The sequence below is a fragment of the Paraburkholderia sp. RL18-101-BIB-B genome, assembly GCF_046026985.1.
Taxonomy (GTDB): domain Bacteria; phylum Pseudomonadota; class Gammaproteobacteria; order Burkholderiales; family Burkholderiaceae; genus Paraburkholderia.
Genome location: NZ_JARESV010000002.1, coordinates 341,789 through 457,131, shown reverse-complemented (window position 1 = coordinate 457,131; position 115,343 = coordinate 341,789). Strand labels below are relative to the sequence as shown.

General features: G+C 62.2%; 94 protein-coding genes, 3 tRNA genes and 3 pseudogenes (2 of these 100 running past the window's edge). 55 read left to right on the top strand and 45 right to left on the bottom strand.

Annotated features, from left to right (window positions below):
• From P0D73_RS05080 to P0D73_RS05065, 4 genes and pseudogenes are all read right to left on the bottom strand, one after another.
• Positions 1-1,374: pseudogene (locus tag P0D73_RS05080) on the bottom strand (DHA2 family efflux MFS transporter permease subunit) (its annotated part extends 222 nt beyond the left edge of the window); the annotation flags it as partial.
• Positions 1,373-2,656 carry an EmrA/EmrK family multidrug efflux transporter periplasmic adaptor subunit gene (locus P0D73_RS05075; RefSeq protein WP_408430122.1) on the bottom strand — a complete coding sequence of 428 codons (1,284 nt, stop codon included), beginning with the start codon at positions 2,654-2,656 and terminating at the stop codon, positions 1,373-1,375. The pseudogene P0D73_RS05080 and the gene P0D73_RS05075, both read right to left, overlap by 2 nt.
• An 81-nt stretch (positions 2,657-2,737) precedes the next feature.
• The gene (locus P0D73_RS05070) at positions 2,738-4,246 is read right to left on the bottom strand and encodes an efflux transporter outer membrane subunit (RefSeq protein ID WP_132374948.1); all 1,509 of its coding nucleotides are present in this window, start codon (positions 4,244-4,246) and stop codon (positions 2,738-2,740) included.
• A gap of 49 nt (positions 4,247-4,295) precedes the next feature.
• Complete coding sequence (locus P0D73_RS05065) at positions 4,296-4,811, bottom strand: MarR family winged helix-turn-helix transcriptional regulator (protein WP_408175763.1); 516 nt, start codon at positions 4,809-4,811, stop codon at positions 4,296-4,298.
• Positions 4,812-5,129: 318 nt separating this feature from the next.
• Between P0D73_RS05065 and typA the strand changes: the two genes are divergently transcribed.
• The 6 genes from typA to P0D73_RS05035 all read left to right on the top strand — a co-directional run bounded on the left by typA (position 5,130) and on the right by P0D73_RS05035 (position 15,019).
• On the top strand, positions 5,130-6,956 hold the full coding sequence (typA, locus tag P0D73_RS05060; protein ID WP_408175761.1) for a translational GTPase TypA: 1,827 nt from the start codon (positions 5,130-5,132) through the stop codon (positions 6,954-6,956).
• A 375-nt stretch (positions 6,957-7,331) separates the two neighbouring features.
• On the top strand, positions 7,332-10,193 hold the full coding sequence (locus P0D73_RS05055) for a 2-oxoglutarate dehydrogenase E1 component (protein WP_132374945.1): 2,862 nt from the start codon (positions 7,332-7,334) through the stop codon (positions 10,191-10,193).
• A 140-nt stretch (positions 10,194-10,333) separates the two neighbouring features.
• On the top strand, positions 10,334-11,620 hold the full coding sequence (gene odhB / locus P0D73_RS05050) for a 2-oxoglutarate dehydrogenase complex dihydrolipoyllysine-residue succinyltransferase (RefSeq protein ID WP_408175760.1): 1,287 nt from the start codon (positions 10,334-10,336) through the stop codon (positions 11,618-11,620).
• 171 nt (positions 11,621-11,791) lie between these two features.
• Positions 11,792-13,222: a dihydrolipoyl dehydrogenase gene (gene lpdA, locus P0D73_RS05045; protein ID WP_408315047.1), complete on the top strand. Its 1,431-nt coding sequence runs from the start codon at positions 11,792-11,794 to the stop codon at positions 13,220-13,222.
• Between the two features lie 89 nt (positions 13,223-13,311).
• Positions 13,312-14,409: a cell division protein ZapE gene (gene zapE, locus P0D73_RS05040; RefSeq protein WP_132374942.1), complete on the top strand. Its 1,098-nt coding sequence runs from the start codon at positions 13,312-13,314 to the stop codon at positions 14,407-14,409.
• Positions 14,410-14,569: 160 nt separating this feature from the next.
• Complete coding sequence (locus P0D73_RS05035; RefSeq protein WP_408430120.1) at positions 14,570-15,019, top strand: transposase; 450 nt, start codon at positions 14,570-14,572, stop codon at positions 15,017-15,019.
• 112 nt (positions 15,020-15,131) lie between these two features.
• Here P0D73_RS05035 and P0D73_RS05030 read toward each other — a convergent pair whose 3' ends face one another.
• The 3 genes and pseudogenes from P0D73_RS05030 to P0D73_RS05020 form a co-directional block, all read right to left on the bottom strand.
• The gene (locus tag P0D73_RS05030) at positions 15,132-15,617 is read right to left on the bottom strand and encodes a DUF2147 domain-containing protein (protein WP_408280489.1); all 486 of its coding nucleotides are present in this window, start codon (positions 15,615-15,617) and stop codon (positions 15,132-15,134) included.
• 264 nt (positions 15,618-15,881) lie between these two features.
• A pseudogene (locus P0D73_RS05025) lies at positions 15,882-16,088 on the bottom strand (ShlB/FhaC/HecB family hemolysin secretion/activation protein); the annotation flags it as partial.
• Positions 16,089-16,276: 188 nt separating this feature from the next.
• Positions 16,277-16,891, bottom strand: coding sequence for a hypothetical protein (locus tag P0D73_RS05020; protein WP_408430117.1), 615 nt, complete (start codon positions 16,889-16,891; stop codon positions 16,277-16,279).
• A 93-nt stretch (positions 16,892-16,984) separates the two neighbouring features.
• Between P0D73_RS05020 and P0D73_RS05015 the strand changes: the two genes are divergently transcribed.
• Positions 16,985-17,707, top strand: a complete 723-nt coding sequence (locus tag P0D73_RS05015) for a DUF2968 domain-containing protein (RefSeq protein WP_408430114.1) — start codon at positions 16,985-16,987, stop codon at positions 17,705-17,707.
• A 377-nt stretch (positions 17,708-18,084) separates the two neighbouring features.
• Here the strand turns inward: P0D73_RS05015 and P0D73_RS05010 are convergent, their stop codons facing one another.
• The gene (locus tag P0D73_RS05010; protein WP_132374938.1) at positions 18,085-18,273 is read right to left on the bottom strand and encodes a hypothetical protein; all 189 of its coding nucleotides are present in this window, start codon (positions 18,271-18,273) and stop codon (positions 18,085-18,087) included.
• 331 nt (positions 18,274-18,604) lie between these two features.
• Here P0D73_RS05010 and P0D73_RS05005 point away from each other — a divergent pair, with 331 nt between their 5' ends.
• Positions 18,605-18,835, top strand: a complete 231-nt coding sequence (locus P0D73_RS05005) for a hypothetical protein (protein WP_132376922.1) — start codon at positions 18,605-18,607, stop codon at positions 18,833-18,835.
• Positions 18,836-18,855: 20 nt separating this feature from the next.
• On the opposite strand, the gene hfq is transcribed toward P0D73_RS05005, so the two are convergent.
• Positions 18,856-19,359, bottom strand: a complete 504-nt coding sequence (gene hfq, locus P0D73_RS05000; RefSeq protein ID WP_408175754.1) for an RNA chaperone Hfq — start codon at positions 19,357-19,359, stop codon at positions 18,856-18,858.
• 352 nt (positions 19,360-19,711) lie between these two features.
• Between hfq and P0D73_RS04995 the strand changes: the two genes are divergently transcribed.
• The 6 genes from P0D73_RS04995 (at position 19,712) to P0D73_RS04970 (ending at position 24,101) form a co-directional block, all read left to right on the top strand.
• Positions 19,712-19,849, top strand: coding sequence for a hypothetical protein (locus P0D73_RS04995; protein WP_165923847.1), 138 nt, complete (start codon positions 19,712-19,714; stop codon positions 19,847-19,849).
• Between the two features lie 14 nt (positions 19,850-19,863).
• Entirely contained in the window at positions 19,864-20,394 is a 531-nt protein-coding gene (locus P0D73_RS04990) for a sigma-70 family RNA polymerase sigma factor (RefSeq protein ID WP_132374936.1), read from the top strand.
• Positions 20,394-21,245, top strand: coding sequence for a zf-HC2 domain-containing protein (locus P0D73_RS04985; protein WP_408175752.1), 852 nt, complete (start codon positions 20,394-20,396; stop codon positions 21,243-21,245). The genes P0D73_RS04990 and P0D73_RS04985 overlap by 1 nt, the downstream gene beginning before the upstream one ends.
• Positions 21,246-21,515: 270 nt before the next feature.
• Positions 21,516-21,989, top strand: coding sequence for a hypothetical protein (locus P0D73_RS04980; RefSeq protein WP_408175750.1), 474 nt, complete (start codon positions 21,516-21,518; stop codon positions 21,987-21,989).
• 52 nt (positions 21,990-22,041) lie between these two features.
• Complete coding sequence (locus tag P0D73_RS04975) at positions 22,042-23,619, top strand: FAD-binding oxidoreductase (protein ID WP_408430111.1); 1,578 nt, start codon at positions 22,042-22,044, stop codon at positions 23,617-23,619.
• A 41-nt stretch (positions 23,620-23,660) separates the two neighbouring features.
• The gene (locus tag P0D73_RS04970) at positions 23,661-24,101 is read left to right on the top strand and encodes a hypothetical protein (RefSeq protein WP_408430108.1); all 441 of its coding nucleotides are present in this window, start codon (positions 23,661-23,663) and stop codon (positions 24,099-24,101) included.
• Here P0D73_RS04970 and P0D73_RS04965 read toward each other — a convergent pair.
• The 8 genes from P0D73_RS04965 to P0D73_RS04930 all read right to left on the bottom strand — a co-directional run bounded on the left by P0D73_RS04965 (position 24,098) and on the right by P0D73_RS04930 (position 36,441).
• Positions 24,098-25,135 carry a DUF1571 domain-containing protein gene (locus tag P0D73_RS04965; protein WP_408430105.1) on the bottom strand — a complete coding sequence of 346 codons (1,038 nt, stop codon included), beginning with the start codon at positions 25,133-25,135 and terminating at the stop codon, positions 24,098-24,100. The genes P0D73_RS04970 and P0D73_RS04965 overlap by 4 nt on opposite strands.
• 37 nt (positions 25,136-25,172) lie before the next feature.
• Positions 25,173-26,987 carry an AMP-binding protein gene (locus tag P0D73_RS04960; RefSeq protein ID WP_408430102.1) on the bottom strand — a complete coding sequence of 605 codons (1,815 nt, stop codon included), beginning with the start codon at positions 26,985-26,987 and terminating at the stop codon, positions 25,173-25,175.
• Between the two features lie 135 nt (positions 26,988-27,122).
• Entirely contained in the window at positions 27,123-28,424 is a 1,302-nt protein-coding gene (locus tag P0D73_RS04955; RefSeq protein WP_408430099.1) for an acetyl-CoA C-acetyltransferase, read from the bottom strand.
• Positions 28,425-28,564: 140 nt separating this feature from the next.
• Positions 28,565-29,500, bottom strand: coding sequence for a MaoC family dehydratase (locus tag P0D73_RS04950; RefSeq protein WP_408175742.1), 936 nt, complete (start codon positions 29,498-29,500; stop codon positions 28,565-28,567).
• 2 nt (positions 29,501-29,502) lie between these two features.
• Complete coding sequence (locus P0D73_RS04945; protein WP_408430096.1) at positions 29,503-30,924, bottom strand: 3-oxoacyl-ACP reductase; 1,422 nt, start codon at positions 30,922-30,924, stop codon at positions 29,503-29,505.
• Between the two features lie 157 nt (positions 30,925-31,081).
• Entirely contained in the window at positions 31,082-33,580 is a 2,499-nt protein-coding gene (locus tag P0D73_RS04940) for an acyl-CoA dehydrogenase (protein WP_408430093.1), read from the bottom strand.
• Between the two features lie 426 nt (positions 33,581-34,006).
• A complete protein-coding gene (locus tag P0D73_RS04935; protein WP_408430090.1) occupies positions 34,007-34,873 on the bottom strand; it encodes a TetR/AcrR family transcriptional regulator in 867 nt (288 codons plus the stop codon).
• Between the two features lie 347 nt (positions 34,874-35,220).
• Positions 35,221-36,441: an MFS transporter gene (locus P0D73_RS04930; protein ID WP_132374926.1), complete on the bottom strand. Its 1,221-nt coding sequence runs from the start codon at positions 36,439-36,441 to the stop codon at positions 35,221-35,223.
• A gap of 402 nt (positions 36,442-36,843) precedes the next feature.
• Between P0D73_RS04930 and P0D73_RS04925 the strand changes: the two genes are divergently transcribed.
• From P0D73_RS04925 to P0D73_RS04915, 3 genes are all read left to right on the top strand, one after another.
• Positions 36,844-37,218, top strand: a complete 375-nt coding sequence (locus P0D73_RS04925) for an MAPEG family protein (protein WP_408175736.1) — start codon at positions 36,844-36,846, stop codon at positions 37,216-37,218.
• A 165-nt stretch (positions 37,219-37,383) separates the two neighbouring features.
• Positions 37,384-38,715, top strand: coding sequence for a chloride channel protein (locus tag P0D73_RS04920; protein WP_408430087.1), 1,332 nt, complete (start codon positions 37,384-37,386; stop codon positions 38,713-38,715).
• A 179-nt stretch (positions 38,716-38,894) separates the two neighbouring features.
• Entirely contained in the window at positions 38,895-39,197 is a 303-nt protein-coding gene (locus P0D73_RS04915; RefSeq protein ID WP_408430085.1) for a hypothetical protein, read from the top strand.
• Between the two features lie 92 nt (positions 39,198-39,289).
• Here the strand turns inward: P0D73_RS04915 and P0D73_RS04910 are convergent, their stop codons facing one another.
• Positions 39,290-40,198 carry a helix-turn-helix domain-containing protein gene (locus P0D73_RS04910; RefSeq protein WP_408430083.1) on the bottom strand — a complete coding sequence of 303 codons (909 nt, stop codon included), beginning with the start codon at positions 40,196-40,198 and terminating at the stop codon, positions 39,290-39,292.
• Positions 40,199-40,464: 266 nt separating this feature from the next.
• On the opposite strand from P0D73_RS04910, the gene P0D73_RS04905 reads away from it, so the two are divergent.
• The 12 genes from P0D73_RS04905 to P0D73_RS04850 all read left to right on the top strand — a co-directional run bounded on the left by P0D73_RS04905 (position 40,465) and on the right by P0D73_RS04850 (position 60,315).
• Positions 40,465-41,523, top strand: coding sequence for a porin (locus P0D73_RS04905; RefSeq protein ID WP_408430081.1), 1,059 nt, complete (start codon positions 40,465-40,467; stop codon positions 41,521-41,523).
• Positions 41,524-41,861: 338 nt separating this feature from the next.
• Positions 41,862-43,118 carry an MFS transporter gene (locus P0D73_RS04900; RefSeq protein WP_408430078.1) on the top strand — a complete coding sequence of 419 codons (1,257 nt, stop codon included), beginning with the start codon at positions 41,862-41,864 and terminating at the stop codon, positions 43,116-43,118.
• Between the two features lie 70 nt (positions 43,119-43,188).
• Positions 43,189-44,037, top strand: a complete 849-nt coding sequence (locus tag P0D73_RS04895) for a dihydroorotate dehydrogenase electron transfer subunit (RefSeq protein ID WP_408430075.1) — start codon at positions 43,189-43,191, stop codon at positions 44,035-44,037.
• On the top strand, positions 44,030-44,980 hold the full coding sequence (locus P0D73_RS04890; RefSeq protein ID WP_408430072.1) for a dihydroorotate dehydrogenase: 951 nt from the start codon (positions 44,030-44,032) through the stop codon (positions 44,978-44,980). The genes P0D73_RS04895 and P0D73_RS04890 overlap by 8 nt, the downstream gene beginning before the upstream one ends.
• A gap of 89 nt (positions 44,981-45,069) precedes the next feature.
• Positions 45,070-46,323 (top strand): allantoate amidohydrolase, encoded by a 1,254-nt coding sequence (locus tag P0D73_RS04885; protein ID WP_132374918.1) that lies wholly within the window; start codon positions 45,070-45,072, stop codon positions 46,321-46,323.
• A 27-nt stretch (positions 46,324-46,350) separates the two neighbouring features.
• Positions 46,351-47,409, top strand: a complete 1,059-nt coding sequence (pyrC, locus tag P0D73_RS04880) for a dihydroorotase (protein ID WP_408430068.1) — start codon at positions 46,351-46,353, stop codon at positions 47,407-47,409.
• Between the two features lie 20 nt (positions 47,410-47,429).
• Positions 47,430-48,899 (top strand): aspartate ammonia-lyase, encoded by a 1,470-nt coding sequence (gene aspA / locus P0D73_RS04875; protein WP_408430065.1) that lies wholly within the window; start codon positions 47,430-47,432, stop codon positions 48,897-48,899.
• 37 nt (positions 48,900-48,936) lie between these two features.
• Positions 48,937-49,623, top strand: coding sequence for an orotate phosphoribosyltransferase (locus P0D73_RS04870; protein WP_408430062.1), 687 nt, complete (start codon positions 48,937-48,939; stop codon positions 49,621-49,623).
• A gap of 40 nt (positions 49,624-49,663) precedes the next feature.
• A complete protein-coding gene (locus P0D73_RS04865; RefSeq protein ID WP_408430059.1) occupies positions 49,664-50,284 on the top strand; it encodes a response regulator transcription factor in 621 nt (206 codons plus the stop codon).
• Between the two features lie 368 nt (positions 50,285-50,652).
• Entirely contained in the window at positions 50,653-51,756 is a 1,104-nt protein-coding gene (locus tag P0D73_RS04860; RefSeq protein WP_408430056.1) for a porin, read from the top strand.
• An 84-nt stretch (positions 51,757-51,840) separates the two neighbouring features.
• A complete protein-coding gene (locus tag P0D73_RS04855; protein WP_408430053.1) occupies positions 51,841-54,426 on the top strand; it encodes a glucose/quinate/shikimate family membrane-bound PQQ-dependent dehydrogenase in 2,586 nt (861 codons plus the stop codon).
• Between the two features lie 378 nt (positions 54,427-54,804).
• Complete coding sequence (locus tag P0D73_RS04850; protein ID WP_408430050.1) at positions 54,805-60,315, top strand: trifunctional serine/threonine-protein kinase/ATP-binding protein/sensor histidine kinase; 5,511 nt, start codon at positions 54,805-54,807, stop codon at positions 60,313-60,315.
• 44 nt (positions 60,316-60,359) lie between these two features.
• Here the strand turns inward: P0D73_RS04850 and P0D73_RS04845 are convergent, their stop codons facing one another.
• From P0D73_RS04845 to P0D73_RS04835, 3 genes are all read right to left on the bottom strand, one after another.
• Positions 60,360-60,701, bottom strand: coding sequence for a response regulator (locus tag P0D73_RS04845; RefSeq protein WP_408175717.1), 342 nt, complete (start codon positions 60,699-60,701; stop codon positions 60,360-60,362).
• A 220-nt stretch (positions 60,702-60,921) separates the two neighbouring features.
• Complete coding sequence (locus P0D73_RS04840; RefSeq protein ID WP_132374911.1) at positions 60,922-61,569, bottom strand: response regulator transcription factor; 648 nt, start codon at positions 61,567-61,569, stop codon at positions 60,922-60,924.
• 271 nt (positions 61,570-61,840) lie between these two features.
• Complete coding sequence (locus P0D73_RS04835; protein ID WP_408280564.1) at positions 61,841-62,299, bottom strand: hypothetical protein; 459 nt, start codon at positions 62,297-62,299, stop codon at positions 61,841-61,843.
• A gap of 374 nt (positions 62,300-62,673) precedes the next feature.
• Here P0D73_RS04835 and P0D73_RS04830 point away from each other — a divergent pair, with 374 nt between their 5' ends.
• The 3 genes from P0D73_RS04830 (at position 62,674) to P0D73_RS04820 (ending at position 65,462) form a co-directional block, all read left to right on the top strand.
• Positions 62,674-63,306 (top strand): DsbA family protein, encoded by a 633-nt coding sequence (locus P0D73_RS04830; protein WP_408430047.1) that lies wholly within the window; start codon positions 62,674-62,676, stop codon positions 63,304-63,306.
• A gap of 503 nt (positions 63,307-63,809) precedes the next feature.
• Positions 63,810-64,103: a DUF3331 domain-containing protein gene (locus P0D73_RS04825; protein WP_408175713.1), complete on the top strand. Its 294-nt coding sequence runs from the start codon at positions 63,810-63,812 to the stop codon at positions 64,101-64,103.
• 336 nt (positions 64,104-64,439) lie between these two features.
• The gene (locus P0D73_RS04820) at positions 64,440-65,462 is read left to right on the top strand and encodes a LysR family transcriptional regulator (RefSeq protein ID WP_408175712.1); all 1,023 of its coding nucleotides are present in this window, start codon (positions 64,440-64,442) and stop codon (positions 65,460-65,462) included.
• 208 nt (positions 65,463-65,670) lie between these two features.
• Here P0D73_RS04820 and P0D73_RS04815 read toward each other — a convergent pair whose 3' ends face one another.
• Positions 65,671-66,381, bottom strand: a complete 711-nt coding sequence (locus tag P0D73_RS04815; protein WP_408175711.1) for an SDR family NAD(P)-dependent oxidoreductase — start codon at positions 66,379-66,381, stop codon at positions 65,671-65,673.
• A gap of 479 nt (positions 66,382-66,860) precedes the next feature.
• On the opposite strand from P0D73_RS04815, the gene P0D73_RS04810 reads away from it, so the two are divergent.
• The gene (locus P0D73_RS04810) at positions 66,861-67,535 is read left to right on the top strand and encodes a VOC family protein (RefSeq protein ID WP_408430045.1); all 675 of its coding nucleotides are present in this window, start codon (positions 66,861-66,863) and stop codon (positions 67,533-67,535) included.
• Positions 67,536-67,576: 41 nt separating this feature from the next.
• On the opposite strand, the gene P0D73_RS04805 is transcribed toward P0D73_RS04810, so the two are convergent.
• A complete protein-coding gene (locus P0D73_RS04805; RefSeq protein ID WP_408430042.1) occupies positions 67,577-68,533 on the bottom strand; it encodes an enoyl-CoA hydratase/isomerase family protein in 957 nt (318 codons plus the stop codon).
• Positions 68,534-69,050: 517 nt separating this feature from the next.
• Between P0D73_RS04805 and P0D73_RS04800 the strand changes: the two genes are divergently transcribed.
• From P0D73_RS04800 to P0D73_RS04785, 4 genes are all read left to right on the top strand, one after another.
• On the top strand, positions 69,051-70,376 hold the full coding sequence (locus tag P0D73_RS04800; RefSeq protein WP_408430040.1) for an epoxide hydrolase family protein: 1,326 nt from the start codon (positions 69,051-69,053) through the stop codon (positions 70,374-70,376).
• 324 nt (positions 70,377-70,700) lie between these two features.
• Positions 70,701-70,901, top strand: coding sequence for a copper chaperone (locus P0D73_RS04795; protein WP_408430037.1), 201 nt, complete (start codon positions 70,701-70,703; stop codon positions 70,899-70,901).
• An 809-nt stretch (positions 70,902-71,710) separates the two neighbouring features.
• Positions 71,711-72,652, top strand: a complete 942-nt coding sequence (locus tag P0D73_RS04790; protein WP_408430035.1) for an aldo/keto reductase — start codon at positions 71,711-71,713, stop codon at positions 72,650-72,652.
• Between the two features lie 30 nt (positions 72,653-72,682).
• Positions 72,683-73,066, top strand: a complete 384-nt coding sequence (locus P0D73_RS04785; protein ID WP_408175702.1) for a nuclear transport factor 2 family protein — start codon at positions 72,683-72,685, stop codon at positions 73,064-73,066.
• Positions 73,067-73,141: 75 nt separating this feature from the next.
• Here the strand turns inward: P0D73_RS04785 and P0D73_RS04780 are convergent, their stop codons facing one another.
• The 3 genes from P0D73_RS04780 to P0D73_RS04770 all read right to left on the bottom strand — a co-directional run bounded on the left by P0D73_RS04780 (position 73,142) and on the right by P0D73_RS04770 (position 76,304).
• Positions 73,142-73,546 carry a RidA family protein gene (locus P0D73_RS04780; protein WP_408430032.1) on the bottom strand — a complete coding sequence of 135 codons (405 nt, stop codon included), beginning with the start codon at positions 73,544-73,546 and terminating at the stop codon, positions 73,142-73,144.
• Between the two features lie 92 nt (positions 73,547-73,638).
• A complete protein-coding gene (locus tag P0D73_RS04775; protein ID WP_408430029.1) occupies positions 73,639-74,952 on the bottom strand; it encodes an NAD(P)/FAD-dependent oxidoreductase in 1,314 nt (437 codons plus the stop codon).
• Positions 74,953-74,984: 32 nt separating this feature from the next.
• Positions 74,985-76,304: an MFS transporter gene (locus P0D73_RS04770; protein WP_408175697.1), complete on the bottom strand. Its 1,320-nt coding sequence runs from the start codon at positions 76,302-76,304 to the stop codon at positions 74,985-74,987.
• A 147-nt stretch (positions 76,305-76,451) separates the two neighbouring features.
• Here P0D73_RS04770 and P0D73_RS04765 point away from each other — a divergent pair.
• The 3 genes and pseudogenes from P0D73_RS04765 to P0D73_RS04755 form a co-directional block, all read left to right on the top strand.
• Positions 76,452-76,619 (top strand): annotated as a pseudogene (locus P0D73_RS04765) (LysR family transcriptional regulator); the annotation flags it as partial.
• A 153-nt stretch (positions 76,620-76,772) separates the two neighbouring features.
• Positions 76,773-77,471: a substrate-binding domain-containing protein gene (locus P0D73_RS04760; protein WP_408430260.1), complete on the top strand. Its 699-nt coding sequence runs from the start codon at positions 76,773-76,775 to the stop codon at positions 77,469-77,471.
• 657 nt (positions 77,472-78,128) lie between these two features.
• Positions 78,129-80,093 carry a beta-galactosidase gene (locus P0D73_RS04755; protein WP_408430027.1) on the top strand — a complete coding sequence of 655 codons (1,965 nt, stop codon included), beginning with the start codon at positions 78,129-78,131 and terminating at the stop codon, positions 80,091-80,093.
• 45 nt (positions 80,094-80,138) lie between these two features.
• Here P0D73_RS04755 and P0D73_RS04750 read toward each other — a convergent pair whose 3' ends face one another.
• A complete protein-coding gene (locus P0D73_RS04750) occupies positions 80,139-82,136 on the bottom strand; it encodes an alpha-galactosidase (RefSeq protein WP_408430024.1) in 1,998 nt (665 codons plus the stop codon).
• A 450-nt stretch (positions 82,137-82,586) separates the two neighbouring features.
• Between P0D73_RS04750 and P0D73_RS04745 the strand changes: the two genes are divergently transcribed.
• Positions 82,587-83,528, top strand: a complete 942-nt coding sequence (locus P0D73_RS04745) for a LysR family transcriptional regulator (protein WP_132376918.1) — start codon at positions 82,587-82,589, stop codon at positions 83,526-83,528.
• A 421-nt stretch (positions 83,529-83,949) separates the two neighbouring features.
• Here P0D73_RS04745 and P0D73_RS04740 read toward each other — a convergent pair.
• A tRNA-Leu gene (locus tag P0D73_RS04740) sits at positions 83,950-84,036 on the bottom strand.
• Positions 84,037-84,277: 241 nt separating this feature from the next.
• A tRNA-Leu gene (locus tag P0D73_RS04735) sits at positions 84,278-84,364 on the bottom strand.
• 338 nt (positions 84,365-84,702) lie between these two features.
• On the opposite strand from P0D73_RS04735, the gene rnr reads away from it, so the two are divergent.
• The 3 genes from rnr (at position 84,703) to rpiA (ending at position 88,904) form a co-directional block, all read left to right on the top strand.
• Positions 84,703-87,204, top strand: coding sequence for a ribonuclease R (rnr, locus tag P0D73_RS04730; protein WP_408430021.1), 2,502 nt, complete (start codon positions 84,703-84,705; stop codon positions 87,202-87,204).
• A gap of 195 nt (positions 87,205-87,399) precedes the next feature.
• A complete protein-coding gene (gene rlmB / locus P0D73_RS04725; RefSeq protein WP_007182197.1) occupies positions 87,400-88,143 on the top strand; it encodes a 23S rRNA (guanosine(2251)-2'-O)-methyltransferase RlmB in 744 nt (247 codons plus the stop codon).
• A 65-nt stretch (positions 88,144-88,208) separates the two neighbouring features.
• Complete coding sequence (rpiA, locus tag P0D73_RS04720) at positions 88,209-88,904, top strand: ribose-5-phosphate isomerase RpiA (protein ID WP_132374897.1); 696 nt, start codon at positions 88,209-88,211, stop codon at positions 88,902-88,904.
• Positions 88,905-88,938: 34 nt separating this feature from the next.
• Here rpiA and P0D73_RS04715 read toward each other — a convergent pair whose 3' ends face one another.
• Positions 88,939-89,145: a hypothetical protein gene (locus tag P0D73_RS04715; protein WP_408430018.1), complete on the bottom strand. Its 207-nt coding sequence runs from the start codon at positions 89,143-89,145 to the stop codon at positions 88,939-88,941.
• A 245-nt stretch (positions 89,146-89,390) separates the two neighbouring features.
• Between P0D73_RS04715 and P0D73_RS04710 the strand changes: the two genes are divergently transcribed.
• The 3 genes from P0D73_RS04710 to P0D73_RS04700 all read left to right on the top strand — a co-directional run bounded on the left by P0D73_RS04710 (position 89,391) and on the right by P0D73_RS04700 (position 91,578).
• Positions 89,391-90,599, top strand: coding sequence for a glycosyltransferase family 4 protein (locus P0D73_RS04710; protein ID WP_408430015.1), 1,209 nt, complete (start codon positions 89,391-89,393; stop codon positions 90,597-90,599).
• 422 nt (positions 90,600-91,021) lie between these two features.
• Complete coding sequence (locus P0D73_RS04705) at positions 91,022-91,159, top strand: type II toxin-antitoxin system HigB family toxin (RefSeq protein WP_408430257.1); 138 nt, start codon at positions 91,022-91,024, stop codon at positions 91,157-91,159.
• Positions 91,156-91,578: a helix-turn-helix domain-containing protein gene (locus P0D73_RS04700; protein ID WP_408280610.1), complete on the top strand. Its 423-nt coding sequence runs from the start codon at positions 91,156-91,158 to the stop codon at positions 91,576-91,578. The genes P0D73_RS04705 and P0D73_RS04700 overlap by 4 nt, the downstream gene beginning before the upstream one ends.
• Positions 91,579-91,824: 246 nt before the next feature.
• Here the strand turns inward: P0D73_RS04700 and P0D73_RS04695 are convergent, their stop codons facing one another.
• The 8 genes from P0D73_RS04695 to P0D73_RS04660 form a co-directional block, all read right to left on the bottom strand.
• Entirely contained in the window at positions 91,825-92,787 is a 963-nt protein-coding gene (locus tag P0D73_RS04695) for a glycosyltransferase family 2 protein (protein WP_408430012.1), read from the bottom strand.
• A gap of 2 nt (positions 92,788-92,789) precedes the next feature.
• Positions 92,790-94,175: an undecaprenyl-phosphate glucose phosphotransferase gene (locus P0D73_RS04690; protein WP_408430010.1), complete on the bottom strand. Its 1,386-nt coding sequence runs from the start codon at positions 94,173-94,175 to the stop codon at positions 92,790-92,792.
• Between the two features lie 36 nt (positions 94,176-94,211).
• Positions 94,212-94,946 carry a Crp/Fnr family transcriptional regulator gene (locus P0D73_RS04685; protein ID WP_006048767.1) on the bottom strand — a complete coding sequence of 245 codons (735 nt, stop codon included), beginning with the start codon at positions 94,944-94,946 and terminating at the stop codon, positions 94,212-94,214.
• Between the two features lie 628 nt (positions 94,947-95,574).
• Positions 95,575-98,199, bottom strand: coding sequence for a glycoside hydrolase family 2 protein (locus tag P0D73_RS04680; protein WP_408430007.1), 2,625 nt, complete (start codon positions 98,197-98,199; stop codon positions 95,575-95,577).
• A gap of 40 nt (positions 98,200-98,239) precedes the next feature.
• Positions 98,240-99,313, bottom strand: a complete 1,074-nt coding sequence (locus tag P0D73_RS04675) for a DUF1839 family protein (protein WP_408175661.1) — start codon at positions 99,311-99,313, stop codon at positions 98,240-98,242.
• Positions 99,310-100,374: an amino acid--[acyl-carrier-protein] ligase gene (locus P0D73_RS04670; protein ID WP_408315099.1), complete on the bottom strand. Its 1,065-nt coding sequence runs from the start codon at positions 100,372-100,374 to the stop codon at positions 99,310-99,312. Before P0D73_RS04670 ends, P0D73_RS04675 begins: the two co-directional genes overlap by 4 nt.
• A 1-nt stretch (position 100,375) precedes the next feature.
• Positions 100,376-101,662, bottom strand: a complete 1,287-nt coding sequence (locus P0D73_RS04665; RefSeq protein WP_132374888.1) for an acyl-CoA dehydrogenase family protein — start codon at positions 101,660-101,662, stop codon at positions 100,376-100,378.
• Positions 101,659-101,910, bottom strand: coding sequence for an acyl carrier protein (locus tag P0D73_RS04660; RefSeq protein WP_132374887.1), 252 nt, complete (start codon positions 101,908-101,910; stop codon positions 101,659-101,661). Before P0D73_RS04660 ends, P0D73_RS04665 begins: the two co-directional genes overlap by 4 nt.
• 347 nt (positions 101,911-102,257) lie before the next feature.
• Here P0D73_RS04660 and P0D73_RS04655 point away from each other — a divergent pair, with 347 nt between their 5' ends.
• The 7 genes from P0D73_RS04655 (at position 102,258) to lepB (ending at position 109,077) form a co-directional block, all read left to right on the top strand.
• On the top strand, positions 102,258-102,791 hold the full coding sequence (locus P0D73_RS04655; protein ID WP_408430002.1) for a GNAT family N-acetyltransferase: 534 nt from the start codon (positions 102,258-102,260) through the stop codon (positions 102,789-102,791).
• Positions 102,792-103,251: 460 nt separating this feature from the next.
• Complete coding sequence (locus tag P0D73_RS04650; protein ID WP_408175659.1) at positions 103,252-104,085, top strand: methyltransferase domain-containing protein; 834 nt, start codon at positions 103,252-103,254, stop codon at positions 104,083-104,085.
• Positions 104,086-104,180: 95 nt separating this feature from the next.
• Positions 104,181-105,395 (top strand): sugar phosphate nucleotidyltransferase, encoded by a 1,215-nt coding sequence (locus P0D73_RS04645; protein WP_408429999.1) that lies wholly within the window; start codon positions 104,181-104,183, stop codon positions 105,393-105,395.
• Positions 105,370-105,987, top strand: coding sequence for a flavin reductase family protein (locus P0D73_RS04640; protein ID WP_408429997.1), 618 nt, complete (start codon positions 105,370-105,372; stop codon positions 105,985-105,987). Before P0D73_RS04645 ends, P0D73_RS04640 begins: the two co-directional genes overlap by 26 nt.
• A 332-nt stretch (positions 105,988-106,319) precedes the next feature.
• Entirely contained in the window at positions 106,320-107,039 is a 720-nt protein-coding gene (locus tag P0D73_RS04635; RefSeq protein WP_132374882.1) for a FadR/GntR family transcriptional regulator, read from the top strand.
• 145 nt (positions 107,040-107,184) lie between these two features.
• Complete coding sequence (locus P0D73_RS04630; protein WP_408429994.1) at positions 107,185-108,183, top strand: Gfo/Idh/MocA family protein; 999 nt, start codon at positions 107,185-107,187, stop codon at positions 108,181-108,183.
• A gap of 195 nt (positions 108,184-108,378) precedes the next feature.
• Positions 108,379-109,077, top strand: a complete 699-nt coding sequence (lepB, locus tag P0D73_RS04625) for a signal peptidase I (protein WP_408429991.1) — start codon at positions 108,379-108,381, stop codon at positions 109,075-109,077.
• 18 nt (positions 109,078-109,095) lie between these two features.
• Here lepB and P0D73_RS04620 read toward each other — a convergent pair whose 3' ends face one another.
• The 7 genes from P0D73_RS04620 to P0D73_RS04590 form a co-directional block, all read right to left on the bottom strand.
• The gene (locus P0D73_RS04620; protein WP_132374879.1) at positions 109,096-109,755 is read right to left on the bottom strand and encodes an amino acid ABC transporter permease; all 660 of its coding nucleotides are present in this window, start codon (positions 109,753-109,755) and stop codon (positions 109,096-109,098) included.
• A 107-nt stretch (positions 109,756-109,862) separates the two neighbouring features.
• On the bottom strand, positions 109,863-110,657 hold the full coding sequence (locus P0D73_RS04615) for a cystine ABC transporter substrate-binding protein (RefSeq protein ID WP_408429988.1): 795 nt from the start codon (positions 110,655-110,657) through the stop codon (positions 109,863-109,865).
• Positions 110,658-110,789: 132 nt separating this feature from the next.
• Positions 110,790-111,851 carry a quinone-dependent dihydroorotate dehydrogenase gene (locus P0D73_RS04610; protein WP_408429985.1) on the bottom strand — a complete coding sequence of 354 codons (1,062 nt, stop codon included), beginning with the start codon at positions 111,849-111,851 and terminating at the stop codon, positions 110,790-110,792.
• Positions 111,852-111,947: 96 nt separating this feature from the next.
• Positions 111,948-112,769, bottom strand: coding sequence for an arginyltransferase (locus P0D73_RS04605; RefSeq protein WP_408315105.1), 822 nt, complete (start codon positions 112,767-112,769; stop codon positions 111,948-111,950).
• Between the two features lie 116 nt (positions 112,770-112,885).
• Positions 112,886-113,623, bottom strand: a complete 738-nt coding sequence (aat, locus tag P0D73_RS04600; protein ID WP_408429983.1) for a leucyl/phenylalanyl-tRNA--protein transferase — start codon at positions 113,621-113,623, stop codon at positions 112,886-112,888.
• A 9-nt stretch (positions 113,624-113,632) separates the two neighbouring features.
• Positions 113,633-114,178 (bottom strand): NUDIX hydrolase, encoded by a 546-nt coding sequence (locus P0D73_RS04595; protein ID WP_132374874.1) that lies wholly within the window; start codon positions 114,176-114,178, stop codon positions 113,633-113,635.
• A 375-nt stretch (positions 114,179-114,553) separates the two neighbouring features.
• Positions 114,554-114,630 (bottom strand) — tRNA-Met (locus P0D73_RS04590).
• Positions 114,631-114,868: 238 nt separating this feature from the next.
• Between P0D73_RS04590 and P0D73_RS04585 the strand changes: the two genes are divergently transcribed.
• A protein-coding gene (locus P0D73_RS04585; protein ID WP_408429981.1) for a heme-degrading domain-containing protein crosses the window boundary here: on the top strand, positions 114,869-115,343 show its 5' portion. 23 nt of this gene lie beyond the right edge of the window; 475 of the gene's 498 nt are visible here — the first part of the coding sequence; its start codon is at positions 114,869-114,871; its stop codon lies beyond the right edge, outside the window.

The following is a 115,343-nucleotide window of genomic DNA, read 5'->3' as shown; positions in this document are numbered from 1 at the left end:
CACTGGGTTGTACGCGTTAGCCTGTTCGGCCAGTTGCGCGTGGTGCATGATGGTGCGGTGATCCCACGCGGTCTGGAAGATCGACGTGCCGATGCCGCCGCACATGATCCGCACGAAATTCGACAGGCCCGACGCCGCCGGAATCCGATTGCCCGGCAGCCCCGACAAGGTGATCGACACCAGCGGGATAAAGAACCCCGCCATACCGATCCCTTGAATCAAGGTAGGCACCAGCAGCGAGTAGGTATCGACGCCGGTCGTATAACGCGAGCGCATCCAGAAGCACAGCGCGAACACGAGAAACGACAAGGTAGCGATATAGCGCGGATCGGTGCGCGGCAAAACCTTGCCCGTGATCGGCGACAGCAGCACGGCGAACAGGCCGACCGGCGCCATCACGAGGCCGGCTTCGGTCGCCGTGTAGCCGATATCGGTTTGCAGCCACAGCGGCAGCAACACCAGATTGCCGAAGTAGAGTCCGTATCCAATCGAGAGGGCGACCGTACCGCCCGTGAAATTACGCCGGCTGAACAGCGACAAATCGACCACCGGATGCTCGGCCGTCAATTCCCACACGATAAAGAACGCGAGCGCGATCACCGCGACGAGCGCCAGCACGACGACGGTCGTCGACGAAAACCAGTCGAGATCCTTACCCTTGTCGAGCATGACTTGCAGCGAGCCGACCCAGACGATCAGCAAACCGAGACCGACGCCGTCGATCGGTGCTTTTCTGATGACGGAATCGCGATTGCGGAAGATCATCCACGTCGCCACGGCGGCAATCGCGCCGACCGGAATGTTGACGTAGAAAATCCACGGCCACGAGATGTTGTCCGAGATCCAGCCGCCGAGAATCGGGCCGGCCACCGGCGCGATCAGCGTGGTCATCGCCCACATGGATAGCGCCATGGGCGCCTTGGCGCGGGGATAGCTCGCGAGCAGCAGCGTTTGTGACAGCGGAATCATCGGACCGGCCACCGCGCCTTGCAACACGCGCGAAGCGAGCAGGAACGGCAGCGTCGGCGCGAGGCCGCACATCCACGACGAGATCACGAACAGAATGATCGACGCCATGAAAAGGCGTACCTGGCCGATGCGCTCGGTCAGCCAGCCGGTGAGCGGCACGGAGATCGCGTTGGCGACCGCGAACGAGGTGATCACCCAGGTGCCCTGGTCGGACGACACGCCGAGGTCGCCCGAAATCGACGGAATCGACACGTTGGCGATCGACGTGTCGAGCACGTTCATGAAAACGGCGAGCGACACCGCGATGGTGCCGATCACCAGTTGCGCGCCCTCGAGCGGCGGATGAGGGACTTGCGCCTGAGCCTGAGCCATTAAAAAAGCCTTGTCTGAATCGTCGCGAGGCTTACATCAGCTTCGCTGCGACCGGCTTCGCACCGCCGGCCTGGGCCGACTTTTGCGAGCCGCCGTTCGGACCTGCGTTTTCCGAAATGATGCGAGCGATTTCCGCGTCAGCCTGGTCGCCGTACTTCTCGAACACATTGGTCTGATAGACCGTGTTCGGCGCCTGGCCGAGCTGGCCGCCGTTGTCGTCCTTGATGCTGACGTCGGCTTGCATCGACAGGCCGATACGCAGCGGATGCTGTTCGAGTTCCTTCGGATCGAGCGCGATCCGCACCGGCAGACGCTGCACCACCTTGATCCAGTTGCCGGTCGCGTTCTGCGCGGGCAGCAGCGAGAACGCCGAACCCGTGCCCGCCGAGAAACCCACCACCTTGCCGTGGTACACCACCGACGAGCCGTACACGTCGGCCGTCAGTTCGACCGGCTGGCCGATGCGCATGTGCTTGAGCTGCACTTCCTTGAAGTTCGCGTCGACCCACACGCCGCCGAGCGGCACGATCGCCATCAACGGGGTGCCCGGCGAGACGCGCTGGCCGACCTGCACCGAGCGCTTCGCGACGTAGCCGGTGACCGGCGCGGGCAGGTTGTTACGCGCGTTGTTCAGGTACGCGTCGCGGACCTTCGCGGCGGCGGCCTGCACGTTCGGGTGATTCGCGATCGTGGTGTTGGCGGTCAACGCGCGGTTCGACGCCAGTTGCTGCTGGGCGGCGTCGACGGCGGCTTGCGCGCTCTTCACGGCGTCGCGGGCGTGCGAGATTTCTTCCTGCGACACGGCGCCGGTTTGCGCGACCGTCATACGGCGTTTCAGGTCGTCCTGGGCGCGCGACAGATCGGACTGGCGCTGGGCCACTTGCGCCTGGTATTGGTTGTCGTCGGCGAACAGGCCGCGCACCTGGCGCACCGTCTGCGCGAGATTCGCTTCGGCCTGTTCGAGCGCGACGCGGGCGTCGGCCGGATCGAGCACGACGAGCGGGTCGCCGGCCTTCACCGTTTGCGTGTCGTCCGCGTTCACGGCGACGACCGTGCCGGTGACTTGCGGCGTGATCTGCACGACGTTGCCGTTCACATACGCGTCGTCGGTGTCTTCATGGAAGCGTGCGACGAGAAAGTAGTAAAGGCCGTAAGCGATCGCGGCGATCAGGATCACGATGACGAGCAGCGTCATCATGCGCTTGCGTTTGCTGTTGTTCGCCGGTGGTTGCGCCGGTGGTTGTGCCGGTTGCGTCGGCTGCGGGGCCGACTGAGTCGGCTGTGTAGTAGCCGCGGGCTGTTGGGTGGTGCTCATTGATGTGCTCCGGGTTCTTTCAGACGTCGTCGTTTATTCGGATGTTCGTGCGTGTGTTCGATCTGCCTGTGGCTTGAGCGCTCAGTTCGCAGCGGCGGTCGCGGCGGTGGCCGATGCCGGAGCATCGGTCGGCACCACGAGGCCGGTTTGCGTCGCGTCGAAACCGCCGCCGAGCGCCTTGATGAGGCCGATCTGCATGTCGCGGCGGCGCATCTTCAGGCTGGTCACCGTCTGTTCGGCGGCGAGGCGGTTCTGGTCGGCGGTCAGCACCTGCAACTGCGGCGACAAGCCGGCCTTGTAGCGGATCACAGCCAGCTGATACGCTTTGGTCGATGCGTCGAGCGCGCGTTGTGCGTCGCCTTGTTGCTGGTCGATCGAACGGATCGACGACACCTGCGTCGCGACGTCCGAGAGAGCGCTGATCAGCGTCTGGTTGTAGTTCGCCACGTCCAGATCGAAGTCGGCGTAGCGACCCTTCAGTTGCGAGCGCAGCGCGCCGGCGTCGAAGATCGGCAGGTGGATGGCCGGGCCGAACTGGATCTGGCGGCTGCCCGCGGTGAGGAAGCGGCCCCAGCCGAACGCGTCGAAACCGAAGCCGGCCGCGAGATTCACGTCCGGGAAGAATTCGGCCTTCGCCTCCTTCACGTCGTGCATCGCGGCTTCGACTTGCCAGCGCGCGGCGACGATATCCGCGCGGCGCGCGACGAGGTCCGCCGGCAGGTTGTTCGGCAGCGCCACGATGTCGCCCTTGTTCAGCGCGGGCTGGGCGATTTGCAGGCCGCGATCCGGACCCTTGCCGAGCAGCGCGCCCAGCTGGTAGCGCACGACGGTGATCTGGCCGTCGAGGTCGGTCAAATTGGACTGGCTGGTCGCGATGTTGCCGTTCGCGGTTTGCCGCTCGACATTGGTGTCGAGGCCGGCGGTCACGCGGCCGTTGGTAATGCGGCCGATATCCTGGCGATTGGCGATTTCGCGCGCGGCGATGTCGCGGAACGCGTACAGCTGCGCGAGCTGGTTATACGTGCTGGCCACGGAGGCCGCGAGCGTCACGCGTGCCTGTTGCATGTCGGCCTCAGCGGCCTTTTCCTGCGATACGGCCTGGCCCAGACGCTGACGATTCTTGCCCCATAGGTCCAGATCCCAGGACGCGCTCGCAAGCACGTTGTTCTCGTTGTACCAGGTGCCGCCGAAGGGCGGCGGGTAGATCGAGTTTTCCGAGAATATTTCGCGGGTCCACGAATAGCTGCCGTTGACCTTCGGGTACAGCGCCGAGCGCGAACTCTCGATATACGACGAGGCCTTGGCGAGACGCGCCTGCGCCTGCGCGATCGACGGGCTGCCTTCCAGCGCTTCGGCGATCAGCTTGGGCAGTTGCGGGTCGCCGAACTGATTGGCCCAGTCGAGCGAGGGCCACTGGCCGCCCTGGCCGGCGAGGCTCTGGGCGGACTCGTACTGAGCGGGCGACGACATCTGCTTGTCGCTTTTCATACCGAAGTAGTTCGCGCACCCCGTGAGGGCGAGCGCCGTCACCGCGGCGGCGACAGCGGCCCGACTCGAAAGTGCGGGCGCGGACAGGGAAAGGGATTTCATCGCTCGACTCTTTGAGTGGAATGTAATGATGGACACTGCAAGCAATTTCTTACGATTTGCTGTCAAAATTGCTTGCTGCATCACGGGTTAGTCCCGTTTGTTCGCCGGAATTGATGAGCACGCGACGCAGCATGCTCTTCAGAAAACCCACTTCTTCCGGGGTGAAGCCGCCCAGCAGACTGTCCAGCACGCCGGTGAAAATAGCCGGCATTTTGGCGGCGATGGCATGGCCTTCCGGCGTCAGCGCGAGGCGCACGACCCGGCGATCCTCGTTGCTGCGCACCCGTGTCAGCAGGCCGCGTTTTTCCAACCGGTCGATCAGACGCGTGACGGCGCTCGCGTCGATGCCGTATTCACGGGCCAGTTCGGCCGCCAGCAGGCACTTGCCGCTGGCCACCATGAACAGGATGCTGCCTTGCTGGCTGGTAATGCCCAGTTCGGCCATGCTGCGCTGGGTGACCAGGTTCGACAGGGTCGATTTCACTCGCGAGATCAGATAGCCGACGCTTTCGCCTAGCTGATATTCGCTGAGGTCCGGCGTAGGGGTAGAGGACGGCTCCGTCATGATTCTCGTGCGAATGCAATGGTTGACTAGGCAGGATTATAGAGGCCGGTTGATTGACGCGGCAAGTGTTATTACAGCTTAGGCAAGGAACTTTCCCCGCTCAAGTCATAATCCGCGTGATTTTGCGTAGGGTTTCGCCCACGTGCTTACGTTTCGTTTCTGACGGTCCGCTGCGTGGACGACAGCGGGTCTATCAGGGAATACCAGAAAGCTTCATTTGCGCGTGCTACAATATTGGGTTCCCAAAAGTGCGCTTTGGGCTTTGTTGGCTTCGTACACAATGCTGCTGGTGGCGCACTCAACTGTCTCCAGGTTCCTATGACTCGCGCCCTACGCAACATCGCCATCATTGCTCACGTCGACCACGGCAAGACCACGCTCGTCGACCAGCTCCTCCGCCAGACCGCCACGTTCCGTGACAATCAGCAGATCGCCGAGCGCGTGATGGACTCGAACGACATCGAAAAAGAACGTGGCATCACGATTCTTTCGAAGAACTGCGCGGTCGAGTACGAAGGTACGCACATCAACATCGTCGACACGCCGGGCCACGCCGACTTCGGCGGCGAAGTGGAGCGCGTGCTGTCGATGGTCGACTCGGTGCTGCTGCTGGTCGACGCGGTCGAAGGCCCGATGCCGCAAACGCGCTTCGTTACCAAGAAGGCACTGGCGCTCGGTCTGAAGCCGATCGTCGTGATCAACAAGGTGGACCGGCCGGGCGCGCGGATCGACTGGGTGATCAACCAGACGTTCGACCTGTTCGACAAGCTGGGCGCAACCGACGAACAGCTCGACTTCCCGATCGTGTACGCATCGGGTCTGAATGGCTACGCCGGCCTGACGCAGGATGTGCGCGAAGGCGACATGCGTCCGCTGTTCGAAGCCGTGCTGGAACACGTGCCGGTTCGCCCGGCGGATCCGTCGGCTCCGCTGCAATTGCAGATCACGTCGCTGGACTACTCGTCGTATGTTGGCCGTATCGGCGTGGGCCGCATCACGCGCGGCACGATCAAGCCGGGCATGTCGGTGGCCGTGCGTTCGGGTCCCGATGGCGCGATTCTGAACCGCAAGATCAATCAGGTGCTGTCGTTCAAGGGCCTGGAGCGCGTGCAGGTCGACTCGGCTGAAGCCGGCGACATCGTGCTGATCAACGGCATCGAAGAAATCGGCATCGGCGTGACCATCTGCGCACCGGAACAGCCGGAAGCGCTGCCCATGATCACCGTCGACGAGCCGACGCTGACCATGAACTTCCTCGTCAATTCGTCGCCGCTGGCCGGCCGCGAAGGCAAGTTCGTCACGAGCCGTCAGATCCGTGACCGCCTGATGAAGGAACTGAATCACAACGTCGCGCTGCGCGTGAAGGAAACCGGCGACGAAACCACGTTCGAAGTGGCGGGCCGCGGTGAACTGCACCTGACCATTCTCGTGGAAAACATGCGCCGCGAAGGCTATGAGCTGGCCGTGTCGCGTCCGCGCGTGGTGATGACGGAAGTCGACGGCGTGAAGCACGAGCCGTACGAAAACCTGACCGTCGACATGGAAGACAGCCACCAGGGCGGCGTGATGGAAGAGCTGGGCCGCCGCAAGGGCGAAATGCTCGACATGGCGTCGGACGGTCGCGGCCGTACGCGTCTCGAGTACCGTATCTCGGCGCGTGGCTTGATTGGCTTCCAGTCGGAATTCCTGACGCTCACGCGCGGCACGGGCCTGATGAGCCACACGTTCGACTCGTATCAACCGGTCCGCGAAGGCGCGGTCGGCGAGCGTCGCAACGGCGTGCTGATCTCGCAGGACGACGGCGCGGCAGTCGCATACGCACTGTGGAAGCTGCAGGATCGCGGCCGTATGTTCGTGTCGCCGGGCGAGCCGCTGTACGAAGGCATGATCATCGGCATTCACAGCCGTGACAACGACCTGGTCGTGAACCCGATCAAGGGCAAGCAGCTGACCAACGTGCGTTCGTCCGGTACGGACGAAGCGGTGCGTCTCGTGCCGCCGATCCAGATGTCGCTGGAATACGCAGTCGAATTCATCGACGACGACGAACTGGTCGAAGTCACGCCGCAATCGATCCGTCTGCGCAAGCGTTACCTGAAGGAACACGAGCGTCGCAGCGCGAGCCGCAAGGGCGCGGTGGACTAAGCGCGCGGGCATCGGCTCCGGCTGGTGCGGCGCCATCGCAGTCAAGCAAAAGCCACCTCCGGGTGGCTTTTGCCGTTTCTGGACTTCAGCGACTTTATGCGCCGTTGAACGTGCTTCGCCGCTCGTTTGTCCCTGTTTCCTGCAGAAGATTGTTGCGGGCCGTGAAAGTGGCCCGAAAGCCCGTCGCTACGGGCTTGAGCGGCAATCCGTCTGCTATCTGCACTATCCGTTCTGTGATATGCTCCCCGGGTGCAAAGTTTTAGGTCCTTCCAAGCAAGACTTGATTCGCGCAATCCGCTAAACGGTCAGGCCGTGTCGCGGAAGGTTCTGTAACCCGCTATTTCTCGAGAAACTCGAAGAAAGGTGAGCGTAAAAATGATGAAGCAATTCCAGTCGAACTCTTATCTGTTCGGCGGCAATGCTCCGTACGTAGAAGAAATGTACGAAGCGTATCTCGATAATCCGGCGTCAGTGCCCGAGAACTGGCGCAGCTATTTCGACGCGTTGCAGAACGTTCCTGCATCGGATGGCAGCAATGCCAACGACGTGGCCCATGGCCCGATCGTCGAATCGTTTGCTCAACGGGCCAAGGCTAATGCCTTCATCCCACGCACGGCAGCTGGTGGCGAAGATCTCGCTACCGCTCGCAAGCAAGTCTATGTGCAGTCCCTCATCGGCGCATATCGCTTCCTCGGCTCGCAATGGGCCAATCTCGATCCCCTGAAGCGCCGCGAACGTCCCGCGATCCCCGAACTCGAACCCGCGTTCTACGACTTCACCGAAGCCGACATGGACCAGGAGTTCAGCGCAACGAATCTGTATTTCGGATTCGAGCGCGCGTCGCTGCGTGAGATCGTCAAGGCGTTGCGCGACACGTACTGCGGCACGATCGGCGCCGAGTACATGTACATCAGCGATCCGGAACAGAAGCGCTGGTGGAAAGAGAAGCTCGAATCGATCCGTTCGACGCCGAACTTCTCGAACGAAAAGAAAAAGCACATCCTGAATCGCCTGACGGCCGCTGAAGGCCTCGAGCGCTTCCTGCACACCAAGTACGTCGGCCAGAAACGCTTCTCGCTCGAAGGCGGCGAAAGCTTCATCGCGTCGATGGACGAAGTCGTGCGTCACGGCGGCGCCAATGGCGTCCAGGAAATCGTCATCGGCATGGCTCACCGTGGCCGTCTGAACGTGCTGGTCAATACGCTCGGCAAGATGCCGGCTGACCTGTTCGCCGAATTCGAAGGCAAGCACCACGACGACCTGCCGGCCGGCGACGTGAAGTACCACAAGGGTTTCTCGTCGGACGTCTCGACCGAAGGCGGCCCGGTTCACCTGTCGCTCGCGTTCAACCCGTCGCACCTCGAAATCGTCAACCCGGTGGTCGAAGGTTCGGCGAAGGCCCGTATGGACCGTCGCGGCGACGACAGCGGCCTGCAAGTGCTGCCGGTGCAAATCCACGGCGACGCGGCCTTCGCGGGCCAGGGCGTCGTGATGGAAACGCTGAACCTCGCGCAAACGCGCGGTTACGGCACGCACGGCACGCTGCACATCGTCATCAACAACCAGATCGGCTTCACGACGTCGGACCCGCGCGACTCGCGCTCCACGTTGTACTGCTCGGACGTCGTCAAGATGATCGAAGCGCCGGTGCTGCACGTGAACGGTGACGATCCTGAAGCGGTCGTGCTGGCTACGCAGTTGGCAATCGACTTCCGGATGCAGTTCCACAAGGACGTCGTCGTCGACATCGTCTGCTTCCGCAAGCTGGGCCACAACGAGCAGGACACGCCGGCCGTCACGCAGCCGCTGATGTACAAGACGATCGCCAAGCACCCGGGCACGCGCGCACTGTACGCTGAAAAGCTGGTGCAGCAAGGTGTGATCACCGCGGAAGAAGGCGACGAATTCGTCAAGGCTTACCGCAAGGCGATGGACGAAGGCCATCACACGGTCGACCCGGTGCTCTCGAACTACAAGAGCAAGTACGCGGTGGATTGGGTGCCGTTCCTGAACCGCAAGTGGACCGACGCAGCCGACACGGCCGTGCCGCTCGCGGAACTGAAGCGCCTCGCGGAACGCATCACCACGGTCCCGGAAAACTTCAAGGTTCACCCGCTGGTCGAGCGCGTCATCAACGACCGTCGCGCAATGGGCCGTGGCGAAGCCAAGCTCGACTGGGGCATGGGCGAACACCTCGCATTCGCGTCGCTGGTCGCATCGGGCTACGCAGTGCGCCTGACGGGTCAGGACTCGGGCCGCGGCACGTTCACGCACCGTCACGCGGTGCTGCACGATCAGAACCGCGAACGCTGGAACGACGGCACGTACGTGCCGCTGCAGAACATCGCCGAAGGTCAGGCGAAGTTCACGGTGATCGACTCGGTGTTGTCGGAAGAAGCGGTGCTCGGCTTCGAATACGGTTACTCGACGGCTGAGCCGAATACGTTCGTCGCATGGGAAGCGCAGTTCGGCGACTTCGTGAACGGCGCGCAAGTCGTGATCGACCAGTTCATCTCGTCGGGCGAAGTGAAGTGGGGCCGCGTATCGGGCCTGACGATGCTGCTGCCGCACGGCTACGAAGGCCAGGGTCCGGAACACTCGTCCACGCGTATCGAACGTTTCCTGCAACTGTGCGCAGACCATAACATGCAGGTCGTTCAACCGACCACGCCGGCGCAGATTTTCCACTTGTTGCGCCGTCAGATGATCCGCCTGTTCCGCAAGCCGCTGATCGTCGCGACGCCCAAGTCGCTGCTGCGCCACAAGGAAGCCGTGTCGGATCTGTCGGAACTGGCCAAGGGTGCGTTCCAGCCGATCCTCGGCGAAATCGACGAAGCCATCGAGGCGAAGAAGGTCAAGCGCGTGATCGCCTGCTCGGGTCGCGTCTACTACGACCTGCTCGCGCATCGCCGTGAATCGAAGTCGAACGACGTCGCGATCATCCGTATCGAACAGCTCTATCCGTTCGCGCATAAGCAGTTCGAAGCGGAAATGAAGAAGTACGACAACGCGACCGAAGTGGTCTGGGTGCAGGACGAGCCGCAGAATCAAGGCCCGTGGTTCTACATCGAGCACCACCTGAAGGAAGGCATGAAGGACGGTCAGAAGTTGGCATACAGCGGGCGTCCGGCTTCGGCTTCGCCGGCAGTCGGCTACTACGCGAAGCACTACGAGCAGCAGAAGGCGCTGGTCGAAGGCGCTTTCGGCCGCCTCAAGAGCGCGTCGATCGCTAAATAATCACAAGAGCTGAACCGGGAAAGCGCAGGGCGCTTTCCCGTGCCGCATCTGAAAGATCAGTGCGGCAGTCAAGGTTCGCAGGCGGTCGAGGGATCCATAGATCGCGCGCCGTCACCCGATACGTATTCAGGATATTCATAATGGCTATTGTTGAAGTCAAGGTTCCCCAGCTCTCCGAGTCGGTCTCGGAAGCCACGATGCTCCAGTGGAAAAAGAAGCCGGGCGAAGCTGTTGCTCAAGACGAAATTCTCATCGAAATCGAGACCGACAAAGTCGTGCTCGAAGTGCCGGCACCCTCGGCCGGCGTGCTCGCGCAAGTCATCGCGAACGACGGCGACACCGTCACGGCTGATCAGGTGATCGCCAAGATCGACACCGAAGGCACGGCAGGCGCCGCTGCTGTCGAAGCCGAAGTGAAGCCCGCTCCGGAAGCCGCACCGGCACCCGCCGCTGCACCGGCTCCGGCGGCTCAGGCCGCATCCGCAACGGGTGCGAACACCGCTGCTTCGCCGGCTGCCGGCAAGCTGATGGCCGAGAAGGGTCTGGGCGCGGGCGACGTCGCCGGCACGGGCCGCGACGGCCGCATCACCAAGGGCGACGTGCTGACCGCAGGCGCTCCGGCTGCCAAGGTCGCACCGGCTCCGGCACCGGCCGCCGCACCGAAGGCTGCCAAGCCGTCGCTGCCGGACGTCAAGGCGCCGGCTTCGGCTGACCAATGGCTGAAGGATCGTCCGGAACAACGCGTGCCGATGTCGCGTCTGCGTGCGCGTATCGCCGAGCGTCTGCTCGAGTCGCAGCAAACCAACGCCATCCTGACCACGTTCAACGAAGTGAACATGGCGCCCGTGATGGACCTGCGCAACAAGTACAAAGACCGCTTCGAGAAGGAACATGGCGTGAAGCTCGGCTTCATGTCGTTCTTCGTGAAGGCGGCGGTTCACGCGCTGAAGAAGTTCCCGCTCGTGAACGCGTCGATCGACGGTAACGACATCGTCTATCACGGCTACTTCGACATCGGTATCGCTGTCGGTTCGCCGCGCGGTCTGGTGGTGCCGATTCTGCGCAATGCGGATCAGCTGAGCCTCGCCGAAATCGAGAAGAAGATCGCCGAATTCGGCCAGAAGGCCAAGGACGGCAAGCTGTCGATCGACGAAATGACCGGCGGCACGTTCTCGATCTCGAACGGTGGTGTGTTCGGTTCGATGCTGTCGACCCCGATCATCAACCCGCCGCAATCCGCGATTCTGGGCGTGCACGCCACGAAGGAACGCGCTGTGGTCGAAAACGGCCAGATCGTGATCCGCCCGATGAACTACCTGGCGCTGTCGTACGACCACCGCATCATCGACGGTCGCGAAGCGGTGCTGTCGCTGGTCGCCATGAAGGATGCGCTGGAAGACCCGGCGCGCCTGCTGCTCGACCTGTAAGCGCCGGTTCGGCCGGCGCCGGCTTGCCTGTGCTTGTCATTGAGCAAGCCGGCGCCATATAGGTGTTAAGCAGGCATCTGGCAGGCAGCACGTCTTTCGCATTCCGCAGTACAGGAACGCCGCGCGCCACGAAGCGTGGCCGCGCGCCGTTCCGTTATCAAAAGGATTGTCATGTCCAAAGAATTTGACGTCGTCGTGATCGGCGCAGGCCCTGGCGGTTACATCGCCGCCATCCGCGCAGCGCAGCTCGGCAAGACCGTCGCATGTATCGAAAAATGGAAGAACCCGGCCGGCACGCTGAAGCTCGGCGGCACGTGCCTGAACGTGGGTTGCATTCCGTCGAAGGCGCTGCTCGCGTCGTCGGAAGAATTTGAAAACGCGTCGCATCACCTCGCTGACCACGGCATCTCCGTGGAAAACGTGACGGTCGATATCGCGAAGATGATGGCCCGTAAAGAAGGCATCGTCGAAAAGATGACCAAGGGCATCGAATTCCTGTTCCGCAAGAACAAGATCACGTGGCTCAAGGGCCACGGCAAGTTCACCGGCAAGACGGACGCCGGCGTGCAGATCGAGGTGAGCGGCGAAGGCGAAACGGAAACGGTCACGGCCAAGAACGTGATCATCGCCACGGGTTCGAAGGCACGCCATCTGCCGAATATTCCGGTCGACAACAAGATCGTCGCCGACAACGAAGGCGCGCTGAGCTTCGACACGGCACCGAAGAAGCTGGCTGTGATCGGCGCCGGCGTGATCGGTCTGGAACTGGGTTCGGTGTGGCGCCGTCTGGGCGCGGAAGTGACCGTGCTCGAAGCGCTGCCGGAATTCCTCGGCGCGGCTGACCAGGCGCTCGCGAAAGAAGCGGCCAAGCAGTTCAAGAAACAGGGTCTGGACATCCAGGTGGGCGTGGAGGTCGGCGAAGTGACGACCACGGATAACAGCGTCACGATCAATTACACGGACAAGGACGGCAACGCGCAAAAGCTCGAAGCCGACCGCCTGATCGTGTCGATCGGCCGCGTGCCGAACACCGACAACCTCGGTCTCGAAGCGATCGGCCTGAAGGCCAACGAGCGCGGCTTCATCGACGTCGATGACCACTGCGCGACGACCGTGCCGAACGTGTACGCGATCGGCGACGTGGTGCGTGGCCCGATGCTCGCGCACAAGGCTGAAGACGAAGGCGTGCTGGTCGCCGAAATCATCGACGGTCAGAAGCCGCATATCGACTACAACTGCGTGCCGTGGGTGATCTACACCGAACCGGAAATCGCGTGGGTCGGCAAGACCGAACAGCAGCTGAAGGCGGAAGGCCGCGAGATCAAGACGGGCCAGTTCCCGTTCATGGCGAACGGCCGCGCACTGGGCATCAACAAGGCGGATGGTTTCGTCAAGATGATCGCCGACGCGAAGACCGACGAACTGCTCGGCGTGCACATCATCTCGGCCAACGCATCGGACCTGATCGCGGAAGCCGTGGTGGCGATGGAATTCAAGGCGGCGTCGGAAGACATCGGCCGCATTTGCCATCCGCACCCGTCGCTGTCGGAAGTCATGCGCGAGGCGGCACTGGCCGTCGATAAGCGCGCGCTGAACATGTAATCACGCGCACGCCTGACTGACAGTACTCCGGCATTACCACGAAGGCGGGCGGGTTCACTCCCTCCCGCCTTTCTATTTGCAGCAACACGATGAACGTCACCGAATACTACGAAAAAGAACTGCAGACGCGGGGTTACCAATCGGACCCGGCGCAACGCGCAGCGGTCGACCGTCTGCAGCGGTGCTATGAAGAGTGGACCGAGTACAAGTCGCGCCGCTCGAACGCGTTCAAGAAACTGCTGATTCACCCGGATCTGCCGCGCGGCGTGTACATGTGGGGTGGCGTAGGGCGGGGCAAGAGCTTCCTGATGGACAGCTTCTACATGATCGTGCCGTTGCACCGTAAAACGCGGCTGCATTTTCACGAGTTCATGCGCGAAGTGCACCGTGAACTGGAAGATCTGAAGGGCCAGGCCGATCCGCTCGACGAACTCGCGCGCCGCATTGCAAAGCGCTACCGGCTGATCTGTTTCGATGAATTCCACGTGTCGGATATCGCCGACGCGATGATCCTGTACCGCCTGCTCGACAAGCTCTTCGAAAACGGCGTGCAGTTCGTGATGACCTCCAACTACGATCCGGACACGCTGTATCCGGACGGGCTGCATCGCGACCGGATGCTGCCGGCGATCGAACTCATCAAGGAAAAGCTCGACGTCATCAACGTCGATGCGGGCATCGACTACCGGCAACGTACGCTGGCTCAGGTCGAGGTGTATCACACGCCGCTCGGCGCCGCCGCCGACAAGGCGTTGCGCGACGCGTTCGCGCGTCTTGCCGCGGTGCCCGACGAAAGCCCGATCCTGCGTATCGAAAAGCGCGAACTGAAGGCGCTGCGCCGCGCCGACGGCGTCGTGTGGTTCGACTTCGCCACCTTGTGCGGCGGTCCGCGTTCGCAGAACGATTATCTTGAACTGGCGAGCCGCTTTCACGCGGTGATCCTCTCCGGCGTGCCGCAGATGTCCGTGCGCATGGCTTCGGAGGCACGCCGCTTCACGTGGCTGATCGACGTGTTCTACGACCACAAGGTGAAGCTGCTGATGTCCGCCGCGGTGCCGCCCGAAGAACTGTATGTGGACGGTCCGATGGCCAACGAGTTCGCGCGCACGGTGTCGCGCATCGTCGAAATGCAGTCGAAGGAGTATCTCGATACACCGCGGCGGATTGTCGATACGTCTCTGACCTGAGGCGTCGCGCGCCACGGCCGGCGGTGCTTTTACGATAGCTCGCACGCCGTTTGCCGATGACACGCCGTCGCTCGGCGTATTTTCAAGATTCGGATTGGTCTTATATTCCGTCCGCGGACGACTGGATATCTTTTGTCAAGGTTTTGACAAAGGAGAAACCATGAATCCCTATCGCGATATCAACGACGAAGAATGGCAACGTGTCGCACCGTTGCTTCCCGAACTGCGGCCGCGCTCCGAACTGCGTGGCCGGCCGCTCGCCAATACGCGCTCAGTGCTCAACGGCGTGCTGTGGGTCATGTATAGCGGCGCCACCTGGTCCGCCATGCCGCGCAAATACCCGTCCTACCAGACCTGCCATCGCCGCTTCAAGGCATGGTACGAATCCGGCGTGCTCAACCGTGTAATGGAACAACTGTTCGGCGCAGCGAGCGAAGAGCTTTGCGGCCTGATGGAAGCGCGCATGCGTACGCACGTGAACGAGAAACCCAAGAGCGTCGAAGCCGAAAAGGCTCCGGTTGCCGCGCCCGCTGTCTACAGCCCGCCTTCGAGCCAACCGCTGCCGTCTTCGCCGTTCGCGTTCCATTCGCCCTTCAAACACGCTGCATGACCCATTCAACCCAGCGTCTTCAAACAAAAGAAACGGCCGAACGATTGCAATCGTCGGCCGTTTCTCATGGTGTTATACGGGCTCTGCAACGAGTACCTGAATTACCCGCGCATCATTGCTGACGAACCCACGTCTGCGAGCGGCCCAGCAGCGACACGCCGATATAGCCGCGCACCACCAGTTTGTTCCCACCGTCTTCCAGGTGCATCTTGCATTTGTAGAGCTTGCCGTTTTCCGGGTCGAGAATCTGCCCGTGGTCCCAGGCGTCGCCATCCTTCTTCATATCGCTGATGATCGTCATGCCGAGAATCGGCTGATCCTTGCGCGCGTCGGTACAAGCTGTGCAGCGACGATCCGGCTGGTCGTTCGCGCCGAGTCCCTTGATCACCTTGCCGCTGAGCGCGCCGCTGCCGTCCTGCGCGATCTGCACGAGCGCCTTGGGCTGGCCGGTATGATCGTCGATGGTTTGCCACGTGCCGACCGGGCTGTCAGCTTGCGCCATGGCCGTCACGGCACTGGCGAGCAATACGCCGGCGAGCGCGGCATGTTTGACTGTGCGAAGCGCGACTGCGCGCGCACGTTGGGTGAATTGCGTCATTGTCTTCCTCCTTGATTAAAGACGGCGCGATCATGGTCGCGCGGCGTTATTGGCATCTCGGGCGGGTTTCAAACGACGGCCACCGTGATGCCTGGCATGGTCCCTCAGGTTCGACTTCTGCTGCCTTCGTGTGCCGCCGGAAGCCTGCGAATTGCGAATTGCGGCTTGGGCGCCGCGAGCGACACATCGTCAGCGCAGAATACGTGAAAGTGCGCGCGCCGTTTGATAGTGGACCCTCTAATCAGGGCGCGGCACTTTTACCGATCAATTCAGCTGGTACGAGAACGTCGCGTCGATGCGTGGACTCCGCGACGTGCTCTTCGCCGGCGCGTCGCCGGTCGCTTTGGCCACTGAGAGAGTCAGGCTGTAGTACTTCGCATCCGAGATGCGGAAGCCGAACGCGATCGACGAAAGCTTCGAAGGCAAGGGCGCACCCGCATGCAGATAGACGCGCGCCATGTCGAGCGAGACGTGGGTTACTACGTCGCGTGCTCCGAGGGGCTTGAGCGCTCTCGGCAAAAGTGCGGAGTACGTGATGAGTCGGACTGTTTATGCGCACTGCGCAGCTCGCGGTTGCATGCGCCATTCGATGAACAAGCCGTATGGCAAGTCTCATCGAATGACTGATACATGCGGCAGCGATAAAACATTTAGGCTACCTACTTATGGCTGACCGGCAACAAGGCGCCGAGCACGATCGTCAAGCCACTCGTCGCCGTGCCCGTACCACTCGTCGAACCCGCCGCCGAACTGAACGTGCCGGTCAACTGGTCGGCCAGTGCGGTCATTGGCGCGAGCGCTTGGCCGCTGCCGCCCGAGTCCGAGCTGCCGCTCGTGACGCCGGAGAGCGCGCCCGTCAGCATCGACGTCGGATTCGACGCGCTACCCGAACCGCCTAACGCCGAAGTCAGCGAGTTCAACGGCGAACCGCGAAAACCCGAGAAAGTCAGCGAACCCAGCGGCGTGCCGCTCAACGCAGAGGTCAGGCCGGCCAGCGGTGTGCCGCCGAGCAGCGTCGACAGCGAGCCGACCGGATTGCGGCCGAGTCCGAGACTCGCGAGGGAGCTTTGCAGCGGGCCGAACGGGTTGCTGCTGGCGGGCGGCCCACTGGCGACGCTTGCGCTCGTGCCGCCGACGAGGCTCGTGATCAGCTCGGGAATCGGCATCGCGCCATTCAGGCCGTTCGGATTGACGAAACAGCCTGCGTTGGTCACCGTGTGATTCGATTCGTCCAGACGCCAGCCGATCGGCGTTTTGTGAGAGAAGATGCGCAAGTATCAAATTTTCGACGAAGAGCCCGAAACACGCGAAAGTGAGTAATAATGAGACGGTTGTACTAAAACAAAAACTGTTCAAGCAGGAATTACATGGACCACAAGTCGAAACTACGACAAATTGCCCTCGCCGGATTCATCGCGATGTGGGCAGTGCAGGGCGTCAATGCGCAGACTCTGTCTGACGGCAACGCCAGCGCCGGGGGCGGCGTTCTTTCACAGCCAGGCGCGACGGCGGCGTTGCCGGATAACTCAGAGGCAGGACAGGCACAGACCTCGGCGCTCACGCCCGACGAAGCGAAGCAATCCGCGGCAGGCAACGTAGCGGAATTGCAGCAGATGATCCACGGGTCGGAAATGGGCGAGTTGCGCACCACGTATAACGGCAGCTACGGGGCTAGCTTGCTGTTTTACGGCAAGGAAATGACGTACTACGTGGCGCTGTTCCAGCAGAAAAATTTCTGGCGTGTCATCAAGACGCAGGACGCGGGGCGTGCCAACACGATCTACAAGGATTTCGCGCGTCAGACGGTGCAACTGTCGGAAGTCGAGATTCGCCGCACGCAACTCGAGGCGCAGAAAGGCTTCACGGAGCGGATGATCGCGTTGTCGCAGGACCGCGCCAACCGCTTGCAGGCGGACCTCGATGTCGCGCGTCAGCAGCAGACTATTGTGGCCACCCAGCAGCAGCAGACGCGTGCCGAAGCCACGACGCTGGCGCAGCAGAAGGCTGCCGCGCAAGATCAGTTGCGTGTCGCGCAGCGTCAGGTGCGCGATCTGCAACGTCAGCTGGAAAGCGGTTTGCCTGCGCACTGAGTGTGGCGGTCTGACGAGCATCCGGTGGGCAGGGCGGCGTGGTGTTGAACGTGTTGCCCGGCTCACTGGAACGATGACTCGTTATTCGGCTATCTTCGTGCAACGCGTGTAGTTCGCGAGGTCCACGCGGGCGGCGTCGCCGTTTCGCGGACTCGCTCAATTCTCGATCCCCACAGCAGTAACAGCTCGCTACGTTTATTCCACGCGTGGTCGCGTGACGTTTCACGCGCGGCGCGCGCATGGCGCGGCGCAAATATCCCCATTTGTCTTGCACGCGCACGAGCGCCCGCGCTCAACGCACCGCCCGTGCGGTGGCGCCCAGGCCTTGGCAGCTGCTTCGTTTCCCTGTGCTCCGCGAGACAAAAATACGGCCAGCTCTAATGCCGCTTCTTTCCCTCCGAAGACGCTCCCTTCTCCGGCGCATGATGCGGGTCCGCCATGTCGACGGCGATCGGATCGCTGGCGGGAAAGCTCTCCTCGAGCGCCTCGTCGAGACGGCTATCGGCGGATTGGTCGGATGCCTGTGTTTCGGCGGTTTTAGATTCGTGTTGCTTTTTGCTGGTCATGACGTGCTCCGTGGAAAGAGAGTCTGTAAATCAGCATAGCGCAAAGCGGGCCGCCGCGAACATCGGCCGAACGGTATAGGACCGCGCGCCGTAAGCGGCTGCTCCAAAGCCGCGAGTCGCACGAGTTCCGAGCCGCCGCAATGTCATCAACCGAGACTTAAAACCATTGCGCATCAACTCGTTTTCCGTGTGTCGACAGAAAGCGGCGCGGGACAACAAAAGCAAGCGCCGGCCGCGTGGGCCGGCAGACCGCAACGCATGCCGTGAGCCGGCAGTGCCGCGCTCGGGAGGGGCGCCACCAGAACCCGTGAACAACAAGGCAGCGAACAACATGAACCGGAAAAAAACCGCGTGCGCGGCGCAGCGCCTGAACGCGTCACACGTCGTGGAAGCTGAACTGGAACACCTGGATTGGGCAACGAAGCAACCGGCGCAGCGCTTGCTGGACGCCGTGTATTGGCGCCGTCGCGTGCTAGCGGTCAAATGCGGATTCGAACTGACGGAACTGCAGGTGATGCGTCTGGAAAAGATCTTGCAGCGGCTCGGCCATTCGCCGGAGTAGCCGAGCGCTGCGGCGGCCGCTTACTCGGTGCCGCCATTGCCGCCGTGATTGCCGCCACCATGGCTGCCACCGCCGTGGTTGCCACCGTCGCCGCCCGTGCCGAACAGACGCCGGCGGCGCGTGACGACTACCGGGCCGTCCGAGGTGCCGCTGCTACGATCCGACGCAGGCCGGTCCGAAGACGGCGCACCATACGACTCGCGCGGTTCACGCGGTTCGCGCGGCTCACGATGATCGCGCGGTTCACGCGAACCGTGCGGGCCACGCGTGGTGTGCTCGCCGTGCGAGGGACGCCCCGCGCGGGGAGCCGGACGCGTGCCGGTGTCGAGCTGGATCGTCGAGATCGCGCGCTTGTAGATGCCTTGCAGCCCGACAGGCGTGCGCAGCATCACCAGATACTGATCGAACGACTCGATGCACCCCGTCAGGCGAATGCCGTTGACAAGATAGATCTCGACGCGCTTTCGTTCTTTGCGCGCAGCGTTCATGAAGTCGTTTTGCGGATGCGATTCTGCGGAAGCCATGGACAATTCAGGTTAGAAAGACGGTTGTTCGCCGCGATTCTACCCTGTGTGGGGGCGGAACGCGTCGGCGGGCGAACTGCGTCCACTATAACGGCTTGTGGGCGCATAAGCATCTGATAACTATTGGCTGTAACGTTGAGTTACGAATCTGCGGACGAATGCCGTGCTCATCCGCCACGTGCGGGCCTGCGCGGCGCGGATGGCGGAAAAAGATAGCGCATGGTCGTGCTATGGGCGGAATAAATCACCGCCTGTCCGCGTTATATCAGGCATGGCGACGCTGCATCGTGCGCGTCGCCGATCGGCTTGCCGGCCGCATCAGGCGTCCGGGCGCTCATCAAGGAGACTCACCATGAAAGTATCGCGCATTCTTTCCGCCGTTTTCGTTCTGCTGGCACTCGCGGGCGGTACGCTCGCGACGAGCGCGTGTACGTCCGCGACCGATAGCGGCGCCTCCAGCTCGAGCGGCGGCAGCAGCGGCGGCTACTGAGCGCCGCCCACCGGGTGACTTTCGAAGCCGAAGTGATTTCGTGGCTCCCGCAGCTGCGCCGCTACGCGCGCGCACTGACGGGCGACCGCGCGTGGGCCGACGACCTCGTGCAGGATACGGCGGAGCGCGCGCTCGCCCGTTGGGCGGCGTTCCGGCCGGACAGCAATCTGCGCGCATGGCTCTTGACGATCCTGCGGCATCTCTACATCGACCAGTTACGCGGCCGCCGCGAGATTGCCGTCGACGACGAGAGCGCGCCGTGGCGCAATCTCGAAGCGCCGCAAGGGGAAGTCGACGGCCTCGTGCTGCGCGATCTGCAGCGCGCGTTATATTGTCTGCCCGTCGAACAGCGCGAAGTACTGTTGCTGGTCTGCGTGGAGGAACTGTCTTATCAGGAGGCGTCACGCGCGCTCGGCGTGCCGATCGGCACGGTGATGTCGCGGCTCTCGCGCGCTCGCGAACACATGCGCGCGTTGCTGACGGAGGGACCGGCTCAGGGGCCGGTGCGTAAAAGTCCACCGTTGAAAGTAGTGAGAAACCCGTGATGAACAGCGACGACTACGATGCCAGCTTGCCCGAAGGGCTCGATCTGCGAGCGCTGTCGGCGTTTGTCGACGGTGAACTGCCGGACGCGGAGCGCGCCGCGATCGAGGCTCAACTGGCACAGCATCCGCAGGTCGCCGCGCGCGTAGCCGCGTGGCGCGCGCAGAAAGCTGCGTTGCGCGTGCTGTGCGGCGCGCCGCAGCGCAGCGAGCGTGATGAGCGCAACGAGCGCCATGAGCGCGAAGCGGCCGACGAGCCGGCCTTCATCGTGTTGCGCCGGAGAACGTCGTGGTGGCAGCGCGCCGGCGTCGCGGCCTGCTGGCTGGCGGCTGGCGCCGGGCTTGCGCTCGCCCTCGGGCCGCTCGCGCCGCGTCTGACGGGTGGCGCGTGGGACGGTCTGGGCAGCCGGCCGCCGAGCTTCGCCGAGCGCGCGGACATCGCCTACGCGGTGTACACGCCCGAGCAGCGTCATCCGGTGGAAGTCGCCGCGAACGAAGAAGAGCATCTGATCAACTGGCTCTCCAAACGGTTGAACCGGCCGCTCTCGGTGCCGTCATTGCAGGAATACGGCTACTCGCTGGTGGGCGGGCGGCTGTTGCCCGGCGAAGCGGGACCGGCTGCGCAGTTCATGTACGAGAACGCCGGCGGCGCGCGGCTCACGCTCTACGTCACCGGCATTTCTCGCGACGAAACCGCGTTCCGCCTGTTCCGCGACGGCAACCGGCGCACCTTCTACTGGGTCAACGACGGCATGGGCTACGCGCTGTCCGGGCCGATCGCGGAAGGCAAGCTGCGCACCATCGCCATCGACGTGTGCAGCGCGCTCGGCGGCAAACCGGAGTCGTGGCAGTAGCGGCATACGCGGTTCCGATCCTGCCGCCTGTCGATCGGCCGGCTTTGCAACACCCGGTAACAGAAACCGCGTGCGCGCCCGCCGCGCGCGCGGAATAGCGTCGCGCGACGCAACGTTTACCTGTTGCTGGATCGTGCCGTCGCCGCGTGTCTGCGCGCGGTCACGGCAAGGGCTTCGGCAAGGCAAACCGACGGTGCCTTCACGGTGTCGACACGTTTTTTTCGGGTCGCAACGCCGGTGCGCGTCGGACAGCATAAAGGCAGCAAGATCATGCTCACATTTCATCAGTTCGGCAGCGGGCTGTATTGCGGCGTAGCCTGTGTGTGCCTGTGCGCCGCGTGCGCGGCGCCGGCCGAGGCGCAATCGGATGCGTCGGTGTGCCGGTTCGTGGCGGGGCAGGCGGAAATCGACGGCGTCATGCAGCAGATTACCGGCCGCGCGTGCCTGCAACCGGACGGCACGTGGCAGATCGTCGAGGACGATGCCGCCGCGCAGGCCTTGGCGGATGGCCCCGTCTACTACTACGATCCATGGTATTGGGGGCCGCCGGTGGTGTTTGGTGTCGGCGTGTCGTTCGTGTTCGTCGACCGCTTTCATCATTTTCATCACATGGATCATGTGCGCTATGTGCATGGCGTGCGCGGATCGTTCGGCATGGGCGGCCGCGGCGGTTGGCATGGGGCGCGGCCCATGCACACATGGGGCGGCATGTCGCACGGCGGCGGAGGAGGAATGCGCCGCTGATCCCTGCCGCTGATTCACTGCTGCTGACTCGCGCGGCGGCCAAGGAGACGCTTTGATTCGAAGCTTGCCGCCGAAGGTGTCCGCCGCGCAGTTCGATCGCGCGCTCGCGGGTTGGCGCTCGATTGTCGGCGAGCCGCAGGTCGTGACCTCGGCGGACGGCCTCGTCGCCTATCTCGATCCGTTCGCGCCCGGCGAGCGCGAAGCGTTTTCGGCCAGTGCCGCCGTCTTGCCCGGCTCCGTCGACGAAATTCGCGCGGTGCTGCGCATTGCCAATCAATTTCGCATTCCGCTGTGGACCGTCTCGACCGGACGCAACTTCGCGTATGGCGGCGCGGCGCCGCGTCTCGCCGGTTCGGTCGTGCTCGATCTGCACAGGATGAACCGCATCATCGAAGTGAACGAGGCAATGGCGTACGCGCTGGTCGAGCCAGGTGTGAGTTACTTCGATCTGTATGCGCATCTGCGCGACAAGGGCTACAAGCTGTGGGTCGATCCGCCCGCGGCCGGTTGGGGCAGCGTGGTCGGCAATACGCTCGAGCGTGGCTTCGGCTACACCGCGTACGGCGATCACGCGGCGTCGCAGTGCGGCATGGAAGTGGTGCTGGCCAACGGCGATGTGTTGCGCACGGGGATGGGCGGGATCGACATCGGCACCGCGTGGCAGTTATATCAGCCGGGCTACGGACCCTCGTTCGACGCGATGTTCATGCAGTCGAACTACGGCATCGTCACCAAGCTGGGTGTCTGGCTGATGCCCGCGCCGCCCGCGTATCTGCTGGGTGAAATCCAGTTTAAGCATGAAGCGGATCTCGAACCGATCGTAGAGATATTGCGGCCGTTGCGGCTCGATGAAACGATCCGCAATCACGCGGTGATCGAAGGCGGTTTGCGCCGCGCGGCCGGCTTGTCGGCGCGCGCGCAGTGGTACGACGGACCGGGCGTGATGCCCGAGAGCGCCGTGACCGCGATGCTCGACAAGCTGAACGTGGGCCGCTGGAATCTGCATTTCGCGCTCTACGGCACGCCTGAATCGATCGACGCGCGCCACGCGGTCGTGCAGCGTGCGTTCGCGCGCGTGCCGCAGGCGCGCTTCCTGACGGCGCGCTACGCGGGCGATGCGCAGCCCACGGCGGGCGGCGATCGCAACCTCGCCGGCATTCCGGCGATGAGCGCGTTTCGCATGCTCGACTGGCGCGGCGGCGCGGGTGCGCATGTGGATTTCGCGCCGGTGTGTCCCGCGACAGGGCGCGACGCGTTGCGCCAATACACGATGGTCAAGGCGCGCGCCGCGGAATACGGCTTCGATTACTACGGCGGTTTTACAGCGGGCGTGCGACATCTGCATCACATTTTCGCGGCGATCTTCGACCGTGACGACGCGAACCAGGTCGAGCAGGCCGGCGCGCTATTGCGTTCGCTGATGAGCGACGCGCGCGCGGCGGGCTACGGCGAATATCGCGCGCATCTCGCGTATATGGATTTTGCCGCGGCCCAATACAGCTTCAACGACGGCGCATTGCTGCGGTTCTCGGAAACGATCAAGGACGCGCTCGACCCGAACGGCATTCTCGCGCCGGGCAAGCAGGGCATCTGGCCGGCGGCGTGGCGCGACCGGCGCGGCTACACCTGAGTGCGCGGGCCGCACGCGCAACCTGACGACTGGAGCGATGAATGGACCGGCGCACTTTCATGATGACCGGCGCTTACCTCTCGACTGCGGCAGGCAGCGTGTGGCCGTGGCTCGCGCGGGCGGCGGCGCGTAGCAATACGGTGGCGGTGGTCGACTCCACGCTCGCGTACGGCGCCGCATTCGCGGGCTATGCCGCACACAGTCAGTTATCCGTGTTCGAAACCGGCGACGATATCGGCGCGCTCTGGTACACGACACTCGCACCGCTGCTTTGCGCAACGCAGACATCCGCGCCCACGCTCTTATCGGCTTCGCTGATCGGCCTCACGCGCGCGTCCGATTACTTCGTGCTGAACCAACTCGCCAAAAGCGCGGGACATGTGATCGAACACAGTCACGAGCAAAGCATGGGCTCGGATACGCAGCATGCCCACGTCGCATTTGCATTCGCCTTCGCGCCGCACGTATTGCACAAGAGCTAGAACTTGTACGCCTTGTTCTTCGGGTCGAAGGTCGAGTCGTCGAATGTTTTTGGCGTGATGGTTTCGAACACGATCTTCTCGAAGATCTTGCCGTCGTTGTCGTAAGACTCGACGGTGCGGAAATACGGATGCCGCAGATCGAGGCCGAGCGTTTCTTTCTTCGCGTAGAACTGCGGCTGGCCGGTCGGCGTTTCGAAGGTGAAGGCCACCACGCGCCTGCCGTCGACCGTTTTGACTTCCACCTGGGTCGAACGCGGCAAGCCGGCCTCGATGTATTTCTTGCCTTCGCTGAGGTACTGGTTCGCAATGTATTCCATGCCGAGATCGCGCACCTGATGGTTCGATTGCGCACGGGCGAGGGCGCCGTTCAGCGACGTCCACACCGGCATCACATTCATGATGCCGCCCAGATGCCCATACATTTCATCGGTCCGTTTGGACTCGTCGTAGATGATTTCCTGGCCGGCGCGGGCGCCGTCGGGCAGCCACTTTGCATAGATGCGCAGCGGGTCGTGCGCGACGCGCACCAGCATATGATCGGGCTTGTCGGGCCATTGGCCGTGAATGCGTTCCGAACGCGCCATCGTGAACTCGTACGACGGATAGCCGTTCGGTCCTTCCTTGATATAGCGCGGCAACGCGAGCGGATCGAGCGACTGGAACAGCGCGACCAGTTGCGCGTCGCCGAGTTTTTCCAGCGCACCGCTCTGTTGCGCGGCGCGCAGCCATTTGACCTGCTGATCCAGCGTGAGCTTGCCGACCTGCGAGGACGGCGTGGCCGGCGCCTTGACGGCACTGGCGGTATCGAGCGCGGGCGGCGTGTCGTCGTTTTGTGCGAACGCCGTGGGCGAGGCCAGTGCGGTCGCTCCCGCCATGAGCGCGGCGATCAGCAGTTTGCGCGACCGCATGCTCTGTGATGACACACCGAAGGACGTGAATAAGCTCGCACGCAAACCATCGGTCTGCGGCGAATAAAGGGCGAGGCGCATGAAGGCCGGCGTGCGGCATGAGCGTGCGGACAGGCGGTGCTTCATGAATCTCTCCGAAAGGTGACGCGAAGCGCCTTCCCTGTCAGGCAGGCTTTTGCTTAGCGAGTTCCTCGTCGCGCAGGGCGCGGCGCAGAATCTTGCCGACGTTGGTTTGCGGCAGCTCGTCGCGGAACTCGACGAGTTTCGGCACCTTATAGCCGGTCAGATTCTTGCGGCAATGGGCGATCACCTGTTCCGCCGTCAGAGACGGATTGCGTTTGACGATGAACACCTTCACCCGTTCGCCCTGCGCGGCATCGGGCACGCCGATTGCGGCGACTTCGCGCACGTCCGGATGCGCCGCGATCACGTCTTCGATTTCGTTCGGATAGACGTTGAAGCCCGACACCAAAATCATGTCCTTCTTCCGGTCGATGAGGCGGATGAAGCCGCGCGAATCCATCACGCCGATGTCGCCGGTGGCGAGCCAACCGTCGTCGTCGATCACCTTGGCGGTTTCTTCCGGACGGTTCCAGTAGCCTTTCATCACCTGCGGTCCCTTCACGCACAATTCGCCCGCCTCCCCGATGTTCGCCCAACTGCCGTCGTCCTTCCTGAAACGGACCTGGGTGGATGGCGCGGGCAAACCGATCGAACCTTCGAAGTCGCGCATGTTGGAGAGGTCGACCGGATTCATCGACACGATCGGCGAGCATTCTGTGAGTCCATAGCCTTCGATGATCGGTTTGCCCGTCACCGCCTTGAAGCGCTCGGCCACCGACTTTTGCGTCGCCATGCCGCCCGCCATCGCGAGCTTGAGATCGGAGAAGTCGCGCTTGCAGAACTCTTCGTTTTCGAGGAATGCGTTATAGAGCGTGTTCACGGCGGTCATGCCGGTGAATTTCTCGTGACGAATGATCATCATCACGCGCTTCATGTCGCGCGGATTGGCGATCAGAATATTGCGCCCGCCGAGCCCCATGAAGATCAGCGCGTTCACCGTCAACGAATAGATGTGATAGAGCGGCAGCGGCGTGAGCACCGTTTCGGCGTCGCCAGTCAGTTGACCTTCAGACCACGCCTTCGCCTGCAGCAGATTGGCGATGATGTTCTTATGCGTGAGCATCGCGCCCTTGGCGACGCCGGTCGTGCCGCCCGTGTACTGCAGGAACGCGATGTCGTCGTGAGTGGGGCGCACGGGCGTCAGCGGGCGCGAGTAGCCGGTCGAGAGCGCTTCGAGCAGCGGCACCGCCTGGGGCAGGTTGTACGCGGGCACCATCTTCTTCACGTGCCGCAGCATGAAATTCAGCAGACGTCCCTTCAGATTCAGGCCGTTGGCAAGCAGATCGCCCAAACCCGTCACGATCACGTTCTGTATCCTGGTGCCGGGCAATGCGTCTTCGACCGTCTTCGCGAAGTTCTCGAACACGATGATGGTTTGCGCACCGCTGTCCTTCAACTGATGCGCGAGTTCGCGCACCGTATAGAGCGGATTCACGTTGACCACCACGCCGCCGGCCTTCAGTATGCCGAACAGCGACACCGGATACTGGAACGTATTCGGCAACATGATCGCGACGCGTTCCCCGGGCTTCACGCCGAGGCTTTGCAGATACGCGGCGAACGCGGTGGCCTTACGGCCGAGTTCGCCGTAGGTCAGGCTCGCGCCCACGCTCACATACGCGACACGCTCGCGGAACCGCGCGATGCATTCGTCGAAGAACTGCACGACCGATTCGTATTGCGTGACGTCGATCTCATGCGGCACGTCCGCCGGATACGACGCGTACCAGATGCCGTCGGTGTTCGGCGCGTGGTGCGGCGCCCGAGCCTGCATGGCGGCGGGCGCCGGGCCCGCTGTGTTCGGCGCCGCGGCTCCGCTGGCAAGCGGAAGCGGGGCTTGAGTGGGTTCGGTCATGGTCGTCTCCAGAAGCTGTGGCTTCATCTGTTTGTGTGCTGGTCTTGCGGCCAGTCATCGAAGCAATCCACGCGAGTGTGGCAGCGTGTGAAGCAAAAGCATGCGGCGAAGCAAACACTGGAACGCATGCAATGCTCAGCGTTCCAGAATCGCGACCACCCCCTGGCCGCCCGCCGCGCAGATCGAAATCAGCCCGCGCGCGGTGCCGGCTGGTTTGTCGAGTTGCGCGAGCATTTTCGCGAGGCCGGCGACGATGCGCCCACCCGTCGCCGCGAACGGATGGCCGGTGGCGAGTGAACTGCCGTTCACGTTCAATTTTGTCCGATCGATCGCGCCGAGCGGGCCCGGCAAGCCCAGTTGCGTGCGGCAATACTCGTCATCCTGCCACGCCGCGAGCGTGCACAACACCTGGGCGGCAAATGCTTCGTGGATTTCGTACAGGTCGAAGTCCTGCAACGTAAGCCCGGCGCGCGCCAGCATGCGCGGCACGGCGTAGGCGGGCGCCATCAGCAGGCCTTCCTTCTTGTCGAAGAAGTCGACGGCGGCGGTCTCGGACCAGCTCAGGTACGCGAGCACCGGCAGTTTATGACGCGCGGCCCATTCTTCGCTCGCGAGCAGCACGGCGGAAGCGCCGTCGGTGAGCGGCGTCGAATTGCCGGCGGTCAGCGTGCCGGCGTCGCGGTCGAACACCGGCTTCAGGCTCGCAAGTTTTTCGAGCGTGAGATCGGAGCGCAGATTGTTGTCGCGCGTGAGACCCGCGTACGGCGTCATCAGATCGTTGACGAAGCCGCGCGCGTAGGCCTCATTGAGCTTGCGGTGGCTGTCGTAAGCGAGCACGTCCTGCGCCTCGCGCGAGATGTTCCAGCGCTTGGCCATCAGCTCGCAATGCTCGCCCATCGAAAGGCCCGTACGCGGTTCGCCGTTGCGCGGCAGAAGCGGCTTGAAAAACATGCCGGGCCGCAGCTTGGTCAGTGCGCCGACGCGTTCTCCGGTGCTCTTGCCGCGATTGGCTTCGAGCAGAATTTTGCGCATCCGCTCGTTGACGCCGATCGGCGCATCGGATGTCGTATCGACGCCGCCCGCAATGCCCACTTCGATCTGCCCCAAGGCGATCTTGTTGGCGACGAGAATCGCGGCTTCGAGTCCGGTGCCGCAGGCCTGCTGCACGTCGTAAGCGGGTGTTTCCTTGGCGAGCGTGGTGGACAGCACGGATTCGCGCGTCAGATTGAAGTCGCGCGAATGCTTGATGACGGCGCCCGCGGCGACTTCGCCCAGACGTTCGCCGTGCAGGTTGTAGCGGTCGATCAGGCCTTGCAGCGTGAAGGTCAGCATGTCCTGATTCGACGCGGTCGCGTAGGCGGTGTTCGAGCGGGCAAACGGAATCCGGTTGCCCCCGACGATGGCGACTCGGCGTACGGCTGGCAGCGGGTTGGACATGCTCGGCTCCTTCGGGTCGTTCGCTGGTTATTGAATGATGCGAATGGTGCAAATCGTGTGACGGTTCATGGCGACGCTCCTGCTCCAACAACGATTTCATCCACCCTGAATTCCACTACTAGACGCACGCCGCGCGCGCCTCATTGCAGCCTCCATCGCATGCGGCCGCGCAAATGCGGCTTCTGCCCGGCGATGTCGCGCACTTCGATATCGCGTTCGATCAGCGAAGGCGACGCGCTCCACAGCGACGCTTCGCCGGGCAGCAGCATCGGCAGTTTGAATTCGGCGCTGAGCGTGGCTTCCGCGAGCGGCTTCGGCGGCTGCAACGCGGAGGCGGCACGCGCCAGCGTCCACATGCCATGTGCAATTGCGCGCGGAAAGCCGAAGGCCTTCGCGGAAAGCGCGGTCAGATGGATCGGGTTGTAGTCGCCGGACACGCTCGCGTAGTCGCGGCCCAGTTGCGACGCGAGCTGCCAGCGTGCAATGCGTTGCAGCGCTTCGGGGCCGAGTTCGAGCGGATCGAGCACGCTGCCGCTCGCCGGCACGCCGCGTTTCAGATAGACGCTGTCGCCGTCCCAGACCGCTTCGCCGCGCCGGTACATGCGGGTGTGCAGCACGAACGCCTGGCCTTTGTCGTGACGCAGCAGCGCGCCGAATTCCACCTCGACGCGCAGCATGTCCTTGTAGGCGAGCGGCCGGCGCAGGCGCACATGGTTGGCCAGATGCACCAGGCCGAGCGCCGGCCACGGAAACGCCGGGTCGGTTAGCATCAGCAGATGCAAGGGAAAGGCGAGCAGGTGCGGATACGTGAGCGGCACGCCATGCTCGGGGATGAAACCGCACACGCGCGCGTAACGCCAGATCGGCCCCGGGTCGAGCGGGACGGCGGGGCGCACCAAACGCAGCGGCGGCAGATGCGTCTCGCGCCCGCGTTTGACGATGCCGGACACCGCGCGCGCATAGAGCTTCGCGGGCGCGGGCAAGGTGTCGATCACGACGGTTTTGGGCCGCACCGCGTCCTGCCGCGCCGTGTTCGATAGTTGACTGCCGCCGAACGGATCACCGGGCTCACCCATGGTCACGCTCCAATCAGGCTTTGTCCGCACACGCGCACGATCTGGCCGCTCACGCCGGCCGATCCCGGATGCGCGAGCCACGCGATGGTCTGCGCGACGTCGACCGGCTGGCCGCCCTGGCTCATCGAATTCATGCGGCGGCCGGCTTCGCGAATCGCGAGCGGAATCTTCGCGGTCATCTGCGTTTCGATGAAGCCGGGCGCGACCGCGTTGATCGTGATGCCGCGTGCGCGCAGATGCGGCGCCATGCTTTGCACGCGGCCGATCACGCCGGCCTTCGAGGTGGCGTAATTGGTCTGGCCGAGATTGCCGGCAATGCCGCTGATCGACGACACGCCGATGATCCGGCCGCCGTCGCGCAGGATGCCGGCGGCGAGCAGGGCGTCGTCGATCCGCTCCTGCGCGGACAGGTTGATGTCGATCACGCTTTGCCACGCGACGTCGGTCATCTTCGCGATGGTTTTGTCCTTCGTGATGCCGGCGTTGTGCACGACGATATCCACGCCCTGTTCGTCGAGCGCGGCGGCGATCTGCGCGGGCGCTTCGGGCGCGGCGATATCGAAGGCGAGGGCGGTGCCGTTCAACTGACGCATGGTTGCGTCGAGCGCGTCGCGCGCTGTTGGGATGTCGATGCCGATCACGTGCGCGCCTTCGGCCGCCAGCACGCTCGCAATCGAGGCGCCGATGCCGCGCGCCGCACCGGTCACGACCGCGCGCCGGCCCGCGAGCGGCTGCCGCCAGTCGAACGCGGGCGTGGCATCGCCGCTTGTGGCTGAGCTGGCGGCGGCGATGCGCACGGCCTGGCCCGACACGTATGCCGAGCGCGGCGACAGAAAGAACCGCAACGTCGCTTCCACGCGGTTCTCGGCGCCTTGCTCCACATACACGAGATTTGCAGTGATGCCGCGCCGCGCTTCCTTGCCGAGCGAACGCGTGAAGCCTTCGAGCGCGCGTTGCGCGGTCCACTGACGCGGCGTCGCGCAGCTTTCCGGCGGCCGTCCCAGCACGATGATGCGCCCGCACTTGCCGAGCGAGCGCAGCGTGTCGTGGAAGAAGCCGTGCAACGGTTCGAGCTGGGTACTGTCTTCAATACCGCTCGCGTCGAACAGCAGGGCTGCGAGTTTGCCTTGCGAGCCGGGGTCGGCCGGTTCGAAACGCCCTGTCATGAGACCGTGACGGTTGGCGAGCGGTACCCACAAGCCGGCACTTGCATGCGCGACGCTCGTCACGCCGATGCTTGCCACGAGTGTCGCCAGCGCGTCGAGCAGATGCGGTTCGCGGCCCGCGCCGAGCGCCACCAGTCCGCCGAATTCGGGCTGGTCCGCGCGATAGCGGCGCAGCACCTCTGGCTTGGGCAGGCCGAGCGAACGCGCAAGGCGCGCGCCGAACGGCGAGTTGACGAAGTTCAGGTAAGAGTCGTTCATATTATTAGTCGCTCCGCTGGCCACGCCGCGAGGTTGCCCCCCCGGGAGACGCCTCGAAGGAAATCTCCCCGAGGGGCGTCGAACGTGTGTCAGTGTGCACCGAGTTCGGCGCCCGCGGCGCGCCTTGCCCGGATGTTTTTTTAAGCCGGCGCCGAACTCAGGCCGCGAGCCCCAGCGCCTTTTCCAGCGTCTCCTTGCGCTTTTGCAGATTGGCGAGCATGTCGAAGTCGGCGGGGAAGTCGTCCACCTTCACGACTTGCGCGCCGTAACGCGCGTAGTCGTCGAGCACGCGCCGGTCGTCGGCGTCGATCAGGCCTTTCTTCTGCGCCGCGTCGGTCCAGGCAGCCAGTTGCGGCAGGCTCTGCGGCATCGGTTCGAGCAGGCCTTGCTTGGCCGCGTCGCGCAGCTTCTGCTCGATCTGCGTGAAGCGCGGGTTCAGCTCGAACACCAGCTCGCCGTAGCCGAGCGCGTCGACATGCGGATGCGGCACGTATGAATCGGACAGCAGACGATTGCGCGCGTCGCCCGGCGTTTGCATCAGTTCGGCGATCTCGCTGCCGAGTTGGTCGGACGGCTCGCGGTAGGGCAATCCGAACGGGAACGCGAGCACGCGCACGAGACCGGCGGCGAGGCGGTTCGGATAGTTGGCGAGCACGCCGTCGAGCGCGTGCTGCGCCTTGTACAGCGAATCCTCGACACCCCAGCGGACCAGCGGCAGGTCTTCTTGCTGACGGCCTTCGTCTTCGAAACGCTTGAGCGTGGCGGAGATCAGATAAAGCTGGGACAGCACGTCGCCCAGACGCGCTGAGATGCGCTCGCGGCGTTTCAGATCGCCGCCGAGCACGAACATCGAGACATCGGCGAGCAGTGCGAACGCGGTGGACAGGCGGGTGGCCGCGCGGTAGTACGCATGCAGCGGCGCGTGGGCCGTGCGCGGTTTGGCGATGAAGGCGCCGCCCGTTACGCCATAAACGAAACTGCGCACCACGTTGGAGAGCGTGAAGCTGACGTGGCCGAAGAACGCCTCGTCGAAATCGCGCAGCGCCCTGGCGTGGTCCGTTTCGCGCGTGGCGGCCATTTCCTTCAGCACATACGGATGACAGCGAATCGCGCCCTGGCCGAAGATGATCAGGCAACGCGTGAGAATGTTGGCGCCTTCCACGGTGATCGAGATCGGCACCTGCTGATAGGCGCGCGCGAGAAAGTTCGACGGCCCCATGCAGATGCCCTTGCCGGCGGTGATATCCATGCCGTCGTTGATGACCATGCGGGCGCGCTCGGTGATGTGATACTTCGCGATCGCCGAGATCACTGAAGGCTTTTCGCCGAGGTCCACCGCGTGCGCCGACAGGCGGCGCGCGGCGTCCATCACGTACAGGTTGCCGCCCATGCGGCCGAGCGCTTCCTGCACGCCCTCGAACTTGCCGACGGCGGTGCGGAACTGGCGGCGAACCGCGGCGTAGGCGCCGGTGCCGCGCACAGCGATCTTCGCCATGCCCACATTCGACGACGGCAGCGAAATCGCCCGGCCCGCCGCGAGACATTCCATCAGCATGCGCCAGCCGTTGCCGACCTGCGCGCGCCCGCCGATCACCCAGTCGAGCGGAATGAACACGTCCTTGCCCGAGTTCGGGCCGTTCTGGAACACGGCATTGAGCGGCCAGTGACGGCGGCCGATGTTCACGCCCGGATGGTCGGTCGGAATCAGCGCGCAGGTGATGCCGGGTTCGTCCTCCGTGCCCAGCAGATGGTCGGGATCGAGCGCGCGAAAGGCGAGGCCGAGCACGGTCGCAATCGGGCCGAGCGTGATGTAGCGCTTGTCCCACGTGACGCGAAAGCCCAGTGTCTCGCGGCCTTCGAACGTCCCCTTGCACACGATGCCGACGTCCGGAATCGCCGCCGCGTCGGAACCCGCGTAGGGGCTCGTCAATGCGAAGCAGGGGATTTCCTCGCCGCGTGCGAGGCGCGGCAGGTAGTGGTTTTTCTGCTCGTCGGTGCCGTAGTGCAACAGCAGTTCGGCGGGGCCGAGCGAATTCGGCACCATCACCGAAACGGCGGCGGCCGAGCAGCGCGTGGCGAGCTTCATGATGACCTGCGAATGCGCGTAGGCGGAGAACTGCTTGCCGCCGTACTGCTTCGGAATGATCATGCCGAGAAAGCCGCGTTCCTTGATGTACTGCCAGGTTTGCGGCGACAGGTCCTGCCAGACCATGGTGGTTTCCCAGTCGTTCGCGAGATCGCAGAGTTGCTCGCATTCGACGTCGAGGAACGACTGTTCTTCCGCCGTCAGCGTGGCGGGACCGTAGCCGAGCAACGTGTCCCAATGCGGGCGGCCCGAGAACAGTTCGGCGTCCCACCAGACCGTGCCGGCTTCGATCGCGTCGCGCTCGGTCGGCGACATCTCCGGCAGGATCTTGCGGAAGATGCCGAGCACGGGCTTGGCAAGCCACGTGCGGCGCAGCGGTTTGAGCGCGAGTACGAGGGCGGGGAGGACGAATACGATGGCGAGCAGCGTCGTGGCCACCGTACCCGCGGCTCCGCTGACATGCGCGGCCGCCACCCACACGATCATGAAGGCAAGCCACCATGCCGCGCGCGCCTGAATGTAGACGAGCGCGAACGCGGCAATGACGAGTACCAGGATGAACCACGGCATGACGTTTCCTCCTCTTTCGATGGTGCGAGCGAACGCGTCCACGTAGGGCGGATGGTTCGCGTTCTATTGATTTTCTGCCTCATGCTCGCGCTGCCTCGCCGCGCGTGCTGCATTTCCTTTTGCGCGTCGTATATGCCGTTCGACAGCGCGGCGTCGCTTAGGTGCGGGACTTAGACGTGGTGCTCAGGTATGCGGCGTTCATGGTGGTCGGCTGCCTTCTTGCTGAGTGTTTGTTGAGTACTTGTCGCCTGTCTGGCGCTGACCGGTAGTGTAGGCATTGCCGGTCGATTACGGGTTCGAAGCTGCGGCATGCTTACTATTGCGCGGGTTGCCTGCATGGTGCGGTAGTGATCCGTCTGCCCGCTCTCACGGGCGCCGCGTGCGGGTGACGGCTCATGACGGCGCGCTGCCCGCCGCGCTCGATCGTTAAGCTGTGCGGTGAAATGCGTGCTGACGCGAACCTGCTTCCATGTCGCCGTCACGATGTTCGCCTTCCGATACGGCCGGTGAGGGCGACTCCGATCCGCCTCCAGTGTGTGCCGCGCTCGTGCCTTCCGCGCCGCCGTCGCCGGCGCACTCCGCGCCGCCTTCGCTGGCGTCGCCGAGTACCGCGGCGAACGCGGCCAGTTGTGTGCCGTCCGGCAACGGCGCCTTGAGCGCGGCCACCATCAGCGAGGCGAGGCGTGCGATGAGTTGCAGGTCGTTCATCGACTTGCCCTGCGAGAACTCGGAAATCAGGCTGTCCGTGTCGGTGCCGGCCAGCACGCCCGACAGCGCGCCGATCGCGAAGTGCAGACGCCAGCCGAGTTCCTCGCGCGGCAGATGCGGCAACGCGCGCTGGAACGCATCGAAAAAGCGCACCGCCACAGAGGCGTAGTGCCCGTTGAGAAAGTCGCGAATGAACGACGACGGATCGGTATAAGCGCGGCCGAGCAAACGCAGAAACGCCTTGCCGCCGACGCGCGGATCGCGCGACAGGCGCAGCGCCGGAATGAACATCGCGCCGAGCACGTGCTCGCAGGTCAGGCGCTCGCCGAGCATGGTGTCGAAGCGGTCGAGCAGCTTGAGCCGCTCCTGGTTGAGGTGGTCGAGGCGGCGCGACAGCATCGAGTGAATCAGCGATTCCTTGCTGCCGAAGTGATAGTTCACTGCCGCGAGATTTACTTCGGCGCGCGAAGTAATCTGGCGCAACGACATGGCCTCATAGCCGCATTCGATAAAGAGTGTTTCGGCGGCGTCGAGGATGCGGGACTTCGTGTCGCCGGCATGCCGGCCTGTTGTGCGAACTGCCATATCGCGTCTCCCAGTTACCGGGCGTCCGGACCGCAAACAAGCAATTCAAATGCTTATTTGAAACGGCTGTTTTTTTCAGGATAAGAAGAAATGAGGTGTGCGATCAAGGGGTCACAGTCGACTAACTCCTCTAGAAGACCTGATGAACGTCGACTTTCCATGCTCGCGGCGCGTCAAATCGCGCGGAAATAAAAAAGGCCGTTCCGATGGAAATCGGAACGGCCTCGTATTGCTCGCCACCTTGTTCGGCCTTGCTGCTGTTTGCTGACGCGTACTCTGCGTCGCGCGGCCTTTGCGCCTATTGTTCCAGATAACGCGTCGGCAAAATAGCTGTTTGGTTCGAACGCTTAAACCCGTGCCGCAACCTGCTTGGCCGACTGTGTCATGTCGATGCCGCGGCGCTCGCGGCTGAACGGAATCAGCGCGGCAATCACCACGGCCACGATACCGATCACGACCGCCATGATGAGCGCGTAGTTGTTGCCGTGCGCTTCGGCGGCGCTCGCCTGCAACGGTCCGTTCACCGACGCGATCAGATTGCCGAGCTGATACACGAGACCGGGGAACGTCGCGCGAATTTCATCGGGCGAGATTTCGTTCAGGTGCACCGGAATCACGCCCCATGCGCCCTGCACGGAGATCTGCATCAGGAAGGCGCCCACCGCGAGCAGCACCGGCGTGGTCGAGAAGGCCCACAGCGGCAGCACCGGCAACGCGATCAACGCAGCAATGAAGATCGCGCGCTTGCGGCCGATCTTTTCCGACAATGCGCCGAAGAACAGGCCGCCGCAAATCGCGCCGATGTTCAGCACGATCGTGATCCACGACACCGTGTGCGCGTCGAACTGATGCTGCACGCGCAGGAAGGTCGGATACAGATCTTGTGAGCCGTGCGAGAAGAAATTGAACGCGGTCATCAGAATGATCGCGTACAGCGACAGCTTGACGTTCTGCCTGAGCGTGGCGACGAGACCCGGACGCGCTTTCTTTTCGAGCGTCTTGAAGGCCGGCGATTCCGGCACGTGCGCCCGCACATACAGCACGAGCAACGCCGGCAGCACGCCGACGAAGAACATGCCGCGCCAGCCGATGTACTGATAGAACACGCCGAACACGACCGAGGCGAGCAGATAGCCGCTCGGATAGCCGGCCTGCAGCAGACCCGAGACGATGCCGCGCGACTTCGGCGGCACGGTTTCCATGGTCAGTGCGCCGCCGACGCCCCATTCGCCGCCCATCGCGATGCCGAACAGCGCGCGCAGCACGAGCAGAGTGGCCAGGTTCGGCGAAAAGCCGGACAGCAATTCCAGCAGGGAGAAACACGCGATATTGACCATCAGCGTGGGACGGCGGCCGTACTTGTCGGCGAGCCAGCCGAAAATCAATGCGCCGAGCGGACGCATCACCAAGGTCAGCATGATGCCGAAGGCGACCTCGGGGATTTTTGTATTGAACTCCGCCGCAATATCTTTCAATACGAACACCATTAGAAAGAAATCGAATGCGTCGAGTGTCCAGCCCAGATAGGCAGCGATCGTGACGTTTCTCTGTTCCCGTGTCCAACTCATTGATTGTTCTCCTGGTTCTCCAATCACCCGTGTTTGACGACAGGTGGCTCCGCAGCCCCGCACGCCCCGTGGCATGGGCTTCGAGCGAGTGTACGCCGACTGTTAAACGCTTGCATGAATGAACGCGCGTTTATCCGTATTAATCCCTGGAGCAGATTTCATGAAGCGCGCCATTTATGTTGGCTAAATGTAATTATTGTATTAATGGTGTGTGCGATTTAGTTTGTTATCTGTAATCTATTTCGGATGTGATTTTCTTGCTGATCCGGTCATTTTGAGTTTCGGTGATTCGCCTATCGGTAGAAGTGACGCTCGCGGAATTCCAGTTGGCGGCGGTGCGGGCCCGCGGGTATAACAGCGGCTCGCGGCATTTCGTGCCGTGCATACAAGGGACACCAACCTATGACGATTCCGCATTTATGCCTGCTCATCGTGGCGCTGTTGCCGTTTCCGTGGACCATGCTGGCGAAAGTCAGCAAGCGCTACGACAATCGCACGCCACGCGCTTATCTTGCCGGTCTCGAAGGCTGGCGCGCGCGGGCACATGCGGCGCATCAGAACGCGTGGGAAGCGCTGGCGATGTTCACCGCCGCCATCGTCGTAGCGGGACAGGCGGGCGGATCGGGTACGTGGATCAACTGGCTGGCGATCACGTTTGTCGTCGCACGTGTGTTGCACGGCGTGCTGTATGTCGCGAATCTCGCGTCGCTGCGTTCTTTGGTCTGGTTTGTCGGCGTCGCGTGCGTGGTGTCGATGTTCTTCGTTTCCACTCGCTAATTCTGTGCGATGGCATCGCGCCGGTCGCGCGGGGCGGACCAGAAAGTCGCCATTTTCAATATATGCAACTTGCGCATCAGTCGAGCTGAAAAATCAATTTGATTCATGTTGCGTCGCGGAATACCATGGTCGTCATCCCACTTATTTCGCTTTTGTCGACACGCCATGTCAGTCAAATCAATCACTTCGGAGCCTGTACGCCGCGAGCGCAGTCCGTTTGCCGTGATCGCCGCGGTCGCGTTGCTCACGGGTATCGGCGCCGGTCTCGGCGGCATGCTGCTCGCGTTGCTGTTGCACGGCATCCAGCATCTTGCATACGGCTACAGCGTGACGCACGTGATCAGCGCCGAGAGTTTTCTACAGGGCGTCAGCGGTGCCGCGCCCGAACGCCGCCTGCTCGTGCTGACGATTTGCGGCCTGGTGGCGGGATTCGGCTGGTGGGCGCTATATCGATTCGGCCGGCCGCTCGTGAGCATTCGCCAGGCCGTCAAATCCGACGATCCGCGGATGCCCGTAATGAGCACGACGATCCATGCAGTGCTGCAGATCGTCACCGTGGCGCTCGGCTCGCCGCTCGGCCGCGAAGTCGCGCCGCGTGAGATCGGCTCGGCGTTCGCCGGCTGGCTGTCGCGCCGCGCGGGGCTGTCGGTCGCGCAGAGCCGGATCATGGTGGCGTGCGGCGCGGGCGCCGGTTTGGCCGCGGTCTATAACGTGCCGCTCGGCGGCGCGGTGTTCGTGCTCGAGGTCTTGCTGGGCACCTTCGGCTGGCCCGCACTGGTGCCGGCCATCGTGACCTCGTCGGTGGCCGCGTTGGTCGCGCAACTGGGACTGGGCAACGAACATCAATATCTCGTGCCGTCGATGACGCTGAGCCCCACGCTCGTGGTCTGGTCCGTGGTGTGCGGTCCGATCTTCGGCGTGGCGGCGTGGAGCTTCACGGAACTGATGAATCGCTCGCGCGCGGCCGCGCCGAAGAACTGGCGCCTGCCCGTGTTGTCGCTGCTGAACTTCGCGATGATCGGCGTCCTCGCGATGCATTTCCCGCAGTTGCTCGGCAATGGCAAGGGACCTGCGGGACTGGCATTCGATGGCGGCTTGACCATCAGTCTCGCCGCGATGCTGCTGGTGCTGAAGGTGGTCATCACCGCGAGCAGTTTGCGCGCCGGCGCCGAAGGTGGCCTGCTCACACCGGGGCTCGCGAATGGCGCGCTGCTGGCGATCGTACTCGGCGGATTATGGAGCCTCGTGTGGCCGGGGGCGTCGTTGGGCGCATTCGCGGTGGTCGGCGCAACGGCGTTTCTCGCTGCCTCGATGCAGATGCCGATTACGGCCGTGGTGCTCATGTTCGAATTCACCCGCGTAAGCCAGGATTTTCTGATTCCTGTGTTGTTTGCCGTGGGCGGTGCGCTGTTGGGTTTTCGTGCGTGTGCGAAGTGGGCGCCTGCAATGCAGTCGAGCTTTGGGTTTAGCTGGAGTGGCGCGAGCAAAGCGCGATAAAGGCTTGTGCTATTCGCGACGACGCGGGTTGAGCGCCGCACGGGCAAACGCCGCTCGGTCGGTTGTCTTTTTTTTTAGACGGGAGCATGATGTGGTCTCCGGCACGTCTGCATGACTCATGCAGCGTTGTCGCATCATTGTCGAATGAGGGACGCAAAATGAATCTTCAGCTCGCAAGCGTGTGGCTCGAGCGCTCACACGTCGGCTTCTCTGACATCCGCCATTTCGCATCGCAGTGCCGCGACGCAGCCGCCGCTTCGGGGCGCGAATCGGCGGCTCTCGTGCTACTTGCGGAGCGGGCGAACGCTTTTAGCGAACGTCACGAGGGCGTTGCCGTATCCACCGGTTTGGTCGATGAATTTCTCGCTGAGTTGCGGAACGATACAAAGGCACTGAAAGAGGCCAGCGAAGCCTCGGATGCCGCTTTTTTCGAGGCCCTCAACGCGTTCGCCGCGAAGGTGGCGCCGGCCATGGTCGTCTGACCTGGCGGCGTGCATCTGAAAATTGTCGTGCGCGCCGGTCGTATCATCCGGTGCTAACAGCGGCCGCCGCGAGGTCGGGGCATCCTGCGGGATTAACCGCGATCGAGTAGCAGTTGCAGGAGCTTCGCGCCGTCGCGCCCTTTGGCGGAGCCGGCCCACACGCGCTCGATCAGGCCGCGGTACATCGCGACAGCATCGGCTGACGTTGTAATCGTCGCAATACCTGTTCGCACATTCGGAAGCTCGCCGAGGCGAAAGGGCGATACCGCTACATGCTGGCTGCCCGGTTCCTCGAAAATCTGAAAGGTCTCACTCGGCAGATTGTCGGTCACGATACCGACCTGGACGCCAATAGGGTCGCTGTTCAACACCTCGATCATGTGTGCGACTTCCTTGCGTGCCGCAAGTTTTCGCTCGAGTTGCACGCCTGAAGGCAGGCCTAAACGGCCCACCAGCCCATGATGCAGGAACTGCTCAATCTGCCGGAGACCAATCAGGCTGAGGATGCCAGGACGCTGCTGTTCGAACACCTTGCGCCGTGCGGCCAGAATTTTCAGAACGTCGCTGTTGATCCGCTTCGAGCTTTCTCCGACCAGTTCGTCGGGGACGCTCTCGTCAAGCATGGAGCGCAGATGCTGCGGGTACGCTTCAGAGGTAAGCAGGAATGAAATCGGATCGAAGTTGGCGAGGATGCGCGTCGAGCGCGATTCGAGCTGGCGCATGCGCTCGAAGTAACTGACCGCGGAGTCGTGGTACTCGGACTCAACCCCGAGCAGATTGGGAAGCGTCACTTCCAGCAGCGCTGCCAGACGCTCGAGCGTTTCAATCTTGACGATTTCACCACGTTCGAGGTTGTAGACGGCGGCGCGGGAAATTGCGAGCCGTTCAGCAATGTCGTCGGAGCGAAGTCCGCGAGCCATGCGATAGGCGCGAAGGCGCTCGCCGATAGCGAGGAAGTCGAAAGTGGGCGCTGTTTTGCGGAAACCTAGAACTTCGGCCACGATACGTCCTCGTATAAAAATCCAAACGAATTGTACCTCAAGGCGTCGTCAAAGCTGCATTACCAGGGAAGATACTGAGGCGTTTTTGGCAAAATTCTAGAGTTTTTGCTTTTTTATACACTTGTCGTTTTATTTAGACGGTCGCAAGATTCTCATGTGACGTTCGCCCGGCGGCGCGTCACAGATGCCCGGTGCGCGTTCGCGATGTCGACGATGCAATCCGGAAGACCACGCGGCTGTCAGCTGAAACGAACAAGAGGCTTTTCATGTCTGGTGCAAAATTCAAACTCCTGCCGAGTCTTTGTCTCTTCGGCACTGCCGCGCTGAGCGCTCCGGCGTTCGCGCAATCCTCGGTGCAGCTTTACGGTCTGGTCGACGCGTTTGTCGGCTCCGTCAAAAATCCTGGCGCCCATGCGGCCGTGGTGATGCAAGGGGGCGGGCTGTCCACGTCTTTTTGGGGGCTTCACGGGACAGAGGACCTGGGCGGCGGCTATTCCACTTTCTTCGTGCTCGAGAGCTATTTCCAGCCGCAGAACGGCACGTACGGCCGCTTCACGAACGACAGTTTCTTCTCTCGCAACGCGTACCTCGGCATTGCCACGCCGTATGGTTCCATTCGTGCGGGGAGGCTGACAACGCCTCTGTACATTTCAACGATCAATCTCAATCCGTTCTTCAACTCCTATACGTTCTCTCCGTGGATTTTCCACACGTATAAGGGGCTCGGTCCGCAGGGCGTCGTGGGCGATTCCGGCTGGAACAACGCCGTAGCCTATTCGTCGCCGACGATCGGCGGCCTGAACGGCACCGTGATCTACTCGTTCGGTAACACGGCGGGTGACGCCGGTGCGCACAAGTGGGGTGGAACGCTTAACTATGCGAACGGCCCGGTCGTGCTCGCGGCCAACTACCAGTACATCAACTACAGCAATGTGGCGGGTGACATCGCGACGGCATTGCCGGCTATATCCGGTCTCAAGAGCCAGGAGACGATTCAACTCGACGGGTCGTACAACTTCAACGTGGTTCGCGTATTCGCCGGCTTCATGAACATCCGCGACAAGGCGACGCTGGGTACGACAACGACCAACTCGGAACAGCTTGGCGTCTCGATTCCCGTGGGCGTGGGGTCGGTGCTCGGAGACTTTGTGTATTCGAAGTCGACGGGGCCGAACAGTGGCGACGTTCACCGCACCACCTGGGCGGTCGGATACGACTATCCGCTCTCCAAGCGTACCGATGTGTACGCGGCGTTCAAATACGACCACTACGCTAGCCAGTCCACGGGACTGACATACGGCGCAGGCCTTCGCCACAACTTCTGAGTCGTGGCGCGACCGGCGTTCGGCCAATTCGCGCTTACGGGTTTTCACTAACGGAAATCGCGTTGCAGGGTGCGCCAAAAGCGCGTAGTCTAAATATTTAGACGAGTCTCTGAAGCAACGGAGTTCAGCGTCCGAGACAGCCACCTTTCTAGGTAGTTCAAGACCCAGGACGTCACTACACAGCGCATTGCATGAAGTTTCCCGATTTGTGTCCTTCGGGATGATTTCAGGCGCGCTGATCGTCTATTTTTTTGTACGAATAGCATTGTAGTTGACGCGCGGGTCCACAAAGACCGTTTTCGAATCGCAGGAAAGGAAGTTCTCCACTGGAGGAAGTCATGGAAGCAAATGCAAGGGCGGCAGGGCGCGATGCCAGCGCGCCAGTCGGGGCGGACGACCGTCCCAGCAAGTACGCCTGGAAAGCACTGGCCGGTTCGGCGATCGGCTACGCGATGGACGGATTCGACCTGCTCATTCTTGGGTTCATGTTGCCTGCCATCGCGTTGGATCTGCATCTGAGCACGCAGCAGTCGGGTGCGCTGGTCACGTGGACGCTGATTGGCGCGGTGGGCGGTGGCATTCTGTTCGGCGCGCTGTCGGACCGGTTCGGCCGCATCCGGGTTCTGACGTGGACCATCGTGATTTTTGCGCTCTTCACCGGGATGTGTGCCTTCGCTCACGGCTTCTGGGATTTGCTGGCCTACCGGACAGTCGCGGGTATCGGTCTGGGTGGTGAGTTCGGAATCGGCATGGCGTTGGCCGCTGAAGCATGGCCTGCAAGACATCGCGCGCGCGTGTCGTCGTATGTTGCGCTCGGCTGGCAGAGCGGCGTGCTTGCAGCCTCTCTACTCACGCCGCTGCTGCTTCCGCATATCGGCTGGCGCGGCATGTTCCTGCTTGGCGTGGCGCCGGCACTCGTTGCATGGGTCGTGCGCAACAAGCTGCATGAGCCTGAAGTGTTCGTGCGGAGTGCGAAGACATCAGCCAGCAAGCCTAACGCCTTCAGGCTGCTCATCGCCGACGGACGCACCGCCCGCACGAGTCTCGGCATCGTCATTCTGTGTTCGGTCCAGAACTTCGGCTACTACGGCATCATGATCTGGCTACCGACTTACCTCGCCAGAACGCTTGGATTTGGTCTCACCAAGTCGGCGCTCTGGACGTCGGTGACCATCGTCGGAATGATGGTCGGAGTCTATATCTTCGGCCAGTTGGCGGACCGCATTGGACGCAAGCCGACCTTCCTGCTCTTCCAGGCTGGCGCGGTGGCGATGGTCATTACCTATTCGAAGCTCTCAGACCCAGGCGTGATGCTGTGGGCCGGCGCGCTCATGGGCATGTTCGTCAACGGAATGATTGGCGGCTACGGTGCCCTGATGTCGGAGGCCTATCCGACAGCGGCGCGCGCTACCGCACAGAACGTTCTTTTCAATGTCGGCCGCGCGGTCGGCGGATTGGGTCCTATCGTCGTGGGCGGTATCGCCGCTGCTTATTCGCTGCAACTCGCGATTGCCCTGCTCGCAAGCATCTATGTGCTCGACATGGTCGCAACGATCTTTCTCATTCCCGAGTTGAAGGGCGCGGAACTGGAATAACCAGACAGTTTGCTGCGAACCGCTCTGTTCACCTGACCGGTCCGCAGCGTTATCGAAGAGTGGAGTCATCATGTCAGCAAGCCCGTGCGGCGTCGAGAACGCCGCAATTGTCGCTTCCTATCGTTGCAGAGTCGCAGAGCACTACTGGGTCAACCAGCGATACAAGTACATCCGTCTGGAAGCAGACGCGCCCATCGCGCGAATCACGAAGGCTGGGCAGTTCTACCAGCTCAAATGCCCGACTACGCTGGAACACGAACCGTTCCTGCTGCGCCCGATGAGTGTCTATGGTGCGGGTCCCGAAGACAACCGCATCGAGTTTCTCTACAACGTCACGGGCGTTGGCACGAAGGCAATGGCGACCTTGCTCGAAGGCGGTCGCATGGACATCGTCGGGCCGTTGGGCAATACCTTTACCTTCAGCGCCAACTATCGCCGCATTCTCGTGGTCGCGCGTGGCGTCGGCCTGGCCACGATGGCTCCGCTCATCAAGGAAGCGTCGCAGGCGGGTGTCGACATCACGGCCGTCATGTCGGCACGCTCGCCGGCCGACCTCATGGAAAAAGAGTTTCTGCGGGGCGCGACGGCGGATGTCCGCAGTGTTTTCGATGCGGACGGAACGTCTTCGGTCGAAGCGATGGAGGTGCTGCTGCGTGAGCTCATCGAGCAGCAGCGTCCTGATGCCGTCTATACCTGTGGGTCGCATCGTCTGTTGATGCTGTTGCAGCGCGTCCTTTCCGACTATCCGCGAATCACCGCCGAAGTCGCGATGGAACAACGCATGGCGTGCGGCATGGGCGTCTGTCTTTCATGCGTGCGGCTGTTCGATTGCGACGGTGACCGCAAATTCCTTCGCGTCTGTCGCGAAGGCCCAGTGTTTCCCATCCGCGAGGTGGTTGGGGAGGTGGAATTTGGCTAATTTAACCGCCCGGGTTGGCAACATGATTTTGCGCAACCCCGTCATGCCGGCGTCAGGCTGTTTCGCGATTGAATACCAGGAAGCGCTGGACCTCAATTGTCTTGGCGCGCTCGTGGTGAAGAGCGTGTCGCCAACGTCGCGCGCGGGTAACCCCACGCCGCGCGTGGCGGATAGCTACAGCGGGATGCTCAATTCGATCGGCATCCCAAGCAAGGGGCTCGAGTATTACCGCGAGCATGTGCTGCCGCCGTATCTGAAGTTCGATACGCCGGTTGTCGTTTCCATTTCAGCCGATACCGCCGACGAGTTTGCCGAGGCCTGCGAGGAGATGTCGTTGCCGGAAGTGGCAGCGATCGAGGCGAACATATCGTGTCCGAATCTTGAAGCAGACGGCATGGCGTTCGCCATGCTGCCCGATACGACATACAAGGCCGTGTCGGCGATTCGCCGGCGCACCGATCACCCGTTCTGGGTCAAGCTCACGCCCAATGCGAGCAATATCGCGGCCGTCGCGCGGGCAGCCGAAGACGCCGGCGCGGACGCCATCGTGATGGGCAACACGGTGCTCGGCATGGCGATCGATGTCCGGACCCGTAAGCCGAAGCTCGGCAATGTGATGGGCGGCCTGTCCGGTCCCGCCATCAAACCGATCGCGGTGCGGCTTGTTCACCAGTGCTATAGGGCTGTGCGGATTCCGATTATCGGCTGTGGCGGTATCCAGACCGCCGAAGACGCCGTCGAATTCATGCTCGCGGGTGCGAGTGCTGTACAGGTTGGAACGGCATCGTTCCGCGACCCGGGCGTCATGCAGAAAATCATCGACGGTCTTGAGGCGTACTGCACGGAAATGGGCGTCGAGAGCATTCGGGACCTGACCGGCCAGGTGAAGCTGGACCGTCAGTTGAGCGACCGCTGGCTGCGGTTTGCACAACAGTCGGGCTGAATCCTCGTTGCGTGAAGGCGGCTCGTTCACCGAGTGCCTTCGGGAAAGTGCCGGATAGCACCGGCACATTGTGCAAATGGACGGGCATCATGGAAATACTTGACCTCACCGGGCTCGCGCAGCAACTCTTCGATGATATTCGCGAACTCTCATCCGACGGTGTAGGTGTCACGCGAGACAGCTATGGCAAAGGCGAGTCCGCAGCGGCCGATTACCTGCGGCACTTTGCCGGGAAGGAAGGGCTGCATGTCGATGTCGACCGCGCCGCCAACCTTATTTTCAGTCTGCCCGAGAGCGACACGCAGCAGCCGGCCGTCTGGGTCGGCTCGCATATGGATTCGGTGCCGCAAGGCGGCAACTTCGACGGCCTCGCCGGCATCATCGCGGGCTTGCTCTGCCTGGTTGCGCAGAAGCAGAGTGGTCGAGCGTCGGGTACGCCGCTGCGCGTCATTGCCTTTCGCGGGGAGGAAAGCGCATGGTTCGGCAAGGCTTATATGGGCTCGGGCTCCCTCTTCGGCAAGCTCTCCGCACAGGATCTCGAACTCAAGCATCGAACCTCGGGCAAGTCGCTCGCCAGCTACATGGAGCAGGTTGGCGCGGACACCGCCGCCATTGCGTCTCAGGAAATGCTCTTCGATCAATCCCGCGCCAAAGCGTATCTCGAACTGCATATCGAGCAGGGCCCCATCATGGTCGCCCGCAAGATTGCACTCGGGGTGGTGCCGGGCATTCGTGGCAACGTCCGGCACAACCGGATTACCTGTGTCGGCGAGGCGGGTCACTCGGGCGCAGTCCCTCGCTGGCTGCGTCACGATGCGATGTTCGCCGTGGCGGACCTGATCACCAGGCTGGACGAACACTGGCGCGTGCTGCTCGAGCGCGGCATAGACCTCGTCGTGACGACGGGCATCGTGGGTACGGACCCGTCCGAGCATTCCATCTCGCGTATTCCGGGCACGGTGCACTTCAGCTTCGAAGCGCGCAGCAAGAGCCATGACACGCTCGAAGGGTTCTACCAGTTGATGCGTACCGAGTGCGCGTCGATTTCGCGCGAACGTGGCGTGAAATTCGAATTCGACCGGCGCCTGGAGTCTTCGCCCGCCACGATGGACGAGAAGATTTGCGCCGCGCTCGCCGCGTCTTGCGAGCGCATGGCGACACCTTATGAGACCGTGCCTAGCGGCGCGGGGCACGACGCGTCGCTGTTTGCAAACGCGGGTATCCCCAGCGGCATGCTGTTCATCCGCAACGAGAACGGCTCCCACAATCCGCATGAAGCGATGGACATCGACGATTTCATGCTTGGCGTGCGTGTGCTTGCCGACACCATCGACCATCTCTAACGAGTCCGCTCAGGTCAAGGAACAGTCATGGTTCAGTCAATTACCATCCGGCGCCCGGATGACATGCATCTGCATTTGCGCGATGACACGATGCTTCGCACCGTTCTGCCATTGTCGGCGCGCCAGTTCGGCCGCGCCATCGTGATGCCCAACCTCAAACCGCCGGTTACGACGGTAGCAGCCGCGCGAGCCTATCGCGAGCGCATCCTCGAAGCATTGCCCGCAGGCTCTGCATTCGAGCCGTTGATGACATGCTACCTATGTGACGACACCGACCCTGCGGAAATCCGGAAGGGATTCGAGGCGCGCGTGTTCACGGCGGTGAAGCTGTATCCCGCCGGCGCCACGACGCATTCCGAGTACGGCGTGACCGGCATCGACAAGGTCGCAAGCGTGCTCGATGTCATGCAGGAACTGGGCATGCCGCTTCTCATTCACGGTGAAAGCACCGACCCGGCTATCGATGTTTTCGACAAGGAGACTGTCTTCATTGAGCGCACGCTCAAGCGCTTGCTCGACAGGTTTCCGGCGCTCAGGGTCGTGCTCGAGCACATTACGACCGAAGAGGCCGCTGACTTTGTTGACGCGGACACCAGTGGCCGGCTCGCGGCGACCATCACACCGCAGCATCTGCTTTTGAACCGGAACGCGATGTTCACCGGGGGATTGCGGCCGCATTACTACTGTTTGCCGGTCCTCAAGCGCGAGCAGCATCGACTTGCGCTGCGGCGTGTCGCGACCTCCGGCTCACGGTCGTTTTTCCTCGGCACTGATTCGGCACCACACGAGCGCGGCGCCAAAGAAGCCGCGTGCGGTTGCGCCGGTATCTTTAGCGCGCCGACAGCCCTTGAGGCCTACCTGACGGTGTTCGACGAAGAACATGCGCTCGAGCGCTTTGAGGCCTTCGCAAGCGATAACGGCCGCCGTTTTTATGGCCTTCCACAGAACGAAGGCACCGTGACGCTGACACGAGAACGCAATGAGGCGCCACGAAGCGTCGCGCTCGGTGACGGCAAATCGATTGAAACATTCATGGGATGCGGCGAATTGCCCTGGCGCCTCGTCGACCACTCGAACGCCTATTAAAAGACCCGTCGGAGAGAGCTATGAGCAATCAGGAGTTCCGCGTTGAATATGACCTTCTTGGCGAGCGACAAGTGCCGCAAGAAGCGTACTACGGCGTGCATACGTTACGAGCGAAAGAAAACTTCGAGATTTCGGGGACGACCGTCTCGTGCTATCCCAATCTGATCATCGCACTTGCCGCAGTGAAGCAGGCTGCAGCCGTTGCCAACGCTGAACTTGGCCTGCTGTCGCCAACATTGCGCGATGCGATCGTCGCCGCGTGTATCGAGATACGTGAAGGTCACCTGCATGAGCAGTTCGTCGTGGACGTGATCCAGGGCGGCGCGGGCACTTCGACCAACATGAACGCCAACGAGGTGATCTGCAACCGTGCGCTCGAACTGATGGGCCACAAGCGGGGCGAGTACGCGCATCTTCACCCGAACGAACACGTCAATCTCGCACAAAGCACGAACGACGTTTATCCGACAGCTTTGCGCATCGCCACATTCTTTGCCATCGAGCATCTGCTCGAAGCCATGGCGCAACTGCATGCGGCATTCGATGAAAAGGCATTGGAGTTTGCGGGTTTGCTGAAGCTCGGCCGCACGCAACTGCAGGACGCAGTTCCAATGACGCTCGGGCAGGAGTTTTCAACCTACGCGGTCATGCTCGAAGAAGATATGGCGCGCCTGCGTGAGGCGTCGGCGTTGATTCGGGAGATCAACCTCGGTGCCACCGCCATCGGCACAGGCATCACCGCACACCCCGATTACGCGCAGAAGGCGCTCGAAGCGCTGCAACGGATCACGGGTATCGAACTGAGCACAGCGCCGAATCTGATCGAAGCCACGCAGGACTGCGGTGCGTTCGTTCAGATTTCCGGAGTGCTCAAGCGTATCGCCGTGAAACTCTCGAAGACCTGCAACGACTTGCGCCTGCTTTCGAGCGGACCACGAGCAGGCTTCGGTGAAATCAACCTGCCGCCGATGCAGGCGGGTTCTTCGATCATGCCCGGCAAGGTCAATCCGGTTATCCCGGAGGTCGTCAATCAGGTGGCGTTCGAGGTGTTTGGAAACGACATCACCGTGACCTTTGCCGCGGAAGGCGGCCAGCTTCAGCTCAATGCCTTCGAACCGATCATCGCCTATGCGCTGTTTCGCAGTTTCAAACATCTCACTGCGGCGTGCATCACGCTCGCTGACAAGTGTGTGAAGGGTATTACGGCGAATGCCGGGCATCTGCGCGAGACCATGGAGCGCTCGCTCGCGCTGGCCACGGCGCTGAACCCGTACATCGGGTACAAGAATGCGACGTCCGTTGCGGCGGAAGCGCATGCGCACGGCACGACCATCAGGGAAGTCGTGCTTCGTCGACAGTTGATGACCGGCGCGCAACTCGACGAGGCGCTTCGCCCGGAGGCACTCATTCAGCCCCGCATTTACGGCAGCCTTGTCGATCTGATTGCTGCCGCGGGTGCAGGCGCAGAACAGGATGCCGTTGCAAAGTGATTTCAACGCGCAGGCCAACACAAGTATCGGAGTATGTATGTCGATTTCACGCACGGAACTCGGACTGACCACGACCGTCGCCAGGGCTCTCATCGAAGCCGGTTGTGTTCAGTTCCGCGTCGATGAACCATTCCGCCTGCCATCAGGATGGACTAGCCCGGTCTACATGGATTGCCGGCGGCTCATCTCGTTTCCAAAGCTGCGGCACGCGCTGGTCGGCGAAAGCTTGCGACTGGTGCGTGAGCGTGGTTGTCTCGAGGGCATCGACGCAATTGTCGGCGCGGAGTCGAGTGGCATCGCGATGGCGGCCTGGATTGCGGACGCCCTGCAATTGCCGATGCAGTACGTGCGCAAGAAGGCCAAAGGCCTCGGCCTTTCGACGCAAATCGAAGGCGTGATCGAAACCGGCGACCGCGTACTGTTGATTGACGACCTGATGGCTGCGGGAGAGTCGAAGCGGGAGTTCTGCCGCGCGTTGCACGAAGTCGGCGCGAAGATGAAGGACATCTTCGTGGTATTCGACTACGGCGTGTTCCCGACGGCAGGAATGCTGGACCGCTGGGGAGTGAGCGTGCATTCGCTGGCCAATTGGCACGACGTGCTCGTTGCTGCCAGAAGTGACGGCCTCGTCGACGAACGCTCGCTGAACGAACTGGAAGCGTTTCTCAAGGACCCGGTCGCGTGGTCGCACGCGCGTGGCGGAATCGTATGGACGCCGCGTTAAGCCTGTCGGGCGAGGCACGCGCTAACGATAGAGGGGTTTCATGGACTGCGCGAGCGAACTGGTCTATGTGGTCGACGACGACACACGCGTGCGAGAAGCACTCGCTGCGCTGTTGCGCGCAAACGGAAGAGACGTCCAGACATTCGACTCTGGCGAAGCGTTTCTGGACACGCCGCATCGCAACGTCGTTGCATGTCTGATCGTGGATATGAGAATGCCAGGCATGAATGGCCTGGAAGTTCAGAAGCTAGTCGGCACAAACTCTTCGATTCCCGTTATTTTCATTACTGGAAGAGGCGATGTGCCGTCCGCGGTCCTTGCCATGAAGAGCGGGGCTGTCGATTTCCTCACCAAGCCGCTCGACGAGGATGCGTTGAAACGCGCGGTCGAGGCGGCGCTTGCCACGGCGCACGTCCTTCGCAAGGAGGCGCAAGAGGCAGCGATGCTGCAGGCGCTCTATCAATCGCTGACGCCTCGTGAGCAGGAACTGTTGCCGTTACTCGCGAGCGGTTTGCTCAACAAGCAGGCGGCAGCCATCCTTGGCATCGCCGAATACACCGTGCAGGTGCATCGCGGCAACATCATGAGAAAAATGCAGGCGGGTTCATTTGCCACTCTGGTCAGGCAGGCAAGCAAACTGCAACTCGAAACATCGCTTTGACGACGTTCTATGCCGCCTGGCTTTTGAAGGTGGACTGCTTTGCACCCGCGCACCCGCGGCGTGACGATTCTTGTGACCATTGCCATTGCGGGTCTTCCACAGATCCGCAAGCGGTACAGGGTAACCGGCTACAACAAATATGTCATATCTAGTGGCCGCTGCGCCTCGTAGTATGCAGACTCAGAGTGCATTCCCATGTTTGGTACGTCATGGCAGTGCTCAACGATCCGGGCGAATCACAACGAGGGTTGGAGGGAGCGATTGTGTTGGCGGTCCGGCTTTGACTCGTTCCTGACGACGCTATCCGTCAGCACAGCGGAGGCTGGGGCAGAAAGGAGAACGAAAGGAGAATCAATCTGGAACCTCTCGTGAAATATCAACTGTGCGGTATCGTCCTGCTCGCGGCCAGCACGGCTGCTTCGGCACAATCGAGCGTGACGCTGTATGGCCGTGTCGATGGCGGGATCGAATACCTGAATCACATTGCCAACGGCACGGGCGGCAGTTCGAGCCGCTGGAGCGCGGAAGGCGGCGACTGGGGTACCAGCATGCTGGGCTTCAAGGGCACCGAAGATCTCGGTGGCGGCATGTCCGCACTGTTTGACCTCGAAACCGCGCTGCAGATCATGAACGGCACGACTGGCGGCGGCAGGCTCTTCTCGCGCCGCGCGTATGTCGGCCTCAAGAACGAGACGTGGGGCCAGTTGCAGGCCGGGCGCAATCTTTTTATCGACAGCGACGGTGTCTGGGAATTCGATCCGTTCGTGCAGCAGGCCGTGTCGTCGGCTTCGCTCGTGCGCGGGCGCAATTGGCAGCAGACCAGCAACAACGTCGAGTACCACAGCCCGGTCTTTCATGGCTTCGACGTTCAGGGCCAGTATGCCTTTGGCAATCAGGCGAGCGGCTTCAACAACGGCGCCGAAGGCGAGTTCGGCCGCTCGGACGGCATCATGCTCACGTACCATTCACCGCTCTTCGACGTGCGCGGCATCTACGACGAGCTACGCGATTCGAGCGGGCGCTTATCCAACATCTTCACGGCCTCGCGCGAGTATTTCGTCGGTGCGAACGTGCGCGTGCAGAAGTTCAAGATCCAGGCGGCCTACACGCACTACGCGGCGCCCGATTCGCCCGCAGGCGTGGCCGACAGCGCCGACCACTACTGGCTGGGCGCCACCTATCAGGCTACGCCACGCTGGGCCATGACGGCGGCGGGCTTTTATATCCGGGTAGGCGAAGGTACCGGAGATGCTTCGCACGATCCTGGCAGCCATGCCTTGCTCTATGCACTCGGGACCACCTATAACCTAGACTCGCGTACCTTTCTTTACGGGACCGTCGCCTACGTGAACAACAGCAGGAACGGTACGTTCTCGGTGTTCGCGACGCCGCGCGATTCGTCCTCGCCGACGAGCCCGATAGCCGGCGAATCGCAAACCGGCGTGTACGTCGGAATGATGCACACGTTCTGATATGCTTTTTACCGTGCTCCGGCGCGTGAATTCGGCGTCGGTACTGGCGGCAGGCTGCATCCACTCAAGAGGGTTGAGATCATCATGACCAGTCAGTCGAATTCGCGGGGCGTGATCGGCGTCATCACATTGCTCTTTACGGTGCTGACCGCGCTCTATCTGCTGATCGGTGGCGCATGGCTGCTCGCGGTCGGCGGCTCCGCCTACTATCTCATCACAGGCATCGTGCTGTTGGGCGTGGCCTGGCTGCTTTGGCGGCGCAGTCCCGCCGCGCTCGTGCTTTATGCGCTCGTGCTGATCGGCACGGCGATCTGGGCTCTGCTGGAGTCGGGGCCCGACTTCTGGGCGCTCGCGCCGCGCTCCGGTGTGCTCGTCATCTTCGGCGTATGGTTGCTGCTGCTCATGAGCTGGCGGCTGGAGGGCGAGCGCAAGCTGGGTGTCGCGTCGCTCGTGGTCGCGCTCGTGGCATGGGCGGGCGTGCTCGTGTACGCGAACTTCAATGATCCGCAGCAGGTCAACGGCACACTGAGCGCTGCTGCGCCCGCGAGTGGCGCCAGCACCGGGATCGACGCCGCCGACTGGCCCGCCTATGGGCGCACCCAGGAAGGCACGCGCTATTCGCCGTTGCAGCAGATCACGCCTGAGAATGCGAAGGATCTCCAGGTGGCCTGGACCTTCCGCACGGGTGATATGAAAGGGCCCAACGATCCTGTCGAGATTACCAACGAAGTCACGCCGATCAAGATCGGCGATCTGCTTTACCTATGCTCGCCGCATCAGATTCTGTTCGCGCTCGACGCGAAGACGGGCACGCTCAAGTGGAAGTTCGATCCGAAGCTGCAGGCCGATCCGTCGTTCCAGCACGTGACGTGCCGCGGCGTGTCGTATGTCGATTTGTCGGCTAGCGCCACGGCGGCCGCACCCGCGGTTGCGCCGTCGAGCGATACAGCAGCAGCCGCTACCGCGCCGACGAGCGACACCGCGGCTGCCACGCCGACGAGCGATACAGCCGCAACTGCCGCCACGCCAACGAGCGACGCAGCCGCAACTGCCGCCACGCCAACGAGCGACGCAGCCGCAACTGCCGCCGCGCCAGCGAGCGACGCCGCCGCAGCCGCTACCACCCCAGCGAGCGATGCCACGGCCGCCTGCACGCGCCGCATCTACCTGCCGGTCAACGACGGCCACCTCTATGCGCTCGACGCGCTGACAGGCCAACGTTGCGAGGGCTTCGGCAACCACGGCGACCTCGACCTTCAACACGCCCAGCCGGTCACGACGCCGGGCATGTACGAGCCCACTTCGCCGTCGATCATCACCAGCAAGGTGATCGTCGTGGCGGGCGCGGTCGAGGACAACTTCTCGAACCGCGAGCCGTCGGGCGTCATCCGCGGCTTCGATGTGCGCACGGGCGAATTGCTCTGGGCGTTCGATCCGGGCGCGAAGGATCCGAATCACATTCCGGGCGCGGGCGAGCATTACACGTGGAATTCGCCCAACTCGTGGGCACCGTCCGCCTACGACGCGAAACTCGACATCGTCTATCTGCCGATGGGCGTCACGACGCCGGACATCTGGGGCGGCAACCGCACGCCGGATCAGGAGCGCTACGCCAGCGGCCTGCTCGCACTCAACGCATCGACCGGCAAGCTCGCCTGGTTCTACCAGACCGCGCACCACGATCTGTGGGACATGGACCAGCCGTCGCAGCCCACGCTCGCCGACATCACCGGCAAGGACGGCCAGACCGTGCCGGTCGTATACGCGCCGGCCAAGACCGGCAACCTGTTCGTGCTCGACCGCCGCACGGGTGTCCCCGTCGTGCCGGCACCCGAAACGCCCGTGCCGCAAGGCGCCGCCCCCGGCGACCACGTTGCGCCGACGCAGCCGTTCTCGCAGCTCACGTATCGCCCGTCGAAGGACCTGACCGACGCCGACATGTGGGGCGCCACGATGTACGACCAGCTCGTGTGCCGTGTGATGTTCCACAAGCTGCGGTATGAAGGCACGTTCACGCCGCCATCGCTGCAGGGCACGCTGGTGTTCCCGGGCAACCTGGGCATGTTCGAGTGGGGCGGCATTGCCGTCGACACCGATCGCCAGTTCGCCGTCGCGAACCCGATCGCGCTGCCGTTCGTCTCGCGTCTGATTCCGCGCGGCCCCGGCAACCCGCTGGAGCCGGTGCCAGGCGCCAAGGGCAGCGGCACGGAGTCAGGCATCCAGCCGCAATACGGCCTGCCGTACGGCGTGGTGATCAACCCGTTCCTCTCGCCGTTCGGCTTGCCGTGCAAGCAGCCGGCATGGGGCTACATCTCCGCGATCGATCTCAAGACCAATGAGATCGTGTGGAAGAAGCGCATTGGCACCGTGCGCGATAGTTCGCCGATTCCGCTGCCGTTCAGGATGGGCATGCCGATGCTGGGCGGTCCGATCGTCACCGGGGGCGGTGTCGCGTTTATCGGCGCGACGGCGGACAACTACATTCGCGGGTTCGACGTGAACAACGGCAAACAGGTCTGGGAGGCCCGCTTGCCCGCGGGCGGCCAGGCCACGCCGATGAGCTATTCGATCAACGGCCGTCAGTACGTGGTGATCGCGGCGGGCGGCCATGGCTCGTTCGGCACGAAGCTTGGCGACTATGTGATTGCCTACGCGTTGCCGCAGCAGTAAGCGGCACGCGTCGCCGGGTTGTTTCAGTGCGGCGTATCGGAAGGCTCCAGCCTGATGTAGCGGCATGCTGCACGCGCGAGAAGCGCATCGCGCATGCCGTTTTTTTGGGTCCGGTTTCTGGCGTCACGCCGGCGGTGATCCAATAAATGGGACGACGGTGCAAGCAATAGCCGGGAAGACGGGAAGCGTGGACAATAATTTCTAAATGGAATTCGCAGCCTTACAGCAACCATCTTGCATGGGATCGGAGTCAGTGCTTTGCATGGGACCAGAGTAGCGCGCTATGGACCAGAGTAAGCGCTAAAGCGCCAACGCTGGTCGACGGCCCACTCCGGTCGATAGCTAAACCACTAGCTTCGGTCGACAGTGGAGTCCACCGTGGATCTCACCGGATATGAGTTGGAGCCGCTGCACGATGACGGCGACTTCTCCCTGTATCGCGCCCGGAGACCCCGCCATCCCGTCTCGGTGCTCGCGCTGGTCGCCACCCGCACGGCCGCGCAGAGCATTACACGGCTCGAGCACGAATACGGATTGGCCTCGTTGCTCGATTCCAGCTGGGCCGCTCAGCCGCTCGCGCTCTATCACCGCAGAGAGCCGCCCATGCTCGTTCTCGACGACGACGGCGGCGAGCCCCTCCATCGCTCACTCGGCCGTCCGCTGGAGCTCACACGTTTTTTGCGCATCGCCGTCAATCTGGCGAGAGTAGTCGGTCACGTTCACCGATGCGGGCTCGTTCACAAAGACATCAAGCCGGCGAATGTGCTCGTCGACGGGAACGGTAACGTGCGGCTCACCGGCTTCGGCATCGCGTCGCAACTGCCGCACGAACATCAGCCGCCCGCGCCGCCGGAGATCGTCGCCGGGACTTTCGCGTATATGGCGCCTGAGCAGACGGGCCGCATGAACCGTTCGATCGACACGCGCAGCGATCTCTATTCGCTTGGCGTCACACTGTACGAGATGCTTACCGGCTCGCTGCCGTTCACCGCATCGGACGCGATGGAATGGATTCATTGCCATATTGCGCGCAGGCCGGCACCGCCATGCGAGCGCGTCGACGGTATTCCGAAGGCGGTCGAGGGCATCGTGCTGAAACTCCTCGCCAAGGCCGCCGAGGATCGTTACCAGACCGCGGCGGGTGTCGAAGCCGACCTGCGGTCGTGCCTCGCGGCATGGGAGGCGCACCAGCGCGTCGACCCGTTCCCGCTGGGGGCGCACGACGCGTCCGACCGGTTGCTCGTTCCCGAAAAACTGTACGGACGCGAGGCACAGATCGAAGCGCTCGTGACAGCATTCGATCGTGTCGTGGGTAGCGGGGCGGTCGAACTGGTGCTTATCTCGGGCTATCCGGGAATTGGCAAGTCGTCGGTCGTCAACGAGTTGCACAGGGTGCTGGTGCCGCCACGCGGCCTGTTCGCGTCCGGCAAGTTCGACCAGTACAAACGTGACATTCCGTATGTGCCTTTTGCACAGGCCTTCCAGACGCTCGTACGCAACCTGCTGAGCCAGAGCGACGCAGAGGTCGAGCCGTGGCGGCATGCGCTGATTGAAGCGCTCGGGCCCAACGGTCAATTGATTGTGAATCTGATCCCCGAACTTGCGCTCATCATCGGCGAGCATCCTGCGGCGCCAGTTCTGCCGCCGCAGGATGCGCAAAACCGCTTCCAGATGGTATTTCGACGTTTTCTCGGCGTGTTTGCGCGACCTGAGCATCCGCTCGCGCTGTTTATCGACGATCTGCAATGGGTCGATACGGCGACGCTCGACCTGCTTGCCCACCTCGTCACGCATCCGGACGTGAAGCACGTTCTGCTGGTCGGCGCCTACCGGGACAACGAGGTGGACGCGTCGCACCCGTTTGCGCGCACGCTCGAGTCGATCAGCCACGCCGAAAGAAAGGTGCAGCAGATAGAGCTCGCGCCGCTCACACCGGACAGCGTCACGCAACTCGTGGCCGATTCGCTTCACTGCGACAGCGCGACAGCCGGGCCGCTCGCGCAACTGGTGCATGAGAAGACCGGCGGCAATCCGTTCTTCGCGATCCAGTTTCTGACGGCGCTCGCCGATGAAGACCTGCTCACATTCGATCAGCGCGCCGCGGCGTGGTGCTGGGATTTGCCACGCATTCGCGCGAAGGGTTTTACCGAGAACGTCGCCGATCTGATGGCGGCGAAGCTGAGCCGCTTGCCTGCGCTGACGCGCGACGCGTTGGGGCAACTGGCGTGTCTCGGCAACGTCGCTGAAGTCACCGCACTGACGTGGGTTCAGGGCGGCTCTGAAGAGAAGATGCACACGAACCTGTGGGAAGCCGTGCGGACGGGTCTCGTTTTTCGCGTGGGCAACGCCTATGAATTCGCACACGACCGCGTGCAGGAGGCCGCTTATGCGCTGATTCCCGCCGACGAGCGGGCCGCCGCGCATCTGCGGATCGGCCGGGCGCTGGTGTCGCGGACCCCGCCGGAAGCGCTCGAGGATCCCATCTTCGATATCGTCAACCATCTCAATCGCGGCGCGGCGCTGATCCAGGCGGAGCCGGAGCGTGAGCAGGTCGTCGAGTTGAACCTCAGCGCGGGCCGGCGCGCGATGAATTCGACCGCCTACGCGGCCGCTCGCAGCTATCTGGCGCAAGCCGTGGCGCTGCTGTCGCCGGATGCGTGGACGCAGCGCTACGACAGCACGTTCGAACTCTATCTCGCGTTTTCGGAGTGCGAATATCTGGCCGGCGATTTTGCGGAAGCCGACGCGCTGGCCGACATGATGCTCACGAGAGCACGCTCCAATCTCGATCGTGCGAAGGTCTTCAGCCTGCGGATCGAGTTGTATCAGCTCGCCGGGAGATATGACGAGAGCTTCGCGGTCGCGCTGGTTGCGCTGCGCGATTTCGGCATCCTCTTTCCTGAGACGGATCAGGACATCCAGGCGGCCGTCGATGACGGATTGCGGGACATTCGCGTCAATCAGGCCGGGCGTCCCATCGGCGAACTGGTCGAGGTGCCGGTGGCGACGGATCCCGCGATCCGTGCAATCGTCAACCTTCTCCTTCAGGCGATGAACTGCGCTTTTGCCGCGCGGCCGGCGTTTTACCCGCTCATCACCCTCAAGGCGGTCAATCTCTCCCTGCAGCACGGCAATACCGAGAACTCCAGTTTTGCTTACGGCAATTACGCGCTGATGCTGGTGTCTCTGATCGGAGATATCCCCACCGCGGTGCAATTTTCAGAGATGTCGCTCAAGCTGAACGAGAAGTTCGGCAATCGGCGCCTGAATGGAAAGCTGCTTCACCTGTACGGCGCCCACGTCAATTTCTGGCGCTGCCACATTGCCGCGAATCTGCCGGTTCTCGAACGGGCGACCGCTGCGTGCCTGGAAGTGGGCGACCTCGTTTTTGCAGGCAACGTCGCATTCAACGCGGTTTGGCAGACCATCGAGAAAGGCGCCGCCCTCGAGGACGTGCAAACGCTCTCGGAAAAGTACGCGGCGCTCGCGCGGGAGAGCCACAACGACGCGGTGTACGAGTTGATCCGGGTCGAGCGGCAATTCGTCATCAGTCTGCGCGGCAAGACGACCGAACCGTTGAATCTGAACGACGAGACGTTCGACGAAGCAGCCTGCTTCGAGGCCATCATCAGATCGAATTTCGGCTGCGCTATCGGCGTCTATCGCATCATCAAGGTGATGCTTGCCTTCCTCGACGGCCGGTATGCCGACGCGCTGGAGGCCGCGGACCGGGCGGAGGCGGTCCTCAGTTCTGTCATGGCACTGGCGATCGAACCGACCTATCACTTCTTTCATGCGCTCACGTTGACGGCGCTTTATCCGCAGGCATCCGAGGAACAGCAGCAAGTCTATGGGCGCATGCTTGCGGCGAAACTCAAGAAGCTCGCAACGTGGGCTGAGCACTGCCCGGAGAACTATCAGAACCGCTACGCGCTGGTTTGCGCGGAGCTTGCGCGTCTGGAGGGCCGGGATCTCGACGCTATGCGCCTTTACGAACAGGCGGTCCACTCCGCTCATGAAAATGGCTTTCTACACCACGAAGGCATCGCCAACGAACTTGCCGGCCGCTTCTATCTAAGCAGCGGTCTGAGGACGAGCGCCGATGCGTATTTGCGCAACGCGCGTCATTGCTTCGCCTTTTGGGGCGCGGACGGCAAAGTCGCGCAACTCGACGGGCAATTCCCGCGCCTCGCCAATCAGGACGGGAGCAATGCTACGTCGACACTCAGCTTCGATTGGCGGCAGTTCGACGCCGCGACCCTGCTCAAGGCCTCTCAAGCCCTTTCCAGCGAGATCGAATTGACAGGTCTGATCGAGCGGCTGATGACGATAGCGCTGCAGACCGCGGGCGCCGATCGGGGCCTGTTAGTTGTCCTGCAGCAGCCGAACGGCTACCGGATCGAGGCAGAGGCGCGCATCAATGGAAACGGGATCGAGTTGAACCGGGAGCCGCCTGGCAATTCTGCCGTCCCTGCCGCCATTCTGCGTTACGTGATCCACACGCAAAAGAGCGTCATCATCGACGATGCGTTGATACCCAATATGTTCTCCCAGGACAGCTACCTGGCAAGCGGCGCCACTCGGTCCGTGTTCTGCCTGCCTCTGGTCAGACAGGGCAAACTCGGCGGCCTGCTGTATCTCGAGAACACGGCCACTTCGCATGTTTTTACGGCGCGCCGCTCGTCGCTGCTAGATTTGCTGGCATCACAGGCCGCCATTTCACTCGAGAACACCCGTCTGTATGCCGACCTTCAGGAACGCGAGGCAAAGGTTCGGCGCCTGGTGGACTCGAACATCATTGGGATCCACATTTGGGACTTTGAGGGCAACGTCGTCGAAGCCAACGACGCTTTTCTGCGCATTGTGGGTTACAGCCGGGAAGATCTGCTCTCAGGGCGTATACGGTGGCCCGATTTGACTCCGCCCGAGTGGCGTGACCTCGACGAATTGGTGAGAGCGGAATTGACGGCCGCCGGAAGCGCTAAACCGTTCGAGAAAGAATACTTCCGCAAGGATGGCAGCCGGGTGCCCGTGCTGGTCGGCGCGGCGGCGTTCGGCGATCGCGAAGGGCAGGGCGTCGCTTTCATACTCGACCTGACCGATCAGAAGCGGGCGCAACAGGACGTGCGCGACAGCGAACGGCGATATCTCGGACTCCAGATGGAACTGGCGCATTCAAACCGCGTGGCGACGATGGGGCAGTTATCGGCATCGATTGCCCACGAAGTGAAGCAACCCATCACCGCAACGGTTGCCTACGCCAGTGCGGCCTTACGCTGGCTGGCGGCGCGCCCGCCCAATCTCGACGAAGTGCGTCAGGCGCTCAACCGGATTGTCGCGGATGGCGGCCGCGCCAATAACATCGTCGACCGCACCCGCGCTTTCTTTAAAAAGGAGCCGCAGCGAAAAGACGGCTTGGACATCAACGAAGCGATTCTCGAGTTGATCGCGTTCATGCGAAGTGAAGCCAGCAAGCACGGCGTCGAGCTCGTCGTTCAGCTGGTTGATGGATTGCCGCAGATCCAGGGCGATCGGGTACAACTGCAACAGGTGATGCTCAATCTCATGATCAACGCCCTTGAAGCGATGAGTGCAATGGACGTCGGCGAGCGAACGCTTTTGATCCGAACCGGCCAGTCCGGTGCAAACGAACTCTGCATTAGCGTGGAGGATTCTGGACCAGGTCTGGACACCGAACATCTGGAAGGCGTCTTCGAGGCATTTTTTACGACCAAACCCAACGGCCTGGGAATGGGACTGCCGATCTGCCGTTCGATTGTGGAAAGTCACGGCGGACGATTATGGGTGACGTCGAACTCCGCCGGGGGCGCCACTTTTCAGTTCACGTTGCCTGCGCCAGGCAACGTCTCGCATCCGGGCAACGTTTAGGCGATCGCGCTACACGCTGACAAACGGACGGACCTTCGGCCAGGTTACTTCTGCAATATCGCGCCAATCAGCGCGAGCAGTCGTGCGTCGTCCACTGGCTTTGAGAAGAAACCGGCGGCTCCGCCGGCTTCGGCTCGCTCGAGAAGCTCCTGCGTCGCATAGGCAGTAATGAAAATGACAGGAACAGGCTGCTTCCATAGCTTGATCGATTCAAGCAGCGCGAAACCGTCCACGCCCGGCATGTGAATGTCCGCGACAACAAGCTTCAGTTCCGATCGGCGCGTATCACCCAGAAGATGGTTGGCGGACTCATAGACAATGACTCTCCAGTTTGCCGAACGAAGCAAACTGGATGTCGCCATCCGGACGAATTCGTCGTCGTCCACTACCCCGATAACTGCAGGAGAGCGCTTTGTTCTCATCTCGAGTCCGTACGGCATCGAAAGGATTCAGAAAGGCTGAATCCTTTAGGCAAATTACAGGCCTACGGACGAGGCGACAATAAGACCTTAGAATGATTTTAGTGACAGTTCGTATTAGCCGGGATCGATCCCGGCCGAAGATGGCGGCGAGAGTGCAGCGAATACAGAAATGGCTGACTCGCACTTAGTGCAGAGGCAGCACCTGCTGTAACTTCCTGACGACATCAGGCACTGAGCGCGCCTGCAGCTTATGCATCGCTTGGGCCCGATGGATCTTGACCGTTACCTCGCTCAGGCACAGGAGGTCGGCGATCTGCTTGTTCAACAGCCCGTCGGCGACCAGCCTGATGACTTCCCGCTCGCGCGCTGTCAGCGAATCGTATGTTTGACGGATGCCCGCAACGATCCTTTCCTGACGCTTTAATTCAATATCCCTTTTCAAGGCAGCGGCGATCGTATCGATCAGATCCTGATCCTTGAACGGCTTTGTCATGAAATCGAAGGCGCCCGCCTTCATGGCCTTGACGGACATCTCGATGTCGCCGTGCCCGGTCAGAAATATGACCGGGAATCGAACACTCTCTTTAAAGGGCTCCTGCTGCAGGGTCAAGCCGCTCGTGCCGCGCAGACGAACGTCGAGAATGAGACAGCTCGGCACGTCCGGCATGTCCGTGGCCAGAAAATCGTCGGCCGATTCGAACGCCCGCACGTGAATGCCGACTGACATGAGTAGAGAGGTTAGGGCGCCTCGAATGGACTCGTCGTCGTCGACCACATACACAAGCGAGTCCGGCAATGATTCACTTCCCGCCCCAACGTTGTCATGTTTCATCGCTCGATCTTCGAAAAGTTCGTTACGCTAAGTGACGCCGATACTTTTCGTATAGTAAGCAATGCTCGCGCTTATCGCTACCCGTTGCGCATGGTCTTTCCTGATGTCATTGAGCGGCAACTCATACCGTTGCCCGGTAGCTCGAAGGCAATAAAGCAAGGATTCCGTTTCTTCTGACGAATCGAGCGGTCGGCATGACGGAAGTCGTATCCTGCGTATCCGAAGATCGATTCATACTTTGGGATAGGTGAGTCCTGAAGACTCGATGTGGCTATTGCTGGCGCGACTGCTTTTCTCGCGACGATGCGACGCCGAGTGCGATCACGCACGCGGCCTTGCTGAAGCATTCGATCGACGAGAAGATTGCTATCGCGAAGGAATGGTTGAATTCCATCGGTAGTGCGGGTGCGATCGCCAACACGCTCGCGCCGCAGAGAAACGCAAAAGTTTCGCGAGCAAAGCGTGCTTTGGCAACGGCAGCGAGACCTGTGCCGAGCACCACGAGCTTCGACAGGAGCAGGGCGACCAACCCCGCGTGTACGTCGGATACACCCAACTCTAGCGGCGCCTCAATCAACGACCACCCGCAGACGACAAGTACGAGCGTTTTGAATATCCGCTCGGAGCGTGCATTTACTGTGTCGGCGTCGCTCTGAATCCAGCGCGGTTTTGACGGGAGCGCGTCGCCGTGCAGACTGATCACCGGATCTGCTGTTTCCCTTGCATTCACGACTCGCCCTCCTGATCGGTGGCGCGCGAGACGCTCGCACTCGCCATGAGATCAAGGTACACGGCCCAGCCGCTGAAAGACATTGTACGAACGGGTGGCATGGCCTCTGAAAAAGCGTGTGGAACTCATACGGCCGTATATCCAATAGGAGCGAAATCCGGTCTCGAGGATGTCGATGCGAGTAGACCAGCTATCGGCGAGTAATGAGCTCCTGGTTACACGGTGTAAAAAGTGAATTGAGGCTAGCCTGGTTCGTGGCACCACGGTTCGGTTCTATGATCCTTTTCGACAGACTTCACCCGGCGGCGTATCACCGTGTTCCTCAAGATCGGCGCAACGGGCCTGCGCAACAGAGAAATTTTACGGAATCAGCTATGAAACTCATATTTGTAGGCGACCCAATGTGCTCATGGTGTTATGGCTTCCACAAAGAGATGGCAACCATCGTAGAGGCGATGCCCGACCTTGAAGTACAGGTTGTGCTGGGTGGCCTGGCCGCAGGTTCCACGCAAGTTCTGGATGACGCGGGCAAGCAGTTTCGCCTGACGCACTGGGCCCGCGTCGAGCAACTGAGCGGCGCGCAATTCAATCGCGACGCGTTGCTTGCGAGGAAGAACTTTGTCTATGACACTGAACCGGTCTGCCGCGCCGTGGTAACGGCCCGTCTGATCAAGCCTACGGTCAATCTATTGACGGTCTTCGGCGCGTTTCAGCGGGCATTCTATGTTGATGGACTTGATACCACGGACGGTCGGATTCTCGCGGAGATCGGCGCGTCGGCGTTGAAGGCGGCGGGGTTCGACGTCGACGCCGATGCGTTCCTCACCGTCTGGTCCTCGGACGAAGCGATACAGGCAACTCGTGCAGATTTCGCACTGACCCGGCGTCTGGGCGTGTCGGGCTTCCCATCGTTGTTTGTTGATCTGAACGGAAAGATTGGGCAGCTCAGTTCGGGCTACGCTACGGCGGCCAGCGTTCAACAGACGCTCATGCGCCTCGCCGCATGAGCGAACCAACTGGGCGCAGACCGTAGGCACGTCGCGCAAGAATGCGGTTGTGCCGGTCGTTGGGCGCAGACACGGAAGCAATCGGGCTCATGCCAGAAATGTTGCCGCGGAAAAAGCCCTTTTCCTAAAACGTGCATTCTGTCCACACCTCAATCGCCATATCATGGCTTCGGAGCAAATACGCGGACGCACGGGCCGATAGATTGACGAGCCGCCACATCGAGCATGGCCGGGGAGAGAGACGCAGCGGCAACCGTACCCAAGGCGCTTGAGTCATTGGGCGTCTGTTCGGTGCGCTTAATGCGTTGTTACCGGCGCGGCGTCCCGTTCAGTGAGAATTAAACGTTACGTTTCGATTCGTAAGGAGCGCGGCCATGCTGGTTAGCCAAGTCGACCCGTGGGTTCAGACGATACGACTGTTGTCATCGGGATTACGATGCCCGAATGCGGGCGTTGATACGACGCCCGTGCCAAAACGCGGATCATCCTATGGTTTCGAGGCGATGCCAGGTACTAGCGGCTTGCCTCACCTGAAGGTGAGTCTGATTGAGCGGACCACCTCGCTCACCGTGACCATTGCGTGGCGGGACCCGACGAGCTGCTTCTACGGCGCCCAGGTCTGGCGGGTCGCGAACGCCAAGGTATCAGGGACATGCGTGTTGAGCGGGCAACGGATCAGGCGCGGGGACCGCATATTTCATCCGCAGCGCTCGAAACCCGCACCGGTCAATGCCCGCGCGATGATCCTCGAATCGGCCCTCAATGCGATCGAACCGTTGCAGGCGAGCCAGGTCTAGGTGTCCTCCTTTTCGCCAGCTGATTTTCTTCCTGTATTCCCGCCCTCGCGAAGTGCCACGAAGCTTCGCTAGCACATCAAGCGGTGCGATAGCCGCGTCCTGAGATCAAGCGGAAGTTGCCGAAGGAGCATTCGGACTGGATTGGTGCGCGCATCCGAACGTATTAGTCGAGCACGCGAGCGCACGATGCGCTACACCATATCGGACGATGGCGCCACGCGGCGATCGCGCTTACCCTGCATTCGTTTCCCGGTTGTTTGGATTGCGTCGCCAGTGACGATCCACGGCACCTGAATACTCTGCTCTACATCTTTACATCGACCAGTGAGGTGCGAGATGGACCAGCTTTACATGTTGCGTGCATTCGTTGCTGCCGCGCGGTATCAAAGCTTCAGCAAGGCTGCGGAATCGCTGAATGTGACCACAGGGTCGGTATCGAAGGCGATCGCCAAGCTCGAAGGGTGCATCCAGACGAGGGTCTTGCTTAGAACAACAAGGTCCGTTTCTTTGACTGAAGCGGCACAGCCCTACTATCTGAGTTGCTGCCGTTTGCTCGAAGAACTCGACGAAGCGAACCGTCGCATTACGCGCTCGCGTGAAGTCGACAGTGGCAAGTTGCGGCTGATCGTGCATCCGATGCTGATGAGCGAAACCTTTGCACGCCTGGTGCGGGGCTATCACGCCATTGCCCCTAATGTGAATCTGATCGTTTCCGTTCAGGAGGGGGCCGCAAACCTGTATGACGGCCGATTCGACATGGCGATTCTTCCGCCGCATCTTGTCGAGCAGTCTGCCGTGATTCGCCGCACATTGTCGAGGTCGCAGCGCATCTTTGTTGCAGCGCCCGCTTATCTTGAGCAGTACGGTATTCCTAAAACCGCCGCCGAGTTGACCCATCACTTTCTTCTGCTGGACACGGATTCACGGAAAAAGGGCGTGGATGTTGTCGATCTGTTGGAGAGCGAAGCGCGGGTGAGCGTGTCTCCCATGTCGTCGATGGACGGGAACGAGATATTGCTTAGGGCAGCGGCACTGATGGGGACCGGTATTGCCGCATTGCCTGAAACCATGGTGCGTGAGGATATCGAAGCCAGGCGCCTTACGCATATCTTGCCGCTGTGCACGACATCCGACAACAAGGTTGAGATCTGTCTCTTCTACTCGCACCGGGAACTGCTTCCGGCGAGGCTCAGGACATTCGTCGATTATTGCACCCAGTTTTTCAGATCGTCGGCTCGACATGACGTCAAGGAGGTAGAGACGGTTTTGCCGTTGAAGGACTATCGGGAAGATTACGGTTGGCGGCCGGTTGAGGCGCGGTATGCGCGGCCTTCGCCGTTCGAACAGGTGGGTCGGTGACGCTGGCATCGTCGCAATGAAGTCCCTCGCCAGGCAAAGCTGGATCGTCATCTGTGCGGGTCGAAATCGAATTCGAGTCTGATGCCGCCGGGTTCATAGACCGTCGTGGCGATTGGCGTGATGTTCTCCTTGATCCTGTTCGACAAACCGGTTGCAGGCTAGCGGCGTCCGGTCGTGCGGACCGGAGCCTGCTATTGCACGGTCGCGCTTAGTGGCCAGCGCTCTGGCCGCCGTCGACGTGCAGGATCTCGCCGGTGACGAAAGGGGCGGAATCCAGATAAAGGATCGCGTTCACGACATCGCTCATTTCGCCCATATGACCCATCGGATGGAGCGCGCCGAGCGCCGCATGCGTTTCCGCCGGATGCATCGGCGACCTGATGATGCCCGGCGAAACCGCGTTGGCACGAATGCCGCGTTTGGCGTATTCGATCGCGAGGGAGCGGGTTGCCGCGTTCAGGCCGCCCTTGGTGAGCGCGGCGAGTACGGCAGGCACGCCGTCGATCGCGTGGTCGGCCAGGGTGGTGCTGATGCTAACGACGTGGCCGCTGGCATGCTTCTCCATATCAGCGATGGCGAGCTGCGTGATGTAGAAGAAGCCATTCAGGTTCACACCTGTGACCGCTGCATAGTCTTCGGCGGTATAGCTGGTAAAAGGCTTGGCGACGAAGATGCCGGCGTTGTTCACGAGCGTATCGATGCGGCCGAAGCGCGTCACGGCTTCGCCGATCACGCGGCGGGCGGTTTCGGGGTCGGCGATGTCGCCGGCCACGGTCAGGATATTCGGATCCTCCGACGGCTTGATGCTGCGCGCGGTGGCGACCACGCGATAGTCGAGCTTGCGGAACGCCTTGACGACTTCTGCGCCGATGCCTTGCGACGCGCCGGTAACGACGACGACCTTTTGTGACGTGCTCATAGAGAACCTCCAAATCCATTGAGTGGGCTCTGTTGCCGATCGGGTCCACGGCTCCGATAAGGGGCTAATCTAGGCGCTTTGGCGCTGGGTTCGAATACCCTCCAGCGACAAACAGACTTGCGTGTGAGGAACAAGTCAGGCGCGACGGGCACGGGTTGAAGGTGTGCGGCCACGATGGCGGTTTCCGCACAGACGGTAAGTTGTCTGCAGCGTCACACCGGCTAGTACTTCGCAAGGCATTTGCTCTCCCGGCACTCGTGAGAGTTGTTCATTTTTGATTTTCCTCCTTTAATCTTTATTGGCACGGAGGTTTCCCGGAGACTTCTCACATTAGCGACCGGCCCTTTGGTAAGTCATCGGATACAACAATCCGATCAGGCCGAAAACTGGAATTGGATATTCCAGATCAGGAAGGCTAGTCGCCGAGATCGCAAACGTATGAGTCACCCCTTGAATCACCGAAACACGAGGAGCCTGACATGAGCGATGCGCAAACAACCAACCAAGCCGACACGGCTGCCGGTACAGCGCGGATGGTCGACATGAAGCTCGAGATTGTTGTCATCCCAGTCTCCGACGTCGATCGCGCGAAGGAGTTCTATGCCAGGTTAGGTTGGAGGCTCGACGTCGATATCGCGAAGGACGAGCAGTTTCGAGTTGTCCATTTCACGCCCCCAGGCTCGCAATGCTCGGTCCTCTTCGGCAAGGGCGTCACGACTGAAGAACCGGGTTCGGTGCAGGGACTTCATCTCATTGTGTCCGATATAGACAGGGCGCAGGCAGAGCTTGTCGAGCGAGGCATCGACGTGAGCGAAGTCTTCCATGACGCCGGCGGCCTTTTCCACCGTGCGGGCGAGGAAGGACGCGTGAGCGGCCCGCAACCGGAACGGCGCAGCTACGGCTCCTTTGCCTCGTTCAGCGATCCTGACGGAAATGGCTGGGTCTTCCAGGAAGTGACCACTCGACTCCCTGGAAGGGTGGACGCGCAGGTCACGACATTCGCTTCGGCAATAGAACTCGCAGGGGCGCTACGGCGCGCCGCGGCCGCGCATGGCGAGCATGAGAAACTCTCCGGACAGCATGACGAAAACTGGCCGGACTGGTACGCCAGCTATATCGTCGCCGAGCAGGCCGGCACGCAGTTGCCGACGTAAGTCTGGCGGTTGATAGCTCGGCCAACTGCGAAGCGCGTGGATTACTTGTCCGGTTGATTGACTTTGCCGGTGTACCGGTCGAGATGAATTTCCACGTCAGGCTTTTTCTGCAATCCAAGTTCCATCAGCTTCTTGATATCCTGCTGCGCCGCTGGACGTTGTACGGAGGTAATGAAAGCGTCCCACTGTGGCCCAACCTCGCTATCAGGAGGGAGAGTGGAGATGTTGACGAAGTGCTTGATCTCCCCGATGGTCTGCTTGTCGAAGGATGCAATGCGGCGAGCCAGGGTGTCGACGAACTTATCCAGTTCGGCATCCGGAAGTGAGCGGTTGACATAGCCATATCGTTCGGCAAGTTCGCCGTTGATATCGTTGCCGCTCAGCAGAATTTCCAGTGCGCGGCCTCGCCCCATCAGACGGGGAAGACGGGACATCGGTCCGCCGCCGGGAACGAAACCGGCGCCTACTTCGAATTGGGAAAGCACGGCTTTTTCGCGGCTGGCGAAGCGCATGTCGGACGCAAGGGACAACTCACTGCCAACGCCCGTAGCCCGGCCCCGGATCGACACGATCGACACCACGGAAGAGCGGCTCAGGCGAGTCAGCATATCGGGTAGCGGCGGCATGCCTGTCGGGCCGGGGGGCATGCGCGTCGTGACTTCGAGGGGCGGCACAAAGTCATAGTGAGTCAGGAAAAAACCGGGTACTGAGCTGTCGAACACCACGACCTTCAGTTCGGGATCGTTCTCTATCTGGGTGATCACGCTGTTCAACTGCGGTATGGATTCCGGACCGAAGATATTGAACGGCGGATGGTCGATGGTGACGCGCCAGTATGCCGGCGTCACGCGTTTGATCTTGAACTCCTGCTTCGCGCCAGATTCCGGTTGCGTGCTTTGATTTGCGGCGGTGCTTGCCTGGTCGTTCTGTGCTATCGCGCTGCCGTTGTGAAACAGTGCGCCTGCGGCCATTGCCACCACCAAGTGGGTCAGTTTCATGTTCGCTTCCTTTTTGATGCTGATGAAATTCGCGGAAGAAAGAACGCGCGGGGCATTCGGTCCACAGGAATTAGTGTAGGCACCCACTCGGCAGATACCAATGAGCATGACTGCATCGGTCAATCAAGAATCAGGACACCATATTGAGCGGTGTGAAGCAATGCCGGATTGTGTAACCGATACTGTCGCCGACGCATAAAACTCGCCAGCGTCTTTTCGCGCATCGTGTCCACACGGCAATGGCCAAAAAAGCCTGGCGCAACGGATTTGTTCGCGATCGACACAACTGTTGTTCTAACTTGGCCATTTACCCGGAGGGCTTGCTTCCACACAATCGCTACAACTACTGCGAACGGCGGTTTGCGGTCGGTTGAAGCGATAACGATGCGAGGCTTGCCAACTGGCTGCCTCTATAGACGACTCAATTGGACAATCGTGAACGTGTTTGCCCAGGATATTGCGTTGCCGCCACGCCCATCGCTCCACCTCATCTGATTCATTGCCAACAGGAGCTTGTATGGCTGACGATATCCTTCCCCAAACCCCATCGCGCCGTCGCTTTATCGGCGTGGCGGCGGCGGCCGCAATTGCGGGCTCATTGAGCCGACTTGCTTTCGCGGATACGAATCAAACCATCACTGAAGTCACGAAGTCGAGCGGCGGTGACAAGACCGCTATTCGTCGACTCCGCGTGCACGCGCCGGAATCGCAACTCATCGATTTGAAGAGGCGTATCAAGGCGACCAGGTGGCCTGAGCGGGAGACCGTGACTGATGCGTCACAGGGCGTGCAACTCGCGACAATGCAGAAGCTCGCACGGTATTGGGCGACCGACTATGACTGGCGCAAAGTCGAAGCGAGGCTGAACGCGTTGCCGCAGTTCGTCACCGAAATCGATGGGCTCGACATTCATTTCATCCACGTTCGTTCGAAAGACGCCAACGCGTTGCCGGTTATCGTCACGCACGGGTGGCCCGGTTCGATCATCGAGCAGTTGAAGATCATCGGTCCGCTGACCAATCCGACCGCTCATGGCGGGATGGCGTCGGACGCATTCGATATCGTGATTCCGTCGCTCCCGGGTTACGGGTTCTCAGGCAAACCGAGCGCGACCGGCTGGGACCCTGCTCGCATTGCACGCGCGTGGGTCGTACTGATGAAGCGGCTCGGATACACGCGATATGTGGCGCAAGGCGGCGATTGGGGAAATGCTGTCACGGAGCAGATGGCCCTGCTTGCGCCACCGGAACTGCTCGGCATTCACACCAACATGCCGGCCACCGTACCGGACAATATTGCAGAGGCGCTCAAGTACGGCAACCCGCCGCCGGCCGACCTCTCAGCCGACGAGCGGCACGCTTACGACCAGCTCGACTTTTTCTACAAGCACGGTCTTGGCTACGCCCAGGAGATGACGAACCGTCCGCAGACGTTGTACGGAATTGAAGACTCGCCTGTCGGCCTCGCCGCGTGGATGCTCGACCACGACGCCGCCAGCCAGGCACTTATCGCGCGCGTATTTGACGGTCAGTCCGAGGGGCTGACGCGAGACGACGTTCTCGAGAACGTGACGCTCTATTGGCTCACGAACACGGGAATTTCTTCGGCGCGGTTGTATTGGGAAAACAAGCTCAACTTCTTTGCTCCCAAGCACGTCGCCATTCCGGTTGCCGTCAGCGTATTTCCCGACGAGATCTACGCTGCCCCGCAAAGCTGGACAACGAAGGCATATCCCAAGCTGATTCACTATAACCGCCTTCCAAAAGGCGGACATTTTGCAGCCTGGGAGCAGCCGCAAGTTTTCTCGGAAGAGATTCGCGTGAGCTTCCGGTCGCTGCGTTGAGCGCAAAGGTGCGGGTGACGTCGTCCCGGCCGTTGCTGAAACGGCTGACGGGTCCTGGAAGCGCTCGTTCGCCGACCTCTTACTTACTGGAAGCCGACGACGGGAAGACGCGCGCCACACACATCTTGTCGCACGCAACAAGACGCCGGTTCAATGCGCACTGTCTTGTCCGGCATACGTTGCAACATGCCTGTATCAACAACTGGCGCAGCGCTTCGTCGACCGTCGAATGTGTAGTGGGTACAATCAATATGCGGACCCACTGACGCTGATGAATCGATAGGTCCTGCTTTATTCAAGCGTTGTTGACTGGAGAAGTGACAAATGAAATTCTCGATGAAAAACGAAATCCGTTCAGACGATGTGTCAACGATTGAGCATGCGATGAAGAGTGTCGACGCCGACGCGAAAGTCAACGTCGACATTGACACCAAGATGGTAAGCGTCGATTCATGGCTGATGCCCGAAGAGTTTCTCGTCGCTTTCGAAGACGAGAACTATGAAGTCACCATTGTCGAAGCGTAGACACGTGTGAGACTGAATTCAATCACAGCGGCTGTAGGGGGGGCGTGGGGCGTTTCATGGTGGTGGTCACGCGGTCACGCGTGGTTCGAATCCAATTGGCTGTTCCGGGCCAGCGGCGCTTTTCTTTTGGACGCTCGGCCACCGCTAAATTTGCAGAATCCTGGTATTTGCAAAGTCGAGGCGGCTGACCGGAAAAAGCTGTCAATCTTACTCGACGCGGAGATGGGGACGTGAACAGGATCGCAGTGCAAGCGCGCCACGCTGACCTTGATCACGCAACAGTTGGCCAGCGGTGAACAGTACGGATGCTTTGTTGCATGGACTGCATTCACACCAACTACATGGCGTACTTTTCCGGAACCGTCCGCTGCCGCGCAGTGATTCATTTGCTACACTTGATCAGGAAGCAGACCTGTTTGGCGCTCCGTTAACTCTGACGGCGGCGGCTGAGTTGCGAATCGGCGCGCCCCGATTTACCGGCTTCAACTTCTGCACGTTCAACATCAATCCGACCTGAGAAAGAGAAGGGCTTCAGCGCCACCGTTCTGCTCGCTCGGGTTGTCGAGCGACGCCGACTTCTCTGCCAAAGCTACGACGTCGAGCCTGACACTAGAGCGGCACTTCATATACCCTTAAGTAAAGAGACACGGTGTAAGCGGTTCACGAATTCGTCGGCCAGGAATCGCTACGAAGCGGTTGTCCGACTCGAGTACGTTGAGGTTTTTTCCGTTCATGGACCTGGCGCCGCAATTGCGGACCCATGCGTCGGTCCTTCGTTGCAAGGCATGAAATAGTGTGGAGATGTCGACATGATTGAGTCTTCCGATTTCCGGAGCAAAAAGTTAGTGCTGAATCACGGAGGCGGGCGGATGCCCGCGCTCGGATTCGGCACGCTGATTCCCGATTCAGCTACGACTATCAGCGCTACCAGAGACGCGCTGGAGGCCGGCTATCGGCACTTCGATTGTGCCGAGCGATACCGTAACGAGCGCGAAGTGGGCGAAGCGCTGCGGATAGGGCTTGCCGCCGGAGGGATTGCGCGCGAAGACATCTTCGTGACTACAAAATTGTGGAACTCCAATCATCGGCGCGAGCGTGTCGAACCGGCTTTCGAGGCAAGTCTTGAAAGACTCGGGCTCGACTATCTCGATCTCTATCTGATACACACGCCGTTCGCATTTCAAGCGGGGGATGAGCAGGATCCACGCGATGCAAACGGCGATGTCATCTACGATAAAGGCGTGACTTTGCTGGACACGTGGAGGGCGATGGAAGATCTCGTCGACTGCGGAAGATGCCGGGCCATCGGACTGTCCGATATTGGCCTGAACGACCTGCGGCCTCTCTATGAATCTGCACGAATCAAGCCGGCTGCGGTGCAGGTCGAAGCCCATCCGTATCTTCCGGAAACGGAACTTCTGGAATTCTGCAAGGAGAGAGAGATCGTGTTTTTGGCCTTTGCGCCATTGGGTCACGGAATCAGGCCGGGGCCGCTTGAGGACCCGGTCATCTCGCGGATTGCAGCACGAACTGGAAAGACGCCAGCCCAGGTACTGCTTGCCTGGGCGATCCAGCGCGGCGGAGCTTTGCTCACCACCCCTAAAACGGCGACCCGTGCGCGAGAGAATTTCGAAATCTCCGCGCTGCCAGCAGATGCATTCGACGAGATCAACCAGATTGAGACGAGGCAGAGGTACAACGAAGTCGTTAAGACGGGCAGCCCCGGGTTCATTCCGCGGCGTACGCAATAGATAGATGTGAACGTTATCCGGAGGCACGCCATGCAGGAAGACAAGATACGTGAAGCTCTGGACGCGCACTGGAGCGCGTCGGCGGCGGGCGATCTCGACGCGGAGCATGATATTTACGATGATGATGCCGTCTGTGACTATCCCCAATCAGGTGAGCGAATTATCGGGCGAAGCAATTTGCAGGCACTGCGGAGCCATCATCCAGATAAGCCATCAGGCTTCAATGTCAGGCGGATTCAAGGAGAGGGTAATCTCTGGGTCACGGAATACACCATCGCCTATGAGGGGCGAGCGGCGTACACGGTAAGCATCATGGAGTTCTGCGACGGCAAGGTCATTCACGAGACCCAGTATTTTTCCGATCCCTTCGAGGCACCGGGTTGGCGGAGTCAATGGGTTCAGCAGATCGCGTGACATCGCGTGACGTCGCGTTGCGGCGCGATATAGCGCGCGGTAACGCTCGATCGAGTCCTCCGTGATCGTCTCGCGTCAGGCCTTGATTGCATGCACGACAATTTCGATCAGACAATTCTCGCCAAGCAGTTCCTTGACGACCACCGTCGCCCGATTCGGGTAAGGCGGCGCCGTGAAATAGCGCGCGTAGACGCGGTTCATTTCCGGCGCGTCGGCCTTGTCGACCAGATAGATGGTCATCTGCGCGACATGCGCGAGGCTCGATCCTGCGCATTCGAGCACATGCTTCAACTGGTCGAATACGCGTGCGGCCTGCATCTCGATGTTGCCTTCTCCGCGTGGCGCGAAGGTCTGCGGATGACGTGGCACCTGCACGGTATAGATCACATCGTCCGCGACGAGTGCGTTGCTGATAGGGGCGGAAGGTGGATTGACGATGTTCGATTTGACCAGCTGCAGCCTGTTTGCAGAAATGATCAATTTCGTGCTCCGGTAGTGAGTTCGCGCTGAAAGTGCTGGACTTGCCCCCGGACCGGGGGCGCCGCGACACGCTCGGCGTGCGATAGATCAAGCTACGCAGCCGCGACATCCGACGCGCCGTCGTGCATTTGCCGTTGATACTTGCGCATGGACATCGACACGGCGATTCGACGCAGCGGCTCGGGTGGAATCCACGTGGGCGTGGCCCACGCCATGCAGCGTTCCAGCAACGGACTGCTCTGGCCGGCAATCTGTTCGGCCAGCAACCGGCCCAACAGCGACATCTTGATGATGCCCGAGCCATTGCAACCCGAGACACCATACATTCCCGGTGCCACCTGGCCGAAGAAGGGCGCGCCATTGCGCGTCAGGCTCACCGCACCGCCCCAGACGTACTCGAGATCATGCCGCCGCATCTGCGGGTAGCGCATCCGATACGCCTGCTGCAACATCGCCTCGATCTCTGCATTGTCCTGTTCGCGGTCGTACGAAAAACCGGTGCGGATCATATACCGGTTGCCGTCGACCTTGCGCGTCGTCGCGCCCATGCGCTCGGCCGGCACCAGGCCCCAGTCGCTCGCGCTGCCCAGGTGGGCCGCTTCATCATCCGGCAACGCGGGGGTCAGCGCGGCATAGGTGTACACCGTAATCTGGCGACTGCGCGCCAGACCGAAGCGACCGAGAAACGCGTTATTGGCAAACACCACCACGTCGGCATCGATACGCGCGCTTGGTGTCTTCAGCCTGTGTGGGCGGCCGTGCCGCACGTCGAGCACCGGCGTATGCTCAGCCAGCATCACTTGCTCGGGCAGCGCATCGGCCAGCCCTCGTACCAGTGCGGCCGGCTGCACCAGGGTACAGCTCGGCATCCAGAGGGCATGGCGATAAAACGACGTGCCTAGCGTTTGCGTTAGCTCCTCTCGCGTCAGCGCCTTGAACGGTACGCCTAGCGAAGTCAGTTGCGTTGCCAGTTGCCGCAGTTCGGCTTCTCCCCGGGCCGTCGTTGCCCCCTTGTAGTTGCCACAGGTACGCCAGCTGCAATCGATATGGTGCTGGGCTACTAATGCTTCGAGCCATGCATGCCCGGTCTGCAGCAGTGTCTTCTGCCACTCGGCTTCGGCCGCATTGCGGCTGCCCTGGATCTTCGCGTACGGCAGGTTGATCATGAAACCGGAGTTCCGGCCGGCAGCGCCATCGCCGACCGTACCGCTCTCGAGCAGCACGATCGGTTCGCCGGGAAACGATTCGGCCAATTGCCGCGCGGCGGCGATGCCGGCATAGCCCGCGCCGATTACGGCAAAGCGCACGCGGTGTTCGCCTTCGAGCCCGGCTGCGGGTGTCCGCCGCGGCGGCAGCAACTGGTTCCAGCCGCTGGGCCGGGCATAACGGGGATAAGTGCTTCGCATGACTTGGAGATTCGGCGTCGAAAGAAAGGGGTTCACGTCAACTGGACGTTGCGCGTCTCGCGCAGAAAGAACAGCGGGATCATCGATATCACGCAGCAGGCGATCACGAGATAGGCCGGCGCGAGCGAGTCGCCTGTCACGCGAATCAACCAGGTCGCCGTGAATTGCGCGAAGCCGCCGAAGATCGCCGCGCCGATGGCCTGCGCAATACCCATGCCGCTGGCCCGTACCTTGGCGGGGAAATTCTCCGTCACCAGCGTGTAGTTACCCACCGCGCACATGGCAGCCAGGATGGCCAGGCCACCGAGCATCAGCACCAACGCCCACATCGGCGGCTGCAGGTTCATCGCATGGAAACACGGTATCGCCACCGCGATCGACAGAATGCGCGAGCCCCACGCCAAAGGCTTTCGGCCGATCCGGTCGCTCAATATGCCGAGCAGCGGACTGGCCACGAAGGTCACGATGCCACTGACGATCACCGCCGCCAAGGCGAGATGCGCCGGCATGTGCAATTGCACGATGGCGTAGGTCGGCAAATAGATAATGAAGATGTACGAAGTAATCTGCGAGCCGGCCTGAATCAACGTGGACATCACCAACATATTCCGGTGGCTGGCCGCCAGCTCAGTGAGTGCGCTTTCCGGATGCCGCTGCGCGTCCGGCACCATCTCGCGAGCATAGGTTTCCTTGAGCCGGCGCCGGATATACATGCCCATCGGCGCAATCAGCATGCCGACGACAAACGGCAAGCGCCATCCCCACGATGCTAGCGCCGCCTTGTCCAGCGTTTGCGTCAACGTGAACGAAATCAGCGCAGCAGCCAGCACCGCCAGGCCCTGGCTCGCCATTTGCCAACTGATGTAGTAGCCGCGCTGATGGTTCGGGGCGGCTTCAGCCAGCATCGAGGTCGCCGCGCCTACTTCACCGCCAGTGGAAAATCCTTGAAGGATTCGGCCCAGAACAATCAGCGCTGGCGCGAACACGCCGATCTGCGCATAGGTTGGCGTGAAAGCGATGATCGCGGTGCCCAGTGCCATCAGTGACAAGGTCAGCAACATCGCTGCTTTGCGTCCACGGCGATCGGCATACGCCCCCAGCACGATACTGCCCAATGGCCGAAACAGGAAACCCACGCCAAACGTCGCCAGCGACGCCAGCATCGAGCCGACGTCGTTACCGACCGGAAAGAATGCGCGGCCGATTTGGGCCGCAAAAAAACTGTAGATCAGGAAATCATAGAATTCGAGTGCATTGCCGATCGTGGTGGCCGCGATGATTCGCCGCCTCGATAGCGGCGACGAATCCGGTACATGAGTGACGCCGCTGACGCCGAATGCGTTATCCAACATGAAGTCTCCTCCTGGTCGATGATGGCGAGATACGCGCCGGCGAAAGCACGCCGTCACGCGCGGGCACGCATGCCCAGTAGCCGCCGGAATGCAGTGGCGCTCCCGGTTTTGTTCTGGTTGTTTTGAGTATGGGATTGCGCTGGTGGTATGTCTAATGCATTATTAATCCATATTCAATGCATTGATTGCATCATGAACCTCAAGCACCTCCAGCACGTGGTGGCCCTTGCCGAGACGCTGAATTTCCACCGGGCAGCCGAACGGGTTCACTTGAGCCAGCCGGCGTTCAGCCGCAGCATCGCCGCGTTCGAGCAGACGTGCGGCTTGCGCATTTTCGATCGTCATGGAGGCTCGGTCGAACTGACCTCGGTCGGCAAACAGGTAGTGCAGCGCGCACGGCGCCTATTGCTGGATGCGCGCAGTCTGTCCCATGACCTCAAGCTCTTGCGGGATGCCGAATTGGGCGAAGTGATCTTCGGTGCCGGGCCGTTTTCCGCTGCCGCGATCGTCGCGCCCGTGCTGCGCGCGTTCCATAACCGCTACCCGAAGATCGCCATCCGCGTGGAGGTCAACAACTGGCTGCAATTGCTGCGGATGTTGAACGAAGAGCAGATCGATTTCTTCATCGCCGATACCCGTGCGCTGCCGCCCGATGAGCATATCGATGTCACGTCGCTCGGCGCTCTGCCAATCGGTTTCTTTTGCTGCCGCCATCACCCGCTGCTGCAGCCGCCCCGTAGCCGGCGCCGCGCGATGGTGTCGACGGACGCGCTGCTGACTTATCCACTGGCATCGGTGCGCATTCCGCCAGTCGCGAGGCATGAGCTTGCCGCGTCGCTTGGATTGCCGGAAGGGGCCGTTCTGCCGGTACATGTCGAATGCGACGACATCACGCTGCTCAAGCAATTGATCCCCGATACGGATATCGTGTTGACCTGCGCTGATCGGCTGGTGCGCGACGAGGTTGCCAAGGGCACGCTCGTACGCTTGCCGATTCTCAATCTGGCCCAAGTCTACGGCGATTGGGGCATCGTCAAACTGGCAGGACGCACCCTGTCGCCCGCCAGTCAGATCGTGGCCGACGCACTGCAGGCGACGATGGCCGACGAGAAGACCGCCGGCCGCCCCCGCGCTTCGGCCACTCCGTCAGCTCGACGCGGATCCTGACGAGGGCTGGATCGCTCATTGCGCTGAAGCGCTTGAATTTGCTGCTGTCAATGGCCGCGATGAAGGGAGGGCGGTGTCTATCCATCTGGGGAAGGAGCGGCCGGTCGACGACCTGGGGCCTGGACAGCTAGAGCGTCTGTCGCTTGCACTGACTCAAGTACGAAGTGCACCAGATTCGCATCGTCTTGAGCGCTCGACAGGAAAAAAGGCGATCGCGGGAAAAGACGAAACTCGCGAACCGCTCGCTGATGCGTGGGCCCGTCCGCGTGCAGTTGATCGGGAAGCGGCAGTTCGGCGAAAATCCCGCTCGCCGAAGGGGGCCATGCCGTCAAGTTAGTGCGGGTTCGGATCATCGGCTGCGCGCTGTTCCGCTGTGTGAGCAGGTAAAACGAGCGTCGCCCATCTGCGGAAATTGGCGGCACGATCGTTTTATCGCCAGACTTGCGATCAACGATGTGCCGAGCCTGCAGCGTCCGGGCGTGCCGGGCCGCTGGCGTTGGTGTCGGCATAGCATGACAAACTGGTCGTCGACATGACGGCGAACGGAGGCTACAGTTGTTTCCGTCACGGACGGACCACCGTGGGCGACCCGTGCTTCGCCGTCGTTCGCGCATTCCGCTGTGCCACGTCTCGATAGCATCCTGGGAAATGCAATCAATGGACACGAGAGAATCCTCAGCATTCACCGCGCCCCTACCAATCAGGCTGGCGGACGATATTGGCCATGACCCGGACGGCATTCGAACCGGACCTTCCGCAGTCGACATCCCAGCACCAACGATCCACAGCGGACATACTTTTTCTTTCAGCCAGGACGGCGAAAGCTTCCTGCTCGACGGCGAGCCGTTCCAGATCCGCAGCGGGGAGATGCATCCCGCCCGCATCCCCGCCGAATACTGGCAGCATCGGATCCTGATGGCCAAGGCGATGGGGATGAACTGCATCGCCCTCTACGTCATGTGGAATTACCACGAAACGAGTCCAGGCATTTTCGATTTCCGCACAGGCAACCACAACGTCGAAGCATTTATTCAACTGTGCCAGCAGGAGGGCATGTGGGTGTTGCTGCGGCCGGGTCCCTATATCTGCGGCGAGTGGGATCTGGGCGGTATTCCGTCGTATCTGCTGAGTCATCCGGACATCCAGCTCAGGACCGACTCCGCTAACGATCCTCGCTACATGTCGGTGGTGGCCCGCTACATCAGGGAGTTGAGCCCGCGCATCGAACCACTACTGGTGAGTAACGGTGGACCGATCCTGATGATTCAGATCGAGAATGAATTTGGCTCGTACGCCAGCAACCCGGCTTACCTCGAAGAGATACGGCAGCTCTGGCTTCACGAAGGGATACAGGGACCGTTCTATACCGAAGATGGCATCAGGCAGCTTGAACAGAATCGCACGAACGTCGCCGGCGGCGCGATTGCGTTGAGCAATGGCGATGCGGAGCAAATCGCGGCCGTCCGGCGGGAATTTCCGGCCGTTCCGGCAATGGCCGGCGAAGTGTATCCAGGGTGGCTCACCCATTGGGGCGATGAGACGCTCAAAGGGACGGCCGTCGATATCTCCGGCACGTTAGACGCGTTCATGCAACGGAAGCTGTCGTTCAACCTCTATGTCATTCACGGCGGCACCAGCTTCGGCTTCTATGCCGGCGCAAACGTGGATGCCGATTCAGGCGAATATCAACCCGACATTACCAGCTACGATTACGCCGCACCCATCAGCGAGCAAGGCGTGGCGACGTCGAAGTACATGAAGTACCGCGGCGTGATCGCCCGCTATCTCTCGACGCCGCTGCCCGATATACCCGAACCCGTTCCGACTATCAGCCGCAAAGGAGGTCAGGCCTTGGTGCCGGAACTTTACGCTTCCATTTGGGACAATCTACCTGCCGCGCTCCCGGCGGCACAAACTGTTCATCCAGGGCCCTTCGAGGTGTACGGCCAGGCGTGCGGTTTCGCGCTGTATCGCAAGAAGCTGCAGGGTTACCGCGGCGGTGTGCTGGATCTCAAGGATGTTCACGATTACGCGACCGTTTTCGTCGGCGAGCAATACGTAGGCGGCGTGTCGCGAACTGTCATGCCGGAGCACCGCGCGCGGCAGTGGAATGTCACGCAGCACGCGCCGCTTACGGTTCCGTTTGTGTCGTCGTCGCCGGGCAGCGACGTATCATTGGATATCCTCGTCGAAGGCATGGGGCGCGTCAACTATGGCCACGCGATGATCGACCGCAAAGGCATTCTCGAACCGGTCACGCTGCAGGATGCGGGAGGCTCGAGCGCCACGCTCACCGGCTGGGAAGTCTTCCTGTTGCCGATGGATACCGCGTTTATCGCGAACTTGCGCGCCGTCTGTGCGAACCCTCGTAAGGCCGGACTGTTTTTCAAGGCGATTCTGCCGCTGGATACAGTCGGCGATACGTATCTCGACATGCGTAACTGGACCAAAGGTATGGTCTGGGTCAACGGGCACAATCTGGGGCGCTACTGGAATATCGGTCCGCAAGAGCGGCTGTATTGTCCTGCTCCCTCGCTGAGACAGGGTGACAACGAGATCATCATCTTCGATCTGCATCAGATTGAAGCGAGACCGGTTGAATTGGCGCGCACGCTATCGTAAGGGGGTCTCTGGAAGCGCACACCGGGAAATTCGCGACCACCTCCATTACCCTTCGCCGCCGGCCGATACCAGTTCCAAAGTGAGTACTTCGAAAGGCGCGAGCGAGATATCGTGCGGCCGGTCCGCATCCAGCACCGGCGGAATATCCGAGGCATGGCCGCGCCACACACTGCGCGTCAGGAATCGTCCCGCCGCGCCGGCCGGCAACTCCAATTGCCGCCGCAGTTCGAGCAGGAAGCTGTTCGCCCCGCTGTCGGGATTGCGCAGGGTGATGATCGCCTTGACCGGCGACCATGCAGCCCAGCCGTACACCTCGCGCTCATCAGGCGCGCCGCCAATCCAGTGGCTGTCGCGCAGCACCTCGGCATTTGCTCGGGCCCATCGGGCGGACTCGGCGAGAACGTCCCAGTCGCCGTCGCTCAGCAGCGACGGCGTGATGTACAACTCCTGCAGTTGTGCACCGCTGCCGAAGTACGAATGCACTTCGTTTGCGAAGTCCTGCCCTTGAGCGGTATTCAACCGATCGTTGAACTGCGCGTAGATGATGCCGTGGAGCATCAGTGAGTTAAGCGGAAACAGCGGACTTCTGACTACGACGTTGCGGTAGGTCTGTGCGTCGCGGTAGGTAATCCAGCGTTCGCGATTGCTACCTACGCCGGCCAGGTCGTCATCCTTGCCGCCGCGCCAGATCGAATCAGCGTAGCGTAGCCAGAACGGCGATGGATAGGTGCCGACGGTGAGGTTGATGAAGGCTTCGGGGCTGGCCTCGCGGATGTCCTCGATTAGCTGGATCGCCGCGTCCCAGTCGCTGCTGAAGCGGCTGCCGGGGACCACCGTGTCAGCATTGCCGGTGCCGTCAAACTTGAATTGATTGATGCCGTGCCGCGTGAGCAGCTCCATCACGGCCTCATGGAAGCGTCGATAGTATTTCGGTCCGGACAGCGCGAAGCGGTCATCGATGATCTCGTATCCGGCGGCTTGGCCCCGCTTCACGCGTTCCTGCCGCGTCGAGCCATAGCCACCCCACGGCGACAGCCACACGCCGGGCGCCGCGCCGTACCGGGCGGCGGCGTCGCGCAGCGGCACGAATCCATGCGGAAAATCCTTGCCGAAATGCCAGCTGCCGCTGTAGTCGTCCCAGCCGTCATCGAACAGGAAGGAGTCGAGTCGTACGCCGCGCTTGTCGTGCAACTCGCGGCCGATGTCGCCGATGCGTTCGAGCGCTTGCTGCTGCGTGTACGGCGTGAGGTACCCGATGTCGTACCAGCAGTTGTAGTGTAGGAACGGGCGGTATGGATGGGCTCGTTCGCGTTCGAGATAGGCTGCGAAATCGCGGCGTAGCTGGCCGTCTCGAGCCACACCCGCCACCGCCGAGAAGACCCAGGTCTTGCCCTTTTCCAGCGGCAAGGCCCGCGGCAGGATGAACCTGACGGTGTCGTCGCGAACCTGGCTTTCCGACAACGGAAGCTCGAATCCGAGGTAGACGTCGCCCGCGATCACAGGGGTTCCCTTGAACTCACCGCTGGTTTGCGCACCGGACGTCCGCGTCTCCAGCAGCGAAACGGTGGCAACGTGCTCGTCCTTGCCGATCGCGGTAATTGCCACTTGCAAGCGCAAGTACTGCGAGTCTTCGCGTTGCTCCACGCTCCACTCCACCCGCAGGCGATCCTGTTCGTCACCGAGGATGGCACGCACGCGTCTACCCGCGATTCGTTCGGCCAGTCGAGACGCCTTGGGATTTGCCGTCAGCATTTCTTCGCGCAGTGGGGCAAGCAGCTTCAGGTCGGCCATGCCCAGCGTGCGACCGTCGGCCAGCGATAGCGCGAACGGCGCGGTGACCGGCAGCGTGCGCTCGTGCAGGCGGTCGGTCAGGGCGAATTCGGCCAGATGCGGGTGCCTGACGGTCCAGTTCAAGGCGATCGCCGCGTTACCGAAGGAATGACAGTCGCCGTTCGTCTGGGACGCGGGCATGCCCGGATGCGTGGACACGGTTTCTTTGGCGTGCATGGAAGAAGCCCAGGATGAGGTGGGTGCCTGATCCATAGAATACTTCGGGCGGACTCAGCGGGTGCTCTCGTCCCACCGCACGGCGGCAACCACGCCGAGTCGAAGGGCGGTCACCATGGTGAGGCTGAAGCCGGCACGGGCAATGAGCGACTTGTGGGGATCGATAGCGAGAACGAGCGGGGCGAGGTCCGCAGGCTTGGTGATCGTTGGTGCCGGCGGCGTGCTACAAACAGTTCTGCGTTTTTCCGACGCGAAACCGGTCGACCTGGAAAATTGGGGCGTCGTTAGACTTTCTGCCGAACCCTGGTTGAAAATAGGCGCAGGCACGGGGCTGCTCGCCCGGGTAGCGACGAGAAAATCCTCGTGCCATCGGTTGCCAGCACTCGCAAAGCTTTCGCAGTTTGTTTTCCTGTCGTCTCGCCAGGGGATGAGGTAAATCGGGCACGTAACGAGTTGAGGGGTAACCTCACCAGTGGGAAAAAGATAATGGACACGCTACATATGATGCGGATATTCGTTCGCATCGCAGAGGAGGGCAGCTTCACGGAGGCAGCCCAGCGCCTGAATATCACCAATGCCAATGCTTCACGTTCTATTGCGCAACTCGAGGCACATCTGCGGACGCGCCTGCTCAATCGCAGCACGCGCCGCGTCGCGCTGACTGAGGCCGGTCAACGCTATCTGGAGCGGTGCGAGCGGATTCTCGCCTACGTCGACGAAGCCGAGGCCGAAGCTGCGGACGCTCAGGTCAAGCCGTCTGGAAAATTGCAGGTACACGCGACATCAGCCTTCGGTCAGACGTACGTCTTGCCGGCCGTGTTGCGCTATCGGGAACAGAATCCTTCGGTCGCTGTGGATCTGACGTTGTCGCAGCACGTCCCCGATCTGCTCGATGAGGGGTACGACGTTTCGCTTCAGTTGAGTATGACGCACCTGCCCGATTCAGGCCTCGTCTCGCATCGGCTTGGCGATGTCCACAGCGTGCTATGCGCCGCACCCGCTTATCTGAAGGAACACGGTATGCCGCTTACCGTAGAAGAGCTCAACGGGCATGCTTGCCTGCAAATCGTCTCGTCGGTTTTTCCGCGTGACCGCTGGCATCTGGATGGCCCCAACGGGCTGGAAACGTTCGAACTACCACCGGCGGATTTCAGGGTGAATGTCATCGAAGCACTGAGCGTTGCATTGCGAGACGGCATCGGAATCGGGGCGCTTCCCATCGCGAGCGCGTTGCCGGCGCTGCGCAGCGGCGCGCTGATTCGCGTGCTGCCCGAATATCAGTTGCAGAAGCTAACCGCCTACGTGCTGTACGCGTCGAGGCAGTACCTCGACGCGAAGATTAGAACCTTCGTCGAGTTCCTCCGGGAATTCGTTTCGCGGGCTCTAGAGGCCGACCTGTCGGCACTATCAGCGCGCGTCCAACCGTGAGTCGTGCCTCTTTTGGCTTTTCATATCCGCACGCGTTCACCAACGGCGACAACGCCTTCAAGGCCTACAAAAATGTGCCAGCAGTCCTTCGACGCGACATCGTGCCGGCCTGCTGATGTGGGGCACACGCATTTCTCTTGATGGCGTAGCAGACGGGGAGCGTCGTCGGCTGCAATGAGTCCATGCGAATCCGTTTCCGTCCACGAAAAGGTGGGAACGGGGCCGCACGCTTTGGCGGCGCGGAACACTGGTTCCGCCTTCGGTTCGCCGTGTCTGGACATAGGGTTGCCCGCGAATCCGGTAAACGCAAAAACCATCGACGTCCGCGGAGCGCAAGGGATCCGCAGACAACAAAAAACCCCGTAAGACTTTGATCTTACGGGGTTTCTCGAACTTCTTCGGCTTACGCCGGAACAACCGTTGGTGCCCAGGAGAGGACTCGAACCTCCACGGTGTTGCCACCGCTAGGACCTGAACCTAGTGCGTCTACCAATTCCGCCACCTGGGCACGTCTTCAAGCTAGACCGCTATTTTAGCGTGATGATGTAGCGTGTCAATCCCCACATGCAAACTAACTTCGCTCCAACCAACCGCCCGGATATCGCGTGCAATGAAGGTATGCTTCACCGCTCGACAGCCGTCCTGCCAACTACTCATTGCGCCACGTAATCCACGCTGATAAACAGAATCGGATCACCCGGCTTCACACAAAAAGTAAAGCCGCTCGTAAGCGGCTTTACTTTTGAATCTGGTGCCCAAGAGAGGACTCGAACCTCCACAGTGTTGCCACCGCTAGGACCTGAACCTAGTGCGTCTACCAATTTCGCCACCTGGGCAGGTGATGAACAGCAAAGAACGCCATTATAGCGACAGATTAGAACCTGTCAAGCGTTTCTCAAAACTCGCTTAAACATCGCGTCGACGAGCGTGCGCGTGCGTCACGGCCAACCGCGCAGCGACTCTTGACGGGCCGCTTGGCGCGCAAGACGGGTGTTAGAATGCCTCGCAGTAGTTCGTTGGCACGGTGCACACGCCCGTCGGACTCAGCCTTGAACGAGCCGGACCCGAGCAGTCTTTTCTGTGCATTTGCAGGTGCAATTCAAGCGCAACTGAAGCGTAACTGAAGCGCTAAGCAAACGCTTCCTAAGCCGAGCCACATCGCCGACCGACGTCCATGCAACGAGAAAAAATCATCGACAAGCCCTTGAGCAAATTTCCGTATCCGATTCCAAGCCGCGAAGAAATCCTGGGCGTCCTGCGCACGAGTGAAGCGCCGCTTGCAGCGAACGACATCGCCGAAGCCCTGTCGATCAAACGCCAGGAGCGCGAAGGTTTTTTCAAGCGCCTCGGCGCGATGGAGCGCGACGGCCAGATCCGGCTCGATCAGCGCAATCTCTACCAACTGACTCATCCGTCGAACTTCGTCGCGGGCCGTGTGCAAGGCCATCGTGACGGCTTCGGCTTCCTGATTCGCGACGACGGCCAGGACGATCTGTTCCTGCCCACCGCGGAAATGCAGAAAGTCATGCACAACGACCGCGTGCTCGCGCGCATCGTCGGCTATGACCGGCGCGGCCGTCCGGAAGGGCATATCGTCGAGGTCACGGATCGCGCCAACAAGCGCGTGATCGGTCGCCTGCTCAATGAGAACGGTGCGCTGATCGTTGCACCTGAAGACAAGCGCATGGGCCACGATATTCTGATCCAGCAGAACACCAAGAAGGCCAAGGTCGGCCAGGTGGTGGTGGTCGAGCTGACCGATTTCCCCAGCCGTCATTCGCAGCCGCTCGGCCGCGTGGTGGAAGTGCTCGGCGATATCGACGACCCCGGCATGGAAATCGAAATCGCGGTGCGCAAGTACGGCGTGCCGCACGAATTCAGCCAGGCCGCGCTCGACGAAGCCTCGCGGCTGCCCGACGAAGTGCGCCCGGTCGACGCGCGTCATCGCATCGATCTGCGCGACGTGCCGCTCGTCACGATCGACGGCGAAGACGCCCGCGACTTCGACGACGCCGTGTACTGCGAGCCGGTTCAGGTCGGCCGTGGCGAGGGCTTCCGCCTGATCGTCGCGATCGCGGACGTATCGCACTATGTGCATCCGAAGAGCGGGCTCGACGCCGACGCGATCGAGCGCAGCACCTCGGTGTATTTCCCGCGCCGCGTGATCCCCATGCTGCCGGAGAAGCTGTCGAACGGTTTGTGCTCGCTGAACCCGCACGTCGACCGATGCGTGCTGGTGTGCGACATGATCGTCACCGCGCGCGGCGAAGTGAAGGCGTATCAGTTCTATCCCGGCGTGATGCACTCGGCCGCGCGTCTGACCTATACGGAAGTCGCCGCGGTCCTGAAGAACACCAAGGGTCCGGAGGCCACGCGCCGCGCCGCCTTGCTGCCGCAACTGCAGAATCTGTACGGCGTGTACAAGTCGCTGTTCGCCGCGCGCCAGAAACGCGGCGCGATCGACTTCGATACGACCGAGACGTATATCGTTTGCAATGCGCAGGGCAAGATCGAACAGATCATTCCGCGCACCCGCAACGACGCGCACAAGCTGATCGAGGAATGCATGCTGGCCGCGAACGTCTGCGCGGCCGACTTCCTCAAGCGCAACAAACATCCCGGGCTGTTCCGCGTGCACGCCGGACCGACCGCCGAAAAGCTCGAGAATCTGCGCACGTTCCTGCGCGGCATGGGCCTCACGCTGGCCGGCGGCGACAAACCGCACGCGAGCGACTACGCCGCCTTGATGGCGCAGATCCGCGACCGGCCCGACGCGCAGATGCTGCAAACCATGCTGTTGCGCTCGATGCAGCAGGCGGTCTACAGCCCGGACAACATCGGCCACTTCGGTCTCGCGTATGAAGCGTATGCGCACTTCACGAGCCCGATTCGCCGTTATCCCGACCTGCTCACGCACCGCGCGATCTACGCGATCCTGCAAGGCCGCAAGTATCAGCCCGAGCCGCCGCAAGGCGTCGAACTGAATACGGCGCTCTCGCCGCGCGCTCGCGCCATGCAGCAGGCCGATGACGAAAAGCGCGGCCGTCAGCGCTCGAACAACGTGGCGATCTGGGAAGAGCTCGGCCTGCATTGCTCGGCCAACGAACGCCGCGCCGACGAAGCCTCGCGCGACGTCGAAGCCTGGCTGAAGTGCTACTTCATGCGCGACAAGCTCGGCGAAGAGTATGGCGGCATGGTCAATGGCGTGACGTCGTTCGGGATTTTCGTGCAGCTCGATTCGCTCTTTATCGAAGGCCTCGTGCACGTCACCGAACTCGGCTCGGACTACTTCCAGTACGACGAGATCAAGAACGAACTGCGCGGCGAGCGCACCGGCATTCGTTATCGTCTGTCGGATCGCGTGCGGGTGCAGGTGAGCCGCGTCGATCTCGATGCGCGCAAGATCGACTTCCGGCTCGTGCGCGACACGCCGATCAAGCCGCCTCTGGTGCGCGGACCGTCGGCCGACAAGTCGTCCGGTGAAAACGGTGGGGCACGCGTGCGCGTGTTGCCGCCGGTGGAAGGCGGCGCGGCAGCGCCGGGCGCGCGTCGCAAGAAGGCTGCGCCCGCGCAAACCGCGGCGGTCAAGGAAGCACGCGCCGCGCGCGGCGCGGCGAAGAAGCACGGCGCCGCGACCAAATCGGTGTCGAAACCGCAGGCACGCAAGAAGCGCTGAAGCCGCCTGCCTGCTTAAACCGCGCGCATCGGGCACGTACCAACGTGCCGGTTGCGCGCGGTCTGCGTTTCATCGTCATCAAGCATTCGAACACAGCAGCCGCAGTGCTGACATATAAGCACGCAAAGCACGCAGGTTCGTATTCATCACAGCAGCGCGCGTCGAACGCGCGCTCAATCAAAGGTTGTATCAGTCATGGCACGTCTCAAGGTTTTATACGGTTTCCACGCAGTGACCGCGCGTATCCGGCACGATGCGTCGACAGTCGAAGATGTCTACTACGACGCTACGCGCAAAGACCGTCGCATGACCGAATTCCTGCACGCGGCGAAAGAAGCCGGCGTGCGTCTGATCGCCGCCGACGAAACGCGTCTGTGGGGCCTCGCGCACACCGAGCGTCACCAGGGCGTGGTGGCGCGCGCGGGCGACATGCCGCTCGCCCAGAACCTGGCCGAGCTGCTCGACGGCATCAACGGTTCGCCGCTGATTCTCGTGCTCGACGGTGTGACCGATCCGCACAATCTCGGCGCCTGCTTGCGCGTGGCCGATGCCGCCGGCGCGCACGCGGTGATCGCGCCGCGCGACCGCGCGGTGGGTTTGAACGCGACGGCCGCGAAGGTGGCGAGCGGCGCGGCCGACACCGTGCCGTACATCACCGTGACGAATTTGGCGCGCGCGCTGCGTGAGCTGAAGGACGCGGGGGTGTGGGTCGTCGGCACGGCCGGCGAGGCCACCAAGAGCCTCTACGACACGGAGCTGGACGGTCCGGTGGCGCTGGTAATGGGCGCCGAGGGCGAGGGCATGCGCCGTCTCACGCGCGACACCTGCGACGTGGTCATGCAGATTCCGATGGCGGGCACGGTGGAAAGCCTGAACGTTTCGGTGGCGAGCGGCGTGTGTCTGTTCGAAGCGGTGCGTCAACGGGCGGTGAAGAAGTAATCCCGCCCGGCGCCAGCCCGTCACTCCGGTAAACTAGCTTTTTTTACTGCTCGCCTGCCTTTCCCATGACTCAAGACGAACTCAAGCAACTGGTCGGCCAGGCCGCCGCCGACTACGTGAACGCCACCGTGCCCGAAGGCCTGGTGATCGGCGTCGGCACCGGCTCCACCGCGAACTGTTTCATCGACGCGCTCGCCGCCAACAAGGCGCGCTATCGCGGCGCGGTGTCGAGTTCGCTTGCCACCACCGCGCGGCTGCAATCGCACGGCTTCAAGGTGCTCGACCTCAACGAAATCGATTCACTGCCCGTGTACGTGGACGGCGCCGACGAGATCGACCACAGCGGCGCGATGATCAAAGGCGGCGGCGGCGCGCTGACGCGCGAGAAGATCGTCGCGTCGGTGTCGGACGTGTTCGTGTGTATCGCGGACGCCAGCAAGCTGGTCGAGACGCTCGGCAATTTCCCGCTGCCGATCGAAGTGGTGCCGATGGCGCGTACCGCGATCGGCCGCCGCGTCACGGCGCTCGGCGGCGTGCCGGTGGTGCGCGTCACGAAAGAAGGCGTGCCGTTCATTACCGACAACGGTAACGAAATCATCGACGTCAAGGGCTTGCGTATCAGTGACCCGCGCACGCTTGAAATGCACATCAACGCATGGCCGGGCGTGGTGACGGTGGGCCTGTTCGCCGGCCGTGGCGCGAATCTGTGCCTGCTCGGCACGGACACCGGCGTCGAGACGATCGAGTACAGCAAGGGCTGAGCAACGCCGGCCACGCATCGCGCGCGAGTTTGGGTCAACCGGCCCGCGCGGGCATCGAACGCGGAGTTCGCATCGGCATGCCGGACCGCCATAATTGGCGCGCGGTTTGCCTGATCTCCTGCGTCATCCGCTGCAAATACCGCTCCACTGATAATTCCGTTTGTGCATCGGCCAGCGCCTGTTTTGTGAGACGCTGCGCCAATGCCGGATCGGCACGCAACGTGCCGATCGCGTCAGCCAATGCCCGTGACATCCCCCGGTTTCACCAGCCAGCCGTTGCGCCCGTGCCGCACGATCCCGATGACATAGTCGGGCGATAGAAAGGCGACGTAATGGGACACGCGGGTTCGCACTAGGCGAACCGCGACGTTTAATTATTCGCGACCTGTCGCGCGTCGAATGTGGGCACGCGCACGCACAGCAGACGAAGCGCCACATACACTCGATCCTAAGCCTAAGAGGCGTCAATTAAAAAACGAGGGGATCATGAAAGTGGCGATCGTGCACGACTGGCTGGTCGCGCCGGGCGGAGCGGAGAAGGTGCTCGAGCAGATCTTCGAATGCTTTCCCGACGCCGACCTTTTCAGTCTTGTCGATTTCCTCGAAGACCGTCGGCCGCCAGGCGGCACGCCCGTGACGACTTCATTCATTCAGCGCCTGCCATTCGCGCGACGCCGCTATCGAGCTTATTTGCCGTTGATGCCGCTTGCCGTCGGGCAATTCGATCTGTCGGGCTACGACCTCATTATTACGAGTTCTCATGCGCTCGCCAAGGGCGTATTGGTCGGACCAGATCAGACGCATGTGAGCTATGTGCATTCGCCGATGCGCTTCGCGTGGGATCTGCAACATCAGTACTTACGCGAAGCGAATCTGATGCGTGGCCCGAAGTCGTGGGCGGCGCGCGCCTTGCTCCACTATCTGCGCGGCAGGGATTCGCACTCGGCGAACGGCGTCGACCGTTTAATCGCGAACTCGCATTTCGTTGCACGTCACGTGATGAAAACCTACCGGCGCGATGCGGCCGTGATTCCACCGCCCGTCGACGTGCATGAATTCGAACTGTGCACTCGCAAGGAAGATTTCTATCTGACTGTTTCGCGGATGGTGCCGTACAAGCGCATAGATCTGATTGTCGAAACCTTCAATGCCACGCCGCACCGCAAATTGGTCGTGATCGGCGACGGGCGGCAGATGACGGCGCTTCGCGCCAAGGCCCGTCCGAATGTGACGATCCTCGGCGATCAGCCGTTCGAGGTGTTGAAGGACCATCTGCAACGCGCGCGAGCTTTCGTGTCCGCCGCCGAAGAGGACTTCGGCATCGTCGCGCTGCAAGCGCAGGCATGCGGCACGCCGGTGATTGCGTTCGGCAAGGGCGGCGCGCTCGAAACCGTGGTGCCGATCGGCGAGGCGCACCCCACCGGCGTGTATTTCGCCCGCCAGAGCGTGGTGTCGATACTCGACGCGATCGATCACTTCGAGCGTCAGCGCGACCGGATCACGCCGGAGGCATGCCGCGCGAACGCGGAACGTTTTTCGGCGGCGGTATTCCGGCGCGCGTTCATGGCCGAAGTCACGCGGACGATCGCGGCGGCGGGACGGCGTAATCGGATTGAAACAGTGGGGCGGATCGAACCGGATTTCGCCAAACCGGATTTCCGCTGGCTCGGCGAGCCGGCGCAGAAGAGCAGTTGAGGCCGCTGACGTGCTCGACCGTGATGACGTCAGCCGGCCTGCGTGGGTTGGCGCGACGTCGCAGGAAAGCGGCAGGTCGTCTTTTGTTCGCGTATCGGGGACTTCGCAATATGCGAACAAAATGGTGTCGTCGTACCGCAGTAGGCTGTAAATAGCTGTTCGGACTGTGCCGTCCGGCCGGCTACCGGTGTCGATTCGCTCCGTTTAGCCTTGCAGAGGAAGCGCGCGTGTTCAGCGCGCGAACATGCGCGAGGACATCCGATGCGGGTTGTTTCAAAGAAAGCGTTGCTGGACTTTATAAAGAGACATCCGGGGGCGCGCAGTGCGCTATTGGCGTGGTATTCACTGGCGCAGGCATGCCTCGCGTATGGCCATAACGACCTGAAGCAGACGTTCGCCGGCGTGGACCAGGTGCCGCCTCAATACATCGTTTTCGATGTAGGCGGCAACCGTTCCGGATCGTTGCGGCGATTCACTACAACAGGCAGTCGTTATTCGTTCGTCATGTATTGACGCATGCGGAATACGACCTTTGGACGAGGAAGAATTTAAACTCATGAATGCCGATCGCCTTCCGGGAGCTTTTCCCGACATCGCTCAAACCTGGGCCGCGCTGCAAACGCAGTTGCCGATCACGCCGATTCGCAACGAGCAGGACTACCAGACCATGGTACGGCTCGCCAGCTCGCTCGCCGATCATCTGAACGGCAACGAGGAAGATCCGCTCTCCGATCTGTTCGCGATCGTGACCGATCTGATCGAAAGCTGGGAAGCGCATAACGTGACGATTCCAAAAGCGGAGCCGCGAGAGGTGTTGCGGCATCTGCTGGAAACGCATGGACTCAGGCAGAAGGACCTGATAGGTATCGCGTCGCCTACAGTGGTGAGCGATATTCTCGCGGGCCGCCGCGCCATCAGTAAGAAGGTGGCCAAGGCGCTAGCCGTGCGTTTTCATACGGACGTCAGCGCGTTTCTATAACAGCCGCGCGGCGCCGGCCTCGGGCCGCGCCGTGCCGTTGTGCTGACCGACAAGTTTTCTCGTCGCTTACCTCGTCCTTTCCATACCGCGCCGACGGCATGTTCCAGGCCGTCGGCGTCGGTACTTGCCGCTTTGACGTCGCTCCTGTTTCTGCCGCTCGAATCACGCGTTCGAAGTTCGCGCGTTCTTGCTTTGCGCGTCGACCTGCGGCAGCGCGTCGGCGGAGCAGACCGGTGCGTCGATCGGTCAGCGCATCGCTTCCTGCCATGCCCCGCGCATTGCGCGTAAACCGACTCGCCATTTGCGAAGCGCAAGTGCTACGCCGCCGCGCTCGAATGCCAACGACAAGGCGCGCAGGAACCCAGGGTCCGCGCGATCGCCGATCAGCGTCGAATAGATGACGAACGCCCATCGGCCAGGCGGCGTCAGGTATTCGCACATGATGAGCCGGAGATTGAATGACGCGTTATAGAACGCCGCGTCGTTGAAAGTGAAACGCTGGTCTTCATCGCTGCGCAGGGCGGGGAAGTGCTCCACCAGCAGCGCCGGGTCGTAGATCAGCTTCCAGCCACGCCGTTGCACGTCGAGACTGAAGGCCATCTCGCAGTGAACTTGCTCGCCGGTGCCGCGCAAGCGGCCGTCGAAACGCAGCGCGCCGATCGCCTCGCGGCGAAACGACATGTTCACGCCCTTGAGCACCTGGACTTCGCGCGCCTTGCCGTGGCCGACATGGTGATTGCCGATGGTTCGCCCATACCAGCGCACGATGCCCACGCGCGGCTTCTGCCCCTGCAGGATGCCGTTGCGTTCATGCACGATGTCGCGTCCGCCGAGGCCGCCGAGGCCGCCGAGCGTCGCATCGCGTTCGAAGGCGCGCGCGATCCGCCCGACCCAGTCGGAATGCGGCGCGGCGTCATCGTCGGTGAAGCACAGCACGTCGCCGCTCGCGCTCTCGATGCCGAGGTTGTATGCGGCGACCACGCCGGGTTTGCGCACCAGCACGACCGCGCGGCGCGGGTCGGGCCGGTTGGCCTCGCGGGTGCGCAGCCAGTCGAGCGTGGCGTAATCGTCGTGACGCGCGATCACGATCACTTCGTCGGCGCGGCGCTCCTGCGAATCGAGTGCCGCGAGGCAGCGCGCCAGATCGGCGGTGCGTCGGTAGGTTGGCACGATCACGGAGACTTTCACGAACGGTTTCCGAATTGGCATGATCAGAATGCGTTGCGGTTGACAAAGCCCTTGAAGATCGTGATGAACACGATCTTCATGTCGAACCAGAACGACCAGTTATGAATGTAGAAGAGATCGAACTTGACGCGCGCTTCCATCTTTTCCACCCTGGTGGTGGCGCCGCGATAGCCGTTGACTTGCGCCCAGCCGGTGATGCCGGGCTTGATCCGGTAGCGGTGCATGTAGCCGTACACCTGATCCTTGTAGAGATCGTCGTGTTCGACCGCATGCGGACGCGGGCCGACCACCGACATCTGGCCGAGCAGCACGTTGAGAAATTGCGGCAGTTCGTCGAGACTGGTGCGGCGCATGAAGCCGCCGAGCTTCGTGACACGGGCGTCGTTGCGCGAGGCCTGGGTGAGCTGGCCCTGCGCTTCGTGATGCACGGTCATCGAGCGGAACTTGTAGATCGCGAACGGCTGGCCGTCCACGCCCTTGCGCGTCTGGCGAAAGAACACCGGACCCGGCGAGCCGAGCTTGATGCCGATCGCGAGCACCACGAACACCGGGGCGAGCGCGAGCAGCGCGGCCGCCGCGAACAGGCGGTCGAAGATCAGCTTGGGCCACATCTGCGGCGACGAGAAGGGCGTCGCGCTGAGATTGAGCGTTGGCAAACCGACGACATCGACCAGCGCGTGATTGAAAAGCGAAAGGCTGCGTACATCGGGAATGAAGCGCAGATTCACGAAGTCATGCCGGAACATGCGCGTGAACCGGTAGATCGTATGTTCTTCGGAAAGCGGCAACGCGAGCCACACTTCGTTCACGTGGTCCTCGCGCACCTTGGCGGCGAATGCGTCCAGATCGGTCAGGACCGGCAGGCGGTTCAGACGCGCGCCGTACGTCTCGGCCGCTTCAATGCTCGTATCGAATACGCAGACCGGTTTGAAGCCGGCTTGCGGCGCATGTTCGAGATGGGCGAGCAGCGTGCGCGCGAAACCCGGTGCGCCGACGATCGCGACGGTGCGGTAGTTCATCCCGCGGCTCCGCACGATGCGCAGCGCTACATGCACGAGGCACTTGGTGACGATGATCAGCGCGCCGGAGATCAGCGTCGAGTAACCGAACCACAAGCGCGACACCGCATCCATGCGATGCAGCGTGAACGCCAGCACGAGCGCGGTGAACACCACGACCATCCACGCGGCGGCAACCCTCGCCAACATGGAGGGCAGCGGTTTGCCGCGCCAGGTTTCATAGACCCCGAAGCCGGGAAACAGCAACAGGAGGAGCACGCAGTTAAACGCGATCAGAAGACGTTCGGTGTCCGACAATGCAATCGGCGTCGAGAACCGCATCGAATGAGCGAGCAGCCCTCCCGCAATCACGAAGAGTACGTCGAGGAATCGCGCAGTATTCCTGAACATATTTGACTCTATTCATTAGTCAGACAAACCAGCACTTTACTCGACGGTTTCAGCCTGGCGCAGACGCGGCAGAAGGCGGTCGAATTCGCGCTTGACGAGGCCATAGCATTCGCAGGCGCGTGCTTCGAGTCCCTTACGGTCGAGCACCTTGATGTGGCCGCGGCTATGATGGATCAGGCCTTCGTCGTGCAACTTGCCGGCCGCTTCCGTAATGCCTTCGCGGCGCACGCCGAGCATGTCGGCAATCAGTTGCTGGGTCACGGTCAGATCGTTCGACGCCACGCGGTCCACTTCGATCAGCAGCCAGCGGCACAGTTGCTTGTTCAGCGCGTGGTGGCGGTTGCAGGCAGCGGTTTGTGCGACTTGCGTGAGCAGGGCGTGCATATACAACAGCATCAGGCGGCGCAGGAAGTCGGAGCGGGCGAACTGTTGCTTGAGTGCCTGTGCGCTCATGCGGTAAGCGAAGCCGGCGCATTGCACCTGCACGCGGTTCGGCATGGTTTCGCCGCCCGTGAGCACCGGCACGCCGGTCATGCCTTCGCGGCCGACCGCGGCGATTTCGACCGAGCTGCCGTCTTCCATCGTCGAGAGCATCGAGATGATCGCGGTGGTCGGGAAGTAGACGTGATGAATGCGCTGACCGGAGTCGCACAGCAATTGCTCGGTGCGCAGATGAACCAGTTCGAGATGGGGAGCCAGCGCCTGCCATTCATGGGACGGCAATGCGCCGAGCAAATGGTTTCCGTGCAGATCGGATTGAAGTGTCAACATGATCGGTCCTCGCGTGAAAGTCGCGCTCTGCGTGACTTTCTGTTTTTGATCCGATGCCTGCATCCCTTTTAACGACGTGCTGCCTGGTGAGCAGCGAAGGATAAACAGGACCGGCCCCGTATTGGCCTGATGCGCCGCCGCCGTTGTTGTCGATGTCTCTGCGGTGACGCGGTGTTGCGCTCTTCTATTAGCGAGGAGCGTGCCAGCGGCGGGGAAAGCGAGCGCTGGTGCGGGGTAACGCACCAAGGCTTAGCGCCGCGCGAAGACAAACGTGACTTTTTGTTTCAAATCTGCACAACGTCCTGACGACCGGCGCTCGCCCGCCAGGCGCATGCTGTTCGGCTCAAATCCTTGATGGAATTGGGTTGGCGGGTGCTGGGAGGGGCTTGACGGTACTTGTCTCAGCGTTGAATCAGCCCTTCCATGCACGTTGTCACGCCGCGTCCGGGATGTGCCGGAAATGATTCAGATGTGTTCAACACGCTTGGTTCGGTGCCGTACGGATGATGTTTTTGGCGAGCCAAAAGTCTGAGAAAAACCAACAGTGATTCCGCAGACCAGACAGGTGGATACGCGCGGCGCGAGGTTTTACGCGCCTTGCGAAAGGGTGATTAGATCAAGGAGACCTTCAGCCGTAGAAGATGGCGGATATCGCATTGACCGCGCGAACTTCACCCGCGGGCGCCGCGTATGTTGCATCAGCTTTAAACACGGCATTCGATGCGTGAGCAACGAATCTTTCCTGCGGCGTGAGCGGGATGAGCGGCACGACGCAAGGCCGGTTCGGCGGCAGATGAAACCAGTCGCGCGCGGCCCTGTAGTGTGTGTCAACGATATGAACGAAGCGCACAAAACGCTTCGCTTCGATCACGAGCTGCCAGCCGTCGCCGTTGCGCTCGGCCGTGACCGTCAAGCCCAGGTCGTGGCGCTCGCTCACGCGCCGCTGCGGCAGATGAAACGCTTCCGCAACGACCTGGCCGCTCGCCTGGTCGCGCAGTGTGGCGATCGTCACGTCGTGCGCGCGCGGGCCGAAGCGGTACGCGTGGGTGAAATCGAAGAACTGGCCAAGGCACGCGGCCGCACTGAGACGTTGCGCGCTGTGCGGCGCCAGTTCCACCTCGCGGCTTGCGGAGGCGATCTTGACGCTACCGTCACGCAGGCAGACCAGTTCCAGTTGCGCGCGCAACGGCTGCGCACGTTCGTTCAGCAGATGAATATCGAGGCCGTTGAGGCCCTCGTCGGTCATGACCACCTGAATGGGTTGCAGTGCTTGCGCGAGGCCGTGCAGGGCGCTTTTAGGCCGGCCTGTGGCATCGATCAGGCCCCAGCCGGCGCCGGGGCGCAAATCCTGAAGCTGCCAGACCAGCGCGCCGCCGCAGGTGGAACCGGCGCGGCGCCATTCGGCGAACACGTCGCCCATCAGTTCGGCGACCACCGCGCGCGACAGGTCCAGATAACGCTCGGGGTCTTCATAGCGCAAGCGCGCGGGATCGACACCATATAACGTCTGGAGATAGTGGTCGCGCACGTCGTCGAAATCCCAGCCCGCGCCGGGGTCGCGCGGCACGGCCGCTTTCCAGCGCGGATCGTGCAGATGAATCGTGCCGAGCGCGTCGTGCAGGGTGGCGTCGTCGGGCACGTTGGCGAAGGCGAGGCATTCGGCGGCGAAGCGCACCTGCGATCGGCGCACGTCGTCGAGCGGACGCTGATAGGCGCCTACGCCGTAGTAGTGAGTGATGCCCTCATTAGTTGAAAACGGCCACGCGCCTCCCGAGGGCGAGTTGCTGACATACGGCACGTCGGACCGTTCACGCGCGACGATGGCGGGCAACTGTTCCGTAAAGAGTGGTTGCGCGCGCATCGAAGGCGGCAGGCCGAACATGGCCGCCTGCTGGTCGACCTCGCTGCCGCCGCACAGCACCGCGAGCGAAGCGAAGCGTCGTGTGCGCGTCAGAAACTGCGTGGCTTCGCGCTCGATCGAAGCGCTGAATGCGGCATCGTTCGGATAGTCGAAATTCGCCAATGCGAAGTCTTGCCAGATCAGCAGGCCGTATTCGTCGGCGAGTGCATAAAACGCGTCGGACTCGTACAGCATCGTGCCGCCCACGCGCAGCATGTTCATGCCCGCATCGCGGGCCAGCGTGAAAGCGTGACGCAACTGCGCCTCGCTGCCCGCAAGCGTGACGAGGTCCGCGCTGGTCCAGCACGCGCCGCGACAGAACACCGGCAGGCCATTGACGCGCAACGCGAAGCCCATGCCGTCCGCGCCGTGGTCCACTTCAATACTGCGGAAACCGACCGAACCCAATGAATGCGACGTCGCGTGCCCGTCATCAAGCTGCAACGTCAATGGATATAAAGTGGGCTCGCCGTGGGTGTGTGGCCACCAGCGCTCGGCACCCGGCACGCGTACGCGGCCGGTCAGTGTATATGCATCGCTCCATTGCAAAGACGAAACAGCATCCCCGCATTTAAGCGAGGCGCGGCAGGTCGCGTGATCGTGCGGATGAACGAAACGTAGCGTGAGCGATACAACGCCGTCGTCGTGATCGAGCCGGCTCGACACGTCGACGGTGTCGAATGCATGGGGCGCGTCGCTCAGAAGTTCAACCGGACGCCACGGACCGACCGCTTGCACAGAAGGACACCAGCCGGGCATATGACCGAGCAGGGTGGTGCGCACGTTGCGCAAGGTGGGCGGCGACACGAGCCGTGGACGCCAGCGCGCGCGCGAACGTTTCGCCGCCAACGCCGGAGCGAGAGAGCGGAAGCACAGCGCGAGCGTCGCGCTGCCGCTCAGTTCGATGTCGAGATCGTGCGCGACGAACATCGAATCGGAATCGAGTTGCTTGACGCCGTCGAGCCAGACTTCGGCGATGGTGGCGAGACCATGCAGACGCAAGCGGCGTTGGCCGGTGCCTTCGAGTTCGAGGCGATACCAGTGGTCGTCGAAGGCAAGCGGTGGTGGATGCGCAATGTTTAGGAGACCTGCGGCACGGCGCGCGCTCGCGACCGTGCCGGGCACTTGCGCGGCCAGCCAGCCGTGCGCGGGTAAATCGGCGGGCGTCGCGCACGCGCCCGCGGGCGTGCTCACACACTGCCAGCCGATGTCGAGGCGCCGCGGCCAGAGCGTCCGCGACGCTTGCGCCGAAGTCGCATCGACATCGACATGCGCGGCTTCGTCAGGAGCGGGCGCGAGCACGCCGCTCGCGCCGCCTTCATCGGGCAGCAGCCCTATCGTCAGTGCATCCACGGCAAATCCCCGAGAAGTCCGCGAAGCCGCGCACGGCGCGTCACAGCACCAGAGCGGCGAGCGGTGGCAGCGTCTTTTCGTAAGCGCTTTCGAGCACGTCGAAGCAGTCTTCGCACAGATCGCGGCGGCCGCGGGCAATCGCCCGCACGAGCCGGAACTGCATCACCATCGACTCCGACGCGATGCTCTGCGCCGCTGCCGGAATCGCTGCCGGCACCTCGAAGCCTTGTGCGGAAAGCCACAACAGATACTTCGAAAGAAACTCGAAGTTCGCGCCGAGCTGCCGCATCAGGTTGAACGAGTACGGGTGGAAGAACTTTTCGCCACGTTCGAAGAGCGTCTCGAGATGCGCGGGAAACGCGGCACGCCATTGCGAAATGGGGTTCGTCAGCGGCCGGCGCCCGAGGTGCGCGCACAGCAGTTCCGCCGACGCTTCGGCCAGCGCGGTGCCTTCGAGCGCGGGCCGCGCCTGCTTGGCGAACTCCACATACGGAAACAGCAGATCGGGCTGCTGCTGGAACTGCGGCAGCTTGCGAAATACGCCGTCGTAGTCTTCACCGTCGAGCAGGTGATAGCCGGTGTTGTGGAAATAGCCGAGACGGCGCGCGTCCGGATCGATGAAGTCGATGCCCACCGTGGTTTTCGGATGCTCACGCCGGTACGACGTGGCGCGCGTGTTCGGCAGGTAATAGCCGTCCACTTCCACCAGCACGGTATGGCCGCGCAAGGTCTGCGCGAGCACGCGCGTTTCGAGCGAATCGTAGATGGCCAGTTCCTGCACTTGGGTGCCGTAGAGCCGGTCGAGGTCTTCGAGCGGAAACTTGAAGAACGTGAACTGGTCGCCTTCGAAATCCTGCGTGACGGTAAAACCGAGCGCGGCGCGCGGGTCGAGCCCGAAGCCGTGCAGCAGTTCGATCCACAGATCGACGTAGCAGTTGGTCTCCTGCCACACACGCTCGCCCTGATGCAGCGCATGCGGCGCATGCTCGCGCAAACGCGCGGCGGGCGCCGGCGCCGGTGCGGCCACGCCACCCGCGGCGGGCAGATCGACGCGCCGGGTCAGCAGGAAAGCGCTGTTCGCGCCGTTCGGTACAGGTGTCAGCGACGGATTCATACGCACTCTCCGGTGCCTTGCGCCGTTTCGGCGGACGACGGTTGCATGGTTGCGAGCCCATGCGCCACGCGCGCTTCGGCATCGCCCCACAGCAGCGCGCGCACATCGTCCGGCCAGGCGTTCACGTCGAGCCCATGATGACGGAATAGCGCGAGTGTGATGCGTTCCATGCCGAAACCGACACAACCCGTATGCGCGACCGTGCCGTCTTCGCACGCGATCTTCCAGATCGCGCCGAAGTGTTCCATGTGATAGTTGAACGACAGGCAAGCCGTCTTGCCGCGCGGATCGGCCACCGGAATCAGCAGTTCGAACTTGAGCGCCTGGGCACGCTGGCTATCGGCGACGATCTTGCCGCCGCGGCCGAAGAACGGATCGTTGGCGAGATCCACTTCGACCGGCAATTGCAGCAGATTGACCAGCAGCGAGCCGCGTTCGATCCACATCTGCCGGAATGCCATCACCTGTTCGGCGCTGCCGAGACGCACGTATTCGCGCTGGCGGAACATCTGCATGCGGCCGGGATCGAGCGACGGTTCGTGACGGAAGCAATACGACAGCACGTCGATCGTGCGGCCGTCGGCGGGCAACGGACCGCGCCGCGCCATCACCGGATAGATCGGATAGCAGGCAGCCGGCGTGAGCACCACGCGGGTCGGCTTCTGCTGCGCCATCCACTCGTCGCTGCGATCGTCGTCGCTTTCCGTCATGGCGTCGTCGAGTGCGTGCAACAGGCGCCGGTGGCCCATGTCGTTGCCGCAGAACGAGTGGATCGTACCCGCCAGATTCGGGAAGCTCTTCAGATACTCGCTGTCTTCGAAGTCGGTGCGGCGCATGGCGGGCGGAAAGCGCAGCACTTCCGGCTGCTGGTCGGCGCCCAGATGCGTAATCGCCACGTTCAGGCGGTCCACCACGTCTTCGAAAACCTGGCTGCGGCCATACAGGCCGTTTTCGCCGGTGTCGATCAACAGGCCCGCGGCCAGCAGTTCATCGCGAAAGCTCGGCGCTTCGGCTGCTTGCGCGGCGGCGGCAAGAGCGACGGTATCGGTCATCGTGTTCATATCAGGCTCTCCCCGGGGCGGCAGGACGTTGCGCGAGCAAGAGGCTCGCGGTGTTCTGCGCAATACGGTCGTTATTGATCATCAGCGGCGCGGAGTGCAGGTCGCGCAAATGGCGCCCGACGCTGTACGGCGTGCCGTTCTTGTAGCCCGCCATGCCGCAGATCATCAGCACTTCGTGCACGACCTGCAGCGCGGTGGTGGAGATGCTCGTCTTCAGCGTGTTCATGTCGGACGCGAATCCGAGCATGGCCGCGAGCGGCGCATCGGCTTGCGAGCCGCCGTGGCGCGCCTGGTGAGCGGCGCGTGCCGCCTCCAGCGCGACCGCGAGGCGCGCCTGCATCATCTGCAGCAGACCGACCGCTTCAGCGAGGCGCAAACCGGCCGGTGGCACCACACCTGGCTTCGCACGCGCCTGTGCACGGAAGAACGCTTTCGCGCGATTCACGGCGTCGGTGGCCACGCCGGTCCAAACCGAGGCCCACAGCGTGTGCGAGACCGGCAGCATGGTTTGATCGGCGATCTCGGCGAATGGCGTCGGCAGAATCTGTTCGGCCAGACCCGTGGCGACGAGCCGGAAGCCCTCGCTGCAGGTTCCGCGCATGCCCATCGAATCCCAGCCGCCGCGCTTTTCCAGTTGCGTGTCGGAACGCAACGCGACGATCAGCACCTGGTCGGCGGCTGCCGACTCGGCGGTGCGGCGCGCGGTGACGAGAATGCCGTCGGCGTGCGCGCCGTACGAAATCGTCGGTGCGAGCTTTTCGATGCGAAAGCGCGCAGCGTCGAGTTCGACCGAGCAGGCGCTGGTGCGCATATTGCCGCCGATGGTTTCCTCGGAAGTGGCCGATGCCAGCAGCCACTGCTGCTTGACCAGTTGCACGAGCAACTGCCGATGCCATGCCGCATCGCTGCCATGCGCCTCGATACATGCCACCTGGATCTGGTGCATCGCATACACCATCGCGGTGGAGGCACAGCCTTGCGCGAGCGTTTCGCAGATCGCGCCGACGTCCGCGAGCGACAGGCCCGCGCCGCCGAACGCGGCCGGCACCATCGCCGAGAGCAGGCATTCGCGCTTGAGCGCGTCGAACGCTTCGCTCGGGAAGCGCGCCTCGCGATCCACCGAGTCGGCGAACTGCGCGGCTACCGCCGCACAGCGTTGCGCGGCCGCGCGCCAGCCGGGTTCGGTTTCGACGGCGGTCAGCACGACCGACGCGTCGGCGCCTTCGGACGCATCGTGCGCCTGCGTAGCGGCGGCGGCCGCCGCCGCGTCCAGCAGCGGGGCGTTCATGCTGCCGCCTTCGCCTGTTGCAGCTCGGTGATTGCGGCGGCCATCGAATCGATGCTGGAGAACAGGCGCCGTGTCAACAGACGGTCCGGAATTTCAATCCCGAATTCATCTTCGATTGCCAGCATCAGATGCACGGTCGCGAGCGAGGAGAGGCCCGCGGCGTACAGGTCGGCGTCATCGGCCAGGGTGTCCGCCGGGACATCCAGGCGAGCCGATTCGGAAAGGATGCGTCGCAATGCGTTTTTCATGGTGTGGTCCCCTGTTGTTGAACAGTCTTGAATTTGCGGACATCGATCCAGCGCACGTGATCGCTATTTCTGTTCGTTGCCGCGGCGCATGCCGGCGGAGTCCCTATGCCGGATGCGGCGCGTTCACATTGACTGCGTGCGCTTTCGGGCGGTTTTCTGCAAGCCGCGCCCCGATGTCTGCGTATTTAAGAATTGTCAACGCCCAGCGTCAGTGCGATGGCGCACGGAAACACGAGTTTCGTGGACGTACCGTGTAGCCATCAGAACGGGCCGGCCTATACAGCCAGGTCGTAGAAGCCGGCGCGCGATGCCGGCCTCATTGAACTTACTGACCGCTGGGGTACGTGATGAACTGGAAAACGCTGGAATTCGATCAGCTTTCGGCTCGCGAGTTGTATCTGATCTTGCGCGCGCGCAGCGCGGTGTTCGTGGTCGAACAATCGCATGTTTGTCTTGACGCGGATGGCCGCGACGAACACGCGTTGCATGTGTTCGCCGTGGAGGACATGGCGCGGTCGATGCCGATCCTCGCCTACGCGCGCCTGCAACCCGGCGACGCGGAAGATCCGGAGATCACCATCGACAAGGTGCTGACGAGCCCGCAGCGACGCGGCGACGGCACCGCCGAACTATTGATCGAACGCGTGCTGCAGGCGATTGTCGGCCGTTGGCCGGGCCATGCCGCGCGTGTCAGCGCGCCGCTCGGTTTGCGCGGCTTCTACGAACAATTCGGCTTTCGCAAGACGGAAGGGCCCTATCTCGAACACGGCGTGCCCTTCATCGGCCTTACGCGGCAGGTGCGCGGCAGCCAGCCGCTTTTCGGCGGGCGGCGCCGTGAGCGCGACAGCGCGGTGCTCGTGAACACGTTCGAGTTGTTGTGATGGGGCGGGCGCTCGTCACGCCTTCCAGTGCACAAGTCGCACGTGCGAAGCTGACGCCACGCGAAAGCGATGTGGCCTCGGCCGCGCGCGCTTCTCCTATCAGGTGTGCTCGCCACGCGCACGACGTTCGCGCTGCGCGCGTCGCATGGCGACGGACTACGCTGTCTATTTCTAATAGCGCGTATGACATGCATTCGCCTTTGAATCGGACTCCAAGACAATGTGGCTGGACGTACATATCGATCATGCAACGTTTGTTGTAATGGATTGAGAGCGGGGACCTGGTGAGGAGCGTGGCGTGAGGCCAGTGGTGTTCGATGGCCGGTTCGGCTGGTGGCATCCGGCGAGCCAAAGGCCACGCGATGGCTTTTAAAGCGTGCGCGCGGGTTCCGTCTATTCGGGGAAGCGTTATGCATGCGCACGGATTTTCCAGCGCACAGACGCTTACGGGGAGCGCGTAGTGAACAGTCAATCCGAGTTGGACCGCATCAACCGAGTCGCATGGAATTCGTCGGACGCCGAGCGCGTTTTCATGCTCGACAAGACCTATTCCGATCCCGGCGAACGGGCTGCCTTTGCCTGGCTCGCACAGCGTTGCGCGGGTGAGCCCTTGCTCGACATCGGAATCGGCACCGGCCGCACGATTCCGTTGATGACGGCGATCTCCGACGACTACACCGGCGTCGACTACACACAAAAGCTGCTCGATCTCGCGAAGGCACGCTTTCCTGATCGCGACCTTCGGCACATGGACGCGCGTGACATGTCCGCGCTGCCTTCGGATCATTACGGGCTCACGCAATTCAGCTGGAACGGCATCGACTGCGTCGACTACGACGATCGCGTGAAGATTCTCGAAGAGATGTATCGCGTGGTGCGGCCCGGCGGCTATGTGCTGTTTTCGTCGCACAATCGCGGCGGCCCCGGCTACGGCGAAAACATCTGGCAACTGCTGCCGAAATTCACGTTCAATCCGCTCAAACTCGGCTGGCGCACGCTGCGCTCGGCGCGGCGTTTCCAGCTCGGCACGCTGAACTATGTGCGCAACGCCAAGTTGAATCACGACTACGGCGGCTATGCGGTCAACACCGCGGCGGCCCACAACTTCGGCATTGTGATCGTCTACACGACGCTGCGCGAGCAGCGCCGGCAACTGGCGCAGGTCGGCTTGCAATGCGACGCGGTGTTCGACAGTTCCGTGGGCAATCTCATTACCGACGATGTGGAACCGAGCGACGCCTGGTGGTTTCACTTCATCGCGCACAAACCGCTCGCTGCTTGCCGCTTCGACTGACGGCAGCCACTGAACGAAGGCATGGCTTGACACGTAGCACGCAGGACAAATAGAACAATGCGCCGGACCAGTTTGACCGGATAGGGGACTTGCACATGAATCGCATCGTAGAACCAGGCAATCCGCTTGCCTCGGCCGGGGGCGTCAGCGAAACAGCCACGCGTCTATCCGTGCAGCCGGTGATTCTCGCCGGCGGCTCGAGCACGCGATTGCGGCCGTTTTCGCGCGAGCGCAGTCCGAAGCAGTCGATCGGCCTGGTGGGCGACGAGTCGCTGCTCGAAACCATGCTGAGCCGCCTCGACGCGTCTTTCGCCGCAGCGCAACGCACTACGCCGGCATCCGGCACGCATTCCATTGCAGCACCGCTGGTGGTCCGGTGCGAAGATCGGCACCCACAAACGCTCGAGCGTCTGGAGCGGCTCGAACGATCGGCCCGGCCGGTGCGCATGGTGCTCGAACCGATGTCGCGCAATACCGCGCCCACGTTGACCGTCGCCGCGCTCGCCGCGCGCGCGTCGGTTGTGCAAGGCGACGATCCGCTCGTCGTGGCGTTGCCGGCGGACCACCTGATTGCCGATCACATTGCGTTCGGCTCGGCGCTCGCCGAGGCGCTCGAACACGCGGCACGCGGCGCCATTGTCACGCTCGGCGTGCCACCGAAGCGCGCGGATACCGGCTACGGCTATATCCGCACGGGTAGGGCGCTCGGCACGCGGGGCGCGCGCGCCATCGAACGGTTCGTCGAGAAGCCCGATCCGGAACTGGCCGAGCGCTATCTCGCTTGCGGCAATTACTGGTGGAACAGCGGCATGTTCGTGGTGCGCGCGTCGGTGTGGCTCACGGCGATCAAGCTCTGCCAGCCGGCGATTGCCGAGGCCTGCGCGGCTGCGTTCGAGCGTGCCACGGTCGACGGCGGCGGCGCGCTGCATCTCGCGCGCGATGCCTTCGCCCTGTGTCCGTCCGATTCGATCGACTACGCGGTGATGGAGCGCGTCGGCACCGACGCGCGGCTGATCGGCGTCGCGGTGCCGTTCTCCGCGGGCTGGTCGGAGGTGGGCGGCTGGGATTCGGCGGCACGTGGCACGGCCCACGTCACGCGCGGCGAGGAATGCTTCCTGCTCCCGGAGAACCAGTCGACGGGCATTCCGCCCGGCGTCGCGAACCGGTTCGAGAATCCCGACAGGACGCCGCTTGAAAGGATCGAGGTGCAATCAGGCCGCTATCTCGGCGAAGACGACATCGTGCGCTTTGACGACCAGTACGGTCGCGAACAGGAGGCCAGCCATGCAGGCAAGGGTACTTCACGCTGAGGCGCCGCGCGCCTCGCAGGCGGCTTTCGACGAGCGGCGCTTTCGCCACGCGTTGGGACGCTTCGCGACCGGCGTCGTGGTGATCTCGACCGGCAGCGGCGACAATTTGCACGCGATGACCGCCAACGCCTTTATGTCGGGTTCGCTCAAGCCGCCGCTGATCGTCGTCTCGGTCGGGCACCGGGCGCGCATGCACGAGCGTCTGATGGACAGCGCGCTGTTCGGCGTGAGCGTGTTGTCCGAGGCGCAGGAGCCGCATAGCCGCCACTTCGCCGGCGAACCGCAGAGCTTGCTCGCGCCGCGTTTCGCGGCGGTCGAAGGGCTGCCCGACGTGGAGCTGCTCGAACACGCGGCGGCGCGTTTCGCGGCGCGCGTGGTGGACCGGCATCCTTGCGGCGACCATACGCTCTTCGTCGGCGAGGTGCTGGTGTTCTCGCTCGACGAACACGCGCCACTGATTTTTTTCGGCGGGCGCTATGGGTCGGTGACGGCGGGGTCGGTGACGGCGCCGGGTTGCACTCAGAGTTCCATTCAGGGTTCGACGGCGGCTTCGACGCAGGACTCGCCAGCGGTTGCCGTGAGCACCCGCTGATGCGCACGTCATTCGTCGTTTCCCGCCAGCCTATCCGCCGAGGCATCGTGGATCAGACAAATCGTCTCGCAACGTGCGTCTTCGCACTATGCAAATTCTGCAATGCAGGCACGCTTGATATGCAAGCTTATGGCCCGTCAAAATATGCGGCGTTACAAGGAAGAAACAATTCTTCAGAGGGATAACCCTGTCAGGAAGTTTCCCAACTGGCGCAACCGTTTTGAAGCTAGCAACGTATCGTAGAAGAACTAAGTGACATCAATAGAACGACGTATAAGGGCCGCTTGATCAACAGGCTACGCGGGGGCAAACACCGCTTCGGGGAGAGTGTCATGGAACAGGCAAACAAAGATCGATCGCTCGTGAGCAAAGTCATGGATGGACTGGTCACGGGGATCGTCGAAGAGAAATACGGCGCCATACTGCCACCGCAGGATGTGCTGTCGAAGGAGTTCGACGTCAGCCGCACCGTCATGCGCGAGGCGCTGTCGATGCTGCTCGCGCGCGACATGCTGGACGTGCGGCCGAAAATCGGCACGCGCATCCGGTCGATGAGCGATTGGCGCATGATCGATGAAGACGTCGTGAACTGGCGTTTTCGCGCGAAACCCGATCCGCTGTTTCTGCGCGACGTGATCGAGTTTCGCATCCTGATCGAGCCGCGCGCTTCGGCGCAGGCGGCCGCGCGCGGCAGCGCGGCGGATATTGCCGCGATTCGCGAGGCGTTCGAGGCGTTCCGCACGATCCGGCCGGGCGAGCCGGGCTATCAGGAAGCGGACGAACTGTTCCACACCCGCATCGTGGTGGCGAGCGGCAATCAGTTCTTCAAGCAGATGGCGGCGATCATTCGCGGCGCGCTATCGACGGTCAATCCCATCGTCACCGACAGGGACGGACTGTGGGAAACCGCGGTGAATTCCCATCAACGCGTGGTCGAAGCGATTGAACGGCGCGATCCGAAGGAAGCGGAGATCGCTTCGCTCGCCATGATCGACTACACCGCAGAAGAAGTCAGCGGCCACTTTTCAGCGGAACCGCCGGCACTCGGCTGAGCGTCGCCGCCGCGGCGGCACGCTGGGTCTTTGGTATTTTCCTTGTGAGACTGTGTGGCAGAGGGCGCGAGTTCACGTCCACGCGAGAGCGTGCGGCATGCGCGACAATAGCGCCTGTTCTGAACTGCATGGACTCGAAGGAACGATGACAATCGCAACGCAGGAAATCCCCTCGGGCGGCACGATCCGTTGGGGAATCGTCGGGACGGGCCGCATTGCCCGTCGCTTCGCACAAGGTCTCGCTCATGTGCCGCACGCGCAACTGACCGCGCTGTGGTCGCGCCGCGCGGAACCGGCCACGGCTTTCGCCGGTGAATTCGGCGGCGAAGTCTGCGCGAGTTTCGACGCGCTGCTCGCCAGCGGGATCGACGCGCTCTATATCGCCACCGTCCAGGACAGTCACGCTGACTACGCAATCGCCGCGCTGCAAGCTGGTCTGCACGTACTGTGCGAAAAACCCGCCACCATCAATCAGCCGCAGCTCGAGCGCGTGCTCGATGCCGCGCGCGCCGCGCAACGGCTGTTCATGGAGGCCATGAAGCCGCCCTTTTATCCGCTCTACAGAAAGTTGCGCGCGCATCTAGACGCCGATCCGATCGGCGCGGTCGGTCTGGTGCGAGCCGGCTGCTCGGTGCCGGGCGTGCCGGACGATCACCCGTCGCTGTCGTTCGAGCATGCGGGCGGCGCGCTGCTCGACATCGGCATCTACGAGATGTTTCTCGCCGTCGACTGGCTGGGCGCGCCTCGTGAGGTGCAAACGCTCGGGCGGCTCGGGGCGACCGGCGTCGATACGTTCGCGAGCCTGAACAGCCAGCACGAGGGCGGCATCGCCCAGTTGTTTTGCGGGCTCGATCTGCACGGCAAGGGTGATGCGCTGCTGATGGCCAAAGGGGGCCACGTCACGATTCACGAGCCGTGGTGGAATCCGTCGCGCGCGACCATCCGCTATGCCGATGGGCGCGTGGTCGAACTCGACGAGCCGTTCGAAGGCGGCGGGCTGAACTACGAGACCGCGCACTTCTGCGATCTGATCCGGACGGGGCGGATCGAAAGCCCGGTAATGCCGCACAGCAAGTCGCTGCAGATGATCGCGATGGCCGACGCGGCGCGCGCGGCGCTCGGGTTGAAGTTCGCGGGCGAATGAAGGCGCATTGAGCGTGCGTCGAGGCGTGCGAGCCCGTGCGGCCGCCATGCCATCTTGCGATCCCGCTATCGCGATCCGCGGCCGCTGTTGCCGCGTTGCACCCAGCAGCGGTGGTAGGATTTGCGCGGGCATGCGGAAAGAAAAACGCTCCACGTGCCCGCTGCTTTCGAATTCCTTCCAATGGAGCCGCCTGCCATGCGCATGCTCGGAAAACTGTGGCGCGACAACAAGAGCCTCGTCGCGTTTCTCTTCTTGATGGTGCTGTTTCGCAGCGCCGTGGCCGACTGGAACGTCGTGCCGAGCGGCTCGATGCTGCCGACCATCCGCGAGGGCGACCGCATCTTCGTGGACAAGATGGCCTACGATCTGCGCGTGCCGCTCACGCACATCGCGATCGCGCATCTGCACGATCCGCAGCGCGGCGATATCGTGACGATCGATTCGTCGGCGGCGCATGAGTTGATGGTCAAGCGTCTGATCGGCCTGCCCGGCGACAGCGTGGCGATGCGCGAGAACGTGCTGTACGTAAACGGCGTGCGCGCCGATTACCAGCCGCTGAAGTTCAAACCGCTGCCCGGCGACGCCGCGTCGCCCGGCGATTATCTGACCGAGCGCTTCGACGGCGTCGCGCATACCGTGCGGCTCGCGCCGCAAGCGCCGAGCCCGCGCGACTCGTTTGGGCCGGTGATCGTGCCGCCCGGCGAGTATCTGATGCTCGGCGACAATCGCGACGACAGCGCCGATTCGCGTTACTTCGGCTTCTTTCCGCGCAAGGAATTGATGGGCCGCACGCGTCACGTCGCGTTTTCACTCGACCCGGATCATTACTACACACCGCGCTTCGAGCGCTTCGGCGCGCCGCTGGATTCGGCGTCGTCTGTCGCCAGCCGTTAAGTCAGATGCCCCAGGGTCTCAGTGGCGCGACGGCAGCGCAAGGCGCCGTTCGTACCAGCGTTGCACGCTTTCGAGCACCTGGCACAGCACCCAGTAGATCGCGGCCGCGGCGAGATACAGCGGCAGCGGCTGATAGGTCGAGGCGATGATTTCCTGCGCGCTGCGCAGCAGTTCGGTCACGGTGATCACCGACACCAGCGAGGTGTCCTTGATCAGGCTGATCAGGCTGTTCGACAGACTCGGCACGGCAATGCGCAAGGCTTGCGGCGCGATCACGTAGCGCAGCGTCTGGCGGCGCGAGAGTCCGAGACTATAGGCGGCGAGCCACTGGCCCTTGTGGATGCCCAGGATCGCGCCGCGCATGCTCTCCGACAGGTAGGCCGCCACATTCGCCGACAAGGCGATCACGCCGGCCGGCGTCGGATCGAGTGAAATGCCGAAACTCGGCAAGCCGTAATAGATCACGAAAATCTGCACCAGCAGCGGCGTGCCGCGCATCACGCTCACGTAAATGCGCGCGATCCAGTTCAGCACGCGGTTGTGGCTGACGCCCATCAACGCGAGCACGGCGCCGGCAATCAGGCCGAAGATCATCGACAGAACCGCGAACTTGACCGTCAGGACGGCGCCCTGCGCGAGCACAGGAAGCGATTGGACGAGCAGGGAAGTGGTGGACATGAGCGGTGGTCGGTTGGCGCGCAAAAGCGCACATCATAAACTTTGCTGCAAAAGCGCGAAGGGCGGCATCGCTGACGATGCCGCCCTTCGTTTCAGTCAGCGCGTCTTTACTTGATCGGCTTGCTGACGTCGATGCCGAACCACTTGTCCGAGATCTTCGAGAACGTGCCGTCCGCTTCGAGCTGGGTCATCGCGTCGTCGATCGCCTTGGCGAACTTCGGATTGCCCTTTCTGAACGGAATGCCAGACGGCGTGCCCGCGCCGACGTTGGCGCCGGTGCGCAGCGGCAACTGCGAGTTCTTCATCAGGTACGCGAGCATCAGGCGGTCGTTGAGCGCCGCGTCCAGACGGCCGGCGGCCAGATCGCGCAGATACTCAGGCGCGCCCGGATACGTCTTCACGTCGATGCCCGGCACCGACTTGGCCATGTCCATGTAGTTCGTGCCCAGACCGACGCCGAGCTTCTTGCCCTTCAGGTCGTCGAGCGACTTGAACTGGCGCGTGTCGTCCTTACGCTGGATCAGTTGCGCGGCCGAGTACGTGTAGGCCGGCGAGAAGTCGAGCGCCTGCTTGCGCGCCTCGGTGATGCCGACCTGGTTGACGATCACGTCGAACTTGTTCGCCTGCAAACCGGCGATGATGCCGCTCCATTCGGTCGTGACGAATTCCGGCTTCACGCCGAGCTTGGCGGCCACGGCCTCGGCGATGTCGACGTCGTAGCCGACCAGTTCGCCCGACGGCGCTTTCGAATTGAACGGCGGGAAGGTGCCTTCGAGGCCGATGCGCAGCGTGCCGCGCTGTTTGACCTGATCGAGCAGGTCGTCGGCGTGGGCGGCGACGGCGGTGAACGAAGCGCCGATCAGACCGGCGACGAGAATCTTTTTCAGCAAGCCAAATTTCATCGAGTTCCTTTTTGTTCGTCTGGCGTTTTAACAGACGAAAGCATAACAAAGCAGACTATCGAAACCAAAATACCGTTTGTTTATGTCTATATACCGGCGCGGCTCAGCGCGCCGCGCTCACTGAGGCCGCGCTTAGCGAAGCGCTTGCGCGCATTCGGCGATCAGCGCCGGTCCGCGGTAGATGAAGCCGGTATAGAGCTGCACCAGCGACGCGCCGGCCGCGATCTTGGCGCGCGCGTCGTCGCCGGAAAAAATCCCGCCGACGCCGATGATCGGCACCGCTTCGCCGACTTCCGCGCGCAGCTTGCGGATCACTTCATTCGACGCGTCGAACACCGGCTTGCCCGACAGGCCGCCGGCTTCGTCGCCGTATTGCATGCCGGCGACGGCCGTGCGCGCGAGCGTGGTGTTGGTGGCGATTACGCCTTCGAACTGATGGCGCAACAGCGTGTCGGCGATCGACTTGATCTGTTCGTCGTCGAGGTCCGGCGCGATCTTCAGCGCGAGCGGCACGAGCTTGCCGTGCATGTCGGCCAAGCGCTGCTGCTTCTCTTTGAGCGCCGCGAGCAGCGCGTCGAGTTCGCCGGCGCCTTGCAACTGGCGCAAATTCTTCGTATTCGGCGACGAGATATTGACCGTCACGTAGCTGGCGAACGGATACACGCGCTCGAGACAGTACAGATAGTCTTCGGCGGCGCGTTCGATCGGCGTGTCGGCGTTCTTGCCGATGTTCAGGCCGAGAATGCCGCGATAGCGCGCGGCCTGCACGTTCTTCACGAACTGGTCGACGCCCGCGTTGTTAAAGCCCATCCGGTTGATCACGGCGTTCGCCTGCGGCAGGCGGAACATGCGCGGGCGCGGATTGCCCGGTTGCGCGCGCGGCGTCACCGTGCCCACTTCGATGAAGCCGAAGCCGAGCGCGGCGAGGCCGTCGATGCAGGCGCCGTCCTTGTCGAGGCCCGCGGCGAGTCCCACCGGATTGCGGAACGTCAGCCCCATCACGGTGCGCGGCGCATCCGGCACGCGCGGCGCGAGCGCGCCGGCGAGGCCGGTGCGGCCGGCGGCGCCGAGCATGCGCAAGGTGAGGTGGTGAGCGTCTTCCGCGTCCATGCGAAAGAGTTGGGCGCGTACAAGCGGGTAGAGGGAACTGAACACGGGACGAAGCCGGGCGGCCGGAAAATGGGAACCCACCATTTTACCGGCTTTGAGGCTTCAATGAGACCGACTGGCGGGATCGAGTCGCGGCCCGAGCGGGCCGCTGCTGCTACTGCCTTGCTATGTACGGCTTTGCTACGGCTTGAACGGCGCGCGCTTGCCCTGCATCGCCGGGTCGAGCGGCGGCAGGTCCACGCCCGTGGGATCGAGCACGCGCCAGGCGCCGTCGATCAAACCCTCGAGCGGCCGGAAATTCGCCTTGTACGCCATCTTCGGACTCTCGCGAATCCAGTAGCCGAGATACACGTAGGGCAGCTTGAGGCTGCGTGCCTGCTCGATCTGCCAATAGATGTTGTAGGTGCCGAAGCTCGTGTTCGGCAGCCCCGGCTCGAAAAACGTGTACACCGAGGAGAGCCCGTCGCCGAGGATGTCGATCATGCTGATCATGCGCAGAATGCCCGGCGCATTGGGCCGGTCCCGCAGCGGCTCGCGGAATTCGACCAGCCGCGAGTTGATCCGGCTCTGCAACAGGAACTGTTCATATTGGTCGCGGCTGTCGCGATCCATGCCGCCGCCCGCATGCCGCGCCGATTGATAGCGCATGTAGAGCGCGTAGTGCTCTTCGTCGTAGTGGAGCGGCGCGACGGTCGCGATCAGTTCGCCGTGTTTCTTCCAGACGCGGCGCTGCGTGCGGTTCGGCTCGAACTGGTCGACCGGCACGCGCACCGGCACACAGGCGCGGCAGCCGTCGCAATATGGCCGGTACGTGAACACGCCCGAGCGCCGGAAGCCGGCCTTGACGAGGTCGGTGTAGACGTCGGAGTTGATCAGGTGACTCGGGGTGGCGACTTGCGAGCGCGCGATGCGCCCGTCCAGGTAACTGCAGGGATAGGGCGCTGTTGCATAAAATTGCAGCGCCGAAAGCGGGGAAAGAGGCAGCTCGTTGGGATGAGTCACGTTGGCAGCTCTCGAAGCATCTCTGGTAATGCAAACCCGGCGCCTTGCGGTGGACGACCCGCGGCTCGTGACCCGCGGCTCGGTAGGCGGCGGATCCGGATTCGGCCTGATTCTTCCTACGCCGCTGGCGCAACGACCTCGAGCAACGCGGTCTTGTCGAAGCGCCAGGGAATCGGCGGCGCCTCGACCGACGCGCGAACATGCGCGATGAACGCCTTGCGCGCTATCTCGCGACCGCCTAGCGACGCCAGATGCGACGTGTTCTGCTGGCAGTCTATCATTTCTATTTCGTGACGGCGTAAGTGTCCGACAAGCGCAGCCAGCGCCATTTTCGACGCATCCGTGATGTCCGCGAACATGGATTCGCCGAAGAACATTTTGCCGAACGACACGCCGTACAAACCGCCCACGCGCTTGCCTTCGAACCAGGTTTCGATGCTGTGCGCGTCGCCCACACGATGCAGCGACGAGTACGCTTCGACGACATCCGCGGTGATCCATGTGCCGCGCTGTCCACGTCGCGGCGCCTGCGCGCAGGCGCGCATCACTGCGGCGAAATCATGGTCGACGCGGATTTCCCACGCGTCTTCGCGCAGCACGCGCCTGAGCGTTTTGCGTAGCGACGGCGCCACTTTGAAGTCGGCGGGGCGCAGGACCATGCGCGGGTCGGGGCTCCACCACAACACCGGCTGGCCGTCCGAATACCACGGAAAGATGCCGCGCCGGTAGGCGTCGATCAGCCGCGACGGAAGCAGGTCGCCGCTGGCCGCGAGCAGGCCCGGCGCGCCGCTGGTCGCGCCGAGGGCGCGCTCGACGGGCGGGAACGGATCGTCAGGTCCGAGCCAGGGCACCATGCGCGCCGCTCAACCTTCGCGCAGCGAGCGGAAGATGTCGCCCGTGTGCAGGCCGAAGCTGCCGGCGGCGCGGTCGGCGAAAAAGAAACGCAGGGTCTGGCCGACCGTGGGAAAGGCAATCTCGTCCCAGGGGATTTCATGTTCTTCGAAGAGCTTCACTTCGAGGCTTTCTTCACCGGCGGCAATGTCGAGGTCGAGCAGGCGCGCCATATAGAACAGATGCACCTGATGCACGTGCGGCACGTTCAGCAGCGAGAAGAGGTTTTGCACTTCGACGCGCGCGCCGGCTTCTTCCAGCGTTTCGCGCGATGCCGCCTCGGCGGTCGTCTCACCCATTTCCATGAAGCCCGCGGGCAGCGTCCAGTAGCCGTAGCGCGGTTCGATTGCGCGACGGCACAGCAGCACTTTCTCGTCCCACACCGGGACGGTGCCGACCACGTTGCGCGGATTCTGATAGTGCACCGTGCCGCAACTGCCGCATACGAAGCGCTCGCGGTTGTCGCCAGGCGGAATGCTCAGGCTGACGCCCTGGCCGCAGACAGAACAGAATTTCATAGGAAGGGGACGAGAAAGGGTGATAGGAGTTTATCACTGGCACGAGGTTTTTCTCAGGCCGCAAAATAGCGTCGCGCGGGATTCCGCGGGCAGTGAGGTCGGTGCCGAGGGGTCGTCCAAACTGCTCGCAAATGGCGCAATCATTTTGTTCGGAATCCGGAGTATCTTGCGCGCGAGGCTTGATCCGAGGGCGTGGATGGCGTCGCGGGCGGGGCGATTTGCCGTCAGAACCGCTGCCGGAATCAGACTGGGGAAACGAGAAAAGCCGGGAATGCGCCACGCGCTATGAAATATTTGGAAAGAAAACAAAAAAGGCCTGCCGGTTGGGCAAGCCTTCAATGTTGTTTTCGACGTAGTCAACCAGCTTGGTGCACTTGGTTGCGGGGGTAGGATTTGAACCTACGACCTTCGGGTTATGAGCCCGACGAGCTGCCAGACTGCTCCACCCCGCGTCCGTCGAAGAAAAGATTATAGAACAAAGCCGATAGCTGTGCAATAGCTATTTAAGAACCGGCTTCAATCCGCGGGCCATGAATCTGCGCGCGGGGTCTGAAGGTCGCCGCACGCATCGCTCACGTCGCATGCCGGAAGGCCTGCGTAAGGCGCTGCGCTAGAATTCAGATTCCTCTCGCGACGCCGCCATGCACGCACGGCGGCGCACGCTCCACCCCTTACCTTGCTCTGAACTCCATGGATATCGCTCACGATCTGCAGGTGATTGCCGCTCAGGAACACGCGCTGGTGTTCCCACAATTCGATGCCGACCGCGCGTGGCAAGTCGGCGCCTATCTGCACGAGGTCGCCAAGGCGCGCGGTATCCCCGTTGCGATCGACCTGCGCACCTTCGGTCAGCCGGTCTTCTTCAGTCTGCTCGACGGCGCGACGCCGGACAACGTCGATTGGGTGCGCCGCAAGAGCAACACGGTTGCGCATTTCCGCCGCAGCTCGTACGCGATCGGCCTGAAGATGCAGCAGGCCGGCGGCACGCTCGCCGAGAAGCACGGCTTGCCTGCTACGGAGTACGCGTCGCATGGCGGCGCGTTTCCGCTGACGGTGGCGGGCGCTGGCGTGATCGGGTCGATCACGGTGTCGGGTCTGCCGCAGCGCGGCGATCATGAACTGGTGGTGGAAGCGCTGTGCGCGCATCTGGGCCACGACTACAGCA

Coding starts and splice junctions, on each gene's coding strand:
- P0D73_RS05075 (WP_408430122.1), bottom strand. CDS start 2,656: ATGAGCACCACCCAACAGCCCGCGGCTACTACACAGCCGACTCAGTCG.
- P0D73_RS05070 (WP_132374948.1), bottom strand. CDS start 4,246: ATGAAATCCCTTTCCCTGTCCGCGCCCGCACTTTCGAGTCGGGCCGCT.
- P0D73_RS05065 (WP_408175763.1), bottom strand. CDS start 4,811: ATGACGGAGCCGTCCTCTACCCCTACGCCGGACCTCAGCGAATATCAG.
- typA (WP_408175761.1), top strand. CDS start 5,130: ATGACTCGCGCCCTACGCAACATCGCCATCATTGCTCACGTCGACCAC.
- P0D73_RS05055 (WP_132374945.1), top strand. CDS start 7,332: ATGATGAAGCAATTCCAGTCGAACTCTTATCTGTTCGGCGGCAATGCT.
- odhB (WP_408175760.1), top strand. CDS start 10,334: ATGGCTATTGTTGAAGTCAAGGTTCCCCAGCTCTCCGAGTCGGTCTCG.
- lpdA (WP_408315047.1), top strand. CDS start 11,792: ATGTCCAAAGAATTTGACGTCGTCGTGATCGGCGCAGGCCCTGGCGGT.
- zapE (WP_132374942.1), top strand. CDS start 13,312: ATGAACGTCACCGAATACTACGAAAAAGAACTGCAGACGCGGGGTTAC.
- P0D73_RS05035 (WP_408430120.1), top strand. CDS start 14,570: ATGAATCCCTATCGCGATATCAACGACGAAGAATGGCAACGTGTCGCA.
- P0D73_RS05030 (WP_408280489.1), bottom strand. CDS start 15,617: ATGACGCAATTCACCCAACGTGCGCGCGCAGTCGCGCTTCGCACAGTC.
- P0D73_RS05015 (WP_408430114.1), top strand. CDS start 16,985: ATGGACCACAAGTCGAAACTACGACAAATTGCCCTCGCCGGATTCATC.
- P0D73_RS05010 (WP_132374938.1), bottom strand. CDS start 18,273: ATGACCAGCAAAAAGCAACACGAATCTAAAACCGCCGAAACACAGGCA.
- P0D73_RS05005 (WP_132376922.1), top strand. CDS start 18,605: ATGAACCGGAAAAAAACCGCGTGCGCGGCGCAGCGCCTGAACGCGTCA.
- hfq (WP_408175754.1), bottom strand. CDS start 19,359: ATGGCTTCCGCAGAATCGCATCCGCAAAACGACTTCATGAACGCTGCG.
- P0D73_RS04995 (WP_165923847.1), top strand. CDS start 19,712: ATGAAAGTATCGCGCATTCTTTCCGCCGTTTTCGTTCTGCTGGCACTC.
- P0D73_RS04985 (WP_408175752.1), top strand. CDS start 20,394: ATGAACAGCGACGACTACGATGCCAGCTTGCCCGAAGGGCTCGATCTG.
- P0D73_RS04980 (WP_408175750.1), top strand. CDS start 21,516: ATGCTCACATTTCATCAGTTCGGCAGCGGGCTGTATTGCGGCGTAGCC.
- P0D73_RS04970 (WP_408430108.1), top strand. CDS start 23,661: ATGGACCGGCGCACTTTCATGATGACCGGCGCTTACCTCTCGACTGCG.
- P0D73_RS04965 (WP_408430105.1), bottom strand. CDS start 25,135: ATGAAGCACCGCCTGTCCGCACGCTCATGCCGCACGCCGGCCTTCATG.
- P0D73_RS04960 (WP_408430102.1), bottom strand. CDS start 26,987: ATGACCGAACCCACTCAAGCCCCGCTTCCGCTTGCCAGCGGAGCCGCG.
- P0D73_RS04955 (WP_408430099.1), bottom strand. CDS start 28,424: ATGTCCAACCCGCTGCCAGCCGTACGCCGAGTCGCCATCGTCGGGGGC.
- P0D73_RS04950 (WP_408175742.1), bottom strand. CDS start 29,500: ATGGGTGAGCCCGGTGATCCGTTCGGCGGCAGTCAACTATCGAACACG.
- P0D73_RS04945 (WP_408430096.1), bottom strand. CDS start 30,924: ATGAACGACTCTTACCTGAACTTCGTCAACTCGCCGTTCGGCGCGCGC.
- P0D73_RS04940 (WP_408430093.1), bottom strand. CDS start 33,580: ATGCCGTGGTTCATCCTGGTACTCGTCATTGCCGCGTTCGCGCTCGTC.
- P0D73_RS04935 (WP_408430090.1), bottom strand. CDS start 34,873: ATGGCAGTTCGCACAACAGGCCGGCATGCCGGCGACACGAAGTCCCGC.
- P0D73_RS04930 (WP_132374926.1), bottom strand. CDS start 36,441: ATGAGTTGGACACGGGAACAGAGAAACGTCACGATCGCTGCCTATCTG.
- P0D73_RS04925 (WP_408175736.1), top strand. CDS start 36,844: ATGACGATTCCGCATTTATGCCTGCTCATCGTGGCGCTGTTGCCGTTT.
- P0D73_RS04920 (WP_408430087.1), top strand. CDS start 37,384: ATGTCAGTCAAATCAATCACTTCGGAGCCTGTACGCCGCGAGCGCAGT.
- P0D73_RS04905 (WP_408430081.1), top strand. CDS start 40,465: ATGTCTGGTGCAAAATTCAAACTCCTGCCGAGTCTTTGTCTCTTCGGC.
- P0D73_RS04900 (WP_408430078.1), top strand. CDS start 41,862: ATGGAAGCAAATGCAAGGGCGGCAGGGCGCGATGCCAGCGCGCCAGTC.
- P0D73_RS04895 (WP_408430075.1), top strand. CDS start 43,189: ATGTCAGCAAGCCCGTGCGGCGTCGAGAACGCCGCAATTGTCGCTTCC.
- P0D73_RS04885 (WP_132374918.1), top strand. CDS start 45,070: ATGGAAATACTTGACCTCACCGGGCTCGCGCAGCAACTCTTCGATGAT.
- pyrC (WP_408430068.1), top strand. CDS start 46,351: ATGGTTCAGTCAATTACCATCCGGCGCCCGGATGACATGCATCTGCAT.
- aspA (WP_408430065.1), top strand. CDS start 47,430: ATGAGCAATCAGGAGTTCCGCGTTGAATATGACCTTCTTGGCGAGCGA.
- P0D73_RS04870 (WP_408430062.1), top strand. CDS start 48,937: ATGTCGATTTCACGCACGGAACTCGGACTGACCACGACCGTCGCCAGG.
- P0D73_RS04865 (WP_408430059.1), top strand. CDS start 49,664: ATGGACTGCGCGAGCGAACTGGTCTATGTGGTCGACGACGACACACGC.
- P0D73_RS04855 (WP_408430053.1), top strand. CDS start 51,841: ATGACCAGTCAGTCGAATTCGCGGGGCGTGATCGGCGTCATCACATTG.
- P0D73_RS04840 (WP_132374911.1), bottom strand. CDS start 61,569: ATGAAACATGACAACGTTGGGGCGGGAAGTGAATCATTGCCGGACTCG.
- P0D73_RS04830 (WP_408430047.1), top strand. CDS start 62,674: ATGAAACTCATATTTGTAGGCGACCCAATGTGCTCATGGTGTTATGGC.
- P0D73_RS04825 (WP_408175713.1), top strand. CDS start 63,810: ATGCCAGGTACTAGCGGCTTGCCTCACCTGAAGGTGAGTCTGATTGAG.
- P0D73_RS04820 (WP_408175712.1), top strand. CDS start 64,440: ATGGACCAGCTTTACATGTTGCGTGCATTCGTTGCTGCCGCGCGGTAT.
- P0D73_RS04815 (WP_408175711.1), bottom strand. CDS start 66,381: ATGAGCACGTCACAAAAGGTCGTCGTCGTTACCGGCGCGTCGCAAGGC.
- P0D73_RS04810 (WP_408430045.1), top strand. CDS start 66,861: ATGAGCGATGCGCAAACAACCAACCAAGCCGACACGGCTGCCGGTACA.
- P0D73_RS04805 (WP_408430042.1), bottom strand. CDS start 68,533: ATGAAACTGACCCACTTGGTGGTGGCAATGGCCGCAGGCGCACTGTTT.
- P0D73_RS04800 (WP_408430040.1), top strand. CDS start 69,051: ATGGCTGACGATATCCTTCCCCAAACCCCATCGCGCCGTCGCTTTATC.
- P0D73_RS04795 (WP_408430037.1), top strand. CDS start 70,701: ATGAAATTCTCGATGAAAAACGAAATCCGTTCAGACGATGTGTCAACG.
- P0D73_RS04790 (WP_408430035.1), top strand. CDS start 71,711: ATGATTGAGTCTTCCGATTTCCGGAGCAAAAAGTTAGTGCTGAATCAC.
- P0D73_RS04785 (WP_408175702.1), top strand. CDS start 72,683: ATGCAGGAAGACAAGATACGTGAAGCTCTGGACGCGCACTGGAGCGCG.
- P0D73_RS04775 (WP_408430029.1), bottom strand. CDS start 74,952: ATGCGAAGCACTTATCCCCGTTATGCCCGGCCCAGCGGCTGGAACCAG.
- P0D73_RS04770 (WP_408175697.1), bottom strand. CDS start 76,304: ATGTTGGATAACGCATTCGGCGTCAGCGGCGTCACTCATGTACCGGAT.
- P0D73_RS04755 (WP_408430027.1), top strand. CDS start 78,129: ATGGACACGAGAGAATCCTCAGCATTCACCGCGCCCCTACCAATCAGG.
- P0D73_RS04750 (WP_408430024.1), bottom strand. CDS start 82,136: ATGGATCAGGCACCCACCTCATCCTGGGCTTCTTCCATGCACGCCAAA.
- P0D73_RS04745 (WP_132376918.1), top strand. CDS start 82,587: ATGGACACGCTACATATGATGCGGATATTCGTTCGCATCGCAGAGGAG.
- rnr (WP_408430021.1), top strand. CDS start 84,703: ATGCAACGAGAAAAAATCATCGACAAGCCCTTGAGCAAATTTCCGTAT.
- rlmB (WP_007182197.1), top strand. CDS start 87,400: ATGGCACGTCTCAAGGTTTTATACGGTTTCCACGCAGTGACCGCGCGT.
- rpiA (WP_132374897.1), top strand. CDS start 88,209: ATGACTCAAGACGAACTCAAGCAACTGGTCGGCCAGGCCGCCGCCGAC.
- P0D73_RS04710 (WP_408430015.1), top strand. CDS start 89,391: ATGAAAGTGGCGATCGTGCACGACTGGCTGGTCGCGCCGGGCGGAGCG.
- P0D73_RS04700 (WP_408280610.1), top strand. CDS start 91,156: ATGAATGCCGATCGCCTTCCGGGAGCTTTTCCCGACATCGCTCAAACC.
- P0D73_RS04695 (WP_408430012.1), bottom strand. CDS start 92,787: ATGCCAATTCGGAAACCGTTCGTGAAAGTCTCCGTGATCGTGCCAACC.
- P0D73_RS04690 (WP_408430010.1), bottom strand. CDS start 94,175: ATGTTCAGGAATACTGCGCGATTCCTCGACGTACTCTTCGTGATTGCG.
- P0D73_RS04685 (WP_006048767.1), bottom strand. CDS start 94,946: ATGTTGACACTTCAATCCGATCTGCACGGAAACCATTTGCTCGGCGCA.
- P0D73_RS04675 (WP_408175661.1), bottom strand. CDS start 99,313: ATGAATCCGTCGCTGACACCTGTACCGAACGGCGCGAACAGCGCTTTC.
- P0D73_RS04670 (WP_408315099.1), bottom strand. CDS start 100,374: ATGAACACGATGACCGATACCGTCGCTCTTGCCGCCGCCGCGCAAGCA.
- P0D73_RS04665 (WP_132374888.1), bottom strand. CDS start 101,662: ATGAACGCCCCGCTGCTGGACGCGGCGGCGGCCGCCGCCGCTACGCAG.
- P0D73_RS04660 (WP_132374887.1), bottom strand. CDS start 101,910: ATGAAAAACGCATTGCGACGCATCCTTTCCGAATCGGCTCGCCTGGAT.
- P0D73_RS04655 (WP_408430002.1), top strand. CDS start 102,258: ATGAACTGGAAAACGCTGGAATTCGATCAGCTTTCGGCTCGCGAGTTG.
- P0D73_RS04645 (WP_408429999.1), top strand. CDS start 104,181: ATGAATCGCATCGTAGAACCAGGCAATCCGCTTGCCTCGGCCGGGGGC.
- P0D73_RS04640 (WP_408429997.1), top strand. CDS start 105,370: ATGCAGGCAAGGGTACTTCACGCTGAGGCGCCGCGCGCCTCGCAGGCG.
- P0D73_RS04635 (WP_132374882.1), top strand. CDS start 106,320: ATGGAACAGGCAAACAAAGATCGATCGCTCGTGAGCAAAGTCATGGAT.
- P0D73_RS04630 (WP_408429994.1), top strand. CDS start 107,185: ATGACAATCGCAACGCAGGAAATCCCCTCGGGCGGCACGATCCGTTGG.
- lepB (WP_408429991.1), top strand. CDS start 108,379: ATGCGCATGCTCGGAAAACTGTGGCGCGACAACAAGAGCCTCGTCGCG.
- P0D73_RS04620 (WP_132374879.1), bottom strand. CDS start 109,755: ATGTCCACCACTTCCCTGCTCGTCCAATCGCTTCCTGTGCTCGCGCAG.
- P0D73_RS04615 (WP_408429988.1), bottom strand. CDS start 110,657: ATGAAATTTGGCTTGCTGAAAAAGATTCTCGTCGCCGGTCTGATCGGC.
- P0D73_RS04610 (WP_408429985.1), bottom strand. CDS start 111,851: ATGGTGGGTTCCCATTTTCCGGCCGCCCGGCTTCGTCCCGTGTTCAGT.
- aat (WP_408429983.1), bottom strand. CDS start 113,623: ATGGTGCCCTGGCTCGGACCTGACGATCCGTTCCCGCCCGTCGAGCGC.
- P0D73_RS04595 (WP_132374874.1), bottom strand. CDS start 114,178: ATGAAATTCTGTTCTGTCTGCGGCCAGGGCGTCAGCCTGAGCATTCCG.